This is a genomic window from Allobosea sp. WAO (assembly GCF_001509835.1).
Classification (GTDB): domain Bacteria; phylum Pseudomonadota; class Alphaproteobacteria; order Rhizobiales; family Beijerinckiaceae; genus Allobosea.
This window is the reverse complement of the sequence record NZ_JXTJ01000003.1, coordinates 341,601-453,230: the sequence shown is the minus strand read 5'-3', so window position 1 is coordinate 453,230 and position 111,630 is coordinate 341,601. Positions and strand designations below refer to the sequence as shown.

General features: G+C 67.6%; 109 protein-coding genes and 1 tRNA gene (2 of these 110 running past the window's edge). 47 read left to right on the top strand and 63 right to left on the bottom strand.

Features of this window, described 5'->3' with window-relative positions:
* Nucleotides 1-646: the 3' portion of a hypothetical protein gene (locus DK26_RS03715; RefSeq protein WP_066468390.1), read on the top strand. The gene continues 38 nt to the left of window position 1, outside the view; only the last 646 of its 684 coding nucleotides appear in the window; its start codon lies beyond the left edge, outside the window; it ends in the stop codon at nt 644-646.
* A 9-nt stretch (nt 647-655) separates the two neighbouring features.
* Here DK26_RS03715 and DK26_RS03710 read toward each other — a convergent pair whose 3' ends face one another.
* Nucleotides 656-2,434 carry an SLC13 family permease gene (locus DK26_RS03710; RefSeq protein ID WP_066468388.1) on the bottom strand — a complete coding sequence of 593 codons (1,779 nt, stop codon included), beginning with the start codon at nt 2,432-2,434 and terminating at the stop codon, nt 656-658.
* Between the two features lie 74 nt (nt 2,435-2,508).
* The gene (locus DK26_RS03705) at nt 2,509-3,498 is read right to left on the bottom strand and encodes a magnesium transporter CorA family protein (protein ID WP_066468387.1); all 990 of its coding nucleotides are present in this window, start codon (nt 3,496-3,498) and stop codon (nt 2,509-2,511) included.
* Nucleotides 3,499-3,708: 210 nt separating this feature from the next.
* On the opposite strand from DK26_RS03705, the gene DK26_RS03700 reads away from it, so the two are divergent.
* Nucleotides 3,709-6,210 carry a methyl-accepting chemotaxis protein gene (locus tag DK26_RS03700; protein ID WP_066468386.1) on the top strand — a complete coding sequence of 834 codons (2,502 nt, stop codon included), beginning with the start codon at nt 3,709-3,711 and terminating at the stop codon, nt 6,208-6,210.
* Nucleotides 6,211-6,222: 12 nt separating this feature from the next.
* On the opposite strand, the gene DK26_RS03695 is transcribed toward DK26_RS03700, so the two are convergent.
* A complete protein-coding gene (locus DK26_RS03695; RefSeq protein WP_066468385.1) occupies nt 6,223-7,083 on the bottom strand; it encodes an NAD(P)-dependent oxidoreductase in 861 nt (286 codons plus the stop codon).
* A gap of 17 nt (nt 7,084-7,100) precedes the next feature.
* Nucleotides 7,101-7,946, bottom strand: coding sequence for an SDR family NAD(P)-dependent oxidoreductase (locus tag DK26_RS03690; protein ID WP_066468785.1), 846 nt, complete (start codon nt 7,944-7,946; stop codon nt 7,101-7,103).
* A 287-nt stretch (nt 7,947-8,233) separates the two neighbouring features.
* On the opposite strand from DK26_RS03690, the gene DK26_RS03685 reads away from it, so the two are divergent.
* Complete coding sequence (locus DK26_RS03685) at nt 8,234-9,031, top strand: class I SAM-dependent methyltransferase (protein WP_066468384.1); 798 nt, start codon at nt 8,234-8,236, stop codon at nt 9,029-9,031.
* A gap of 17 nt (nt 9,032-9,048) precedes the next feature.
* Here DK26_RS03685 and DK26_RS03680 read toward each other — a convergent pair whose 3' ends face one another.
* Complete coding sequence (locus tag DK26_RS03680) at nt 9,049-10,824, bottom strand: acyl-CoA dehydrogenase (protein WP_066468382.1); 1,776 nt, start codon at nt 10,822-10,824, stop codon at nt 9,049-9,051.
* Nucleotides 10,825-10,993: 169 nt separating this feature from the next.
* On the opposite strand from DK26_RS03680, the gene DK26_RS03675 reads away from it, so the two are divergent.
* The 5 genes from DK26_RS03675 to DK26_RS03655 all read left to right on the top strand — a co-directional run bounded on the left by DK26_RS03675 (nt 10,994) and on the right by DK26_RS03655 (nt 16,298).
* Nucleotides 10,994-11,974 carry an L-threonylcarbamoyladenylate synthase gene (locus DK26_RS03675; protein WP_248309856.1) on the top strand — a complete coding sequence of 327 codons (981 nt, stop codon included), beginning with the start codon at nt 10,994-10,996 and terminating at the stop codon, nt 11,972-11,974.
* A gap of 104 nt (nt 11,975-12,078) precedes the next feature.
* Nucleotides 12,079-12,981 (top strand): LysR family transcriptional regulator, encoded by a 903-nt coding sequence (locus DK26_RS03670; protein ID WP_066468378.1) that lies wholly within the window; start codon nt 12,079-12,081, stop codon nt 12,979-12,981.
* Nucleotides 12,982-13,146: 165 nt separating this feature from the next.
* Nucleotides 13,147-13,866, top strand: coding sequence for a GntR family transcriptional regulator (locus DK26_RS03665; RefSeq protein ID WP_066468377.1), 720 nt, complete (start codon nt 13,147-13,149; stop codon nt 13,864-13,866).
* On the top strand, nt 13,863-15,257 hold the full coding sequence (locus tag DK26_RS03660) for a hypothetical protein (RefSeq protein ID WP_066468375.1): 1,395 nt from the start codon (nt 13,863-13,865) through the stop codon (nt 15,255-15,257). Before DK26_RS03665 ends, DK26_RS03660 begins: the two co-directional genes overlap by 4 nt.
* A gap of 66 nt (nt 15,258-15,323) precedes the next feature.
* The gene (locus DK26_RS03655; RefSeq protein WP_066468373.1) at nt 15,324-16,298 is read left to right on the top strand and encodes a tripartite tricarboxylate transporter substrate binding protein; all 975 of its coding nucleotides are present in this window, start codon (nt 15,324-15,326) and stop codon (nt 16,296-16,298) included.
* A gap of 45 nt (nt 16,299-16,343) precedes the next feature.
* On the opposite strand, the gene DK26_RS03650 is transcribed toward DK26_RS03655, so the two are convergent.
* Both DK26_RS03650 and DK26_RS03645 read right to left on the bottom strand, forming a co-directional pair.
* The gene (locus DK26_RS03650) at nt 16,344-17,330 is read right to left on the bottom strand and encodes an MDR family oxidoreductase (protein WP_066468370.1); all 987 of its coding nucleotides are present in this window, start codon (nt 17,328-17,330) and stop codon (nt 16,344-16,346) included.
* A 212-nt stretch (nt 17,331-17,542) separates the two neighbouring features.
* Nucleotides 17,543-18,778 carry an MFS transporter gene (locus DK26_RS03645; RefSeq protein ID WP_066468368.1) on the bottom strand — a complete coding sequence of 412 codons (1,236 nt, stop codon included), beginning with the start codon at nt 18,776-18,778 and terminating at the stop codon, nt 17,543-17,545.
* 312 nt (nt 18,779-19,090) lie between these two features.
* Between DK26_RS03645 and DK26_RS03640 the strand changes: the two genes are divergently transcribed.
* Nucleotides 19,091-20,389, top strand: coding sequence for a cell wall hydrolase (locus DK26_RS03640; protein WP_248309855.1), 1,299 nt, complete (start codon nt 19,091-19,093; stop codon nt 20,387-20,389).
* A gap of 664 nt (nt 20,390-21,053) precedes the next feature.
* Nucleotides 21,054-21,647 carry a hypothetical protein gene (locus tag DK26_RS03635; RefSeq protein WP_066468364.1) on the top strand — a complete coding sequence of 198 codons (594 nt, stop codon included), beginning with the start codon at nt 21,054-21,056 and terminating at the stop codon, nt 21,645-21,647.
* Nucleotides 21,648-21,896: 249 nt separating this feature from the next.
* Here the strand turns inward: DK26_RS03635 and DK26_RS03630 are convergent, their stop codons facing one another.
* From DK26_RS03630 to DK26_RS03605, 6 genes are all read right to left on the bottom strand, one after another.
* Nucleotides 21,897-22,166: a hypothetical protein gene (locus DK26_RS03630; protein WP_066468362.1), complete on the bottom strand. Its 270-nt coding sequence runs from the start codon at nt 22,164-22,166 to the stop codon at nt 21,897-21,899.
* Nucleotides 22,167-22,173: 7 nt separating this feature from the next.
* Nucleotides 22,174-22,443, bottom strand: a complete 270-nt coding sequence (gene infA / locus DK26_RS03625) for a translation initiation factor IF-1 (protein ID WP_057187732.1) — start codon at nt 22,441-22,443, stop codon at nt 22,174-22,176.
* Nucleotides 22,444-22,524: 81 nt separating this feature from the next.
* Nucleotides 22,525-24,009 (bottom strand): DEAD/DEAH box helicase, encoded by a 1,485-nt coding sequence (locus DK26_RS03620; protein ID WP_066468360.1) that lies wholly within the window; start codon nt 24,007-24,009, stop codon nt 22,525-22,527.
* A gap of 200 nt (nt 24,010-24,209) precedes the next feature.
* Entirely contained in the window at nt 24,210-24,419 is a 210-nt protein-coding gene (locus tag DK26_RS03615; protein ID WP_066468358.1) for a cold-shock protein, read from the bottom strand.
* Nucleotides 24,420-24,683: 264 nt separating this feature from the next.
* Complete coding sequence (locus tag DK26_RS03610) at nt 24,684-25,385, bottom strand: HAD family hydrolase (RefSeq protein WP_066468356.1); 702 nt, start codon at nt 25,383-25,385, stop codon at nt 24,684-24,686.
* Nucleotides 25,382-25,723, bottom strand: coding sequence for a helix-turn-helix domain-containing protein (locus DK26_RS03605; RefSeq protein WP_066468354.1), 342 nt, complete (start codon nt 25,721-25,723; stop codon nt 25,382-25,384). Before DK26_RS03605 ends, DK26_RS03610 begins: the two co-directional genes overlap by 4 nt.
* A 97-nt stretch (nt 25,724-25,820) precedes the next feature.
* On the opposite strand from DK26_RS03605, the gene DK26_RS03600 reads away from it, so the two are divergent.
* Nucleotides 25,821-26,801 carry a quinone oxidoreductase gene (locus tag DK26_RS03600; RefSeq protein WP_066468352.1) on the top strand — a complete coding sequence of 327 codons (981 nt, stop codon included), beginning with the start codon at nt 25,821-25,823 and terminating at the stop codon, nt 26,799-26,801.
* Between the two features lie 76 nt (nt 26,802-26,877).
* Here the strand turns inward: DK26_RS03600 and ppdK are convergent, their stop codons facing one another.
* Together ppdK and DK26_RS03590 are read right to left on the bottom strand one after the other, a co-directional pair.
* On the bottom strand, nt 26,878-29,562 hold the full coding sequence (ppdK, locus tag DK26_RS03595; RefSeq protein ID WP_066468351.1) for a pyruvate, phosphate dikinase: 2,685 nt from the start codon (nt 29,560-29,562) through the stop codon (nt 26,878-26,880).
* A 199-nt stretch (nt 29,563-29,761) separates the two neighbouring features.
* Entirely contained in the window at nt 29,762-30,286 is a 525-nt protein-coding gene (locus tag DK26_RS03590) for a YcgN family cysteine cluster protein (protein WP_066468348.1), read from the bottom strand.
* 193 nt (nt 30,287-30,479) lie between these two features.
* Between DK26_RS03590 and DK26_RS03585 the strand changes: the two genes are divergently transcribed.
* The 7 genes from DK26_RS03585 to DK26_RS03555 all read left to right on the top strand — a co-directional run bounded on the left by DK26_RS03585 (nt 30,480) and on the right by DK26_RS03555 (nt 38,115).
* Nucleotides 30,480-31,622 (top strand): ABC transporter substrate-binding protein, encoded by a 1,143-nt coding sequence (locus tag DK26_RS03585; RefSeq protein WP_066468346.1) that lies wholly within the window; start codon nt 30,480-30,482, stop codon nt 31,620-31,622.
* A gap of 14 nt (nt 31,623-31,636) precedes the next feature.
* Nucleotides 31,637-32,707 (top strand): iron ABC transporter permease, encoded by a 1,071-nt coding sequence (locus DK26_RS03580; RefSeq protein ID WP_066468783.1) that lies wholly within the window; start codon nt 31,637-31,639, stop codon nt 32,705-32,707.
* Nucleotides 32,701-33,492, top strand: a complete 792-nt coding sequence (locus DK26_RS03575) for an ABC transporter ATP-binding protein (RefSeq protein ID WP_066468344.1) — start codon at nt 32,701-32,703, stop codon at nt 33,490-33,492. The genes DK26_RS03580 and DK26_RS03575 overlap by 7 nt, the downstream gene beginning before the upstream one ends.
* A gap of 46 nt (nt 33,493-33,538) precedes the next feature.
* Complete coding sequence (locus DK26_RS03570) at nt 33,539-34,321, top strand: class I SAM-dependent methyltransferase (protein ID WP_066468342.1); 783 nt, start codon at nt 33,539-33,541, stop codon at nt 34,319-34,321.
* 208 nt (nt 34,322-34,529) lie between these two features.
* Nucleotides 34,530-36,752, top strand: coding sequence for a PBP1A family penicillin-binding protein (locus DK26_RS03565; protein WP_066468340.1), 2,223 nt, complete (start codon nt 34,530-34,532; stop codon nt 36,750-36,752).
* Between the two features lie 143 nt (nt 36,753-36,895).
* Nucleotides 36,896-37,471 (top strand): DUF1214 domain-containing protein, encoded by a 576-nt coding sequence (locus tag DK26_RS03560; protein WP_066468338.1) that lies wholly within the window; start codon nt 36,896-36,898, stop codon nt 37,469-37,471.
* Nucleotides 37,468-38,115, top strand: a complete 648-nt coding sequence (locus DK26_RS03555) for a hypothetical protein (protein ID WP_157089493.1) — start codon at nt 37,468-37,470, stop codon at nt 38,113-38,115. The genes DK26_RS03560 and DK26_RS03555 overlap by 4 nt, the downstream gene beginning before the upstream one ends.
* A gap of 60 nt (nt 38,116-38,175) precedes the next feature.
* On the opposite strand, the gene DK26_RS03550 is transcribed toward DK26_RS03555, so the two are convergent.
* Entirely contained in the window at nt 38,176-38,832 is a 657-nt protein-coding gene (locus DK26_RS03550) for a hypothetical protein (protein WP_157089492.1), read from the bottom strand.
* A gap of 560 nt (nt 38,833-39,392) precedes the next feature.
* On the opposite strand from DK26_RS03550, the gene DK26_RS03545 reads away from it, so the two are divergent.
* Nucleotides 39,393-40,517, top strand: coding sequence for a DUF2336 domain-containing protein (locus DK26_RS03545; protein WP_066468335.1), 1,125 nt, complete (start codon nt 39,393-39,395; stop codon nt 40,515-40,517).
* Here the strand turns inward: DK26_RS03545 and DK26_RS03540 are convergent.
* Genes DK26_RS03540 through DK26_RS03530 form a run of 3 tightly spaced genes read right to left on the bottom strand, consistent with a single transcriptional unit; the run spans nt 40,514 to nt 43,295 of the window.
* Nucleotides 40,514-40,846 (bottom strand): DUF1491 family protein, encoded by a 333-nt coding sequence (locus tag DK26_RS03540; RefSeq protein WP_066468333.1) that lies wholly within the window; start codon nt 40,844-40,846, stop codon nt 40,514-40,516. The two genes, DK26_RS03545 and DK26_RS03540, sit on opposite strands and share 4 nt — an antisense overlap.
* 34 nt (nt 40,847-40,880) lie before the next feature.
* Entirely contained in the window at nt 40,881-41,459 is a 579-nt protein-coding gene (locus DK26_RS03535; RefSeq protein WP_066468332.1) for a hypothetical protein, read from the bottom strand.
* A gap of 15 nt (nt 41,460-41,474) precedes the next feature.
* Nucleotides 41,475-43,295, bottom strand: coding sequence for a PAS domain-containing sensor histidine kinase (locus DK26_RS03530; RefSeq protein WP_157089490.1), 1,821 nt, complete (start codon nt 43,293-43,295; stop codon nt 41,475-41,477).
* Between the two features lie 332 nt (nt 43,296-43,627).
* On the opposite strand from DK26_RS03530, the gene DK26_RS03525 reads away from it, so the two are divergent.
* Nucleotides 43,628-43,912 carry a hypothetical protein gene (locus tag DK26_RS03525; RefSeq protein ID WP_157089489.1) on the top strand — a complete coding sequence of 95 codons (285 nt, stop codon included), beginning with the start codon at nt 43,628-43,630 and terminating at the stop codon, nt 43,910-43,912.
* 82 nt (nt 43,913-43,994) lie between these two features.
* On the top strand, nt 43,995-44,420 hold the full coding sequence (locus tag DK26_RS03520) for a SufE family protein (RefSeq protein ID WP_066468327.1): 426 nt from the start codon (nt 43,995-43,997) through the stop codon (nt 44,418-44,420).
* A 7-nt stretch (nt 44,421-44,427) separates the two neighbouring features.
* On the opposite strand, the gene DK26_RS03515 is transcribed toward DK26_RS03520, so the two are convergent.
* The 3 genes from DK26_RS03515 to DK26_RS03505 form a co-directional block, all read right to left on the bottom strand.
* Nucleotides 44,428-45,207, bottom strand: a complete 780-nt coding sequence (locus DK26_RS03515) for a DUF6456 domain-containing protein (protein ID WP_066468325.1) — start codon at nt 45,205-45,207, stop codon at nt 44,428-44,430.
* Nucleotides 45,204-45,563 (bottom strand): helix-turn-helix domain-containing protein, encoded by a 360-nt coding sequence (locus tag DK26_RS03510; protein WP_066468779.1) that lies wholly within the window; start codon nt 45,561-45,563, stop codon nt 45,204-45,206. Before DK26_RS03510 ends, DK26_RS03515 begins: the two co-directional genes overlap by 4 nt.
* Before the next feature lie 222 nt (nt 45,564-45,785).
* A complete protein-coding gene (locus DK26_RS03505) occupies nt 45,786-46,202 on the bottom strand; it encodes a MucR family transcriptional regulator (protein ID WP_066468323.1) in 417 nt (138 codons plus the stop codon).
* Nucleotides 46,203-46,600: 398 nt separating this feature from the next.
* Between DK26_RS03505 and DK26_RS03500 the strand changes: the two genes are divergently transcribed.
* Nucleotides 46,601-48,724, top strand: coding sequence for a S9 family peptidase (locus DK26_RS03500; RefSeq protein WP_066468320.1), 2,124 nt, complete (start codon nt 46,601-46,603; stop codon nt 48,722-48,724).
* A gap of 116 nt (nt 48,725-48,840) precedes the next feature.
* On the opposite strand, the gene DK26_RS03495 is transcribed toward DK26_RS03500, so the two are convergent.
* Entirely contained in the window at nt 48,841-50,292 is a 1,452-nt protein-coding gene (locus DK26_RS03495) for a hypothetical protein (protein WP_066468317.1), read from the bottom strand.
* A gap of 289 nt (nt 50,293-50,581) precedes the next feature.
* On the opposite strand from DK26_RS03495, the gene DK26_RS03490 reads away from it, so the two are divergent.
* A complete protein-coding gene (locus DK26_RS03490; RefSeq protein ID WP_066468314.1) occupies nt 50,582-51,181 on the top strand; it encodes a superoxide dismutase in 600 nt (199 codons plus the stop codon).
* Between the two features lie 70 nt (nt 51,182-51,251).
* On the opposite strand, the gene DK26_RS03485 is transcribed toward DK26_RS03490, so the two are convergent.
* Both DK26_RS03485 and DK26_RS03480 read right to left on the bottom strand, forming a co-directional pair.
* Complete coding sequence (locus DK26_RS03485) at nt 51,252-52,949, bottom strand: methyl-accepting chemotaxis protein (protein WP_066468311.1); 1,698 nt, start codon at nt 52,947-52,949, stop codon at nt 51,252-51,254.
* Nucleotides 52,950-53,093: 144 nt separating this feature from the next.
* Nucleotides 53,094-53,924 carry a ChbG/HpnK family deacetylase gene (locus tag DK26_RS03480; RefSeq protein ID WP_066468310.1) on the bottom strand — a complete coding sequence of 277 codons (831 nt, stop codon included), beginning with the start codon at nt 53,922-53,924 and terminating at the stop codon, nt 53,094-53,096.
* 122 nt (nt 53,925-54,046) lie between these two features.
* On the opposite strand from DK26_RS03480, the gene DK26_RS03475 reads away from it, so the two are divergent.
* Together DK26_RS03475 and murJ are read left to right on the top strand one after the other, a co-directional pair.
* The gene (locus tag DK26_RS03475) at nt 54,047-55,081 is read left to right on the top strand and encodes a glycosyltransferase family 2 protein (RefSeq protein WP_066468308.1); all 1,035 of its coding nucleotides are present in this window, start codon (nt 54,047-54,049) and stop codon (nt 55,079-55,081) included.
* Between the two features lie 110 nt (nt 55,082-55,191).
* Complete coding sequence (murJ, locus tag DK26_RS03470; protein ID WP_066468777.1) at nt 55,192-56,718, top strand: murein biosynthesis integral membrane protein MurJ; 1,527 nt, start codon at nt 55,192-55,194, stop codon at nt 56,716-56,718.
* 6 nt (nt 56,719-56,724) lie between these two features.
* On the opposite strand, the gene DK26_RS03465 is transcribed toward murJ, so the two are convergent.
* From DK26_RS03465 to DK26_RS03450, 4 genes are all read right to left on the bottom strand, one after another.
* Nucleotides 56,725-57,708, bottom strand: coding sequence for a nitronate monooxygenase (locus tag DK26_RS03465; protein WP_066468306.1), 984 nt, complete (start codon nt 57,706-57,708; stop codon nt 56,725-56,727).
* Between the two features lie 14 nt (nt 57,709-57,722).
* Nucleotides 57,723-58,583 carry a branched-chain amino acid aminotransferase gene (locus tag DK26_RS03460; RefSeq protein WP_066468302.1) on the bottom strand — a complete coding sequence of 287 codons (861 nt, stop codon included), beginning with the start codon at nt 58,581-58,583 and terminating at the stop codon, nt 57,723-57,725.
* A 184-nt stretch (nt 58,584-58,767) separates the two neighbouring features.
* Complete coding sequence (locus DK26_RS03455; protein WP_066468301.1) at nt 58,768-59,085, bottom strand: AzlD domain-containing protein; 318 nt, start codon at nt 59,083-59,085, stop codon at nt 58,768-58,770.
* Entirely contained in the window at nt 59,072-59,803 is a 732-nt protein-coding gene (locus tag DK26_RS03450) for an AzlC family ABC transporter permease (RefSeq protein ID WP_066468297.1), read from the bottom strand. Before DK26_RS03450 ends, DK26_RS03455 begins: the two co-directional genes overlap by 14 nt.
* Nucleotides 59,804-59,934: 131 nt before the next feature.
* Here DK26_RS03450 and DK26_RS03445 point away from each other — a divergent pair, with 131 nt between their 5' ends.
* The gene (locus tag DK26_RS03445; protein ID WP_066468295.1) at nt 59,935-60,546 is read left to right on the top strand and encodes a 4'-phosphopantetheinyl transferase superfamily protein; all 612 of its coding nucleotides are present in this window, start codon (nt 59,935-59,937) and stop codon (nt 60,544-60,546) included.
* Nucleotides 60,547-60,553: 7 nt separating this feature from the next.
* Here the strand turns inward: DK26_RS03445 and DK26_RS03440 are convergent, their stop codons facing one another.
* From DK26_RS03440 to pheS, 8 genes are all read right to left on the bottom strand, one after another.
* Nucleotides 60,554-61,297: a TerC family protein gene (locus DK26_RS03440; RefSeq protein ID WP_066468293.1), complete on the bottom strand. Its 744-nt coding sequence runs from the start codon at nt 61,295-61,297 to the stop codon at nt 60,554-60,556.
* 19 nt (nt 61,298-61,316) lie between these two features.
* Nucleotides 61,317-62,021, bottom strand: coding sequence for a TerC family protein (locus tag DK26_RS03435; RefSeq protein ID WP_248309854.1), 705 nt, complete (start codon nt 62,019-62,021; stop codon nt 61,317-61,319).
* Nucleotides 62,022-62,092: 71 nt separating this feature from the next.
* Nucleotides 62,093-63,172: a tartrate dehydrogenase gene (locus tag DK26_RS03430; protein WP_066468290.1), complete on the bottom strand. Its 1,080-nt coding sequence runs from the start codon at nt 63,170-63,172 to the stop codon at nt 62,093-62,095.
* Nucleotides 63,169-64,071: an alpha/beta hydrolase gene (locus tag DK26_RS03425; protein ID WP_066468289.1), complete on the bottom strand. Its 903-nt coding sequence runs from the start codon at nt 64,069-64,071 to the stop codon at nt 63,169-63,171. Before DK26_RS03425 ends, DK26_RS03430 begins: the two co-directional genes overlap by 4 nt.
* 213 nt (nt 64,072-64,284) lie before the next feature.
* Complete coding sequence (pheT, locus tag DK26_RS03420; RefSeq protein ID WP_066468288.1) at nt 64,285-66,708, bottom strand: phenylalanine--tRNA ligase subunit beta; 2,424 nt, start codon at nt 66,706-66,708, stop codon at nt 64,285-64,287.
* Nucleotides 66,705-67,115, bottom strand: coding sequence for an ASCH domain-containing protein (locus DK26_RS03415; protein WP_066468774.1), 411 nt, complete (start codon nt 67,113-67,115; stop codon nt 66,705-66,707). The genes pheT and DK26_RS03415 overlap by 4 nt, the downstream gene beginning before the upstream one ends.
* Nucleotides 67,116-67,123: 8 nt before the next feature.
* On the bottom strand, nt 67,124-68,311 hold the full coding sequence (locus tag DK26_RS03410; RefSeq protein WP_066468287.1) for a glycosyltransferase: 1,188 nt from the start codon (nt 68,309-68,311) through the stop codon (nt 67,124-67,126).
* 31 nt (nt 68,312-68,342) lie between these two features.
* Nucleotides 68,343-69,425, bottom strand: coding sequence for a phenylalanine--tRNA ligase subunit alpha (gene pheS, locus DK26_RS03405; RefSeq protein ID WP_066468286.1), 1,083 nt, complete (start codon nt 69,423-69,425; stop codon nt 68,343-68,345).
* A gap of 299 nt (nt 69,426-69,724) precedes the next feature.
* Between pheS and DK26_RS03400 the strand changes: the two genes are divergently transcribed.
* On the top strand, nt 69,725-70,486 hold the full coding sequence (locus tag DK26_RS03400) for a TIGR00730 family Rossman fold protein (protein ID WP_066468284.1): 762 nt from the start codon (nt 69,725-69,727) through the stop codon (nt 70,484-70,486).
* Between the two features lie 204 nt (nt 70,487-70,690).
* Here the strand turns inward: DK26_RS03400 and rplT are convergent, their stop codons facing one another.
* From rplT to DK26_RS03385, 3 genes are all read right to left on the bottom strand, one after another.
* Complete coding sequence (gene rplT / locus DK26_RS03395) at nt 70,691-71,065, bottom strand: 50S ribosomal protein L20 (RefSeq protein ID WP_066468282.1); 375 nt, start codon at nt 71,063-71,065, stop codon at nt 70,691-70,693.
* Nucleotides 71,066-71,093: 28 nt separating this feature from the next.
* Nucleotides 71,094-71,294: a 50S ribosomal protein L35 gene (rpmI, locus tag DK26_RS03390; protein ID WP_066468280.1), complete on the bottom strand. Its 201-nt coding sequence runs from the start codon at nt 71,292-71,294 to the stop codon at nt 71,094-71,096.
* Nucleotides 71,295-71,454: 160 nt separating this feature from the next.
* Nucleotides 71,455-72,663: an MFS transporter gene (locus DK26_RS03385; protein WP_066468278.1), complete on the bottom strand. Its 1,209-nt coding sequence runs from the start codon at nt 72,661-72,663 to the stop codon at nt 71,455-71,457.
* Nucleotides 72,664-72,779: 116 nt separating this feature from the next.
* Here DK26_RS03385 and DK26_RS03380 point away from each other — a divergent pair, with 116 nt between their 5' ends.
* The 5 genes from DK26_RS03380 to DK26_RS03360 all read left to right on the top strand — a co-directional run bounded on the left by DK26_RS03380 (nt 72,780) and on the right by DK26_RS03360 (nt 77,539).
* Nucleotides 72,780-73,373, top strand: coding sequence for a TetR/AcrR family transcriptional regulator (locus DK26_RS03380; RefSeq protein ID WP_066468275.1), 594 nt, complete (start codon nt 72,780-72,782; stop codon nt 73,371-73,373).
* Between the two features lie 90 nt (nt 73,374-73,463).
* Nucleotides 73,464-74,357 carry a MurR/RpiR family transcriptional regulator gene (locus tag DK26_RS03375; protein ID WP_066468273.1) on the top strand — a complete coding sequence of 298 codons (894 nt, stop codon included), beginning with the start codon at nt 73,464-73,466 and terminating at the stop codon, nt 74,355-74,357.
* Nucleotides 74,354-75,691, top strand: coding sequence for an aspartate aminotransferase family protein (locus tag DK26_RS03370; protein ID WP_066468272.1), 1,338 nt, complete (start codon nt 74,354-74,356; stop codon nt 75,689-75,691). Before DK26_RS03375 ends, DK26_RS03370 begins: the two co-directional genes overlap by 4 nt.
* A 62-nt stretch (nt 75,692-75,753) precedes the next feature.
* Nucleotides 75,754-76,773, top strand: coding sequence for an amino acid ABC transporter substrate-binding protein (locus DK26_RS03365; RefSeq protein ID WP_184231614.1), 1,020 nt, complete (start codon nt 75,754-75,756; stop codon nt 76,771-76,773).
* 136 nt (nt 76,774-76,909) lie between these two features.
* Nucleotides 76,910-77,539: an arylsulfatase gene (locus tag DK26_RS03360; protein WP_066468270.1), complete on the top strand. Its 630-nt coding sequence runs from the start codon at nt 76,910-76,912 to the stop codon at nt 77,537-77,539.
* Between the two features lie 7 nt (nt 77,540-77,546).
* Here DK26_RS03360 and DK26_RS03355 read toward each other — a convergent pair whose 3' ends face one another.
* The 3 genes from DK26_RS03355 to DK26_RS03345 all read right to left on the bottom strand — a co-directional run bounded on the left by DK26_RS03355 (nt 77,547) and on the right by DK26_RS03345 (nt 80,324).
* A complete protein-coding gene (locus DK26_RS03355) occupies nt 77,547-78,278 on the bottom strand; it encodes an aldolase (protein ID WP_066468268.1) in 732 nt (243 codons plus the stop codon).
* A gap of 114 nt (nt 78,279-78,392) precedes the next feature.
* Nucleotides 78,393-78,935 (bottom strand): translation initiation factor IF-3, encoded by a 543-nt coding sequence (infC, locus tag DK26_RS03350; protein WP_066468772.1) that lies wholly within the window; start codon nt 78,933-78,935, stop codon nt 78,393-78,395.
* Nucleotides 78,936-79,100: 165 nt separating this feature from the next.
* A complete protein-coding gene (locus DK26_RS03345; protein ID WP_066468266.1) occupies nt 79,101-80,324 on the bottom strand; it encodes a glycosyltransferase family 4 protein in 1,224 nt (407 codons plus the stop codon).
* 126 nt (nt 80,325-80,450) lie between these two features.
* Here DK26_RS03345 and DK26_RS03340 point away from each other — a divergent pair, with 126 nt between their 5' ends.
* Nucleotides 80,451-81,230, top strand: coding sequence for an alpha/beta hydrolase (locus DK26_RS03340; RefSeq protein ID WP_066468265.1), 780 nt, complete (start codon nt 80,451-80,453; stop codon nt 81,228-81,230).
* A 66-nt stretch (nt 81,231-81,296) separates the two neighbouring features.
* Here the strand turns inward: DK26_RS03340 and DK26_RS03335 are convergent, their stop codons facing one another.
* The 6 genes from DK26_RS03335 to DK26_RS03310 form a co-directional block, all read right to left on the bottom strand.
* Entirely contained in the window at nt 81,297-81,551 is a 255-nt protein-coding gene (locus tag DK26_RS03335) for a DUF1150 domain-containing protein (protein WP_066468264.1), read from the bottom strand.
* A gap of 96 nt (nt 81,552-81,647) precedes the next feature.
* Nucleotides 81,648-82,076 carry an Hsp20 family protein gene (locus DK26_RS03330; protein ID WP_066468263.1) on the bottom strand — a complete coding sequence of 143 codons (429 nt, stop codon included), beginning with the start codon at nt 82,074-82,076 and terminating at the stop codon, nt 81,648-81,650.
* Nucleotides 82,077-82,216: 140 nt separating this feature from the next.
* Entirely contained in the window at nt 82,217-82,621 is a 405-nt protein-coding gene (locus tag DK26_RS03325; RefSeq protein ID WP_184231594.1) for a RidA family protein, read from the bottom strand.
* 136 nt (nt 82,622-82,757) lie between these two features.
* Nucleotides 82,758-82,834: transfer RNA gene (locus DK26_RS03320), tRNA-His, on the bottom strand.
* 157 nt (nt 82,835-82,991) lie between these two features.
* Nucleotides 82,992-84,005, bottom strand: coding sequence for a hypothetical protein (locus DK26_RS03315; RefSeq protein ID WP_066468260.1), 1,014 nt, complete (start codon nt 84,003-84,005; stop codon nt 82,992-82,994).
* A gap of 121 nt (nt 84,006-84,126) precedes the next feature.
* Complete coding sequence (locus DK26_RS03310) at nt 84,127-84,522, bottom strand: phasin (RefSeq protein WP_066468258.1); 396 nt, start codon at nt 84,520-84,522, stop codon at nt 84,127-84,129.
* 254 nt (nt 84,523-84,776) lie between these two features.
* Between DK26_RS03310 and DK26_RS03305 the strand changes: the two genes are divergently transcribed.
* Nucleotides 84,777-87,851 (top strand): PAS domain-containing sensor histidine kinase, encoded by a 3,075-nt coding sequence (locus tag DK26_RS03305; RefSeq protein WP_066468251.1) that lies wholly within the window; start codon nt 84,777-84,779, stop codon nt 87,849-87,851.
* Nucleotides 87,852-87,853: 2 nt separating this feature from the next.
* Here DK26_RS03305 and DK26_RS03300 read toward each other — a convergent pair whose 3' ends face one another.
* Together DK26_RS03300 and mgtE are read right to left on the bottom strand one after the other, a co-directional pair.
* Nucleotides 87,854-88,351, bottom strand: a complete 498-nt coding sequence (locus tag DK26_RS03300) for a GNAT family N-acetyltransferase (protein WP_066468249.1) — start codon at nt 88,349-88,351, stop codon at nt 87,854-87,856.
* 56 nt (nt 88,352-88,407) lie between these two features.
* Nucleotides 88,408-89,790 carry a magnesium transporter gene (gene mgtE / locus DK26_RS03295; RefSeq protein WP_066468243.1) on the bottom strand — a complete coding sequence of 461 codons (1,383 nt, stop codon included), beginning with the start codon at nt 89,788-89,790 and terminating at the stop codon, nt 88,408-88,410.
* Nucleotides 89,791-90,132: 342 nt separating this feature from the next.
* On the opposite strand from mgtE, the gene DK26_RS03290 reads away from it, so the two are divergent.
* The 9 genes from DK26_RS03290 (at nt 90,133) to DK26_RS03250 (ending at nt 98,658) form a co-directional block, all read left to right on the top strand.
* Nucleotides 90,133-91,290 carry an acyl-CoA dehydrogenase family protein gene (locus DK26_RS03290; protein ID WP_066468241.1) on the top strand — a complete coding sequence of 386 codons (1,158 nt, stop codon included), beginning with the start codon at nt 90,133-90,135 and terminating at the stop codon, nt 91,288-91,290.
* A gap of 223 nt (nt 91,291-91,513) precedes the next feature.
* The gene (locus tag DK26_RS03285) at nt 91,514-92,176 is read left to right on the top strand and encodes a glutathione S-transferase family protein (RefSeq protein ID WP_066468239.1); all 663 of its coding nucleotides are present in this window, start codon (nt 91,514-91,516) and stop codon (nt 92,174-92,176) included.
* Between the two features lie 86 nt (nt 92,177-92,262).
* Nucleotides 92,263-93,204, top strand: a complete 942-nt coding sequence (locus tag DK26_RS03280) for an EamA family transporter (protein WP_248309853.1) — start codon at nt 92,263-92,265, stop codon at nt 93,202-93,204.
* Between the two features lie 234 nt (nt 93,205-93,438).
* Entirely contained in the window at nt 93,439-94,428 is a 990-nt protein-coding gene (locus DK26_RS03275) for a LysR substrate-binding domain-containing protein (protein WP_066468237.1), read from the top strand.
* On the top strand, nt 94,428-94,946 hold the full coding sequence (locus DK26_RS03270) for a tripartite tricarboxylate transporter TctB family protein (RefSeq protein WP_066468234.1): 519 nt from the start codon (nt 94,428-94,430) through the stop codon (nt 94,944-94,946). The genes DK26_RS03275 and DK26_RS03270 overlap by 1 nt, the downstream gene beginning before the upstream one ends.
* 4 nt (nt 94,947-94,950) lie before the next feature.
* Nucleotides 94,951-96,453 carry a tripartite tricarboxylate transporter permease gene (locus DK26_RS03265; RefSeq protein ID WP_066468233.1) on the top strand — a complete coding sequence of 501 codons (1,503 nt, stop codon included), beginning with the start codon at nt 94,951-94,953 and terminating at the stop codon, nt 96,451-96,453.
* Between the two features lie 64 nt (nt 96,454-96,517).
* Nucleotides 96,518-97,486, top strand: a complete 969-nt coding sequence (locus DK26_RS03260) for a tripartite tricarboxylate transporter substrate-binding protein (RefSeq protein WP_066468231.1) — start codon at nt 96,518-96,520, stop codon at nt 97,484-97,486.
* A 102-nt stretch (nt 97,487-97,588) separates the two neighbouring features.
* Entirely contained in the window at nt 97,589-98,137 is a 549-nt protein-coding gene (locus DK26_RS03255; RefSeq protein ID WP_066468230.1) for an ureidoglycolate lyase, read from the top strand.
* Between the two features lie 101 nt (nt 98,138-98,238).
* Nucleotides 98,239-98,658: a DUF1236 domain-containing protein gene (locus DK26_RS03250; RefSeq protein WP_066468228.1), complete on the top strand. Its 420-nt coding sequence runs from the start codon at nt 98,239-98,241 to the stop codon at nt 98,656-98,658.
* A gap of 113 nt (nt 98,659-98,771) precedes the next feature.
* Here the strand turns inward: DK26_RS03250 and DK26_RS03245 are convergent, their stop codons facing one another.
* The 8 genes from DK26_RS03245 to DK26_RS03215 all read right to left on the bottom strand — a co-directional run bounded on the left by DK26_RS03245 (nt 98,772) and on the right by DK26_RS03215 (nt 106,710).
* Entirely contained in the window at nt 98,772-99,218 is a 447-nt protein-coding gene (locus tag DK26_RS03245; RefSeq protein WP_066468226.1) for an RES family NAD+ phosphorylase, read from the bottom strand.
* The gene (locus DK26_RS03240; RefSeq protein WP_066468768.1) at nt 99,218-99,646 is read right to left on the bottom strand and encodes an antitoxin Xre/MbcA/ParS toxin-binding domain-containing protein; all 429 of its coding nucleotides are present in this window, start codon (nt 99,644-99,646) and stop codon (nt 99,218-99,220) included. Before DK26_RS03240 ends, DK26_RS03245 begins: the two co-directional genes overlap by 1 nt.
* Nucleotides 99,647-99,712: 66 nt before the next feature.
* Nucleotides 99,713-100,354, bottom strand: a complete 642-nt coding sequence (gene upp, locus DK26_RS03235; protein WP_066468225.1) for a uracil phosphoribosyltransferase — start codon at nt 100,352-100,354, stop codon at nt 99,713-99,715.
* 94 nt (nt 100,355-100,448) lie between these two features.
* The gene (locus DK26_RS03230; protein WP_066468223.1) at nt 100,449-101,666 is read right to left on the bottom strand and encodes a URC4/urg3 family protein; all 1,218 of its coding nucleotides are present in this window, start codon (nt 101,664-101,666) and stop codon (nt 100,449-100,451) included.
* Nucleotides 101,667-101,671: 5 nt separating this feature from the next.
* Nucleotides 101,672-102,934, bottom strand: a complete 1,263-nt coding sequence (locus DK26_RS03225) for a GTP cyclohydrolase II (RefSeq protein WP_066468216.1) — start codon at nt 102,932-102,934, stop codon at nt 101,672-101,674.
* 238 nt (nt 102,935-103,172) lie between these two features.
* Nucleotides 103,173-103,334 (bottom strand): Thivi_2564 family membrane protein, encoded by a 162-nt coding sequence (locus DK26_RS29270; protein WP_184231595.1) that lies wholly within the window; start codon nt 103,332-103,334, stop codon nt 103,173-103,175.
* Nucleotides 103,335-103,588: 254 nt separating this feature from the next.
* Nucleotides 103,589-105,802, bottom strand: coding sequence for a glycine--tRNA ligase subunit beta (glyS, locus tag DK26_RS03220; protein WP_066468214.1), 2,214 nt, complete (start codon nt 105,800-105,802; stop codon nt 103,589-103,591).
* Nucleotides 105,802-106,710, bottom strand: a complete 909-nt coding sequence (locus DK26_RS03215) for a glycine--tRNA ligase subunit alpha (RefSeq protein WP_066468212.1) — start codon at nt 106,708-106,710, stop codon at nt 105,802-105,804. The genes glyS and DK26_RS03215 overlap by 1 nt, the downstream gene beginning before the upstream one ends.
* Before the next feature lie 233 nt (nt 106,711-106,943).
* Between DK26_RS03215 and DK26_RS03210 the strand changes: the two genes are divergently transcribed.
* Nucleotides 106,944-107,237: a hypothetical protein gene (locus DK26_RS03210; protein ID WP_066468207.1), complete on the top strand. Its 294-nt coding sequence runs from the start codon at nt 106,944-106,946 to the stop codon at nt 107,235-107,237.
* Nucleotides 107,238-107,363: 126 nt separating this feature from the next.
* Nucleotides 107,364-107,636 (top strand): hypothetical protein, encoded by a 273-nt coding sequence (locus DK26_RS03205; protein ID WP_066468206.1) that lies wholly within the window; start codon nt 107,364-107,366, stop codon nt 107,634-107,636.
* Here DK26_RS03205 and DK26_RS03200 read toward each other — a convergent pair whose 3' ends face one another.
* Nucleotides 107,637-108,407: a methyltransferase gene (locus tag DK26_RS03200; protein ID WP_066468205.1), complete on the bottom strand. Its 771-nt coding sequence runs from the start codon at nt 108,405-108,407 to the stop codon at nt 107,637-107,639.
* A 6-nt stretch (nt 108,408-108,413) separates the two neighbouring features.
* Nucleotides 108,414-108,638: a DUF2007 domain-containing protein gene (locus tag DK26_RS03195; RefSeq protein WP_066468767.1), complete on the bottom strand. Its 225-nt coding sequence runs from the start codon at nt 108,636-108,638 to the stop codon at nt 108,414-108,416.
* 185 nt (nt 108,639-108,823) lie between these two features.
* Here DK26_RS03195 and DK26_RS03190 point away from each other — a divergent pair, with 185 nt between their 5' ends.
* Complete coding sequence (locus DK26_RS03190; protein WP_066468204.1) at nt 108,824-109,840, top strand: polyprenyl synthetase family protein; 1,017 nt, start codon at nt 108,824-108,826, stop codon at nt 109,838-109,840.
* A complete protein-coding gene (locus DK26_RS03185; protein ID WP_349236318.1) occupies nt 109,837-110,448 on the top strand; it encodes an NUDIX hydrolase in 612 nt (203 codons plus the stop codon). The genes DK26_RS03190 and DK26_RS03185 overlap by 4 nt, the downstream gene beginning before the upstream one ends.
* 32 nt (nt 110,449-110,480) lie before the next feature.
* On the opposite strand, the gene DK26_RS03180 is transcribed toward DK26_RS03185, so the two are convergent.
* Together DK26_RS03180 and DK26_RS03175 are read right to left on the bottom strand one after the other, a co-directional pair.
* Entirely contained in the window at nt 110,481-111,365 is an 885-nt protein-coding gene (locus DK26_RS03180) for a 4-(cytidine 5'-diphospho)-2-C-methyl-D-erythritol kinase (protein WP_066468202.1), read from the bottom strand.
* A gap of 3 nt (nt 111,366-111,368) precedes the next feature.
* On the bottom strand, nt 111,369-111,630 hold the 3' portion of the coding sequence (locus DK26_RS03175; protein ID WP_248309852.1) for a tetratricopeptide repeat protein. The gene runs 1,511 nt beyond the window's last position; 262 of the gene's 1,773 nt are visible here — the last part of the coding sequence; its start codon lies beyond the right edge, outside the window; its stop codon occupies nt 111,369-111,371.

Below are 111,630 nucleotides of genomic sequence, written 5' to 3'. Positions count from 1 at the left end.
CGCGATGGGCTCATGGCTGCTCTGGCATGTCGGCTTCCCGGACGGGCTGCGGCTCAACGATATCGGCGACTTCCTCTCCGGCGTCGTCGCCCCCCTCGCCTTCATCTGGCTGGTGATCGGCTATTTCCAGCAGGGTGCGGAACTGTCGCTGAACTCCCGCTCGCTGGCGCTCCAGGTCAAGGAGATGCAAGAATCCGTCCGCCAGCAGAGCGAGCAGGCGGCGGCGCTGGTCAGCAGCGAGGCGCATTCGCGGCGCGACGTGCTGATGCGCGTCATCGCCTTCTACACCGACCTGCTCGCCTCCTATGCCTGCGACCTCTGGCGGCTGGCCGGCGGCATCGAGGAGGAGCGCATCGCCCAGGCCTGGGACCGATACAGCAAGGGCGACCGGGACATCTTCTTCTTCGGCCTGATCGACGCCCTGCGGCCATCCTCGCCGGCCTTGCCGGAGGCTGTCGGCACAGAGGAGGATCGCGAGGAACTGGCCCATCTCAGCGAAGAGTATCTGCGCATCTACGACGCCTTCATCGCCGAGCTCGGCCGGCTCGACGAGGCCCATGTGCTGCACGACATCTATCTGGCAGGCGACATGAAGATCGTGAAGGACCTGCTCGGCACGGTGCAGGCGGCGGCGCGCAAGCCCTAGAGGCGAGCTTCAGCGCAGCGGCCAGACCCAGAGGATCAGCGGCACGGTCAGCAGTATGACCAGCAGCGACAAGGGCGCGCCGAGCCGGGCATAGTCGCCGAAGCGGTAGCCGCCGGGGCCCATCACCAGCGTATTGCACTGATGGCCGATCGGGGTGAGGAAATCGCAGGCCGCGCCGATCGCCACCGCCATCAGGAAGGCATCGGGATTGTAGCCGAGCGTCTTGGCGAAGCCGGCGCCGATCGGCGCCATGACCAGAACCGTCGCGGCATTGTTGAGAAACGGCGTCACCGCCATGGCGGCGACCAGGATCAGCCCGACCGCACCCCAGCCCGGCAGGCCCGCGCCCGCCTGCGCCAGCCAGCCGGCAAAGAGATCCGTCGTGCCGGTGGTACGCAGGCTGTCGCTGACAGGGATCAGCGCCGCGAGCATGACGAGGATCGGCGCCTCGACCGAAGCATAGGCATCGCGCAGCGAGAGCGCCCGCAGCGCCAGCAGCAGCACCGCGGCCGAGAAGAAGGCGATCGCGACAGGAACCAGGCCGAGCGCCACCACCGCCACCGTGCCGACGACGATCGCGCCGGTGATCAGGCGCTTGCGGGCGCTGCCCAGCGACAGGCTGCGCGCCGCCAGCGGCAGCAGGCCGAGCTCGCGCAGGCGCTCCGGCAGGAGCTTCTCGTCGCCCTGCAGCAGGACGACGTCGCCATCGGCGAGGCGGATATCGCGTAGCCGCTCGGTGAAGCGCTCGCCGGCGCGGCTGATACCGAGCAGGTTGACCTGGAAGCGGGCGTGCAGATCGAGCTCAGCGGCTGTCGCGCCGGCGAGGAGCGAGCCTTGCGTCACCACGGCCTCGCCGGTGCGGGCGGGATCGAGCGAGCCCTCGGTCTCGGTCGGGCGGTTCTGGCCGACGAGCTCGAGCTTGCCTTCGGCGACGACGCGCTCCAGCGCCTTGGCCTCGCCGCGCAGCAGCACGATGTCGCCGGCCTTCAGGCTGGCGTCTGGCAACGGCGCCTGCCGGCGCTTGCCGCCGCGCAGGATGGCGACGACATCGACCTCGCCATCGGCCGGCTTCCTGAGATCGGCGATGGTGCGGCCACTCAGCGGCGCGTTGGCGGGTATCCGCGCCTCGGTGACGTAGTCCTTGATGTCGAGCGCCTGGTCGAGCGAGGCCGAGCCCTGCCGGTCCTTCGGCAGGAGCCGGTAGCCGAAACCGAGGAAGAGGCAGCCTGCGAAGGCGACGCCGATGCCAACCGGGGTGAAGTCGAACATGGCGAAAGGCTCGCCGCCAAGCTCCTCGCGGACCCGCGAGACGATGACGTTGGGCGAGGTTCCGACGAGGGTGACGATGCCGCCGAGCAGCGAGGCGAAGGCCATCGGCATCAGGAAGACCGAGGGCGACTTCCCGTCCTTGCGCGCGAGCTGATAGGCGATAGGCAGCATCATCGCGAGCGCGCCGATGTTCTTGATGATCGCCGACATCACCGCGACCGTGAAGACCAGCGCCATGACCTGGGTCTGGGTCGTGCGCAAGGCGGGCGCGATGCGCGAGAGCGCGCTCTCGACGAGGCCGGAACGCGCCACCGCGGCGCTGACGATCAGGGCACTGGCGACGATGATGACGATGTCGTCGGAGAAACCCTTGAAGGCGTCCTTCGGCTGTACGACGCCGAGCACGACGCCGGCGAGCAGCGCCAGCAGCGCAACCACGTCGTAGCGCAGACGCCCCCAGACGAAGGCAGCCATCATCGCGGCGACGAGCGAGCAGGAGAGAATCTGCGGCAGGGTCATCCGCGCCTTCTTACCGGGCGTGGGCGACGGATGCGAAGCCGAAAAAACGAAGCACTCGCCGGCGGATCACCGGCTCAGAGCCATTTCTTCCAGCGGAAGAACAGATAAGGCAGTATCGCCGCGACCACCATGATCCCAAGCGACATCGGATAGCCGAACTCCCACTTCAGCTCCGGCATCTTCTCGAAATTCATGCCGTAGATCGAGGCGACAAGCGTCGGCGGCATGAACACCACCGCGACGACCGAGAACAGCTTGATGATCTTGTTCTGCTCGATGCTGACCAGGCCGAGCGTCGCATTCAGCATGAATTGCAGCTTGTTGGACAGGAAGGTCGCGTGCTCCTCGATCGCCTGGACGTCGCGGATCGCGGACCGCCATTCGGGGGTGAAGCCGCTCATCGCCTTCTTGGTGCGCTTGAAGTTGGCCGAGAGGTAGAGCAGCACGCGCTCGACCGAGACCATGCTTTCGCGGACATTCGAGATGATGTGCTCGTACTGGCCGATGCGGCGCACCACCGCCTGATAGGCGCGGCCCTGCTCGACATTGGCGCTGTTGCCGTCGAAGATCTGGCGCGAGCGCATGTCGATCCGGTCGCCGACGCCGCGGAGGACCTCGGCCGCGCGGTCGGTGATGGCGTCGATCAGCCCCTCGATCACCCCGGCGGGCTCCAAGCTGCAGCCACCCGGCTTGCCGACGCGGTTGAGGAAGATGTTGAAGGCTCCCGGCTGGTCGTAGCGCACCGTGACCAGCGCCTGCTCGGTCAAGATGAAGGTGACGTCGGTCAGGCGGGGAACGTTGCTTTCCGACTGGCAGATCACCCGCATGGTCATGTAATGCGCGCCGTTCTCGGCGTAGATGATCTCGGACGGTTCGAGATCATGCATCTCCTCCCGGGTGGGGATCGAGATGCCGAGATGCTGCTCGACCTTGGCGTCTTCCGGCGTGGTCGGATTGAGGAGGTCGATCCAGATCGCCCCGGCGGGGATCGGCTCGTCTGGTCCCAGGGTCTGGTGGACGAGACGATCGCCCCGCGTCGGGCAGATTCCATGGATCAGCAGCATCGGCGGTCTTTCCGGAAACGCGGGCGCCGGAGCGCCGACCTGTGCGGCACCAACTCCAATCCCCGGACAGTGTCAAACCGATGACGCGCCTTGGGAAAAACCAGAGCTGGCCCTGCCCGGAGGATCACCGGGCGCGGCTGCGGCTGGTTAGCATAAAATAAATCGCAAAATGGGAAACCGCTGAGATCAATCGCCCCTCACGAGTTCTCCATGCTCAGCGCCGCACGAAACCTCAGCATCAAGACCATGCTCCTGACCGTCCTCGGTCTGGCCAGTGCGGCAATCGTAACGCTCGCGACGCAATCGCTCTGGCAAGCCTGGACGCGGCACAGCACGGCAGTCGAGGTTTCGGCCCTCGCCGACCTGAACACGGCCTATTTCACGGCGCTCCAGAATCTGCGCTTCGAGCGCGGCAACGGCTCGAGCGCGATGACGATGCCGACCGACAAGAATGGCGGGATGATCGAGGACGTGCTGACGCGGCGCAAGCGGCTGGACGATGCCATCGCCACGGCGGAGGCGATCGTCCGGAAGAACGGCTACGACGTCGCGACGAGCGTATCGCGCGAGATCGACGGCCATGTCGCCGCGCTCAAGCCGTTGCGGGCACGGATTGACGCCAACTGGAAGCTGCCGCTGGAAGAGCGCGACAAGGAACTGGTCGGCGCCAGCATGGCCCAGACCGGAAAGTTCCTGGCGGCACTCGAGGCCGCGTCGACGACGCTCGAGGAACGCATCCTCGCTCTCGATGCCAGCTTCGCCAATCTCACCTCGATCCGTTCGATGGCCTGGGCGGCGCGCTCGCTCAGCGGGTCCTCGACGATCCTGCTCAACAACGCCATCGCCGAGGCCCGGCCGCTCGACGCCAAGGAAAGCAATGCCGTCGTCGTCAACGACGCACGCCTGGAATTCGCATGGGGCGTGGTGAGGCAGCTCATCGGCCAGGCGACCACGCCGCAGGCGCTGAAGGACGCGCTCGCGACCGCAGAGGCCACTTATTTCGGCGGATCCTTCAAGGCGGTGCGCGCCGGCCTCGTCGCCGATGTGACGGGCGGCCGTAAGCCTTCGATCAATCCCGATCAGTGGCGCGACCAGATCGTCGCGGCCTCCGAGACGGTCGGCGCCGTGGCGAGCCGCGCCATCGATGTCCTGTCGGACGCCGCCGACGCCAAGGCGGACGCCGCGATGCGCTCGCTCGTGATGTACGGGCTGGTTCTGCTGGCTGCGCTGGCGCTCGCCGTCTTCGGGCTCTGGCTGGTGCAGAGCCGGGTGACACGCCCGATCACGTCGCTGACCGCCTCGATGAAGCGGCTGGCCCAGGGCGACTTCGCGGCCGAGGTCATCGACAGCGGCCGCAATGACGAAATCGGCGGCATGGCTGCCGCGGTCCGGGTGTTCAAGGAGAACGGCTTGCGTGTCCAGGCCCTCGAGGCCCAGGAGCGCGCCGCCGCGGCCGAGCGGGCTGCGCGGACGGAATCCATGATCGCCGTGGTCAACGATGTCGGTACTGTCGTCGCGGCTGCGGCGGCCGGCGATTTCAGCGCGCGCCTGCGCCTGGAGAGCGCCGACGCGCAGATGCAGCAGCTGGTCGACGGGATCAACCAGATCAATGCCGTCGTCGACGGCGCGACCACAGAGTTCGCCGACATCCTGGCATCGGTCTCGCAGGGCGACCTGACCCGCAGGATCGCCACCAGCTATCAGGGCCGCTTCGCCGAGCTCAAGCACTCGGTCAACGACACGGTCGCGCGGCTCTCGGACACGATCGGCGGCATCCAGGCGACGACCTCCCAGGTCTCGGCCTCGGCCCGCGAGATCAAGGCGGGCGCCGACGATCTCGCCAAGCGCACCGAGGAACAGGCGGCCTCGCTGGAGGAGACGGCGGCGACGACCGAGGAGCTCGCGGCCTCCGTCAAGGCGAGCGCCGGCTCTTCCAAGGTCGCGGCATCGGCCTCCGACGAGGCGATGGACGTCGCCCAGCAGGGCGGCATGATCGTGCAGGACGCCGTCGCTGCGATGGAGCGGATCGAGGCCGCCTCCCGCAAGATCACCGACATCACCTCGGTCATCGACGGCATCGCCTTCCAGACCAATCTCCTGGCGCTGAACGCGGCCGTGGAAGCCGCCCGCGCCGGCGATGCCGGCAAGGGCTTCGCCGTGGTCGCCTCGGAGGTCCGCACGCTGGCCCAGCGCTCGGGCGAGGCCTCGAAGGACATCACGACCCTGATCCAATCCTCGACGACCGAGATCGAGGAAGGCGTCAGGCTGGTCCGGTCGGCCGGAGCGGCTCTGGACAAGATCGTCTCGGCCTCGCGACAGGTCGCCACGACGGTCGTCGAGATCTCGGCGGCTGCGGGCGAGCAGGCGAACGGCATCGAGGAGATGAGCCAGACCGTCGCGCATATGGACGAGATGACTCAAGCGAACGCCGCGCTGGCCGAAGAGAGCGCCGCCTCCGCCGCCTCCCTCGCCGACCAGATCCACAGCCTCGACCAGCTCGTCGCGGCCTTCCGCATCGCCGGCGGGGATGTCAGGGCGAGCAGCGAGCCCGAGCGCCTGCGCAACCTCGCAGCCGCGGCCATGTCCGAAACCCGCTCCGCCCCGCGCGCACCGGCTCGGCGCACCCAGCCTTCCGCGGAGCAGCGCGCGCCGATGCCCGCCCGCAAGGTCGCCAACGGCGGAGCGCGGGACCTCGAGTGGGAGGAATTCTGAGCCCGGCCGGACTCAGATCCCGCCCTTCACGCCCTGCGGCGGCTTGCTGTCGGCCGGCACGAAGAAGTCCGGCATCAGCGGCACCGAGGGATCAACGCGGTAGGGCGTGAAATCGGTCACACCCTCGGCGGCCATGAAGCTGTCGTCGATCAGGAAATTGCCCGAGAATTCGCGCGAAGGCTTGTTGAAGACCATCCAGGCGGCCTCACCCAGCATGTCGGGGGTGCGGCTCGCCTGCACCATCTTGTCGCCGCCAAGCAGGTTCTTGACCGCCGCGGTCGCGACCGTGGTGCGCGGCCAGAGCGCGTTGACGGCGATGCCTTTCGGCGCGAGCTCGCCCGCGAGCCCGAGCACGCACAGGCTCATGCCATACTTCGCCATGCTGTAGGCCAGATGCGGCGCGAACCAGCGCATGCTCATGTCGAGCGGCGGCGAGAGCATCAGGATGTGCGGGTTCTCCGCCTTCTCCAGATGCGGGATCGCGTATTTTGAGACCATGAAGGTGCCGCGCGTGTTGATCTGGTGCATCAGATCGAAGCGCTTCATCTCGGTCATCTGCGTGTTGGTCAGCGAGATCGCGCTGGCATTGTTCACGAGGATGTCGATGCCGCCGAAGGTCTGCGCCGTCTTCGCGATCGCCGCGACCACCGCCTCCTCCTCACGGATGTCGACCATCAAGGGCAGGCATTTGCCGCCGGCCGCCTCGATCTCGGCGGCCGCCGTATAGATCGTGCCTTCGAGCTTGGGATGCGGCTCGGCCGTCTTGGCGGCGATGGTGACGTTGGCGCCGTCGCGCGCCGCCCGCAGCGCAATGGCGAGGCCGATGCCGCGCGACCCGCCGGTGATGAAAAGCGTCTTGCCCTTGAGCGACATGGTGGTTTCCTCCAGCCTTATGATTGCAGAGTGAAGCGTTCCGGCTGCCTGCCGTCCGCATCGGTGAAGCCGTAGAGGCGCGCGAGGTCGGCGACCTGCAGCATCTGCCCGGCATGGCGCGCGACCTGCGGGTCGGCCGCCAGCGCCGCGACGGCGCGGCCGGCATAGAGCGGCGTCTCCGTCGTCTCCGCGGAAAGGCCGGCATCGCGCACCCGCTCGGTCAAGACATGTCCGGGCGAGAGGCCGAGCGCCGTGACGCCGAATGGCGCCAGCTCCTGCGCCATGGCGAAACTCAGCCGGTTCATCGCCGTCTTGGCGAGATCGTAGAAGACATCGCCGAGATAGCCGCCGGCCGTGTCGAAGCTCACCGTGACGATCAGCCCCTGGCGCATCTGCGCCATCGCCGGCGCGACGGCGCGGGCGAGCAGCAACTGCGCGTAGACGCCGCTCTCGAAACTCTGTCCGAGCCTGCCGGCAGGACGCCGCCAGAACGGCGATCCGAAGGCCGAACCATCGGGATAGCGCTCGCCATCATAGCCCTCGTTGCCGCCCCAGACCGCATCGACGACACAGTCGAGCCGGCCGAAACGGCGCAAGGTCCAGGCGACGAGCTGGTCGACCTCGCGCTCATTTGTGTGGTCGCAGCGATAGGGCTGGCCCTTGCCGCCGGCGGCCTCGACCTCGCGGGCCGTATCCTCGAAGGTCTCGAGCCGCTGATCGGTCCGTGGCCCGGCCTCGCTGGAACGCCCTGTGCAGATCACCGTCGCGCCGGCCTGTCCGAGTGCTCTGGCAATGCCGCGCCCGAGCCCACGCGATGCGCCGGCGACGAGGCAAATCTTGCTTGCAAGGGGAGTGGAGGTCACCGGCGCCACCCTGTCCTTCCGGGGCAGGCCGCAGGGCTGAGCCCGGAAGCCATGGCCACAACGCTGCTCCGGTTCGTCATGCTTGCCCTTGTGGCGAGCATCCACGTCTTGAACACCGCACTGCGCAGACGAAGACGTGGATGGTCGGGACGAGCCCGACCATGACGCCAAGAGCCGTGCTCACGGATTCCGGGCTCGCCGCTGCGCGGCGCCCTCAAATGACGGTGCAGTTTCCTGCGAACCCGCGTTGAGCTAGAAGCCCCGTCCCCCGAACGACGAGGCGAACCATGGACGCAAGCGAAGTCGCGGCCTGCTGGGAGGCCAATGCCGAAACCTGGACCCGCCATGCGCGGGCCGGCTACGACCTCTACCGGGATGCCCAGAACACGCCGGCCTTCCTCGCCAACCTGCCCGATATCGCCGGCCTCGAAGGGCTCGACATCGGCTGCGGCGAGGGCTCGAACACGCGCAAGCTGGCGCAGGCCGGCGCCCGCATGACCGGCATCGACATCGCCCCGACCTTCATCCGCCACGCACAGGAGGCGGAGGCCGATGCGCCGCTCGGCATTGCCTATCGCGTCGCGGACGGCATGGCCCTGCCCTTCGCCGATGGCAGTTTCGACTTCGCCAGCGCCTTCATGTCGCTGATGGACATGCCGCATCAGGACAAGGTTCTGGCCGAGACGTTGCGCGTGCTGAAGCCCGGAGGCTTCCTGCAATTCTCGATCCTGCATCCCTGCTTCGCGACGCCGCATCGCAAGGTCGTCCGCGACGAGAACCGCAAAGTCCTCGCCATCGAGGTCCGCGACTATTTCCGGCCCACCGACGGCGAAATCGAGAGCTGGCGCTTCGGCGCCGCGCCGGAGCACGAGAAGGCCAGCGTCGAGCCGTTCAGGGTGCCGCGCTTCCACCGCACACTGAGCGATTGGGTGAACATGATCGTCGCGACGGGCTTTGCCATCGAGATGATGCACGAGCCCTCGGTCGATGCCGAGACGGCCCGCGCCCTGCCCTATCTCGACGACACGCTCGTTGCGCCGCTGTTCCTCCATATGCGCGTCCGCAAGGCCGCCCCGGCCGTCTAGCGGGGCGCGCGCCTGCGTCACGCCGCGAAGACCGCGGCCGAATCCGCCACAGCCCCGGCGCCTTCGGTCACCGCGAGCTCCAGCCCCGGCGCCTCGGCAACGTTGTGCTCGGCGAAGAAGCGGGCAGTCGCCAGCGCAGCCGCGCCGGCATCCTCGCCGCGCAGCCCCAGCGCCTTCTTGGCGAGGCCGGTGCCTCCCTGCGCCAGGGCGAAGAGCTTGAGATAGGGCGTCGCGCCGGCGAGCACGCTCGCCTGGTCGGCGCCCATGGTCTGAAGCATCCACTGCGTCGCACGTTCCAGCGAGTCGACGGCAGCGCCGAGCCGCGCCGCCGTGTGGCCGAAGCCCGGCGTATTGGCCTCGCGCACCTGCTCGACCACGCCGCGCATCTCGCCGATCAGCGCCTTCACCGCCTCGCCATTGGAGAGCGGCAGCTTGCGCAGCACGAGATCGATCGCCTGGATGCCGTTGGTACCCTCGTAGATCGTGGCGATCCGGGCATCGCGCAGATGCTGGGCGGCGCCGGTTTCCTCGACATAGCCCATGCCGCCATGGATCTGGACGCCGGTGGAGGCGACCTCGACGCCGATATCGGTGGCGTAAGCCTTGGCGACCGGCGTGATGATCGCGGCGCGCTCGGCCGCGGCCTTGCGCTTGGCCTCGTCGGCCTCGCGATGCGAGCGGTCGAGCGTCGCGGCCAGGAGCAGCGAGAGCGTGCGCGCCGCCTGCGTCTTGGCGCGCATCTCCATCAGCATGCGGCGAATGTCGGGGTGGACGATGATCGGGCTCATCGGCGCGCCCTTGGGCGCATCGAGCGCCGTGCCCTGCTTGCGCTCATGGGCGAAGGCCAGCGCCTGCTGGTAGGCCCGCTCGGCAATGGCGACGCCCTGCACGGCGACGTTGAGGCGGGCATTGTTCATCATCGTGAACATGCAGGCGAGGCCGCGGTTCTCTTCGCCGATCAGCCAGCCGATCGCGCCGCCATTGTCGCCATAGCTCATCGCGCAGGTCGGCGAGGCGTGGATGCCGAGCTTGTGCTCGACACCGGTACAGCGGACATCATTGCGCTCGCCGAGCGAACCATCTGCATTGACCAGATATTTCGGCACGAGGAAGAGCGAGATGCCACGCGTCCCGGCAGGCGCGTCGGGCAGGCGGGCGAGGACGAGATGGACGATATTGTCCGTCATCTCATGCTCGCCATAGGTGATGAAGATCTTCTGGCCGGTGATGCGATAGGTGCCATCCCCGACGCGCTCAGCCTTGCAGCGCAAGGCGTTGAGATCCGAACCGGCCTGCGGCTCGGTCAGGTTCATCGTGCCCATCCACTCGCCGGAGACGAGCTTGGCGAGATAAGTCTCCTTGAGATGGTCGGAGCCATGGGCATGCACCGCCTCGATCGCGCCGACCGTGAGCAACGGCCCGAGCGCGAAGGCGAAGGCAGCCGAATTCCACATTTCGGTGCAGGCGGATTGCACCAGCGTCGGCAGGCCCTGGCCGCCATAGGCCTCCGGCCCCGGCAAGGCGTTCCAGCCGCCCTGGGCCCAGGCATGGTAGGCCTCCTTCCAGCCCGGCGGGGTGGTGACGACACCGTCCTTCAGGGTCGAGCCGTGCTTGTCGCCGACCACATTCAACGGCGCGAGCACATCGCCGGCGAATTTCGCGGCCTCCTCGAGCACTGCCTCGGTGAGACCGTCCTCCAACTCGGGCACGAGACCATCGGCCAGCAGGGCATCGAGCCCGGCGACATGGCGCATGGTGGCCAGGATATCCTCGACCGGAGCACGATACGACATAAGCCTCTCCCTGGACGCCCCCCGAATTCGCGGCGGGCATTTTTGCAGCGTTGCGTTTGACGGCGATGTTAGCGGCGAACTATGCCCTCCGCCAACGCGCAAGCCGGTGCGTCCCTGCGCAGACGGCCCGGCATTGTTATAGTTCACATGTAAACATTCAAGGGCGATCGTGACCGAACTCCGCCAGACGCAGCGCCTTCAGGCCGACGAGGCCGGTATCGCCGAAGCGGCACGGCTGCTTCGTGCCGGAAAGCTGGTCGCCCTGCCGACCGAGACCGTCTACGGTCTCGCCGCCGATGCGACCGACGGCCGCGCCGTCGCCTCGATCTATGCCGCCAAGGAGCGACCCAGCTTCAACCCGCTGATCTCGCACCTCCCGGACATGGCCGCCGCCCGGCGCGAGGGCCTGTTCGACGCGGCCGCTCTCGCGCTGGCCAAGGCCTTCTGGCCGGGACCGCTGACCCTGATCGTGCCGGTTTCGCCGGGCTGCACGGTCAGCGACCTCGCCCGCGCCGGGCTCGCCAGCGTCGCGCTCAGGGTGCCCTCGCACCCGGTCGCGCATGCCGTGCTCGCCGCTGCCGGTCGGCCGATCGCCGCCCCTTCGGCCAATCGCTCGGGGCGCGTCAGCCCGACCCTGCCGGAGCATGTGGTGGTCGATCTCGACGGGCGCATCGACGCCGTGCTCGAAGCCGGCCCGACCGAGATCGGCTTGGAATCAAGCATCGTCGCCTGCCTTGGCGGCGCACCGAAGCTGCTGCGCCCCGGCGGCGTGCCGCGCGCCGCGCTGGAAGCGGCGATAGGGCGCGAACTCGTCGTCGCCGATGCGGCGCAGGGTGCCGCGCCGATCTCGCCAGGACTGCTCGCCTCCCATTATGCGCCGGATGCCGCCGTCAGGCTGGGCGCGGCAGCGCCGCTGCCGGGCGAGGCCTGGCTCGGCTTCGGGCCGGAACCGGAGGGGCATGCGCTGCCGGCACTCGCGCTCAATCTCAGCCCGAAGGGCGACCTTAACGAGGCCGCCGCCAATCTCTTCGCGGCGCTGCGCCAGCTCGACGAGGCCGGCGCGACCACCATAGCCATCGCTCCGGTGCCGATGCACGGGCTCGGCGAAGCGATCAACAACCGCCTCGGCCGGGCCGCCGCGCCGCGCTGAATCCGACAGCGGCGCGCGCGATCCGTCAGACTCGCCTGAGCCAACTTGCAATCGCGCAAGATTTCGCGATGCTGCCCGGACCGTTCCGGGGATCCCCGCTCACGATGTCGAAACTAGCCTGGGACGATTTCCGCCTGATCAAGGCGATTGCCGATGCCGGCGGGCTGACCGGGGCGGCCGCGGCGCTCGACGTCAACCATTCGACCGTGTTCCGGCGGCTCGGCCAGATCGAGGAACAGCTCGGGCACGCGCTCTTCGAGCGCCGCAAGACCGGCTATGTCCCGACCTCGGCCGGCGAGGAGATGGCGGTTCTGGCCTCGCGGATCGACGAGGATGTCACCGCCTTCGGCCGGCGCCTGGCCGGGCGTGACCTCGCTCCCTCCGGCGAGGTCCGGGTGACGACGACCGACACGCTCTATCTGCACATGCTGCTGCCGATCTTCGCCGATTTCCGCGCGGCGCACCCATTGATCCGGCTCGACGTCGTCATCGCCAGCCAGACCCTCAACCTGTCGCGGCGCGATGCCGACGTCGCGATCCGCGCCAGCGACTCGCCCGGCGAAACCCTGATAGGGCGCCGGCTCGCCGATCTGAATTGGGCCGTCTATGCCCGCGCCGAAGCGCCGGCCACGGCTGAAGAACGGGACGATCCGACCGCGCTGTTCCGGCGCATATGGGTCACGCTCGGCGACCATCTCGGCTATGTGAAGGCGGCCCGCTATGTCCGCGACCATGTCGAGCCCGAGCGGATCGCTCTGCGCTCCTCCGCCGTCCTCGGGCTGACCGAAGCTGTCGAGCAAGGCATCGGCATCGGCCCCCTGCCCTGCTTCATCGCCGACCAGCGGCCAGGACTGGTGCGGCTGCTGCCGCCGCGCCCCGAATTCACCACCGGACTATGGATCCTGACCCATCCCGACATCCGCCATGCGCCGCGGGTCCGGGCTTTCATGGACTTTTGCGGCAGCGAACTCGCGAAGCGTCGCGCACTGCTGGAAGGCACTGTCTGAGGCAGGCTGAGGCAGGCTGAGGCAGGCTGAGGCAGGCTGAGGCGCCCTATCCAGCGACCGAGGCAGGCACAAGAGTTCCGAAGCCGTCCCGGCCCTCGCAAAGGCAACCGCGTTGCCACGCGCCAAAAACCGGTATACCAGTATTCCAGTATCCAGGAACGTGAGATGCCCAGACCTTCACGCACCGCCCGCGCCCCGCAATTGCCGGCCTTCGCGATCGACCGCTCGCTACGGGCGCCGGAGCAGGTCTATCGCGGGCTGCGCGAGGCCATCGTCTCGCTCGCCATCGCTCCCGGCACCGCCATTTCCGAAGGCGATGTCGCGGAAGCCTGCTCGATCAGCCGCACCCCGGTGCGGGAGGCCTTCGCCCGGCTCAGCGAAGAGCAACTGCTCGACGTCTTCCCCAATCTCTGCACCTTCGTTTCGCTGATCGACCCGCGGGCGGTGGCGGAAGCGATCACCATCCGCCGCCTGCTCGAGGGCGAGGCGGCGGCGAGCGCCGCGGGCGCGGCCGACCCGGCCCTGCTGCGCGAGATGTCCGAGATCCTTGCCCGGCACGGACAGGCCGTCGCAGCCGGCGACGCGGCCGGGGCCTATGCCTGCGACGAGGCTTTCCACCACGCCCTCTTCGCCGCGCAAAAGCTCGACCAGATGTGGCAAAGCGTCAGCCGGGCACGGACCCATCTGCAGCGCGTGCACCATCTCAGGATCGCGGAGCGCGGCGCACTCGGCGATGCGCTGGAGCAGCATCGCCTCGTCCTCGCCGGCATCGAAGCGGGTTCGCCGGAGGCGGCCAGGGCCGCAATGGCTGCCCATATCGAGGCTCATGGCCGCTTTCTCAGCCGCATCGCCGGCCTCAAGCACCCGTACATCCGAGCCGAATGACCACCGACCAGCCATCACTGGGCATTACGATCATGCCCGATTTCGCCCAGTCAGAGGGTGTCGACGCCGTTCTGGAGAACATCGTCGAGCGCCTCGGCTGCTCCGTGCTCTGCACCACGCCTTCGGTGGCCGAACGCTGCCCGGAAGGGACAGGGGTGCGCGAGCCGCCGGCTGATGCCGGTGCCGGGCTTGGCCGCACGCTCGATCGCCCGCTCTGGGGCGACAGGGCCCTGTGGATGAAGACGGCCACCAGTTTTCGGCCGAATCCGGCGCTCTATCGCGACAGCCCCTACCCGCCGCCGCTGCCGGAGGAGCTGACCGATCGCGAAGGAGGCACGGTCGCCAGCCTGCTCGCCGGGGCGAAGCGCGCCGGCATGAAAGTGCAACTCCAGCTCATGGCCGCCGCCCCGCCAGGCCTGCGCGTCCAATGTCGCGACGACGACTACGCCGACGAGCAACCGCTGACCATTTTCGGCCGGCCGGTGCCCGGTCGCGTCGATGCCAATCTCAGCCTCGCCGGCCAGGGCCTGCGCCGCTACATGCGCGCCCTCGTCACCGACCTCTTGGCGAATTACCCGGAGATCGACGCTCTGCGCTTCGACTGGCCGGAGTATCCGCCCTATGCGCTCGAAAGCCTGCTCTTCGACTTCAGCCCCGCGGCCGTGAAGCGCGGCGAGGAGCTGGGTCACGATGTCGAGGCGATCCGGGCGCGCGTGCTGGAGGGGCTGCGCGAACTGGCGCCTCGTCTTGCGACAGCCCCGGAGACGGTAGATTCCGAAAAGCTGGCGACCACCGGCTCCTGGGGGGCGGACCTGCTGGCTTACCGTGCCGCGCTCGTCGGCGATTATGTCCGTGATCTCGCTGCCATCGTCAGGGCGGTTTCCGGCGGGCGCGTCGGCGTCGTGATGCAAGCCTTTCCGCCGCCGCTGAACCGACTTTCCGGCTTCGATTTCGCCGGCATCGACGGCGCCGTCGATGAGGTCTCAGTCAAGCACTACACGATGCACTGGCCGATGATCGAACGGGGCTATGTCGAGCGGCTGGCGCAGGCGACGGGCGCCGACCCCGACAAGATGTTCACGCTCGTGCATGGCGCACTCGGCCTCAACGGCAATGCGTCGACGCGCGAGGCGCTGCGCTATCCCGAGCCCGACGAGCCGCACCCGGCCGACAACGCCAGCCTGCGGCGGAGCGTCGAAACCGCCGCAGGCGCGCTTCGACGGTCACGTTTCTCGACCATCGTGCACGGCTACGGCCCGCCCGACGATGTCGAGCGCCGCTTCCGCGCCGTGCTCGAAAGCCCGTGCCGCCACCTGCACATCAACCGCTACGGCTACCTGTCGGACGAGAAGATTGCCCGGCTCGGCGCCATCTGGCGCGCCAGTCGTTAGCACCGATCGATCGCCCCCAACCATGAGGGGCAACGCCAAGGGCAAGATCAAGGGAGGGAGAAAACCATGTGGTCGTTGAAATCAGGGCTGGCTGCCGCGCTCGTCCTCGCCTCGACGCTGACGGCGGCGGCACAGGAGAGCTATCCGACGCGGCCAGTGCGGATGATCGTGCCTTTCGCCGCCGGCGGCGCCTCGGACATGATCGCGCGGCTCGTCGCCGAGCGGCTACAGGCGCGCTGGGGACAGGGCGTCGTCATCGAGAACATGGGCGGCGGCGGCAGCAATATCGGCGTCGCGGCACTCGCCCGCGCGACGCCCGACGGCTACACGATCGGCCTGATCAATGCGAGCAGCCACGGCCTCAACAAGGCGCTCTACAAGGAGCGGCTGCCCTTCGACCCGGAGCGCGATTTCGCACCGATCTCGCAGCTCGCTATCACGCCGAACGTGCTCGTCGTCAATCCGGAGAAGGTGCCGGCCAAGACCGTGCCGGAGTTCATCGCGCTGCTGAAGCAGAATCCGAACAAGTTCAACTTCGGTTCGTCGGGCATCGGCACCTCGCTGCATGTCGGTATGGAGCTGTTCCAGCAGGAGACGGGCACCAAGCTCGCCCATGTCCCCTATCGCGGCTCGGGCCCGATGATGGTCGACCTGCTCTCAGGCCAGATCGAGGTCGCGCTCGATGGCGCCGCCGTCGCCTGGCCCTATGTCGAGGCCGGCAAACTCAGGGCGCTCGCCATCTCGATCCCGAAGCGCGCCGATTTCGCGCCCGACCTGCCGGCGCTGAGCGAGTTCCTGCCCGGCTTCGACGTCACCGCCTGGCACGGCCTTGCCGCCCCCGCCAAGACGCCGCCGGCCATCGTCGAGAAGATCTCGCGCGACGTGCGCGAAATCCTGGCGACGCCGGAGGTGCGCGAAAAACTCGCCGCGGCGAAGATCATCGCGCTCGGCATGACGCCGCAGGAATTCAAGGCCTTCCTCGACGGCGAACTGAAGAAATGGGCGCCGGTGATCGAGAAGGCCAATATCAAGCTGGATTGAGGGCGCAGCCGGCGGCGGGACAGCCCGCCGCCGCAAGCCCAGGACTCAGCCCACCTCGACCACGACGCGGCCGCGCACCTTGCCGTCGAGGATGGCGCGGCCGGTCTCGATGACGTCCTCCAGCGGAATCGTCGTGGTCATCGCCGCGAGCTTGTCGCGGTCGAGATCGCTGGCGAGGCGCCCCCACGCTTCGAGCCGACGCGGCTTCGGGCACATCACCGAGTCGACGCCGAGCAGGGCGACATTGCGCAGGATGAAGGGCGCGACCGAGGCCGGCAGGTCCATGCCCTGGGCGAGGCCGCAAGCGGCAATGGCGCCGCCATACTTGGTCATCGAGAGCAGATTGGCGAGGGTGTGCGCGCCGACGGCGTCGACGCCGGCGATCCAGCGCTCCTTGCCGAGCGGGCGACCCGGCGCCGAGAGCTCGTTGCGGTCGATGATCTCGGCGGCGCCAAGCCCCTTGAGGTAATCGGCCTCCTCGGCGCGGCCGGTCGAGGCGATGACATGCCAGCCGGCCTTGGCCAGGAGCGCGATCGCAACCGAGCCGACGCCGCCGGCCGCGCCGGTGACGACGACCGGCCCGTCGGACGGCTTCAGCCCGTGCTTCTCGAGCGCCAGCACGCAGAGCATGGCGGTATAGCCGGCGGTGCCGATCGCCATCGCCTCGCCCGGGTTCATGCCTTCCGGCAGCGGCACCAGCCAGTCGGCCTTCACCCGGCTCTTCTGGGCATAGGCGCCCAGATGCGTCTCGCCCGTGCCCCAGCCATTGAGGATAACGAGATCGCCCGGCTTGAAGGCGGGATTGTCGGAAGCCTCGACCCGACCGGCGAAGTCGATGCCGGGGATCATCGGCCAGCGCCGCACCACCGGGGCACGACCGGTGAGCGCGAGCCCGTCCTTGTAGTTCACCGTCGAATGGGTGACGCGGACGGTGACGTCGCCTTCCATCAGATCGGCCTCGGCGAAATCGCCGAAGGCGAGGCTGGTGCCGGTTTCGCCCTTGCCGGCGATCAGGGCCTTGAAGGTGGTCATCGCTACGCTCCCTCTTGCAGTTCTCCAGCCCTCATCCTGAGGAGCCGCAAGGCGGCGTCTCGAAGGATGATCCAGAGCGCGCTGGAGCATCCTTCGAGACGCGACCTGCGATCGCTCCTCAGGATGAGGGCTGACGCGATTCAATCGCGCATGGTCGTGGAGTTGACCCCGCCGGGCCGCCGCCTGCAAGCGGCGCGCCCGTGCGTGTTTGATCAGGCCGGCTGGGCGTGCGGGCGCGCCACCGGCTTCTCGACGATCGGCAGGTTGATCAGCGCCGAGGCGACGCCGAGCGCGACCGAGAGCCACCAGACGATGTCGTAGGAGCCGAAGCGCTCATAAAGGATGCCGCCGAGCAGCACGCCGAGGAAGCCGCCGACCTGATGCGAGAAGAAGGCGAAGCCGTAGAGCATCGCCATGTATTTCGTGCCGAACATCAGCATCACCAGCGAGGAGGTCGGCGGCACGGTCGAGAGCCAGAACAGGCCGATGGTGATGCCGAAGATGATCGCCGTCGTCGGGCTCGCCGGGATCAGGATGAAGGCGGCGATCGCCACCGCCCGGCCGAAATAGATCCAGGCGAGAAGATGGCGCTTGGGCATGCGCGAGGAGAGCCAGCCCGAGCCGAGCGAGCCTGCGGCATTGGCGAGGCCGATGGCGGCGAGCGTCCAGCCGCCGACCCAGGCCGGGAGGCCGGCATCCTTGAGATAGGCCGGCATGTGCACGGTGATGAAGGCAAGCTGGAAGCCGCAGGTGAAGAAGCCGAGGACCAGCAGCACATAGGAGCGGTGCTTGAAGGCTTCGCCCAGCGCCTGCCGGATGGTCTGGTTCGGCAGGTTGGCGGCGGCGGCCTGTCCGACGGCCGCCCCGGTCTTGCGCATGGCGAGCATCGTCGCCAGCGGGATCACCGGCAGCAGGGTGAAGGCGAAGACGATCAGCGCCTGCTGCCAGCCGAGCGTTTCGATCAGGATGTTGCCGATCGGCGGGAAGAGGAACTGGCCGAAGGAGCCGGCTGCGGTGCCGGCACCGAAGGCGAGCGGGCGCCAGCTCTCGGGCAGGAGCTTGCCGAAGGCGGCGAGGATCAGGTTGAACGAGCAGGCCGAGAGGCCGAAGCCGATCAGCACGCCGGCGCCGAAATGCAGCTGCAGCGGCGTCGTGGCATAGGCCATCATGACGAGGCCGGCGGCATAGAGCAGCGCGCCGACGCAGAGCACCCGGACGATACCGAAGCGATCGGCGATCGCGCCGGCGAAGGGCGCTCCAAGCCCCCAGAGCAGGTTCTGGATAGCAAGGGCCAGGCCGAAAGTGTCGCGGCCCCAGCCGAATTGCAGCGTCATCGGGATCTGGAAGAGGCCGGCGCTGGCGCGCGGCCCGAAGCTGATTAGTGCGATCAGGCAGCCGGCGACGACAATGATCTCCGGCGCATGGCTGCGCTTGGCGGCGGAATTCATGCAAGGCTCCGGAGATGGGATCGTGTGTCTGCACGATAGCGCCTGTGCCGCGATGTTTCCAACGCGTTTCCGTGACATCGCGCATCACAGCGCTGCATGGGAATTTCGCGTCGCGCCCAAGCGATCCGCCCGGAATAGCCGCTCCCGACGGCTCTGGCAGCGCTTTTCGGCGGGCGGCGGCGTCCAGACTTTACCGGCCTCCGGCCCCGCCCATTAACCGACCCTCAACCCTGATGTCTGATTATCGAGATGTCGCGAATTTGCATCATCGCAGCTCGCGCACGCCGTTCCATTCCTCTCGGGTTGAGCGCCTTGAGTCAGTTGCGTCCGCGCCGACGATCGAAGCGAAACCGCAGTGCCCGCCTGAGATGGGCGCTGGCGACGGTCGCACCCTGGGCGCTTTCGGCGGGCCTTCTGGTCTCCTTCACCGCTTCGGCCGGCCAGAACCACGATTCCTACGCCTCGCCATCCTCGCTGATCGCGCGCGCCGCGCCGAACCCGCATTCCGATCTCGCGGAAGGGCCGTCCATGCTGGTGGCCGTGAGCGCCTTCCGCATGCCGGAGCGCGCTTTCGAGCGCGTGATCCAGCCGGCCCGGCTTTCCTTCGACATCCCCGAAAACGTCTTCGTCTCCGATCCGCGCCTGCCGCGCGAGGAGATGAAGCGCTCTGCCGGCGCCTTTCCGCAGGTCGACCGCAGCGCCAAGGGCGACCCGATCATCGGCCTGCGGCCGACGCTGACGCGCAATGGTCCGCCCGGCGAACTCGAGCACATCGTCTTCGGCGAGACCCCCGGTATGATCTCGGCCGGCTTCTCGCTCGAGGCGCTCGAAGGCTATGACGGGCCGCAGATCGGCTTCGAGCCGCCGGCCCATGACGAAGGCGTCACCGATCCCGCGCTGTCGGACGCCTCGCCGGTGGCGATCCCCAAGGGCATCTCGCCACGCCATGACGAGGTCCACCGGGAGAGCATCGACGGCTCGACGCCTTCGGTCGCCGCCCCCCTGGCGCAATCCTCGGCAACCCCTTCAACGACGCCAGACGCAAGGCTCGCCTCGGCGACGCCGCCACCCGTCTCGCCGCCGGCCGGCGCCTCCGCGCCACAGAGCCGCATCGCCAAGGCGACGCCCGGCCGCGAGCGCCTGCCGGGCGAAGGCGCGAACGAGGGCAAGCAGATCTACACCAGCCTGATCGCGCCCGAGAACATGGCGAAGGAACAGCGCTGCCTCGCCGAGGCGATCTATTTCGAGGCCCGCTCGGAAAGCGAGCAGGGCCGCGCCGCGGTGGCGCAGGTCGTGCTCAACCGGGTCAAGAGCGGGCTCTATCCCGACAGCGTCTGCGGCACCGTCTACCAGAACCGCAACCGCCACCTCGCCTGCCAGTTCACCTTCGCCTGCGAAGGCAAGTCGCTGCGCATCACCGAGCCCGGCCCCTGGCGCGACGCCACCCGCATCGCCCGCGAAGTCTATGAGGGCACAACCTATCTCGCCGATGTCGGCGCCTCGACCCACTATCACGCCGACTATGTCCGCCCCTATTGGGCCCGCAAGCTGAAGAAGATGGACACGATCGGCCGGCACGTTTTTTACAAGCTGCGGCCGGGGCAGACTTGAGGCTATCAGATTTCCTGGCCTGTCTCCCCCAAGGTAACGCCGACTTAATCCTGGCGTAACGCGCCCGACGCCCTGTCCCCTGTACGACCAGTCCGTTCGTCTTCGGCCCCTCGGAATGGGCCGGGCGGCACACGGCACTCGAGAGCCGGGGCGAGCGCAGGCCGGATGCCTGCGGAGAGGGGGCGGTCCTGTGGGAGGGAGCGCCGCTCCCTCTCCATCTCCATCCGCATCTTTGTGAGAGCAAGTTTCATCCCGACTGAATCGTCATTCCGGACAAGTGCCGAAAGTGCGCAGCTCCGGAATCCATCGTGAGGCGCTGTTCCCTACGATGGCTTCCGGCGTTCCGCTTCGCTCCAGCCGGAATGACGGTGCGAGCCGATGGGGACCGCGGGTTAAGCTTCCTGGAGAGTGCAGCTTTCGCTGGGATGGGCGCGGGAGGTTTCCGAAACCGCCCTTCCCGCCAGTACTGATAATCGGTTTCCCGAACCGGTCGAATGACTGCAAATCCGGCAAGATGGCAGCAACGGAGCTGAACCGCAGGGCGATCGCCGCCATGGTTAATTTTACCTTGTTTTAGCGTTTACCTTGCGTTCATCAGTTCGGTCCGGCTTTTCTCTCCCCAACAACACGGCCGCAGTGCCGCGCAACGGGGCAGAGGTCAGACATGGCATCCAGGGTTCTCGCGCTTTCCGGCATCGCCGCCACCGCCCTTGTCGGGGTGCTCGGCTTCGCTGCTCCGGCCGCTGCCGGCGGCGGCTGCTACGGCTCGTCCTGCTACAAGCTGGTGACGACGCCGCCGGTCTACGGCACGGTCGAGGAAAGCTATGTCACCCGTCCGGAGCGGACCTTCTCGCGGGTCATTCCGGCCGAATACGAGACGGTCATCGAGAAGGTGATGGTCCAGCCGGAGCGCCGCATCGCCCGGCGGATTCCGGCCCAGTACCAGACCGTCTCCGAAAAGGTCCTGATCGCGCCGGCGACGCGCCGCTGGGAGGTCAGCCGCGACGCCTATGGCCAGACCACCGGCTGCTGGGTCGACGTTCCCGCGCAGTACGGCTACCAGCAGCGCACCGTCGAGGTCTCTCCGGCCTCGGTCGAGTACGATGTGGTGCCAGCCGTCTACGGCCAGCGCAGCCGCCGCGTCATGGTCCGCGCCACGCAGGTGGTGCACGAGACCGCGCCGGCCGAATACGCCACCCGCCAGCGCCAGGTCCTGGTCAGCCCCGGCTCGCAGCAATGGGCGCGGGCCCGCTACTGAGTTTCACCAGCCTTACTACGTAGCCCTATTCATCACGGAAAATACCACTCACGCCCCGGCTTCGGCCGGGGCTTTTTTGTGGCTTTGACGGACAGGCGGCGGCGCCCCTCCCGCGCGTCATTCCGGCCGCAGCGCAGCGAAGCGCCGGAATCCATCATAGGGCTCCTGCGCCCTACGATGGATTCCGGAACTGCACGGCTACGCCGCTTGTCCGGAATGACGAGTAGGATTTGTCGGAGCGCGGCTCGCTCAGGCGAGCCCGCCGGTCAGCAGGATCAGCACGCCGACGCCGAGGGCGAAAGCGAGGATACGGGCCGGAAAGGTGAAGAGCGAGCCGGGCGGCTGGCGCATCAGGAGGCTGACCGCGACCTCAACAAGGCCGAGGCCCAGCAGCACGTAGACGAAGGGCGGGAACGTGCCCCCCTTCGCGATCCAGCCGGTATTGGCGGCGAGCGAGGCCGCCGCGCCAAGCCCGACGCCTGCAGCGATGAAAAACTGCTCGGGCTTGGTGAAGCGCATCGGCGGCTCAGCGCCGGCGGAAGTTCTGCGGCCGCGGCGGCATCGGGCCGGGGCTCGCGGTCTTCTGGCGGAAGTTGATGCGGCCACGATCGAGATCGTAAGGCGACATCTCGACGACCACGCGGTCGCCGGCGATGGTGCGGATGCGGTTCTTCTTCATCTTGCCGGCCGCGTAGGCCAGGATGACGTGATCGTTGTCGAGCTTGACCCGGTAGTTTCCGTCCGGGAGCACTTCGACCACGGTGCCGTCGAATTCGAGAAGTTCTTCCTTCGCCATTCCCTGATCCTTCGTCTTCTCTTCGGCGCAAGGGTCGGAGCGACAGCCTGCCGCAATCCGACCCGTCGGGCACTCAGCGCGTCAGTTCGCGCGCCGCCTTGCGCCATTGGTGCGTCGTTGTTCCGTTCTTTGCTGCAAGAACGCGACGCCGCCAAGCCCCTCATTGCCAGAAGCCGCTTCTTTTCGCGCTGCCGGCGCATCATTGCGCTGTGCCGGACGCTCGCCACGCGGCTGGCTCGGACGTGGCGCATCGCTGCGCTGGCCACCACCATTGCGGCCGGCGCCGTTATGGCCGCCACCGTTGCCGGACTTGGCGCCCTGGCGCTGACCCTGGCGCTGCCCCTCGGGGCGGCCATGGTCGCGGCCACCGCCGCCCTGCTGGCCACGGCCGCCACGGCCCTGGTTCTGCGGCGGCTTCTTGGGCGTGCGGCCATCCCAATACGGCACTTCGCCGACCGGGGTCAGCGCGACCTTGGTCAGCTTCTCGATCCCGGCGAGATCGCCGCGCTCTTCCGGCGTGCAGAAGGCGATGGCGACGCCCGAGGCGCCAGCGCGCGCCGTGCGGCCGATGCGGTGGACATAGGTCTCGGGTACGTTCGGCAAGTCGAAGTTGACGACATGGCTGATGCCGTCGACGTCGATACCGCGCGCCGCGATGTCGGTCGCGACCAGGATGCGCAACTCGCCGTCGCGGAAGGCGCCGAGCGCCCGCTCACGCTGGCCCTGGCTCTTGTTGCCATGGATCGCGGCCGACTTGATGCCGGACTGCTCGAGCTGGCGCACGACCTTGTCGGCACCGTGCTTGGTGCGGGTGAAGACGATGGCGCGTTCCATCTCCGGAACGCTCAGGGTCTTCGCCAGCAGAGCCGGCTTCTGGCCGGCTTCCGTGAAGATGACGCGCTGCTCGATCTTCTCGGCCGTGGTCGCGACGGGGGCGACCGCGACCTCGACCGGGTCGGTCAGATAGGCGGAGGCGATCTCACGGATCGCCTTCGGCATGGTCGCCGAGAACAGCAGGGTCTGGCGCTGCTTCGGAATCAGCGTCGCGATCTTGCGCAGCGCATGGATGAAGCCAAGGTCGAGCATCTGGTCGGCCTCGTCGAGGACCAGGAACTCGATCTCGCGCAGCGAGACAGCGCGCTGGTCGACGAGGTCGAGCAGACGGCCGGGCGTGGCGACGAGGATGTCGACATGCTGGCCGAGCGCGCGGATCTGCTTGCCGACGGGCACGCCGCCGAAGATCACGGTCGACTTCAGCGAGGTGAACTGGGCGTAGCCACGGATATTGGCTTCGATCTGCGCCGCAAGCTCGCGCGTCGGCGAGAGGATCAGCGCGCGCACCGAGCGCGGCTGCATGCGCCGCGGCTGGCCGAGCAGCCGGTGAAGCATCGGCAGCGAGAAGGCCGCCGTCTTGCCGGTACCGGTCTGGGCGGCGCCGAGCAGGTCACGGCCGTCGCGAATCGCAGGGATCGCCTGCGCCTGGATCGGCGTAGGCGTCTCATAACCTTCGGCCGCGAGCGCCTTGAGAAGCGGCTCGGCGAGGCCGAGGTCGGTGAATTTTGTCAAAACAGGTCTTTCCAGGACCGGTGAGCAAGGGGCGCACGTGGAGAACGGAAGCGCCGCGTCATGCAATACTCGGTCTACGTATGAAGTTCTTTCCGTCCGGCGAACCGCTAGCCACTGCGCCGGAGGATATCGTGTCGTGCAGGCTTTTGCCCGCCTAGGGGGACGAGCGGGTCCGGAGACCCGCCCGCTATTTCGATCGCTCAGGCGACGGCGAGATTGCCGGCCGAGGACTTGCCGGTCTTGCGATCGGCGATCAGCTCGTAGGAGACGACCTGGCCTTCGTGCAGCTCACGCAGGCCGGCCCGCTCGACGGCGGAGATGTGGACGAAGATGTCCTGACCGCCGTTCTCAGGGGTGATGAAGCCGTAGCCCTTGGTGGAATTGAACCACTTCACGGTGCCCTTGTTCATGGATGAAATCCTTACGTTTCAGATCCGCGTATCGTTGCGACCCATGGCTCGGCGCGCGGACGCCTCATCATGGTCTTGTAGCGATGTGTGGTGGATCTGAATCGTGCCCGCCGACCGGTTACCCGCGCGGAGGATTGGCCAGAACCCGGCCGCATCTCGTCTTACGTGGGGCGAGGTAGCACGATTTGCAAGATTGGTCCAGAGAGGCCCGATTCCGGGTCGATCCGGCCCTCCCCGACCCGTTGGAGGCACCTTATGCGAGGATCAGCCGATCTCGCGAACGAGGCCGACGAGCCCTCCGAGATCGCTGAGTTTCCGGAAGCGCACTTCGCCCGCGGGCTCCTCGGCATGCTCGAGCGCCCAGGTCAGGGCGTGCGGGACATGCGCAGCCCATGAGCCGGCAGCCAGCGCCGGCACGATGTCGGACTTCAGCGAGTTGCCGACCATCAGCGCCCGCTCGGACCCGGTGCCATGGCGGGCGAACAGCCGCTGATAGGTCGCAACCGTCTTGTCGCTGACGATCTCGACCGCGTCGAAGTAATCACCGAGACCGGACTGGGCGAGCTTGCGCTCCTGATCGAAGAGATCGCCCTTGGTGATCAGCACGAGACGATAATCGCCGGCGAGCGCCGCCAATGTCTCGGCAGCGTGCGGCAAGGTCTCGACCGGATGGGCCGCCATCTCGCGACCGGCGGCAAGGATTTCGCCGATCACGGCTGACGAAACCTGGCCCCGCGTGACGTCTATCGCCGTCTCGATCATCGAGAGGGTGAAGCCCTTGATGCCGAAGCCGTAGAAACCGAGATTGCGCTTCTCGGCCTCGAGCAGCCTGCCGGAGATCTCGGCTGCCGCGCCATGCTCGCCGAGCAGCGCGACGAAGCGGTCCTCGGTCAGCCGGAAGAACTGCTCGTTCTGCCAGAGCGTGTCGTCGGCATCGAAGCCGATGGTGGTGAGCGCCCTCGTCATGCCGCTCCTCCTTTCGCGGTGCCGATGTTCGCAGCCTCCGACAGCAGGAGATCGGCGAGACCGGGGAAGCGCGCCTGCAGATCAGACAGGCGCAACTGGTTGGTGCGGCTGTTGCCGAGATCGACTTGCCGGATCAGGCCGGCCTCCCTCAATACCCGAAAATGATGGGTGCGCGTCGCCTTGGTGACCGGGAGGTCGAACGCGCTGCAATGGCGGATCTCGTCAGGCGCCGCTGCGAGCGTCAGCACCACCTGCCGGCGCAACGGATCGGCCAGCGCCGCGAAAACCGCGCCGAGTTCGATTTCGTCGACGGCGGGATGGCCGTTTTCATCTGGCAACGTGTCAGCCCTTCAGGTTGGAGCAGCGAAAGGTACGACTTGTATCGTACCTTGTGATGTGCCCCATTGCGACGATCATCTCTGGAGCGGAAGCGACATGACGACAAGCCGCAGCGTTGTTCTCGAAACCTTCGGACCGCCGAGCGTCCTTTCCGTCACGCGACGCGAGCTTCCGGCGCCGGGACCGGGCGAGGTCACGCTGCGCCAGACGGCGATCGGCTTCAACTTCATCGACGTCTATCAGCGCAAGGGCGTCTATCCGCTGCCGCTGCCCACCGGGCTCGGCTTCGAGGCCGCGGGCGTGATCGAGGCGCTCGGCGCAGAGGTGAGTGGATGGACCATGGGCGAGCGGGTCGCCTACATGCATGCCGGTGTCGGCGCCTATGCCGACAGGCGTAACGTGCCGGCCGACAAGCTGGTCAAGCTCCCCGACAGTGTCTCTGACGAGGCCGCCGCGACGCTGCTCTTCAAGGGCATGACCGCGCAGTACCTGCTGCGCAAGACGCACCGCGTCGAGCCCGGAGACCTATTGCTCGTCCATTCGGCGGCCGGCGGCGTCGGCCAGATCCTGACGCGCTGGGCGACGGCGCTGGGCGCGACTGTCATCGGCACCACCGGCTCGCCGCAGAAGCGCGACGCCGCGTTGGCGGCAGGCTGCAAGGCGGTGATCGACCTCAACGACCCCGCCTGGCCCGACGCCTTCATCGAGGCTGCGGGCGGGCGCAAGGCACGGGTCGTCTACGACGCGATCGGCAAGGACACGCTGATCCAGTCGCTCGACTGCGCGGCGCCCTTCGGCCTCGTCGTCAGCTATGGGGCGGCCTCAGGCAAGGCGCCAGCGATCGAGCCGGAACTGCTGAACAAGAAGGGCTGCCTTTTCCTGACGCGCCCATCCGTCTTCCCGCACAATGCCGACCCGGCGACGTTTCGGGCCAATGCCGCCGACCTCTTCGATGCCGTGGCCAAGGGAGATGTCGCCGTGGAGATCGGCGCACGCTTTTCCCTCGACGACATCGCTGCGGTCCACGAGGCCGCGGAAGCGCGCCGGGTCAACGGCGCGATCCTGATCACGCCGTGAACCAGCGGCGACGCTTAGAGCCGGATCGATCAGCTTGCGGTGCAAGCTGATCGATCGGAACGGGCTCTAGCCTGCCTCAGGCGTCCTTGGCCTTGATCGCCCCAAGGGCCGCCTGCGCGGCGGCGAGACGGGCGATCGGCACGCGGAAGGGCGAGCAGGAAACGTAGTCGAGGCCGACGCTCTCGCAGAAGCCGATCGAGGCCGGGTCGCCGCCATGCTCGCCGCAGATGCCGAGCTTGATGTCGGGGCGCGACTTGCGGCCGCGCTCGACCGCGATCCTGACGAGCTCGCCGACGCCTTCCTGATCGATCGTCACGAAGGGATCGCTCGTCAGCAGGCCCCTCGCCGTATAGGAGCCGAGGAAGGACGAGGCATCGTCACGGCTTATGCCGAGCGCCGTCTGGGTCAGGTCGTTGGTGCCGAAGGAGAAGAACTCGGCGGTCCTTGCGATCTCCTCGGCGCGCAGCGCAGCGCGCGGCAGTTCGATCATGGTGCCGACCTGATAGCTCAGGCTCGCCCCAGTCTCGGTACGGACCGCGGCCGCCATCGCATCGATACCGGCCTTGACCAGATCGAACTCCGGCGAGCCGATCACCAGCGGCACCATCACCTCCGGGATCACCGGCTTGCCGGTCTCGCGCGCCGCGATCACCGCGGCCTCGAAGATGGCGCGCGCCTGCATCTCGGCGATCTCGGGATAGGCCACGGCGAGGCGGACGCCACGGAAGCCGAGCATCGGGTTGAACTCGTGGAGCTCGGCAGCGCGGCGCTTCAGCTTGTCTGACGTCGTGCCCATCGCTGCCGCGACCTCGGCGATCTCCTCGTCGCTATGCGGCAGGAATTCGTGCAGCGGCGGGTCGAGCAGGCGGATCGTCACCGGCAGGCCGTGCATGATGGTGAAGAGCTCGACAAAGTCCTGCCGCTGCATCGGCAGGAGCTTGGCGAGGGCCGTGCGTCGGCCGGCCTCCTCCTCGGCCAGGATCATCTCGCGCATGGCGAGGATGCGGCCGGCATCGAAGAACATGTGCTCGGTGCGGCAGAGGCCGATGCCCTCGGCGCCGAACTCGCGGGCGGTCCTGGCGTCGCGCGGGGTCTCGGCATTGGCGCGGACCTTCAGGCGCCGGACGTTGTCGGCCCAGCCCATCAGCGTCTTGAACTCCTCGGAGAACTCCGGCTGCTGCATCTTGACCTCGCCGAGCAGGACCTGGCCGGTCGAGCCATCGATGGTGACGAAATCGCCGGACTTCAGCGTGGTCGGGCCGACGCTCATCGTCGCCTTGGCGTAATCGACGCGGATCTGCCCGGCGCCGGAGACGCAGGGCTTGCCCATGCCGCGCGCCACGACGGCCGCATGCGAGGTCATGCCACCGCGCGTGGTCAGGATGCCCTCGGCGGCGTGCATGCCGTGAATGTCCTCAGGCGAGGTCTCGACCCGCACGAGGATGCATTTGCGCCCGGCCTTCTTCGCCGCCTCGGCGGCCTCGGAGGTGAAGACGATCTCGCCGGCGGCGGCGCCGGGCGAGGCCGGCAGGCCGGTGGTCAGGACGCGGCGCTCGGCCTTGGCGTCGATGGTCGGGTGCAGGAGCTGATCGAGCGCACCGGGCTCGATGCGGCCGACGGCCTCCTTCTCGGTGATCAGGCCTTCGCGGGCGAGATCGACCGCGATGCGCAGCGCCGCCTTGGCGGTGCGCTTGCCGGAGCGGGTCTGCAGCATCCAGAGCTTGCCCTCCTGGATGGTGAATTCCATGTCCTGCATGTCGCGGTAGTGCTTTTCGAGGATACCGTAGATGCGGCAGAGCTCGGCATAGGCCTCCGGCATCGCCTTCTCCATCGAAGGCTTGTCGGAGCCCGCGGCGATCTTGGCGGCCTCGGTGATGTCCTGCGGTGTGCGGATGCCGGCGACGACGTCCTCGCCCTGGGCGTTGATCAGGAACTCGCCGTAAAGCTCGTTCTCGCCGGTCGAGGGGTTGCGGGTGAAGGCGACGCCGGTCGCCGAGGTCTCGCCCATATTGCCGAAGACCATCGACTGGACGTTGACCGCGGTGCCCCAGGCGGCGGGGATGTCGTTGAGCTCGCGATACTTGATGGCGCGGTTGTTCATCCAGGAGGAGAACACGGCACCGACCGCGCCCCAGAGCTGCTTCTCGGGCTCCTGCGGGAACGCGCTGCCGAGCTCCTTCTGGACTATCGCCTTGTACTTGCCGACGAGGGTCTTCCAGTCATCGGCCGAGAGCTCGGTGTCGAGCTGGTAGCCCTTGCGCTCCTTGTAGTCCTCGAGCGCTTCCTCGAAATGGCCGTGATCGACGTCGAGCACGACGTTCGAATACATGGTGATGAAGCGGCGATAGCTATCCCAGGCGAAGCGGGCATCGCCCGAGGCCTGCGCCACCGCCTCGACCGTGACGTCGTTCAAGCCGAGATTGAGGACCGTATCCATCATGCCCGGCATCGAGGCGCGCGCGCCCGAGCGGACCGAGACGAGGAGCGGATTGGCGGGGTCACCGAAGGTCTTGCCGGTGAGCTTGCCCATGTCGGCGAGCGCCGCCCTGACCTGGCCATCGAGTGCAGCGGGGAAGCTCTTGCCGTTGTCGTAGTACCAGGTGCAGACCTCGGTGGTGATGGTAAAGCCGGGGGGGACCGGCAGGCCCAGATTGCTCATCTCGGCGAGGTTAGCCCCCTTGCCGCCGAGCAGGTTCTTCATGCCCGCCTCGCCCTCGGCCTTGCCGTCGCCGAAGGTGTAGACCCACTTCTCGCCTGCCATAAGCCCAGCCTCTTCCGAGTTTGTCGCCGCCATCAACGCCGGCGCGCCCGCATGGTTTCGAGTCCGCGGAGCCTGCCTGTGCAGCGCGCCCGCGCGGCGTGGTCATGCCCAAAAGCGGATGAACAATCAATGAGCGCAACCTGGGACCGACCCGCTTGCCGCCAATGCGGCTCGGGGATCTTCGAAGGGAACGCCGGACTCAGCCTCGACCTGCCTTCTTGGCGCGAGCCGCTCCGGGCTTCACGCGCGCCGCCGCCGGCCAGCGCAGCGGCCAGTTGACGAGGCGCTCGACGATCTCGTCCTCGCCGATCTCATCCTCGTTGGCATAGACGCGGCCCCGCACCGAGACGCCGGCCTCGACCACGGTCTGCGGATCGCCCGAAACCAGCGGATGCCACCAGGGCAGATCCTTGCCCTCCCCGACCAGGCGATAGGCACAGGTCGGCGGCAGCCAGGAGAGCGTGCGCACCGCGTCCGGGGTCAGCGTCACGCAATCCGGCACGGTCTGCGAACGATTCTCGTAGTCGCGGCAGCGACAGGTCCCGGCATCGAACAGGCGGCAGCCGACATCGGTCGCCAGGATGCGTCCGGTGTCCTCGTCCTCGAGCTTGACCAGGCAGCAGCGCCCGCAACCGTCGCAGAGCGATTCCCACTCCGCCTCGGTCATCTCCTCAAGGGATTTCGACCGCCAGAAGGGCGGGCTCTCGATCGGTGATGAAGCCATGGCCGCTTATGCCCCGTCACGCGCGCCGAGGAAAGCACCGCAAGCCCCGCGCGGCGCCTGATGGGCAGCGCTCAACCTAATCAATTTTGATTGATTCTAATCTTTATTTAGAATGATTAAAATCTATGATTATTGACCGAATACTGTTGCGCTCCTATTTGGACCGAAGAATTCCTCATTCAAGAGCGCTCCGATGCTGACGAAACGGACCTTCCTGCGCGCATTCGCCGCTGCCGGCGTCCTGGCGGCCACCATCCTGCCCGCCGCGGCCGAGAAGATCACGGTGACCGACATCATCGGCCGCAAGGTCGAGGTCGAGGCACCGGTGCGCAAGATCATCCTCGGCGAGGGCCGGCAGATGTATTTCGTCGCCGCGCTCGACAAGGACGAGCCGTTCAAGCGCGTCGTCGGCTGGCGCGACGATCTCGGCAAGGCCGACCCCGAGAACTACAAGGCCTATCTCGCGCGCTATCCGCAGATCGCGAAGCTGCCGACCTTCGGCGGCATGAAGGAAGGCGCCTTCGACATCGAGCAGGCGATCGCGCTGAAGCCGGACGTGCTCTTCCTCAACATCGAGGCCAAGGTCGCCAGCGACGAGGCCAAGCTCGTCGAGAAGCTGGCTTCCGTCGGCATCCCCGTCGTCTATGTCGACTTCCGCGAAAAGCCGTTCGAGCACACCGAGCCGTCGATGCGGCTGATCGGCAAGCTCTTCGGCAAGGAGCAGGTCGCCGAGGACTTCATCAAGTACCGCGCCGAACAGATCGCGCTGGTCACCGACCGCCTCGCCAAGGTCGGCGATCTCAAGCGCCCGCTCGTCATGGTCGAGCGCGCCGGCGGCTATTCCGACGATTGCTGCATGTCCTTCGGCAACGAGAATTTCGGCAAGATGGTCGAGTTCGCCGGCGGCCGTAACCTGGCGACACCGCTGATCCCCGGCACCTTCGGCACGATCAACCCGGAGCGCATCGTCGCCGACAATCCCGATATCGTGATCGTGACCGGCAGCAGCTGGGACGGCTACGTCCCAGGCGGCAACTGGGTCGGCCTCGGCGCCGGCGCCGACATGACGGAAGCCCGCCGCAAGCTGGCCAACCTGATGAAGCGCCCGGCCTTCACGCAGACGGCGGCGGTGAAGAACGGCCGCGTCCACGGCATCTGGCACCAGTTCTACAACAGCCCCTACCAGTTCGTGGCGATCCAGCAGATCGCCAAATGGCTGCATCCCGATCTGTTCAAGGACGTCGATCCCGACGCAACCATGAAGGTGCTGCACCAGCGCTTCCTGCCGTTGCCTTACGAGCCCGGCCTGTGGGTCTCGCTCGAGGCGGCCAAGTGAGCCTGGCGCCCGTCATGGTGGACAAGGCGGCGGCCGAACCGTCGCCAGCTCAAGGCCGCGAGGCCTATCGGGCGCTCGCCTTCCGCCGCAAGCTGCTGCTGGCCGGCTTTGCCGCCGCCCTGCTGCTCTGCTTCCTGGTCGACCTGATGCTCGGACCGGCCCGCTACAGCATGGGCCAGGTCGTCGACGCCCTGCTCTCGCCGTCGACAGCACCGGCCGCAGTTCGCGTGGTGATCTGGGACATCCGCCTGCCGGTGGCACTGATGGCCGTGGTCACGGGCGCGGCGCTCGCCATTGCCGGCGCGCAGATGCAGACCGTGCTCAACAACCCGTTGGCGAGCCCGTTCACGCTCGGCATCTCCGGGGCGGCGAGCTTCGGCGCGGCGCTTGCGCTGGTCTTCGGCGTCTCGATCGTGCCGTTCGCCATCGACTATGTCGTGCCGCTCAACGCCTTCATCATGGCGATGGGCGCCTCGCTGCTGATCCACATGCTGAGCCAACGCCGCGACGTCACCACCGAAACCGTGGTGCTGCTCGGCATCGCGCTGGTCTTCACCTTCAACGCCCTGTTGGCACTGCTGCAGTTCTTCGCCTCCGAGCAGGCGCTGGGCGCGGTGGTGTTCTGGATGATGGGCTCGCTGACCAAGGCGAGCTGGCACAAGCTCGCCATCACCTCTGCGGTGCTCCTGTTCTGCCTGCCGCTCTTCGCCCGCCGCGCCTGGGCGCTGACGACGCTGCGGCTCGGCGACGAGAAGGCGGCGAGCTTCGGCATCGACGTCAAGCGGCTGCGGCTGGAGACGATGCTGCTCGTCGCCCTGCTCGCCTCGGTCCCGGTCGCTTTCGTCGGCACGATCGGCTTCATCGGCCTCGTCGGCCCGCATATCGCGCGGATGCTGATCGGCGAGGACCAGCGCTTCTTCCTGCCGGCCTCGGCACTGGCGGGAGCCGCGCTGCTCTCGGCCTCCTCGGTGGTCAGCAAATCGCTGATCCCCGGGCTGATCTTCCCGATCAGCGTCGTCACCGCCCTGGTCGGCGTGCCGTTCTTCTTCAGCCTGATCCTGACCAGCCGGAGGCGTTCATGGTGAAGCGCCTCGCCCTCAGCGAAGTCGGCGTCGCCTATGGCAAGCGCCAGATCCTCACCGGCATCAGCACGCCCGACATGCTCGGCGGCGAGGTCGTCGCGGTAATCGGCCCGAACGCCGCCGGCAAGTCGAGCCTGTTCCGCCGCATCGCCGGCATGGCCACGGGCGCCGGCGCGGTCGAGATCGTCAGCAGCGCCGGCAAGGCGCCGTGCTACCTGCCGCAGGACACAGCCGTGAACGCGGTGCTGACCGTCTATGAATCGGTCCTGCTCGCCCGTAAGCAGGGCGGCTCCTGGGGCGTCGGCGACGAGGAGCTCGCCGCGATCGACCAGGCGCTTCACGATCTCGACATCGCCGAGCTCGCCTTTCGCGGCCTCGGCGAGCTCTCCGGCGGCCAGCGCCAGCTCGTCTCGATCGCCCAGACGCTGGTGCGCCAGCCCGAGATCATGCTGCTCGACGAGCCGACCAGCGCGCTCGACCTGCACCGCCAGTTCGAGGTGCTGAGCCTCGTCGCCCGCCTCGCCCGCGAGAAGAAGATCTGCGTTCTGATCGCGATCCACGATCTCAACCAGGCCCTGCGCATCGCCGACAAGGTGATGGTGCTGGCGAAAGGGCGTCTCGTCGCGCTCGGCCCGCCGCGCGAAATCATCACCCCGGCGCTGCTCGAAGAGGTCTATGGTGTCGTCGCCCGGGTCGAGACCGGCGATGGCGAGGCCCCCTTCGTCGTGGTCCAGGGCTCGGCGCGCAAGTCCAGCCAACGTGGCAGGCCGGAGCTTGCCGCCCTCTGAGGTCCGTGCTTTCAGGTCCGCCAACCGTTCCAAGCGACGCAAGCCGATGCCAGACAGCAACGCACACAGCCCCGGCGCGAACTACTCGCTGAAGGAGGAGATCCGCGCCTATTGGTCGAGCCGCGCCGCGAGCTTCGACCAGCAGGTCGGCCATGCGATCAAGTCGGACGCCGAACTCGCCGCCTTCCAGAGCCTGCTGCGCCAATCCTTCGGGACGCCTCCGCTCGAGGTGCTCGACCTTGCCTGCGGCACCGGCGAGATCACCCGCGCTTTGCTCTCGCTCGGCCACAAGGTGACGGCGATCGACTTTTCCGAGGACATGCTCGCCCGTGCCCGCGCCAAGCATGGCGACAAGGCGAGGATTCTGGCGGGCGATGCCGAGCGCCTGCTCGACGATGACGAGAGCTACGACGCCTTGGTGACGCGGCATCTGGTCTGGACCCTGACCGATCCTGAAGCCGCCTTCGCCGAATGGTTCCGCGTGCTGAAGCCCGGCGGCAAGCTCCTGGTGATCGACGGCGACTGGATCAACCGCTCCTGGCTTCAGAACCTGATCAACCGCAGCGCGACCTGGTTGCGCGAGCGCAGCGGTGGCACTGTCCATACCAGCGACCGGGAGACGTTCGACTCGATCACCCAGCGCTTCTTCTTCCGCGACGGGCTGAGCTATGAACGCCTCGGCGCGATGCTGCGCGAGGCCGGCTTCGCCCGGATCGAGCCAGCGGATTACCGGCAGGTGGTGCGGGCGCAGCAGCGCAGCGCCGCTCTGCACGATGCTCTGCGGCTGGTGTCCTCCACCCGTTTCGCGCTGGTCGCGACGAAGGCCTGAAGCGCCAGAAATGGCACGATGCGTGGGTCATTTCCGTACCGAAACGAGACGGGCGTGCTGGCCTGAAACCTGCTGGTGACCACAGGCCGCGCAAGCCCCTTCCGTCAGAGGCCGGCAAGGCTTATCTCGGTAGGCTGGGCCGGACATCTGCCTCCGGTCCAGGGACGCGGCGGGCCTGACCCGCGGCATTCTGAAGGTGGCCCGGTCCGTGATCGAGTTCAGGAAGGCGCGCTGGACGACCCGCCTGAAGCGCTCGGCGCTCGCCGCAGACTCATGGCTCGACGATTCGCTCTATGCCGCCGGCCGGCGCGCCGGAGAGATCTACGAGCGCATCCGCAGCGCGACCGACCGCCTCACCGTCCGCGGGCCGAAGCGCCTCGCCACCGAACTCGTCAGCGAAGGCCTGAATGTCGGCATTGCCGGCTCGATCGTCATGCTGCTGCTGGCGATCCCGGCCTTTCGCGAAGGCCGCGAGGATGCGCTGAAGAACCAGGTCTTCGCCGTCACCTTCCTCGACCGCTACGGCTCGGAGATCGGCCATCGCGGCGCGAGGCATGACGATTCGCTGAAGCTCGAGGAGCTCCCGGACCATCTGATCAAGGCGGTGCTCGCCACCGAGGACCGGCGCTTCTACGACCATTTCGGCATCGACATCTTCGGCACCTTCCGGGCACTGACCGTCAATGCGCGGGCTTCCGGCGTCGTGCAGGGTGGCTCGTCGATCACCCAGCAGCTCGCCAAGAACCTCTTCCTCAGCAATGAGCGCTCGCTCGACCGCAAGATCAAGGAAGCCTTCCTCTCGATCTGGCTCGAATACCGGCTGACCAAGAACGAGATCCTGAAGCTCTATCTCGACCGCGCCTATATGGGCGGCGGCACCTTCGGCGTCGCGGCGGCGGCGGACTACTATTTCGGCAAGTCGGCCAAGGACGTCACGATCGCCGAGGCCGCCATGCTCGCCGGCCTGTTCAAGGCGCCGACCAAGTTCGCCCCGCATGTCAACCTGCCGGCGGCGCGCGCCCGCGCCAATGACGTGCTCGGCGCCATGGTCGATGCCGGATTCATGACGGCCGGGCAGATAGATTCCGCCCGCCGCAACCCGGCCAAGCCGATCGACCGGCGCCGCGATTCAAGCCCGGACTACTATCTCGACTGGGCCTTCGACGAGGTCCGCAAGCTCGCCGAGGACGGCAAGATCGGTCCCGAGCGCGTGCTGACCGTGAAGACGCCGCACGATCCGGCGATCCAGAAGCGCGCCGACGAGGCGGTGGAGAGCATCCTGCGCCAGCACGGACAGGCCTACCGCGCCCGTCAGGCTGCGACGGTGATCATGGACCCGGACGGTGCCGTGCGCGCCATCGTCGGCGGGCGCGACTATGGCGCGAGCCAGTTCAACCGCGCGACCTCGAGCCTGCGCCAGCCCGGTTCCTCGTTCAAACCCTATGTCTACGCCGCGGCGATGAGCGCCGGACTCTACAAGCCGACGACGATCGTCACCGACCGGCCGGTCTGCATCGGCAACTGGTGCCCGAACAATTACGGGCGCTCCTATTCCGGCTCGATGCCGCTCACCGTGGCGCTCGCCAAGTCGATCAATACGATCCCCGTGCAGATGTCGATCGCCATCGGCAAGGCGACCGGCGAGACGCACGAGGCCCGCGCGGCCCGCATCGGCCGCAACAAGATCGTCGAGACCTGCCGGGCCATGGGGCTGACCACGCCGCTCACCGACACGGTGTCGCTGCCGATCGGCGCCGCCGAGGTCACCGTGATCGACCAGGCGGCCGCCTTCTCGGTCTTCGCCAATGGCGGCAAGCGGGCCAAACCCTATGCCGCCTTCGAGATCCGCAACTCGCTCGGCGACGAGATCTACCGGCACGACCGCGACGAGCCTGCCCCGGCCCAAGTGCTGAGCACCCAGGTGGCGCAGGAAATGAACCAGATGCTGTCGACCGTGCCGACGGCCGGCACCGGCCGCCGGGCGGCGCTCGACGGCGTGATCAGCGCCGGCAAGACCGGCACGACCAATGGCTACAAGGACGCCTGGTATGTCGGCTACACCGGCAATCTCGTCGGCGCGGTCTGGTTCGGCAACGACGATTCCTCCGAGACCAACAACATGACCGGCGGCTCGCTGCCGGCGATGGTCTGGAAGGAGATCATGGCGTTCGCCCATCAGGGCATCGAGATCAAGCCGATTCCGGGCGTCGCGCCGCAGGGCGCCGACAAGGCGACCGTGGCGAAGAACACCGGCCCGGCGCAGCCGAGCGCCGGCGCCAATGCCGGGCACATGCCGCGCCGTTCCTTCGAGGTGCTGTCGTCGATGGGCGCTATGTTCAAGGCGGTCGAGGCGCCGCGGGCAGCCCGGACCTCGATCCAGGCCGGCATCGGCGAACTGCCAGCCGGGCCGAGCCTGACACGCTTCCGCTGAGCCGTGACGGCCGCCCTCGGCAGATTGCGCTTCTTCTGCGCCGACCGGCGCTCTCGAGCATTTCCGCGATTCAACGAAGCGCGGAAGTGCTCTAGACTCGGCGCATCGCCCCGGACCGTCGAAGGGAGCCAGTCCCCCGCATCATGCGCGTTGTCGAACTTGCCTATGTGATCGCGCTCGGCGCCGGGCTGGGGCTGGCTTCGGCGCATTACGCCGTGGCCGAGCGACCCGTCGTCGGTCGGGCGCAGATCGGCGCCTGGACGACCTGGCCGAAGAGCGGCGCGCGCGACACCGATCCTTATATGCGGGCCTATCTGGCGCGCGGCGTCCATCTGCCGCTCGGCGCCGGCGAAGGTCTGCTGCTCATCGCCGAGCGCGACGATGCCGGGCAGCCGCTCGACGGCCGCTGCCGCTATACCGTCACGGGTCTCACTCCCCCTGCCCGCGGCTGGTCGCTCGCCGTCGCCGACCCGGCGCGCCGCCCACTCCAGCTCGCGGTCGCCCGCGAAAGCTTCAGCGATGCCGAGCTGGTTCGCGACGAGCGCGGCGGCCTGAAGATCATCGCCGCAGCGACGCCCGAAGCCGGCAACTGGCTGCCGCTGCCGCCTTCCGGGCGCTTCCAGTTCAGGTTGCGGCTCTACGACACGCCAATCTCCAGCCATGCCGGCGAGCTACGGCCCGAAGCCCTGCCCCGAATCAGCCGGGTGGATTGCCGATGAGCACGCTCGACGATCCTCGGGAACTGCACGCCGCGCCTGCCACCAAGCCGCCGAGGACATCGGTCGCCGGCTGGCCGGGTCTGCTCGGCCGCGGCCTGCGTCGCCTCGTCCTGCTGACCCTGATGGGACTGGTCCTCGCCGGCATCGTCCATATTCTCGCGGTGCTGCTGATCCCGGTTCTGGCCGAACGCGATGCCGCCTCCGCCTATGCCGCGCTCGGCGATGGCGGGCATGCCGAGCTGGTCACGCCGCCTGCCGCAGGGCTGCCTGCGCTGGCGGAGCCCGATCCGAACAGCGTCAGCGCTGTCTGCGGCTACGATCTCGGTACCGGACCCGTGCGCGTCTCCGCCCAGACTGGCGCGTTGCCGCTCGGCCTGACGCTGCATCGCCATGGTGGCGGCGTCGCCTATGCGATCACCGACCGGGCGGCGATCCGCGGCGTGCTCGAATTCGTGGTGATGACGCAGGAGCAGCTCGACGAGCGGCTGGCGCAGGACGAGGAAGGCGAGACCTCGCGCGAACTGCGCGTCGTCTCGCCTTCGCCGCAGGGGCTGATCGTGGCGCGTGTCATGCTCCGGCACACCGTCGATCGCGGCGAAGCGGAAGCGCTGGCGACCAGCGTCGCCTGCACCAGCGCAGACTAGCCCGTTGTTCCATCGCCGTTTTCTCGGGCGAACCGGTATCCGCTTCGCCCGAAGATGCTCCTAGCCCTTGTAGACGACCGGCCGATCGGCAGCCGGCACGCCCTCGCCACCGAACACGCCGATCAGCGGCAGCTTGCAGACCAGGTTGATCTCGGCCTCCAGCCCCATGATCGCCCGTTCCGCCCTGACCGCCTCGCCCGACGGCATCTCGACCACGAGATTGTCGAGGGCGTAGCGATAGCTCGCCAGGCGAAAACGCAGGCGCTCGCAGACCCAGAGGACGAGCCCCTCGTTCTCCATGACGCGCGCCTGTGCGGGATCGCGGCTTTCCGCCGGCACACGAGTCGAGGCGTCGAGCGTGCGCAGCCGGACACGGTCGGCATTGACGACCCGGATCGCATTGGCGCGGAACGGCGCAAGCAACGCCCGATCGGCATTCGCATCCTCTGCGAGGCGGTTGTAGCGCGAGGCCTGCGAGGCGAACGAACCGGACACCAGCGCCCGCTGATAGTCGGAGATGCTGCTCGACTGCAGCGCGGCCGGCAGCATGCGGGTGTGAGCGAGGCTCGAGAGCGCGATCTCGAAACTGCTGCGCTCGTGCGCCGGCATCACCAGGCGCCAGGCGCGCGCCCGCAATTGCTGTTCGTCATCGGTCAGATGGAAATGCGAAGAGGCCTCGCCGCGCAGGCGCGCGGCCCATTCGCCCATCGAGGGCACGATCTGATCGTTGAAGATGCTGGGGCGGGGTCGGCCAAGATCACCGGTCGTGCAACCGGCGAGAAGGAGGCTGGACAGAAGCGCCGAAAAGGCCCGGCGCCTCACCCCGGCCGCCTGCGCCGAGCATCTCGGCCGGAGCCTCCGGCCGGCCGAGGCCGGCGCTGCGGCTTGGCCGCGGGCGGCTCTGGCTGACGCTCATAGCGGACCCCGGTGAAGAACAGGATCTGCGCCGGCGCTGCGTCGGCCGCGGCGGTTGCGGTTCTGGCTAAGCGCCTGCGCGGCGCGAAAGGAATGACGTCGGCCATGATGCGCCTCCCTTGTTGGCGCCTGCGGGAAAATCGCGAACTTCGTCCGTCTCTCGCCTGGGAGCGTGAAGCGGGATTCATGCCAAACCGGCACCCGCCACGCGCAGCCTGTCTTCAGGGCGCACCGGGTCAGGCAATCTGCGCGACGTCGGCACGCCATCCTCTCCGACATCAGGCACTGTCATGGTTAACGCAGTGCTAACGCATCGGGGATATTTTTGCGGGAATCGAACTAATTTGCCCGCGAGCCCGCCAATGCCTTCTCGAATCGCCGCCGATCTCGCGCAGCTTGCCCGCCTCGCCAGCGATGGCGGGCTGGATCTGCGCCAGGTCGCCCTGCGGGTGAAGGCCGATCTCCTGCTCTCGACCACCAATCCGTCGCCGGAGGACATGGAGGCCTTCCGGGAGATGGCAGCCGCCCTGATCCCGATCGTCGACGAGCAGACCGCCCTAATCCTCGCCCGCAAGCTCGCCGGCTGGCGCCACACGCCGCCGGAGATCCTGGCCACCTTGCAGGCCCGCGGCGGCGAGGTGCTGGCGGCATTGATCAGGCGAGGCATGCCGCTCTCTCCTGCCGAGGTCGAAGACATCGCTGCCGAGGGAGATCCTGCCGCGCAGCTCGCTTTGGCGGGGCGGCCAGATCTCACCGCCGCGGCGAGCACGCTGCTCGCCGGCCAGGTGGATTCCGCCATCGCCCTGGTGCTTGCCGGCAATGCGGCCGCTGTGCTGCCGCGCGCGGCGCTCGACCTGCTGGTGGCGCGGGCCGGCGCGCTGCCTGCACTCGGCCTGCACCTCCTCGCCCGCGACGACCTGCCGGTCGCGGAGCTTTCGCCGCTGTTCCTTCAGGCGAGCCTCGACAAGCGGCTGGCCATGATCGAGGCAGCGACCGCGCATGAGGCGCTCGCCCCCTCGCCGCGGCGCCCCTCGATCAGCCAGGAGCAGTTTTCCGGGCTTGTCGCGACCGCGCTCGTCGATCGCCAAGGAGCCTTCGAAGCGTTGGCCGACCTGTTCGGCGCCGGGCCCGGATTCGCCCACGCCATCGCCGACGATCATTCGCGACAGCTCGCAGCCCTGACACTGGTCGGCTGCGGCGCCAGCCCCGAGGAGGCGACACGCTTCCTGATCGGCCTCGGCGACGACACCGCCATGTCGGTCCAGCGCATCTTCGCCCTCGCCGATCTGATGCGCCTGCTGACACCGGCGACGGCGCGGCGGCTCGCCCTGCAGATCGGCCGGCTCTCGGAGCATGGCGGCGCCCGCCCGGCGCTGCAGCCGGCGATGGACCCGAGCGGCACCCCGGTCAGGGCCGGTGCGGAACGGCCGGCAGTGCGCGGCAATGTGCAGGAGGTGCTGCGCCGCCTTGGCGGCAAGACGGGTTAGTCGACCAGCTGCAGCCGCGGGTCGCCGGCGCGGTTCTCGATCTCGACGAGCCAGAGATCGCCGTCGAAGCGGACCTCCCGGGCGACGCGGTCCTCCACGGTCAGTGGATCGGCCTCGAGCAGACGCTGGAAGCGGCGCCCGCCATCGTCATCAGCGAGAGCCTGCGGCGCCGGGCCATAGAGCACGGCAGTGCCGTCGAGCCGGTCGAGCTTGACGAAGATCGCACCGGCCTCGCTGGCGCCGCGCCGGCGCAGCACGGCGACGAGGCCATCATGGGCCGCCTGCCTGAGATAGGCAGACACCCAGAAATCGCTGGTCAGGCGGGCCAACGGCTCTGCTCCGCGCCGTGTCTCGATTCAGTTCTCAGCGCGGCGCGGCGCCGGAGCGCGCTGTCGCCGCACCGCGGATATCCGCCGGCGGGCGCAGGTCGCCGCCGTTGATCAGATCGGCAATCGGATCGCGCGACGGCGCCGGGCGGGTGGCGGGCGCCGACTGGGCCGCCCGCGGCGCGGGCGCGACGGCGGCCGGCGGACGCGGCGCCGCCTCGCGCTGAGCCTGTGGCAGGCTGCCGGGGCGGACCGGCGGCAGGAATTCCTGCTGGGTCGGAATGCCCTGCGGCACGGCCGGCTGTGACTGCGGTTGCGGCTGGGCGGCGGGCACATCGGCACGACGTTCGGTCGTACGCGCCGGCGGCGGGCTGGTGGAGGGCGCAGACAGCATCGGCGCGGGATGACGCACCTTCTGGAAGAGCAGCGCGTTGAGCGTGATCGCCGCGGCGACCGCAGTGAACAGCAGGACGACGACGGCCCTGCCCGGCTTGCGGCCGAGCCAGCGCATCAGCCGGCTCGTGACCGAGGGCTGGCGCTTGCCGCCGCTGATGCGGCGCGGCGGCATGGAGAGCGTCGCATCGTTGCGGGCGCGGGCGGCGAGCGTTGCGGACATCTTCTCGGCTCTCGGTCAGGCGGTCAGGCGGAAGGGTTGCTTGGTTTCGAGGCCGCGGCGCGGGGCGCGGGCATGTGTGGCGATGCGGACCGGCTCGCAGGCGGCGGCGATGCCGGCCACCGGGAGGCGAACCGCGACGCGGGTTCCGATGCCGGGGGCGCTCTCGATGCTGAGAGTGCCGCCATGCAAGCCGACCAGTCCGCGCACGACCGAGAGTCCGAGACCAGTGCCGTCATAGGCGCGGTCATAGGAAGATTTGGCCTGGAAGAAGGGATCGCCCAGCCGCGGCAGGTCGGCGGCGGCGATGCCGATGCCGGTATCGGAGATCGAGAGGTCGATCATGCCGCCATCGCGCACCACCGCAAGCGTCACGCGCCCACCCGGACGGGTGAACTTCACCGCATTGGAGAGCAGGTTGAGCATCACCTGCTTGAGGGCGCGCCGGTCGCCGAGCAACTGCGGCAGGTCGGGACCGACCACGCGCTCCAGCGTCACCTGGCCGGACTGGGCCTTGAGCGCGACCACGGCGCAGCAATCCTCGGCGAGCTTGGCGATGTCGAGCGGCGCCTGCTCGATGGTCATCGCGCCGCTTTCGATCTTGGAGACGTCGAGCAGCGTATTGACGACATCGAGCAGATGGTGCCCAGAGTCGTGGATGATCGTCGCGTATTCCTTACGGCGCTCGGCATCGAGACCATTGGCGAGGTCGCCGCTGAGCATCTCCGAGAAGCCGATGATGGCGTTGAGCGGCGTGCGCAGCTCGTGGCTCACCGTCGCGAGGAACTGCCCCTTGACGTCGCTTGCCCTGACGGCCTCGGCATGGTGGCGCTCGCGCTCCTCGTCATGGACGCGACGGTCGGTGACATCGCGGGTGACGCAGACCACAGCCGCTCCGGTGCGCGGACCGGCCTGATCGATCCGCCGGGCGTTGAGCTCGAGCCAGCGAACCGTAGGCACGCCGGCGGATTCTCCGGCGCGATTGGCCACGAACAGCACGCGGAAGCTGGCGCTGGCCCGGCCGGTACCGTGAGCGGCATCGCTGAGCGCCTTGAGGAAAAGCGGACGGTCAGCGATGTGGACGCGCTCGAAAAGCCCCTTGCCATGCAGCTGCGGCGGCTCGGAGCCGGTCAGGGCACGAGCGGCCTCATTGGCGAAGACCACGCCGCCGGTCAGGTCATGCCAGGTCACGAGGTCTCCGACATGCTCGAGCATGAGGCGCGCGCGGGCGTCGGATGCGCGGTGTTCGCGCTGCTCGTCATCGCGCCGGCGCAGGAAAGCAGTGGCGATCAGCATCGCATGCACGATCGCGATGGTGACGAGAAGTGGCATAGCCGCAAAGATCCAGGGAGCAGGCTCGCCCACGACGCCCCAGCTCTGCAGCGCGACCACAGCGCCCAACCCGATCGCGGCAAGGGCGCTGCCCCGCGCCACATAGGGCCGCGAGCCGAAGAACATCGCCTCCGCAGGGACCGCGGCAAGCCATAGCAGCAGCGGCGAGGTCGTGCCGCCGGTCATGCAGGCGAGCGCGACGATGAGAAGCGTGAGCGCCGCGCCGGAAATGCAATGTGCGAGGTCGAGACGGCCAGTGCGCGACAGCACGAAGACTGCCAGCAGCGGCAGCCCGACAGCCACCAGCACCAAGGTCTCGAACAGGTCTAGCCGACCGCGCCAGGCGATATAGGCGGGCACCAGGCTGAGCCCGCCGGCACCGATCGCCAGACGGGTCAGCATGAAGCGCTCATGCCGGATGCGTTCGAGCGAGTTCGGCAACGCCGATGGGTGAACCATCGCCGCTACCTGCGCCCTGACCGCCTTCATCATGCTGGAGAACCGCAACACTCAACCTCTGTCGGCCTTCGGCGAAAAGCCTGGCCTTGTTGGGAGCGATCCTCGCGGGCTGCATTTAAGCGGGGCTTAAAGGGAAGCCGGACCAAAGCCGGCCAGCGTGCCCAAAACGATATTTATTTCATTTATTTTCAGCCACTTATCGCAAATCGGCCGAAAATTTCCACGCTACCGCTTGTTGCCAGCAAGGTGAATGGAAGCTGAAGAACAAAACCGGCTTTTGATTCAAATTGCGCCTGCCTGGCACACTCGGTGTTTCCCCCCCTGCGTTAGGGTGAGAGGGTGTGGGGTCGGGACGCCCCGCGCTAGCGACGGGGACAACCATGGCTTATCTTATGCGCAGCATCGCGTTGATCGGGCTGATCGCCCTGAACTCGCCGGTCCATGGCACGAAAAGCGAGCCCGAGGCTGCGCCCTTCGACGCGAAGGCCGCCATTTCCGTGCTGGCGCAGATCGACCCCAAGGCCGCCCTGCAAGGCGCGACCAGCCTGCGCGAGGCGGCAGAGGTGCTGGCCGGGCTGGAACCCGAGACGCGCGCCCGCGTCCTGGCGCTGGCGGCAGCCGCCGCTACGAGCCGCAGCGGCGAGGCCCAAACGCCGCAGCGCTGACGCTTGACCTGACCGGGCCGCGCGCCGAAGACAGCCTGCCGGACCGCCTCCCCGCGGCGGCCCGCAAGGTGAGCGACGGCCGATGAACGAAAACCTCGACGAGATCATTGCCAATTTCGAGGTCCTGGACGACTGGGACGACCGCTACCGCTACCTGATCGAACTCGGGCGCACGCTCGCGCCGCTGCCACAGGACGCCTACAGCGACGCCAACAAGGTCCGCGGCTGCGCGAGCCAGGTCTGGCTCGAGACGAAACGAGAAGGCGGCCCCGGCGAGGCGACGCTGCTACATTTCCGCGGCGACAGCGACGCCCATATCGTGCGCGGCCTGGTCGCGCTGGCATTGGCGATCCACTCCGGTCGCAGCGCCGCCGAAATCCTGGCAACCGACGCCTTCGGCATCTATGAGCGACTGGGCCTTGCCGCCCATCTCACGCCACAGCGCTCGAACGGGGTGCGCTCGATGATCGAGCGGATCAAGAGCGACGCCCGCGCCGCCATCGCCTGACCAAGCTTCAGCCCGGCGAAGGAAACATCGGACGGGCATCCACCGCCTGCCAGGCGTAGTGCGCGACGGGATGGCGGCCGACCTTGCGCGCCAGGCCATAGTGTTCGGCCAAGGCCGCCAGAGCCAGGCGCAGCACGACCTTGCCCGAGCGCGAAGGCCAACCTCGCTCGCGCTCGACCTCGTCCAGCCCCTTGAGAAAGCCGCAGACGTCGATCGCGAGCCCGGACAGCTCGGGGCCGAGGCGCTTGCAGGCCTGTCGAACACGCTGGCGCGCCGCCAGGCTGGCATCCGAGGCGCTGGCCGGGCCATGCGACGAGGCATGGGTTCCCGCAGCCAGCCCGGCATCCCAGTTCACGGTTACGCGCGGCAGCATCTGCGCCAGCGTGAGGTCGGCCCGGAAGCGCTCGCCGGCGGCGAATTCCGCGGCCGAGATCTGCGGCCTGCCGTCCCTGCCAGGCCGACGGTGCAGCCAGAGCAGCGGGCTTTCGCGCTCGTTCAGGGCGACTTTCCGCACTTCGCCCTCGACCGCCATCGTGGTCACGACGACGGGGCGGGTCTCGGTGAGATGTAGGCGGCGCGCCTTGCCGCTCCCGAGCCAGACGGCAAGCCCAGCCTCGACCAATGGCGCGTCCTCGCCTGCCGGCACATAGCCCGCACCAAGACTCGCTCCGGCCACGGTGCGATAGAGCGCGATGCGGCCGCAGCCAAAGGGGGATTCGGCCGCAAACGCCCCGGCCTGCCGGAGATGTCGCAGCAGGCGCTCGGTAGTCATCTCGGGAGCGCTCATCGGCCAGCCTCCGGCGCTAACGCCCGTAGCCTTAGCGTCAGCGCCGCTTCCAGCGCGGCGAGCGCAAGTTCGAAGCCCGGCTCACTGCGCCTGTCCTCGACCAGCGCACAGGCATGGCGGACGGTCGTCCGGTCGCGACCGAAGGCGAGGCCGACCTGGCTGAGATTCAACCCGAAGCCGACATGGGTGAGATACATCGCGACCTGACGGCCGAAGGCGACGCGGCTCACGCCACGCCGGCCTTGACGAAGTTTGGCCGGCGACTGGCGCAGCGCGGCACAGACAGCCGCCTCGGCGAGCCGCGCCCTGACGCTGCGGGACAAAGGGTCCGCCCCATTGGCGAAGTCAATGTTCATGATATGTTCACTCCCACACCTCGATCGCCAGACGCGATCGAGGATAGCGAACATAGGACTATATTCCTTGATCCGGCTTTTCAAGCGCGCCAGCAAGGTCGGGGACATCCTCCTGCCAAACCCTGGCAGCAGCGCTCCAAACGACAAAGCCGCCGGCAGGGCCGGCGGCTCGACATCAACTCGAAAGGAATTCGCTTCTCGGCGACTGCTCGCCTTGATCTCTCAGCGGCGCTTGCGGCGCTGCTGACCGAGGCCCATTTTCTTGGCGAGCTGCGAACGCGCCTCGGCATAGTTCGGCGCGACCATCGGATAGTCGGGCGGCAGGCCCCACTTCTCGCGATACTGCTCAGGCGACATGTTGTACTGCGTGCGCAGATGACGCTTCAGCGACTTGAACTTCTTGCCGTCCTCCAGGCAGATCAGGAAGTCGGCCGTGATCGACTTCTTGACGGCGATGGCGGGCTTGGGCGCTTCGACCGGAACCACCGGCGCGATACCACCGACGACGCGGCTCAGCGCAAGATGAACATCGTTGATCAGCGCCGGTAACTCCGAGGCCGGAACCGAATTGTTCGAGACGTAAGCGGAGACGATATCTGCTGTCAGCTCGATAAAGTCCGAACCGTCGTGGTCAGCCATGGTGGCGTTGCTCCGTTGTTTTTTTGGACCGGGCGTATCGGCGACTGGGCCCGCTCTGTTTAGGCGGCGCAAGCGCCTGCCTGATGCTGCACCGACAGCAGGTCGAATTCTGCCGGATATAGAATCGCGCAAAACGGATCAGTCGTGCAATCGTCTAATCCAAGAAAGATGACACTGCAAGCGGCAGTGATCATTTCGAATACGTTGTTTCATACATAATATTGGCGATCTCGTGTTCGCATGTGGCAACCAAATATGCACTGGCGCGAATATCTGCGCGCAACGGTTGTCTTGCCAGCGATCTCAGCCGATTTTACGAGTTCGATCTCCGTCGACGCCATCGTAAACGCCTGAACGGGTGCGACTGATGAGCGCTACGCCGCAAACAGAGTCTGGACATGCCTGAGAGATCTTCCGCGACGCCTCCCCTTGCCGAGCCTCGTCCTCTGCGCCGCACGGTTCACGGCGTTACTTTGGTCGACGAGTATGCCTGGCTGCGGGCCGAGAACTGGAAAGAGGTCCTGCGAGAGCCGGAAGCCCTGCCGGCCGATATCCGAGCCTATATCGAGGCCGAGAACGCCTGGTGCGATCGGCTGATGAAGCCGACCCGAAGCCTGCAGCGCGAACTCGTCAAGGAGATGCGCGGGCGGATCAAGGAAGACGACAGCGAGCTGCCGCAGCCCGACGGCCCCTTCCTCTACTACCAGCGCTACCGGCGCGGCGGCGAGCACCCGTTGATCTGCCGCAAGCCGCGCCATGGCAAGACGGCAGGCAAGCCAGGGCGCGAGCAGATCATGCTCGACGCCGACGCGCTCGCCGAAGACAAGGAATTCTTCGATCTCGGCGATACCGCGCATAGTCCCGATCATCGATTGCTCGCCTGGAGCGCCGATGAGGCCGGTTCGGAGCTCTACCTGATCCGCGTGCGCGACCTCGCCAGCGGCAAGGATCTGCCGGACGAGATCCGCGACACCAGCGGCGAGATGATCTGGACGCAGGACGCCACCGCCTTCGTCTATGTCGCGCTCGATGCCGACCACCGGCCCTCGCGGGTGCTGCGCCATCGGCTCGGCACAGCGCAGAGCGAGGACGAACTGCTCTATGAGGAAGCCGATCCCGGCCTGTTCGTCGACATCGACGAGACCCAGTCGCATCGCTACCTCTTGATCTCGAGCAGCGACCACGAGACCTCGGAGGTCCGCATGGTCGACCTCGCCCTTCCCGCCGACCGGCCGCGTCTGATCGCGGCGCGCCAGGCCGGGCGGCAGTATTCGGTCGAGCATCACGGCGACGAGCTGCTCATCCTGACCAATGCCGACGGCGCCGAGGACTTCAAGATCGTGCGCGCCCCGATCGACGCTCCCTCGCCGGAGCGCTGGGTCGATCTCGTGCCGCACAAGCCGGGGCGGCTCGTCCTCAACCATCTTTGCCTGCGCGGACGACTGATCCGCATGGAACGCGAAGACGGCCTGCCGCGTATCGTGATCCGCGACCTCGCGAGCGGTGACGAAAGCGCCATTGCTTTCGCGGAGGAGGCCTATGGCCTCGGCATGGATGCCGGCTACGAGTTCGACACCGACCATCTGCGTTTCATCTACGCCTCGATGGCCCGCCCGGCCGAGACCTTCGACTACGACATGACGACCGGCGCCCGCGGCCTGCTGAAACGACAGGAGGTACCTTCAGGTCATGATCCGGAGGCCTATGTCGTGCGGCGGATATTCGCTACGGCGAAGGACGGCGCCAAGGTGCCGATCTCGCTGCTGCACAAGCGCGGGCTCGTGCTCGACGGCTCGGCGCCCTGCCTGCTCTACGGCTACGGCTCCTATGGCTCGGCAATGTCGGCCTCGTTCCGCACGCGCCCCTTGAGCTTGGTCGATCGCGGCTTCGTCTATGCCGTCGCCCATATCCGCGGCGGCACCGACAAGGGCTGGCGCTGGTATCTCGACGGCAAGCGCGAGAACAAGCCGAACAGCTTCACCGACTTCATCGCCGCCGGCGAGATGCTGGCGTCCGAGGGCTACACCGCGCCTGGCAACATCGTAGCGCAGGGCGGCAGCGCCGGCGGCATGCTGATGGGCGCGGTCGCCAATCTCGCGCCCGAGCTGTTCGCCGGCATCATTGCCGAGGTGCCCTTCGTCGATGTGCTCAACACGATCCTCGACGAGAGCCTGCCACTGACGCCGATGGAATGGCCGGAATGGGGCGACCCGATCCGTGACGAGGCGGCATTTCACTGGATCCGGGCCTATTCGCCCTATGACAATATTCGAGCCCAGGCCTATCCGCCGATCCTCGCCATGGGCGGACTGACCGATCCGCGCGTCACCTATTGGGAGCCGGCGAAGTGGGTGGCGCGCCTGCGCGCGACCATGACCGGCGGTGGGCCGGTGCTGCTGCATACCAACATGGAAGCGGGACATGCGGGCTCGGCCGGCCGCTTCGACTCGCTGAAGGAGACCGCGCTGGCCTACGCCTTCGCGATCACCGCCGCGAATGGCGGCTGGAAGCGGCCGACGTAAACCGCGTCGCCTCGCCGCCGGAACTTGCCGTCATCCCGGTTGTCCGGGATGACGGGGGCGGGTCCGCGCAGAAGCCTCAAGCTCCGGCGTTCACCGGTTTCGTCCGGATGGCGCGCTCAGCCCGGTCTTGAATCCAGCCGGCTTTTCTCGCTGGCGAGATAAGCCTTGAGTTCGTCCATCGAGGCGAAGGCGTAATCGCCGTCGGGCGTGCGCGCCTGAATCGAGCCGTCGGCATAGATCGTGAAGTGCGTCTCGCCGACCTGGTAGGCGCCCACAATGCCTTCCTCGGAAGCGGAAGGCTTGTCCGCCTCCGGGGCGGGAGCCTCGGCTTCCGGCGCCGCAGGCTCTTCCGCCCCATGCACGAATTCGGGCGCGGCCGCTTGCGCTTCCGGCTCCGATGCAATCTCGGGCTCGTCCTCTGCCGTCGCAACCGACGGCAGCGCCTCCTCTTCCAGCTCGGACGCAGCCTCCGCAGCTTCCTCGGTGTGCGCCGGAATCTCGTCCGTGGCGGCAGCCGGCTCTTCGAGCGCATCGAGCGTGTCACTGCTGCGCGGCTGCGTCACGGGCGGCCAGGGGCGCGGGGCCATCCAGTCGCTCACCGAGTCGAGCGAGCGCCGCGGCGGCTCGATTTCGGGCGCGGCGCCAGGCTTCGCCAAGGCGTCGGTCAATTGCGCGCGCAGCGCGCTGAAATCGTCGTCGGCTGTTGCTGCCTTCGGCGCCGTCTTCGCTTCATCGCCGGCGCGATCGACCTGCGGCCACCAGATCGGCGCCGCCTCGGCAGCCGGGGCATCGTCCTTCGCTTCAGCCTCCGGCTCCTCCTGCACTTCGGATTTGGGCTCGAAGGCGAGCTCGGTCTGGTTCTCCGAAGCCTGATCCGCTTCCGGCTCGGCCTCGGGCTCATCGCTCAGGTCCGCCGGCTTCCCTTCCGGATCGCGCATCGGGTCCTGCGCCGGCATCGGCAGCAGCGCGGCCTCGAAAAAGTCGGGCTCGACCTTCTCGACCGCCTCGGTGCTGCCCGGGACCTCGGCATCACGCGAGGCGGGCGGCAACAGCCAGTCGTCATGATCGGTAGCCAGCTTCGGCTCCGGGGGCTCGGCCAGCGGCTCCGGCTCCTCCGCGGCAGGTGCGATCGAGGCAGCGACCCGCTCGGCCGCTGCCTCGTCATCGCCGGCGCGTCGCTCGGGATTCGACAATCCTGTCAGCGCGCCACCGAGCGCGATCGCTCCCGCGCCTGCCGCGACCGCGGCGCCGCCTAGCCCCGTCCCCGAGGGGCGCACTTCGTCGCGCGGCGTGATCGGCGTGGGCATCGGAACCGGCGCCCGATCGTCATGCCTGACGGCATTCAACGAAACCGCCGTCACCGCGCTGGCCACCAGGGTTTTCAGCCGGCGGATTTCGGCGAGGATCGCCGCCGCAGACAGCATCAGCAGACCGGCCGCGAACGAAAGCGCACCGAGGATGACCTCGGTGAACCCCCGCTCCAAGACCCGATAAGGCCAGCCATCGACGATGGCATAGGCGCCACCGGCCAGCAGGGCGAGCCCGAGTACCACGAACAACTTGACCAAACGCTCGCTCCTTCGAGACGGCAGAGTCCTGTGACAGCTTGCCGCCTCATGGTTAAACTATTCATACGCCGCAGTATTGCCAACCGGGCGCCCGGCGCCGCGCACGGCAGAGTCGAAGTCAAGCCACGCCCGCGCTGCCGCGATCTCTCCGCTTGCCGGTTGCCGCTGCCGCCTTCGCAGCTTAACTAACGGGGGAATGGCGGACGTTCCGCCGGGCCTGACGGCTCAAGCGATACATCATTGCAGCCATTCTCACGTCGCGATTTCGACAGCCCCAAGGAGAGGCCCTATGTCCTTTACCCTGCCCGATCTTCCCTATGCCCACGATGCGCTGCAGCCCTTCATGTCGAAGGAGACGCTGGAGTACCACCACGACAAGCATCACCTTGCCTATGTCAACAACGGCAACAATGCGATCAAGGGCACCGAGTTCGAGGGCAAGTCGCTCGAGGAGATCGTCAAGACCTCGTATGGCAAGAACCCGGCTGTCTTCAACAATGCCGGCCAGCACTACAACCACCTGCATTTCTGGAAGTGGATGAAGCCGAATGGCGGCGGCAAGCTGCCGGGTGCGCTGGAGAAGGCGATCGTCGATTCCTTCGGCTCCGTCGAGAAGTTCAAGGAAGATTTCGTAGCCGCCGGCGTCGGCCAGTTCGGTTCGGGCTGGGCCTGGCTCGAGGTCAAGGGCGGCAAGCTCGCCGTCAGCAAGACCCCGAACGGCGAGAGCCCGCTGATCCATGGCGCGACCCCGATCCTCGGTGTCGACGTCTGGGAGCACTCCTACTACATCGACTACCGCAACCGCCGGCCCGACTATCTCAAGGCCTTCCTCGAGAGCCTGGTGAACTGGGATTACGTCGCCGAGCTCTATGACGGCGCCAAGGCCTGATCCGGCCACAAGCGACCAAGACGGAACGGGGCCCTCGCGGGCCCCGTTTTCGTTTCCGGCGCGGAACGCTCTAGACGGCGACGCGCTTCAAGAACTGATCGACGGTCGAATCGAGCCGCATCGCCTGGGCCGAGACTTCACCGGCGGCGTGGCGGACCTGCTCGGCCGAGCGGCCCGTTTCCTCGACGCTGTCGGCCAGCACGCAAAGGTCGCTCGACACCGACAGGGCGGAGGTGCTCGCCATGGCGACGCCGCTGGCGATCTCGCCGGTGGCGATCGCCTGCTGCTCGACCGTGGTCGCGACCGCATTGGCGAAGCTCTCTATGGCACCCATGCGGCTCGCGATGCTCTGGATCGCGCCGACGACCTCCCTCGTCGCCCCCTGGATCGCACTGACCTGGGCGACGATGCGGTCGGTCGCATCGGCGGTCTGGGAAGCGAGGCTCTTCACCTCGGCGGCGACGACGGCGAAGCCGCGGCCCGCCTCGCCGGCCCGGGCGGCCTCGATCGTGGCATTGAGGGCGAGCAGATTGGTTTGGGCGGCGATGTCGCGGATCAGGTTGACCACCTCGCCGATGGCGCGTGCGGTCTCATCCAGCGCATGCACAGACCCCGCCGTGTCGCGCGAAGCGGAGGCCGCCTCGACAATCTCGGTGCGGACGCGGCGAACCTGGAATTCGACCTCGCGGATCGCGGCGCCCATTTCCTCGGCGGCCTGGGCGGCGCTCTCGACATTGGCGGAAGCGCCCTGCGAGGTCTGCGCAGCCCGGGCGGCGCGCTCGGAGGACTCGGCTGCAACCTGCGCAAGCCCGCCCGAGGCCTCGCCCATCCGGTCGGCATTGCTCTTGAAGGCCTCGAGCGCGATGCCGACCTCGCCGCGAAACATCGCGATCGCCTCGTCGACATGCTGCTGGCGCTGACGGCGCTCAGTCTCGGTCGCGAATTGCTGTTCCTGCAGGGTGGCGCGCTCGCCGAGGCGCAGCTTGAGGATTCCGAGCGCACGGGCGATGGCGCCGATCTCGTCGCGGCGCCCGGTCGCGTCGATCGGCGTGTCGAGCTTGCCGTCGGAGATGCTGACGATCGCCTGTGTCATGCTCTTCAGCGGCTTCATGGTCCGCGACAGCGAGAACCAGAGCAGTGGCCCAAGGACGAGCAGAAGGCCGAGCCCCAGCGCGATGGTCACGAACTGTTCGCGGGTTGCGCGGGCGACGAGGCGGCTCTTGTCGAAACGCAGCGCGACATAGCCGATCTGCTTCTGGTGACCACCGACCCGCACGACGAGGAGCTTGGTGAGGTAGGTCTTGTCCTCGAGCTGGAGCGGGCTGTGCGCGCCGAGCGCATCCCATGGCTCGCGCCCCAGCGCCCTGGCGAGGTTGTTCGGCGTCAGTGAGAGCCGCGCATCCTCGTCCCGGCCGGCGGTGGCGAGCGCCACCACGTCGTCGGCGACGATGCCGGCAGCGAAGTCGGGGTCGCGCTTCAGCGATTCCAGAATGTAGCTCAGCGTCGTGGTATCGCGTGACAGGATCAGGGCCGGCGCGGCGTTGACCACCATCGCGGTCAGAGAGTTCATCTTCTGCTCGAGGTCGCTGCGCGTCTTACCGTCATTGTAGCGGGCGACGGCGATGACCACGATGATGATGGCGATCGCGACGATCGCTACGGCCGCACCGGCGATCTGTCTGCTGAGCGATCCCGAAGCTTCCTCGGATGGGTCCCCTGCGGGTGGCGTGGCCTGCGGTTTCTCCGCCCGCAGCTTGAACCAGCTCATCTTGCTCTTTTCCTTGCGGGCGCAGCCGACGCGGCCGTGCTGGCGCAGCCAGACCGCTGGCGGAGAAGATGACAGAACAGGGTAAATTTTCGATTGCGACGCCCAGATCGGTTTATGCAATTATTGCGTGCAACAATGCCGGTATCAGCCGAGTTCGCGAAAGCGGGCGAGGCGTAATCCAGGCGGCGGGACGAAGGCCTGGAGCGCGGCATGCTCGACCGGCCGGGATCCGATGACGGGGTCGAGCGCGCGCAACTCGTCGTCGATGAAACCGGGATGGCACATCACCAGATGCGCCGGCCCCGGCCGCTTCAGGAAGCGCGGCAGATCGGCGGCGAAATCGCGCGTCGGATCGAAAGGCGACACGCCGGAAAAGCCGTGATTGAGCGGGATTCCGCGCCGCGCCGCGGCAGGGCGCAGCCCGGAGGCGAGACCGGCGATGACCAGCGCCTTACCGACGGCCACGCCGCGGGCGCGGATCGCGGTCACAGAATCCGCGGGGTCGCGCAGATAGACGGAGCCCTGCGGATAGCGCGCCGCGATGGCGTCCAGCACCGCGCGACGGACGCCCGGCAGCACGTGGACGTGCTGGTGGCCGTCGACGAAGTCGGGCGCGCGCCCGAGCGCATCCTCGAAAGCGTCGAGCTGGCGGGCAAGCTCGGCAGCAATCTCGCGGCGCGCCGCCGCCGAGCCCAGCGCCAGACGCGAAAGTCCACCCAGTTTCGGCAAGCTCCCGCCCGGGGCGAGGATCGGCATGGCCGCGAGCGGCGCACCGCTCGTCAGGTTGAAGTGCAGGCCGAGATCGGCCCTGCCGGCGAAGGCTCCGAGGTCGCCTGCAAGGCCACGCCAATGCGGCCGGTTGGTCATCGCGCCGGTGGCGGAGAGCTTGCCCCGCGCGAGCAGTTCGAGGATCGAACGGCTGACGCCCACCGTCATGGCGAAATCATCGGCACAGAGCACGAAACCGCGGGTCATGACGGTCTGTTGTCCCTCGTTCATCGAGCGTGATGTAAGTAGCCGCCGGCGGAGCCGGTGCGCGTCCCGGTCCGCACCATCACGACGCCACCCCTATCCCACGCGCTGAGGTCGTCAAAGCCTTGTCTGCCACGCAGCCCCTCGCCGCCTCGGCCAATCCCGCCGCCCAGCTACGGCGACCCGAGCTTTCGGTCGTCGTTCCCGTCCATGACGAGGCGGACAACCTGCCGCTGTTGGTCGAGCGGCTCAAGAGCGTGCTCGATGGCTGCGTCGCCTCCTGGGAGATCGTCTGCGTCGACGATGGCAGCCGCGACGGCACGCTTTCGGTGCTGCGCCTGCTGCACGAAGCCGATCCGCGCATCAATGCCATCTCCTTCAGCCGGAATTTCGGCAAGGAGATCGCGATCGCCGCCGGGCTCGACCATGCTAGCGGCGATGCCGTGGTGATCATGGATGCCGATCTGCAGCATCCGCCGGAGACCATTCCCGTCTTCCTGGCGAAATGGCGCGAGGGCTTCCTCAACGTCTATGGCCAGCGCACCGACCGCGAGGGCGAAGGCAGGCTGAAGCGCGGCTTCGCCAAGGCCTTCTACAGGCTGTTCGCCAGCTTCGGCGAGACGGAGCTGCCCGAGGGTGCCGGCGATTTCCGTCTGCTCGACCGCAAGGTCGTCGAGGCGTTGCGGGCGCTGCCGGAGCGGGCTCGCTTCTCCAAGGGGCTCTATGCCTGGGTCGGCTTTCCTGCCACCGGCGTGCCGTTCGAGGTCGCCGAGCGTGCCCATGGCCAGACGAAATTCCGTTTCCGCAAGCTGTTCAGTTTCGCTTTCGACGGGCTGTCCTCGTTCTCGACCGTGCCGCTCAAGATCGCGACCTGGCTCGGCGTCCTCATCGCCATCGTCGCCGCGGCGACCGCATTGTTCTTCGTGGTCCGCACCCTGCTTTTCGGCACCGACCTGCCCGGCTTCCCGTCGCTGATCGTCTCGATCATGTTCTTCTCGGGCATCCAGCTGATCTCGCTCGGCCTGATCGGCGAATATGTCGGGCGCATCTTCGCCGAGGTGAAGCGCCGGCCGCTCTACCTCGTCGGCGAGCGTATCGGCTTCGAGAAGCTCGACAGCGTCCACCCGCGCGGCGACGCCCTGCCGCCCCTGATCCGCTAGTCGCGGGCTGGACAATCGCCGCCGGCGACGGCATCGCTTGCCGGATGATCGTCGACGTCATTTCAGCGGGAGGCCGGAATGACGAGGCGGGAGAGACGAGCCGCCATTCGATGCTGAGAAAAATCCTTTCGGTCAGCGGCTTCACGCTGCTTTCGCGCGTCTCCGGCTTCGCCCGCGACATCGTGCTCGCCGCCGTGCTCGGTGCCGGGCCACTGATGGACGCATTCTCGGTGGCGCTGCGCCTGCCCAATCATTTCCGCGCCATCTTCGGTGAAGGGGCCTTCAACCAGGCCTATATCCCGGCCTTCGCCCGCATCCGCGAGAAATCGGGCGCGGCGGCGTCGCAGCACTTCTCGGACCGGGTCTTCACGCTGAACCTCGTCGTCCAGCTGGTGATCCTGGGGCTCGCTTTGCCGTTCATGCCGGAGCTGGTGCGCCTGCTCGCCCCCGGTTTCGTCGGCGATCCCCAGCGCTTCGATCTCGCGGTGGCGCTGACCCGGATCACCTTCCCCTATCTCTTGTTCATAACGCTGGTGACGCTGCTCTCGGCCAATCTCAACGCGGTCGACCGTTTCGCCGCCGCCGCCGCTGCGCCGATCCTGCTCAATGTCAGCCTGATCGGCGCGCTCGCCGTCGCCTTCCTGTTCCCGAGCGCGGCGCATGCCGCCGCCTGGGGTGTCGCCGCCGCCGGCGTGCTGGAATGGCTGCTGCTCTGGGTCGCCGCCCGGCGGGAAGGCGTTTCGGCAGCGTTGACGCGACCGCGGCTCGACGGCGAGGTCAAGCGCTTCCTCAAGGCACTCGGACCGGCTGTGATCGGCTCGGCCGGCGTTCAGATCGCGATCTTCGCCGATACGATCATCGCTTCGCTGCTGCCCGCCGGCGCCTACGCCGCGCTCTATTATGCCGAGCGGCTCTACCAGCTGCCGATCGGCGTCATCGCCATCGGCGTCGGCACGGTGCTGCTGCCGACGATGAGCCGCGCCATCGCCGCCGGCGACGAGGCCAAGGCCGACAAGGCGCAGAACCGAGCGATAGCGCTGACGATCTTCGCGGCCGCGCCCTTCGCCGCAGCCTTCCTCGCCATTCCCGAGCTGATCGTCTCGGCGCTGTTCGAGCGCGGCCGCTTCGACGCAGCCGCGAGCCAGGCGTCGGGCACCGTACTCTTCGCCTATGCGATCGGCCTGCCTGCGATCGTGCTGATCCGCTCGCAGGTCTCGAGCTTCCAGGCGCGCGGCGACACGACGACGCCGATGATCGTCTCGCTCGCCGCCATCGCCGCCAATGTCGCGCTGAAGCTGCTGCTCTGGCGCGATCTCGGGGCGCCCGGCCTCGCGCTCGCGACCGCGGCCGGTGCCTGGATCAATGTCGGGGCGCTGTTCGTGCTCGCCCTGCGCAGCGGCTGGACCCGGCCGGATCGCAAGCTTCCAGGCCTGATCCTGATCGTCGCGGCAGCCGCCGCCTGCGCCGGGCTCGCCGCGCGCCTGCTGGCACTGCCGCTCCAGGGCGCCCTCGCCGGCTTTGCCTTCGAGCCCAGGCTGCTGGCGCTCGGCGCGCTCAGCCTGCTGGCGGCAGCGCTTTACGCCGCGCTCGCGCTCGGCGGGCTGAAGCTGGCGGGATTGCTGCGGCTGCTGCGCTGACGCTGCTCAGCCTTCGGCGACGATGCCAGCACCACGGCGCAACTGCTCGGCCGCTTCCGTGACCATGCGCGCGACGATCTCGGCGGCCGGGGGCACATCCGTAATCAGCCCGGCCGCCTCGCCATAGATCGCGGCGGCCCTATCGGGGTCGCCGGCCATGAAGGCCTCGCGATAGGCCGGACCCTCGATCTCTGCCGCCGCCAGCAATTCGGCATCCCGGCCGCGCCATTTGGCGATGAAGGCATTGTCGCCGACGCGGATGTCGAAGGGCTTCGGCCAGTCGAGGCGGCGCGCGATGTCAGGGAGCGAAGAGCGCACCGTCTGATCACCGGTCGCGGCGATGGCCGCGGCCTGGTGGTTCTGGTGGACGAGCGCCTCGCGGCTCGCCCAGAAGCGGGTACCGACGAGCACGCCATCGGCGCCGAGCATCAGCGCTGCGGCGAGGCCCCGGCCATCCGCGATGCCGCCGGCAGCCAGCAGCAGCGTTTCGGGGCTTTCGCGGGCGAGCAGATCCGCAACCTCGGGAACGAAGGGCAGCGTCGCCCGGGCATGACCGTGGCCGCCGGCTTCGGTGCCCTGCGCGATAATGACGGAGGCGCCGGCTGCCAGCGCCGCCCTGACATGGGCGATGCTCTGGCACTGGCAGATCAACGGAATGCCGGCAGCGTCGATCTCGGCCGCAAAGGGCGCGGGATCGCCGAAGGAGAGCATCAGCGCCGCCGGGCGATGGGCAAGCACCTCGCCAAGCAGATGCGGCTGCTTCGCCAGCGACCAGGTGATGAAGCCGCAGCCTGTGCGCGTGTTGCCGGCCGCCTCATATTGCGTCCTCAGCCAGTCGCCATCGCCATAGCCGCCGCCGATCAGGCCGAGCCCGCCGGCCCGCGTCACCGCCGCCGCCAGCGCCCCACCGGCAGCGAGTGCCATCGGCGCCGAGAGGATCGGATGCTCGATGCCGAAGCGCTCGGTCAGGCGGGTGGCGAGGCGGGCCATGCGGGGAACTCCGGTTACTTGGAGTGGGCGAAGTCCATGTAGAGTTCGCGCGCCTTGCGGAACATCGGGCCGGGCTGAACCTGCCGGTCGTCGATCCGGTAGATCGGCATCACCTTCGAGTAGTTGCCCGAGGAGAAGATCTCGTCGGCCTGCTCGAAATCGGCATAGCTCAGGCTGGTCTCCTCGACCGGCACGCCGGCGCCGCGCAGCAGCGAGATGACGCGCTGGCGGGTGATGCCATTGAGGAAGGTGCCGTTCGGGACCGGCGTCTTCACCACGCCGTCCTTGGCGAGGAAGATGTTGGAGGTGCCGGTCTCGGCGACATTGCCGAGCATGTCGAGCACCAGCGCATTGTCGAAGCCGCGGCCCTTGGCCTCGCGCAGGATGCGGGCATTGTTGGGATAGAGGCAGCCGGCCTTGGAATCTGTCGGCATGGTCTCCATGGTCGGGCGGCGATAGGCGCCCTTGGTCACCGAGAATCCCTTGCCGGGGTCGCCCATCGCCGCCTCGAACAGGCACAGGCAGAACTTGGTCGAGTCCGGGTCGGCCATGATGGTCGAGAGGCCGTCGGCCTCGGCCCAGTACATCGGCTTGACGTAGATCGCGGTGCCCGGAGCGAACTTCTTCACGCCCTCGGCGGTGCGCGCGATGATCTCCTCGACCGGGACCGTCGCCTTCAGACCGAGCGCGTCGGCGGAGCGGTTCACGCGCGCGGCGTGCTTGTCCATGTCGGGGGTGACGCCGTCGAAATGGCGGGCGCCGTCGAAGACGGTCGAGGACAGCCAGCTCGCATGGGAGCGCGGCCCCATGATGCCGGGATTGCCTTCGTGCCACTCCCCTTCGAACCAGCTCCAGGTTTGCGAATACCAAGCCATAAGGCGCTCCGATCTGTCAGTCTTGTTGACCCGCACCGTCTGCCCCTGCCCCCGTGGCGTCAACACAGGGGCCCGGACGCGACGAACGAATGATGTGATGGCTCCGATCGTAACCGGTGATGGGTCGCGATGTGAGGAGCAAATCCGCGCAGCCTGCCCGGCACGTTCTCGGACAGGCCGGCAGTCAAAGGCCGAAGGCGCGGGCCAGCGAGACCGTGGCCATGCCGACGAGCAGCGCCAGCAATTCGCTGCGCCGCAGCACCATGCTGAGGATCGCGGCGACCAGTGCGAGACCCGCGGCCAGGCCGAGGCGCTCGATCAGCGGCAGCACAGTGGCGAAGACGATCGAGCCCGGCAGCGCCGCGAGGCCGCGCCGGACGCGCGGCGTCAGCGGCACGAAGCCCATCAGCACCACGCCGGAGATGCGGCAGAGATATGTCGCCAGCGCCATCGCGACGATGACGAGATAAGGCCCCCAGGCGCCGGGATCAGGCAGCGTCATCGAGGAAGGCTCCGGCAAGGGCGCCGGAGAGCGCGCCGATGATGATGAAGGCATAGCCGTCGATCAGCTTGGCCGCGACGAGCGCGACCACGCCTGCGATCACCCAGGGCAATGCAGCGCGGCGGCCGCGCCAGAGCGGCACGATCATGGCAGCGAAGAAGATCGGCATGACGAGGTCGATGCCGTATTGGCGGGGATCGGCGACGAGCGAGCCGAGCAGGTAGCCGGGGATGGTAGCGAGGACCCAGACGGTCCACAGGCACAGGCCGGGGCCAAGCACGACGCCGAGATCATTGCCGCCCTCGGCGCGGTAGCGCGTGCCGATCAGCCAGTTGGCGTCGGTGAAGACGAAGAGCTGGAAGGCGTTGACCAACCGCGGATAGCGGGCGAACCAGGGCTGCAGCGAAGCTCCCTGCAGGATCGAGCGGGCATTGACGGTCGCCGTCACGAAGGCGAGCCCGGCAATCGCTCCCCAGGTCCATTCGGGACGCCAGATCTCCATGGCGACGAGCTGGGCGACGCCGGCATAGACCAGCCCGCTCATCAACAGTGCCTCGAGCAGGCTCAGCCCCTTGGCTGAGGCAGCGGCTCCGAAGGCGACGGCGAAGACGACGATGCCCGGCAGGAGCACGGAAACCCGGCGCAGGCCGAGCATCATGCCGGCGAGCGTCAGCTGTGCCGGGCCGGCGGATGCGGAGGAAGTTTCCGGATGGGACATGAGTTGTTCGAAGCTTCTCGGGGGGCCGGCGTCAATGGTGGCGACGCGGCCAGCACATGAATACAGCGCAAGGCGGGCCGCGCATGGAGAGCCCGTCACGACAGAGCTGCGGATCGCGTCTAGAACGGCGTATGCTCTGGCTCTCCTCCCCCGACCAAAGCGCTGCGGCCCTGCCGGCCGTCTGGCTCGTCGCGACCGATCACCGCCCCGCCACGCTGGCCGAGCGCTCGGCGCTGCGGCGCGGGCTGGCGCGCACCATTCTCGCCGCACAGTTCAACCTTGAGCCGGACGACGTGAGGATCGAGCACGAGCCCGGCGGCCGGCCGGTAATCGCAGCGCCCCTTGGCAGCGGCCTGCATGTCTCGTTGGCGACGCGCGCGGGCCTTGTCGCGCTCGCCCTGACCCATGGCCCGGTCGGCGTCGATGTCGAGCAGATCGACATCGCGACGCAACCGCCGCTGGCGGCGCTGCATCCTTCCGAGCAGGCGATGCTTCAGGCCCTGCCCGCACCGGCACGGCCGCTCGCCTTCGCGCAATTGTGGAGTGCCAAGGAGGCCTATGTGAAGGCGCTCGGCACCGGTTTCCGGCGTCCGCCCGAGAGCTTCGAGGTTCGGCTCGCGGGCCTCGACGGCTTTGCGGTCGAAGACCCCGACCGGCCGGGCGCGCCGGCCCGCGGCATCAGCCGGATCATAAAAAACGGCGGCCATGAAACCATGGCCGCCGCGTTCATTCAGCTAGCGTGAGCGCTACTCAGCCCGGCTGGTTGACCGGCTTCTTCTTCAGAATGTAGGCGACGCCGACGACGAAGGCCGCGCCGATGACCGCCGCCGAGTAGAACGGCAGCTTGGCGGGGGCGAGACCGGCCGGGTTGGTATCGGAAACCGGCACGCTCGTCACCCAGCTCGGAATGGCGGTCTGCAGCCACTGCAGCACGGCGATATCGGAGAGCAGCATCTCGCCGGCGATCCAGCCGAGCAGCGCGGCGCCGAGCCAGATCAGGATCGGATAACGCTCGAGGATCGTCGACAGCATGCGGGCGCCGAAGACGATCAACGGGATGGTCAGCAGCAACCCGAAAATGAAGAGTTCGAAATGCCCCCGCGCCGCCGCGGCGATCGCCAGCACGTTGTCGAGGCTCATCACCGCATCGGCAATGGCGATGGTGCGCACCGCCTTCCAGAGATTATCGCTGGCCGCGACGTCGCCATGCGCTTCTTCCTCGCCCTTTGCGAGCTTGATCGCGATCCAGAACAGCAGCAGCGCACCGACCACCTTCAGGAACGGGATGTTGAGCAGATAGGAAACGATCACCGCGAAGAGGATGCGCAGGCCGACGGCAGCGCCGGCGCCGAGCAGGATGCCCATTTTGCGCTGCTTCTCCGGCAGCGAACGGACGGCGAGCGCGATGACGACCGCATTGTCGCCGGACAACAGCAGGTCGATCCAGATGATCTGGAGCAGCGAAGCCCAGAAGGTTGAAGATGAGAAATCCATGGGTCGGTCAGTCCCTGTATCAGAGGGCCGGATCTGGCCGGCGTTGCTTGAGGAAATAGCCGAGGCCGAGCACGAGCAGGGCCCCAAATATGGCTGCGGGGTATTCGAGCTGATGGGCCAGCGTCTCGCCGAGCTTGCCGATCAACCAGGGGTCGGATTCGAACATCTCGCCCGCGACCCAGCCGAGCAGGCCGGCCCCGGCCCAGACCAGGATCGGGAAACGGGAGAGGAGATTAGTGATCAGCGAGGCGCCGAGCACGATCAGCGGGATCGAGATGATCAGCCCGCCGATCAGCAGCGGGATGGAGTCCTTTGCCACGGCCGCGATGGCGAGCACGTTGTCGAGGCTCATCACGATGTCGGCGATGGCCACCGTCTGCACCGCCTTCCAGAGCTTGCTGCTGGCAGCGACCGCATTCTCGTCGCTCTCGCCGTCTTCGATGACGAGCTTGACCGCGATCCAGACGAGCAGCGCCGCGCCGATGATGTGCAGGAACGGCATGTTCAGGAGGGAGGCGATGAGCACCGTGAAGACGACACGCAGCAGAACCGCGACGCCGGCGCCGAGTGCGATGCCCTTGGCACGCTGTTCGGGCGCGAGCGCCCGGCAGGCGAGCGCAATCACCACCGCATTGTCTCCCGACAACACGATGTTGAGCGCGATGATCTCGAAGAGCTTGCCCCAGAGCGCCGGTTCGAGCAGCGAAAACGTCAGATCAGGCACCTTGTCGCCTCCCTAAGTCTTGCGTCTTACCGGCACCGGCCGGAATTTGTGGTCATGCGCCGTCCCTATCGTCAACCCAGCGCCTGCTCGATCGCCTTGCCCGCGGCCTCGGTGCCGAGCTTGCCGCCGAGATCGCGGGTGCGGGTGCGCTCGTCGCCGAGAGCACGCTCGATCGCGGCCTCGATCCCCTTGGCGGCTTCGGTCTCACCGAGATGGTCGAGCATCATCGCGCCCGACCAGATCATGCCGACGGGATTGGCGATGCCCTGGCCATAAATGTCCGGAGCCGAGCCATGGACCGGCTCGAACAGCGAGGGATGATCGCCGGTCGGGTTGATGTTACCGGAAGGGGCGATGCCGATCGTGCCGGTGCAGGCCGGGCCGAGATCCGAGAGGATGTCGCCGAACAGGTTGGAGGCGACGACGACGTCGAAGCGGTCCGGATTCAGCACGAAATGCGCGGTCAGGATGTCGATATGGTACTGCTCGACGGCGACACCCGGATAGTTCTTCGCCATCTCCTTCACCCGCTCGTCCCAGTACGGCATGGTGATCGAGATGCCGTTCGACTTGGTGGCCGAGGTCAACTTCTTGCGCGGCCGGCGCTGGGCCAGCTCGAAAGCGTATTTCAGCACGCGGTCGACGCCGACACGGCTCATCACCGTCTCCTGCATGACGATCTCGCGCTCGGTGCCGGCGAACATGCGCCCGCCGACCGACGAGTACTCGCCCTCGGTGTTCTCGCGCACGACGAAGAAGTCGATATCGCCGGGCTTGCGATTGGCGAGCGGGCCGGGCACGCCCGGCATCAGGCGCACGGGGCGCAGATTGACGTACTGGTCGAACTCGCGGCGGAAGAGCAGCAGCGAGCCCCAGAGCGAGACATGGTCCGGCACCTGGGCGGGCATGCCGACGGCGCCGAAATAGATCGCGTCATGGCCGCCGATCTTCTCCTTCCAGTCGTCCGGCAGCATCTTGCCGTGCTTGGCGTAGTAGTCGCAGGAGGAGAAGTCGAACTCGTCGAGCCGCAGCTCGAAACCGTACTTCTTCGAAGCCGCCTCGAGCACGCGCAGCCCCTCGGGCATCACCTCCTTGCCGATGCCGTCCCCGGCGATGACGGCGATGCGGTAGACGCGATTGGTCCGGCTCATGCGACTTCTCCAAAAAACGCGGCAAATTCTGCGGCGACGAGGTCTGGAAGCTCTTCGGCCAGATAGTGCCCGCCGGGCAATGCCTTCCCACGCACATCCACAGCCCGCTCACGCCAGAGCGCGAGCACGTCGAAGCACTTGCCGACGGCTCCGCGATCGCCCCAGAGAGCCTGCATGGGACATTCGAGCTTCCTGCCGCCATCGGCGTCGTCATGGGCAATGTCGATCGTCGCCGCGGCGCGATAATCCTCGCAGCTGGCGTGGATCGTCGCGGGATCGGCAAAGCAGCGAAGATATTCGGCGAGCGCTGGGGGCTCGAACAGCCGCATGTCGGAGGCGCGGCGGCTCGTCCAGTAGAATTCGGGATCGGCGCCGATCATGTTCTCCGGCATCGGCGCCGGCTGGATCAGGAAGAACCAGTGCCAGTAGGCGCGGGCGAAAGCGTCGCCGGTGTCGCGATACATCTCCCGCGTCGGCGCGATGTCGAGGGTCGCGAGCTTCAGCACGCGCTCGGCATGGTCCAGCGCCAGCCGGTGCCCGACACGGGCGCCGCGATCATGCGAGCCGACGAAGAAGCGCTCGTGCCCGAGCGCAGACATGACCTCGGCCATGTCCTGCGCCATGGCGCGCTTCGAATAGGGGGAATGATCGGCGGAGGTCGGCGGCTTCGCCGAATCGCCGTAGCCGCGCAGATCCGGGCAGACGAGGCTGTAGCGCTGCGCCAGCTGCGGAGCAATGCGCCGCCACATGATATGGGTCTGCGGATAGCCGTGGAGCAGGAGCAGCGGCGGCCCCTCCCCGCCGACGCGCACGCGAATGCGCGCGCCGGAGGTCGCGACGTCGAGCAGCCTGAAGCCGGGGAAGAAATTATCTTCGACGGGGAGCTCGGTGACGGACATCCAGCCTCGCAGATTGCAACAATCTGAGCCGATAGCCGGATTTTCAAACGATTTCGTGCGCCGATTATTTCATAATTATGATCAATAACGATGACCCGGCGGCACCTGGCCTCAAACAGCTCACAAAGGGAGGTGGGCCGCGGGCCTCAATTCCTTGCAACAAAAAAGGCGCCCGAAGGCGCCTCTTCCGTCCGGGACGACCGGCTCGACCTGTTACCCGCGCAGCGCCGCCTTGTAGCGCTTGGCCATCTCGGCGACGACCTTGGCCGCGACGGCCTCGATATCCGCTTCGGTCAGCGTCTTCTCGACCGGCTGCAGCGTCACCGCCAGCGCCACCGACTTCTTGCCGGGCTCGACGCCGGCGCCTTCATAGATATCGAAGACGCTGGTCTCGGCGATCAGCGCGCGGTCGGCATTCTGGGCGGTCTTCGCCATGTCGCCGGCCGCCACCGCCTTGTCGACGATGAAGGCGAAATCGCGCGTCAGCGGCTGGAAATCGGAAAGTGCCAGCTTCGGCTTGACCTTGGTCGGCTTGTACTTTGGCAGCGGCAGCGCATCGAGATGGATCTCAAAGGCGACCAGCGGTCCCTTGACGTCGAGCGCCTTGAGCACGCGCGGATGCAGCTCGCCGAAGGCGCCGATGACGCCCTTGGGACCGAACTGGAGCGTGCCGGAGCGGCCGGGATGCGCCCAGGACGGGCCGCCCGCAACGATCTGCAGGCCGCCGACGGGCACGCCGAGCCCGGCGAGCAGCGCCATGACGTCGGCCTTGGCATCGAAGGCATCGACCGGCTTGGCCGCGCCATCCCAATGACGGCCGGCGCCTTCCAGGCGCGCGGTGCCGCGGCGCAGGCCGGCGGCGGCGATCAGCTGGCCTTCCGGCTCATCGCTCTGGAAGACCTGGCCGACCTCGAACAGCGCGACATCGCCAAAGCCGCGATCGGCATTGGCCTGTGCTGAGCGGATCAGGCCCGGCAGGAGCGAGGGCCGCATATCGGAGAGATCGGCGGCGATCGGGTTGGCGAGGACGAGCTTGCGCGAGCCGCCGCCGAAGAGCTTGGCAGCCTCATGCGAGATGAATGACCAGGTCACGGCCTCGACCAGCCCGCGGCTGGCGAGCAGGCGCTTGGACTGGCGCGTGCGCTTCTGCAGCACCGTCAGGACCGGCTTGACGACCTCGCCCTTGATCCGCGGCAGCGGCGCCGGCTCGACCCGGTCGAGCCCGGCGATGCGCAGGATCTCCTCGACGAGATCGGCCTTGCCCTCGACATCGGCGCGCCAGGAGGGAGCTGCGACCTTGACCCGCTCGCCGGCGCCCGAAACATGGAAGCCGAGCGAGGTCAGAGCGAGCTTCATCTCGACCTGCGGCAGATCGAGACCGGTCAGGCGCTTCACTTCCGACCAGGGGAAATCGATGGCACCGGCGCTCTCGGGCAGCTCGCCGGCGAAGACCATCTCGGAGGCTTCGCCGCCGCAGAGCTCGATGATCATCTGAGTCGCGAGATCGAGGCCGGGTCGGGTGAAGTCCGGATCGACGCCGCGCTCGAAGCGGTAACGCGCATCGGAGGTGATGCCCAGCGCACGGCCCGAGCGGGCAATGTTCAGCGGATCCCAGAGCGCGCTCTCGACCAGCACGTCGACGGTGTTCTCGTCGCAGCCGGAAGCCTCGCCGCCCATGATGCCGGCAAGCGATTCGACGCCCTTCGCATCGGCGATCACGACCTGTTCGTCGGTCAGCGTGTAGGTCTTGCCGTCGAGCGCGAGGATCTGCTCGCCGGCCCTAGCGCGGCGCACCGTCAGGTCGCCATGGACCTTGGCGGCGTCGAAGACGTGCAGCGGCCGGCTGCGGTCATAGGTCATGAAATTGGTGATATCGACCAGCGCGTTGATCGGCCGAAGGCCGATGGCGCGCAGGCGCGCCTGCAGCCATTCCGGCGACGGGCCGTTCTTGACGCCGCGGACGAGGCGCAGGGCGAAAGCCGGGCAGAGCTTCTTGTCTTCCGGGGCGAAGTCGAGCTTGACGTCGACCGGGCACGGGAAGCTGCCGCGCACGGGCGCGACCGAGGGCGTCTTCAGCGCGCCGAGACCGGCGGCGGCGAGGTCGCGGGCGACGCCGGACACGCCGAGCGCATCGGCTCGGTTCGGCGTCACGGCGATCTCGATCATCGCATCGTCGAAGCCGGCATAGGCGGCGTAGGGCTGGCCGACCGGCGCATCCTGCGGCAGGTCGATGATGCCGTCATGATCCTCGGAGAGCTGCAGCTCGGCGGCCGAGCAGAGCATGCCGTTCGACTCGACGCCACGGATCACGCCCTTGCCGAGGGTGATGTCCTTCCCGGGAATATAGGTGCCGGGCGGCGAGAACACGCTCTTCATGCCGGTGCGGGCATTGGGCGCGCCGCAGACGACCTGCACCGGCTCGCCCGAGCCGGTGTCGACCATGCAGACGCGCAGGCGGTCGGCATTCGGATGCTGCTTGGCCTCGATGACATAGGCGATGGTGAAGGCGGAAAGCGCCTTGGCCTTGTCCTCGACGGCCTCGACCTCGAGCCCGACGCGGGTCAGGGTCTCGGAGATGGTGTCGAGGGTTTCAGAGGTCTCGAGATGGTCTTTGAGCCAGGAGAGCGTGAATTTCATGTGGTTACGTCCATCGGAGCGAAGGCTTCCACCAGGCGGAAGCGCTCGCAAAGCAGGGGCATTTCGGGACTGAAGACGCCGAGGCGCCGGAAATAAGCTTCATGGGCCTCGCGCCAGAAGGAGAGGCTGCGGTCGCCCTCGCCCTCCTCGAAGGCGAATTGCGCATCGACCTCATCGAAGCGCCGGGGCGTGAGTTCGAGCGTCTCGATCACGCAGACCGGACGCTTCTCGCCGTCGAGCACGATCCAGAGCTCGCCAAGCTTCGGGCAGTCTGGTGCGTCCAGCGTGTTCACCGTCGCGGTCTTGCGGCCGCTGACGACCAGCGCCGCCAGCTCCGTCGCGAGCTCGGGACTATCGCCGAAGGAGAAGCTCGGGCAGTCGCGATAGCGTTCGGGGATGGTTTGCATGTCCAAGGTCACGCCGCCCCGTCCCGCCGTGCGGCCACGGACGACAGTTCCGGCGCATTGTCGTTCAGCCGGTCGTCGCCATCCGTCCTGATTTTCATCGCGTTGCCGCGCCAGCTGACCTCGCCGGCGAGGAAGGCATAGGCCCAGATGCCGGGGAAGACGAGATCGCGGGTCAGATAGGCCAGCGGCGTGCGCCAGTTCAGGAACCAGCCGACGCCCTTCGCCAGGGCCATCTCGGCGGCGTACCAGATCGCCAGCACCAACAGGACGGCCTGCCAGCTCGCAAGGCCATAGGCCGGGGCGGCGAAAGCGGCAAGCACGGCCGGCACGAGCGGGCCGACCAGGATCTCCGGCGCGAAGAACGGCAGGAAGGTGACACGGCGCAGCCGCGCCCAGCGGAACTGGCGCTGCACGACATGGCGCAGGTGCCGGCGGCCGAGCGGCTGCTCGAAAGGCTGGTCGACGAGATGAACATGCTTGCCGGCGGCGCGCACCAGCTTGGTCGCGGCCGCATCCTCGGCGATCTCGGCAGCGAGCGCCGCGATGCCGCCATTGGCGTCGAGGAAGGGCTTGTTCCAAAGCATCGACTTGCCCTGGGCAAAGCCGAAGCCGAGCGCCTCGCCGGCATATTGCCAGCGCGCCTGGAAGGTATTGAGGAAAGCGCATTCCACCTCGGCGCCGAAGCAGAGCGGCCGCGAGCCGGCCGGCGTCGAGCAGACGAGGCCGCTATCGTCACGCCAGGCCGCCAGCATCCGCTGGATGTAGTCCTTCGGCATCAGCACGTTGGAATCGGCGAGGATCACCCAGTCGTGCCGTGCCGCCTCCCAGCCCCTGACGCAGTTGTTGAGCTTGGGATTGGCGCTGACCGCGACATCGCCGACGATCAGGCGCACGCGCTCCGGCCCATGGCTGGCGATCAGCTCCTCGACCAGCGGGACGATCGGGTCCTGTCCGTCGGCAACGCAGAAGATCGTCTCATAGTCGGGGTAGTCGAGGACGAGGCCGGAGGTCAGGGTTTCCCGGCTAAAGCTCTCCAGGCCGCAGACCGGCCGCACGATCGTCACCGGCGGGCGCTGGCGCAGCAGGCTGGATTCGACCGGCTTGCGACGCAGGCGCACGAAGGCGATGGCCAGGCACAGGAGATTGGCCGCCACCAGCAGTGCCGCGATCAGGCCGGCCCAATGCGCCGCGCTCATCCCCGCCCTTTCCTCTCCTAGCCCGCCTTCGTCACGACGACAGGCCGCCGGTCAGCGTCGGCAAGTCGAGCGGGCGGAAGCCGTAATGCGAGAGCCAGCGAACATCGGCCTCGAAGAAGGGCCGCAGATCCGTCATGCCGTATTTCAGCATGGCGATACGGTCGATGCCCATGCCCCAGGCGAAGCCCTGGTAGACGTCGGGGTCGAGCCCGCAGTTCCTGAGCACGTTCGAGTGGACCATGCCGCAGCCGAGAATCTCGAGCCAGTCGTCGCCCTCGCCGAAGCGGATCTCGCCGCCCTTGCGCGAGCACTGGATGTCGACTTCTGCCGAAGGCTCGGTGAACGGGAAGAAGGAGGGACGGAAGCGCATCTTGACGCTCTCGACCTCGAAGAACGACTTGCAGAACTCCTCCAGCACCCATTTCATGTGGCCGAAATGGGTCTTCTTGTCGATGACGAGACCCTCGACCTGATGGAACATCGGGGTGTGGGTCTGGTCGGAATCCATGCGGTAGGTCCGTCCCGGGCAGATCACGCGGATCGGCGGCTCCTGGGCCAGCATGGTGCGGACCTGGACCGGCGAGGTATGGGTGCGCAGGAGCTTTCGCTCGCCATTGGCGTCGGGCGCGAAGAAGAAGGTGTCGTGCATCTCACGGGCGGGATGGCCGACCGGGAAGTTCAGCTTGGTGAAGTTGAGGTCGTCGGTCTCGACATCCGGCCCCTCGGCGACGGCAAAGCCCATATCGCCGAAGATCGCGGTGATCTCGTCGATGACCTGGCTGATCGGATGGATGCGCCCGCGCGCCTCCGGCCCCTCGCGCACCGGCAGCGAGATGTCGAGCCGCTCGGCAGCGAGCCGCGCCTCCAGCGCCGCCTCGCCCAGCGCCTCCTTGCGGGCGGTGAGCGCCTGCTGGACGCCGTCGCGCAGGCCGTTGATCAGCGGCCCCTTCTCCTTGCGCTCATCCGGCGTCATCGCGCCGAGCGTCTTCAGCAAGGCGGAAACCGAGCCGGACTTGCCGAGCGCCGCGATGCGCAACTGCTCGAGCGCCGCCTCGTCCTGCGCCGCGGCGATCTCACCGACAAGGGAATCGCGAAGGGTATCGATCTCGTTCATGCCTGATCTGGTCCGTTAGCGCGTCCTCCGCCGGGCCGGAACCGACCGGCCGCCGGGAATTCGCACCACCTGAAAATGCCGGAGCGCGTTCCGGCGTGGCATCTTCTATGGCTTCGGCCCTGCGGATACCAGCCCGAATTGCGCTGGCAAAGCGTACCGATCGCGGCGTTTTCACACATTCGGCCCCGTCCGCCGATGGTTCATGACAAGACCGTCGCAGTCAGCCCCCGCATGCGGGCGGCAGGGGCGACAGCCGCTTCCCTGCCCGGCTATGCAGGAGACAGTATGGAGATGCCGACATGACCGAGAACCACGCCCAGAAGAACTCGCCCTCCTATCGCCTCGCCGCGCTCGACCAGGACTTCATCCTGGGCGACTCCACCCGCGGCGCGCGCTTCATGCTCGAATACCAGAAGGCCGAGGATAATCTGCGGGCGCGCGGCATCGTCTCGACAATCGTGGTCTTCGGCTCGGCGCGGGTGCGCGAGGGCGAGCCCTGGTACGAGGCGGCGCGAAAATTCGCCCGGATCGCCTCGGAGCGCGGCGGCGCGCTCGATAACAAGGAGAGCGGCCGGCACCACGTCATCGCCACCGGCGGCGGCCCAGGCATAATGGAAGCGGCCAATCGCGGCGCCGGCGATGCGGGCGCGGTCTCGATCGGCTTCAACATCACCCTGCCGCATGAGCAGGAGCCCAACGCCTTCTCGACGCCGGATCTGACCTTCCTCTTCCACTATTTCGCGATGCGCAAAATGCATCTCGCGATGCGGGCCTCAGCGCTCGTCGCCTTCCCCGGCGGCTTCGGCACGCTCGACGAGCTGTTCGAGATCCTGACGCTGACCCAGACCGGCAAGATGTCGCCCGTCCCGGTCATTCTCTACGACAGCAGCTTCTGGAAGGGCCTGTTCAACCTCGAGCGGCTGGCCGAGGCCGGGCTGATCCGCAAGGAGGACCTCGAACTGTTCTGCTACGCCGACTCGCCGGAGGAGGCCTATGCAAGGATCGTCGAGGGCGCCGGCGACGGCTGGATCCCGGCCGCAGCCGACAACGTGCAGACGTAAGACTGTCTCTTCTCACAACCCTCATCCTGAGGAGCCGCGCAGCGGCATCTCGAAGGATGGTCCAGAAATCTTCGGAAGTAACTGGAGCATCCTTCGAGACGCGGACTTCGTCCGCTCCTCAGGATGAGGGTCGAGCATGCGAACCGCGCAAAGAAAAAGGCCGGCGTTTCCGCCGGCCTTTCGCAATTCGTCAGGTCAGACCGCTCAGGCGGCCTTGGCCTCGGCGCCGAGCGCGCCCTTGACCGTTTCGACCACCGCAGCGAAGGCAGCAGCATCGTCGATCGCGAGGGCCGACAGGGTCTTGCGGTCGAGTTCGAGACCCGACTTGGTGAGACCGTTGATGAAGGCCGAATAGGTCAGGCCGTGCTCGCGCACCGCAGCGTTCAGGCGCTGGATCCAGAGCGCGCGGAACGAGCGCTTCCGGTTCTTGCGGTCACGATAGGCATACTGCATCGACCGATCGACGGCCGCCTTGGCGGCGCGGATCGTATTCTTGCGGCGGCCATAGAAGCCCTTGGCGGCCTTCAGTGTCTTCTTGTGCTTGGCGTGGGACGTAACGCCCCGTTTCACGCGAGCCATGTTTGATCTCCGGAAAGGTTGTCAGGCGTCAGCCGTTGGGGAGGAAGAACTTCTTCACGTTGGCAGCATCGCCCTCGAACAGGGTCGTCGTGCCACGCTGGTTGCGGATCTGCTTGTTGGTCCGCTTGATCATCCCGTGACGCTTGCCGGCCTGGGCTGCGAGCACCTTGCCGGTTCCGGTGATCTTGAACCGCTTTTTAGCGGCCGCTTTGGTCTTCATCTTGGGCATTTCAGCTCCTCATAGGTCGCGAGCGCGCGAATTGCGCCGCTTGAATTTTGCTTCGGGAAGCAAATAACGATCGCCACGGCAGCCCTTATCAGCCGGGCGATCGAAGGCCGGGCATATGACAGAAAAGCCCTGCCCTTGCAAGCGCGGCCGCCCTGTCCGCTCAGGCGAGCGCCGGGCGCGAGCTGTCCAAGGCTACGTCAGACAGCTTTCGCAGGCCGAGCAACAGGATGGCCAGCGCCGCAAAGCCGCCGACGACCGAGACACGGAAGCCGCTCGCCGCACCGTAGTTGTCGATCAGCCAGCCCGATGCCGCCGAGCCCAGGGCAAGGCCGACACCGAGGCCGGTCATCACCCAGGTGATCCCTTCGGTCAACTTGGAGGGCGGTACATGGCGCTCGACCAGCGCCATCGCGACGATGACGGTCGGTGAGATCGAGGCGCCGGCGATGAACAACACCGCAGCCAGCGACCAGAGCGAGCCGACCGCGAGCAGCGGCAACGTCGTCGCGGCGGCTAGACCAATCGCGAGAACGAACTGCCGCGCCAGCGACAGGCGCAGATGCAGGGCGCCGAAGATCAGGCCGGCGATCAGCGAGCCGGCGGCATAGGAGGCCAGCACCAAGCTGGCGGCCGCCTTCTGTCCCTGCAACTCGGCGAAGGCGACGGTCGTGACCTCGGACGTGCCGAAGATCGCCCCGATGGCGACCATCACCAGTGCGATGAGGCGCACGGCTCCGAAGCGGATCGCCGAGCCCTCGGCACTCGTCGCCTGCGAGTGGGCAGGCGGCTCGGTGCTGCGCTGGAACACGAACAGGGTCATGCCGATGGCGAGCAGGATGGTGGCGGCAAGCGGTCCCGCCTCGGGAAACCAGGCCACGCTGAGGCCGATCGCCAGCACCGGGCCGATCATGAAGACCATCTCGTCGACCACCGATTCGAAGGCGAAGGCAGTGCGCAAATGCCGCGTGCCGCGATAGATCTCGGTCCAGCGCGCCCGCACCATCGCTCCCATGCTCGGCTCCAGACCCGAGAGCGCGGCGAAGAGAAAGAGAACCCAGTTGGGCGCCTCGAAGCGTGTCGCCAGCATCAAACCAACGAGCGCGACGAGCGTCGCCAGCGTCGCGGGGACCAGCACCCGGCTCTGGCCGTGGCGGTCGACGAGGCGCGAGACCTGCGGCGCGATCAGCGCATTGGCGAGCGCGAAGGTCGCGGCCACGCTGCCGGCCAGCCAGTACTCGCCGCGTGCCTGCGATAGCATGGTGACGATGCCGATCGTCACCATCGACACGGGCAGACGAGCAACGAAGCCGGCCGCCGAGAAGCCGACAGCGCCGGGCGCGCGGAAGATCTCGCGATAGGGATTGGCCATTGACTATGAGACTCCGTAGCAGGCCGCAGCGTTCGCATACGGCATGTATGCGGACGCCTAATTGCATACACTGCGCATGTCAATTAACATACAGCGCGTACGCAAAGAGGGTTGGGATGAGCCGCAGGCCACGCCAGCAGATGATCGCCGAGACGCGCGCCAAGCTGATCGCGGCGGCCCGCCACGCCTTCGGCACGCTCGGCTATGCCGAGACCGCGATGGACGAGCTGACGGCATCGGCCGGGCTGACGCGCGGCGCGCTCTATCATCATTTCGGCGACAAGAAAGGGCTGCTCGCAGCGGTCATCGCCGAGATCGACGCCGAAATGAACGAGCGGCTGAACGCCGTCTCGGCACGTGCGGCCGATCCCTGGACCGGTTTCCGCGACGAATGCGCCGCCTATATCGAGATGGCTCTGGAACCCGAAATCCAGCGCATCGTGCTGCGGGACGGGCCGGCCGTGCTCGGCGATCCCTGGACCTGGCCGACGCAAAGCGCCTGCATCACCTCGATGACCGACAGCCTCGGCAAGCTGCGCGACGCCGGCGTCATCCGGGCCATTGACCCCGAGGCCGCCGCCCGGCTGATCGCCGGCGCGACACTGCATGCCGCGCAGTGGATCGCCCACGCACCCGATGGCCGGGCGGCATCCCAGAATTCCATCGCCGCCTTCGACGCCCTGCTCGCCGGGCTGCTCGTCCGACCTTGAGTGCATTCGCAAGAAGCGAAACAAACGCGCCCGTTTCCGGCTCCTGAATTAGATGTTTCATATCGCAGCCCGGCCTGCTAGCGTCGCCGTGTGGACCAGCCGCATCTGACCGCCGCCCTCTCCGCAGGTCTCGAGCAATTGCCGCAGCAATTGCAGGCGGCGGCACGCTGGGTGCTAGATCACCCTGCCGATGTAGCGCTGCTGACGACCCGCGAGCAGGCGAAACGCGCGAGCCTTTCGCCCGCGACCCTGACCCGCCTCGCCCAGCGCTTCGGCCTTTCCGGCTATGACGAGTTGCGGGCGATCCATGCCGCGGCCCTGCGGCAGCGCCCGGAGGGCTTTGCCGGCCGCGCCGGCGAATTGATGCAGCGTCATGGCGACGAAGGGGCCGGCGCGATCGCGCAGGACATGTTCGCAGCGCTCACCGACCATCTCAGGGCCCTGCGCGAACCGGACACGCAGGCGCAGCTCGAACGCGCCGCCATCCTGCTGGCCGAGGCACAGACCGTGTTCTGCTTCGGGCTGCGCTCGGCTTTCCCGGCCGCCTACATGCTCGACTATATCCGTGACCTGATCGGCGCCGGTTCGGTGCTGGCGGACGGAGCAGGCGGGCGCGGCATCGACGCTCTGCGTCGGATCGGCCCCAGCGACGCGTTCTTCGCCGTCTCGGTCTCACCCTATACGCGCCTGACCCTGCAGGCCGCAGAGCTCGCCAAAGCCAAGGGGGCGAGGCTCATCGCGCTGACCGACAGCCCGCTCTCGCCGCTCGCAGCGCTCGCCGATGCGACGGTCCTGGTGCGGACCGAGACGCCGTCCTTCTTCCACACGATGACACCGGCCTTCGCCGCGGTCGAATGCCTGGCGGCCCTGATGACGGCGCGCAAGGGCGCGGCCGCCCTCGCCGCCATCGCCCGCCACGAGGCGGAACTTCACGCCACCGGCACCTTCCACCAACCCAGAGCCGCCAAACGAGGCCGCAAATGAGCCATGTCCTGCATCGGGTCCTCGGCAAGACCTATCCCGTCGCCGAAGGGGGCACCGGCGTCGTGCTGCGTGACCGCGACGGCCGCGAGCATATCGACGCCTCGGGCGGCGCCGCGGTCTCCTGCATCGGCCATGGTCATCCCGACGTGCTCGCCGCGATGCATGCGCAGATCGACAAGCTCGCCTATGCCCATACCAGCTTCTTCACCAGCGACGCAGCCGAGGAACTCGCGGACCACCTGATCGCGCGGGCACCGGCCGGCATGGGCTCGGTCTATTTCTGCAGCTCGGGCTCGGAAGCGATCGAGGCCTGCCTGAAGATGGCACGGCACTACTTCGTCGAGACCGGCGAGCTGAAACGCGTCAACTTCATCTCGCGGCGGCAGAGCTATCACGGCATCACGCTGGGCGCGCTCGCGGTCGGCGGCCGGATGAAGGACCGCGCCGCCTTCGCCGAGATGCTGATGACCGGGCGCCACATCTCGCCCTGCTTCGACTATCGCGGCCGCCGCCCCGACGAAACCGCCGAGCAATACGGGCTGCGCGTCGCCGACGAGCTCGAGGCGAAGATCCTGGAGCTCGGCCCCGAGACGGTCTGCGCCTTCGTTGCCGAGACGGTGGTCGGCGCGACGCTGGGCGCTGCCACCGCGGCGCCGGGCTATTTCAAGCGTGTTCGCGAGATCTGCGACCGCTATGGCGTGCTCCTGATCCTCGACGAGGTGATGTGCGGCATGGGCCGCACCGGCACGCTGCATGCCTGCGAGCAGGAGGGCGTGGCGCCGGACCTGATGGCGATCGCCAAGGGGCTCGGCGGCGGCTACGCGCCGATCGGCGCCATGCTGGTCTCGAAACAGATCGCGGAAGCAGTCCGGCGGGGCTCGGGCATCTTCCCGCACAGCCAGACCTATGTCGGCCATCCGCTCGCCTGCGCCACAGCGCTCGCCGTGCAGAGGGTGATCGAGCGCGACGATCTCCTCGCCAATGTCCGGCGCCAGGGCGCCAGGTTGGAGCAGCGCCTGCGCGAGCGCTTCGGCAATCATCACCATGTCGGCGACATTCGCGGGCGCGGCCATTTCTGGGGCGTCGAGATCGTCGCCGACCGCGCGAGCAAGACGCCATTCGACCCCGCACTCAAGCTGAATGCCCGGATCAAGGAAGCGGCCATGGAGCGCGGCCTGATGATCTATCCGATGGGCGGCACGGTCGACGGCACGGCGGGCGACCATGTCCTGCTCGCGCCGCCCTTCATCGTCGATGCCGCCACAGTCGACGCCATCGTCGAGCGCCTGGGCGACGCCGTCGATGCGGCACTGGGGTCGGTGCAGCCGGCCTGACTAGACCACCAGGCGGGCCGCCAAAGAGCCCGTCTCAACCAAGGGGAACTATGATGAAACGACTGAAACAGGCGAGCCTCGCCGCGATCGGCCTCGCGGCAATCGGGCTGTCCACGCCGGCGGCGGCGCAATCGGGAACGCTCGACCGGGTCAAGGCGCGCGGCGAGCTGATCTGCGGCAACCATATCGCTTTGCCCGGCTTCGGCCTGCAGGGGCCTGACGGGCGCTGGGACGGGCTCGACATCGACCTTTGCCGTGCCGTCGCGTCGGCGATCTTCAACGATCCCAACAAGATCAGGTTCGTGCCGACGACGCCGCAGATGCGCTTCGTCGTGGTGCAGACCGGCGAGGTCGACATGCTCGCCCGCAACGCCACCTACACCATGTCGCGCGACACCTCGGCCGGCATGTCCTGGCCGATCATCAACTATTTCGACGGCCAGGGCTTCATGGTGCGCAAGGCGCTCGGCATCAGCGAGGCGAAGGGGCTGAGCGGCGCCTCGATCTGCGTGACGCAGGGCACGACGACCGAATTGAACCTCGCCGACTTCTTCCGCGCCAACAACCTGAAATACGAGATCATCGGCTTCGCGACCAATGAAGAGGGCGTCAAGGCCCTGGAGGCCGGGCGCTGCGACGCCTTCACCACCGATTCCTCGGGCCTCGCCGCCGAGCGGCTGAAATTCTCCAAGCCCGACGATTTCATGATCCTGCCGACGCTGATCTCGCGCGAGCCGCTCGGCCCGGCGGTGAAGCGCGGCGACGAAAGCTGGTTCAACCTCGTCAAGTGGACGCACTATGCCATGCTCAATGCCGAGGAACTCGGCGTGACCAAGGCCAATGTCGACGAGATGCTGAAATCGACCAATCCCGAGATCAAGCGGCTGCTCGGCGTCGAAGGCAAGTTCGGCGAAGGGCTCGGCCTGAGCAATGACTGGGCCTACCGGATCATCAAGCATGTCGGCAATTACGGCGAGAGCTTCGAGCGCAATGTCGGCATGGGCTCGAAGCTACAATTGAAGCGCGGCCTCAACGACCTCGCTTCGAAGGGCGGACTGCAATACCCGCACCCGATCCGATAATCCCGATAGCCATTGCAATTGGCCCCCGGGATTCCGCATCTGGATGTCTCAAGCCTTTGAGTGCATTTGAGACATCCAGATTGGAGCAACGGCCTGACGCGTCAGCGTCACTGGCCGTTGGCATAAGGACCGCTTGATGAGAATCGCGCTGATCCATGCGCTACGCCATTCGCCGCCTCCGATCGAGGCGGCGTTTGCGCGGCTCTGGCCCGAAGCCAGGCTGATGAACCTGCTCGACGACAGCCTCTCGGCCGACCTCGCCCGCGACGGCGAGATCACCGAGACGATGACCGGGCGGTTCCTGAGCCTCGCGCGCTATGCGAAGGCGACGGGCGCCGACGGCATCCTGTTCACCTGCTCGGCCTTCGGCCCCTGCATCGGGGCGGTGCAGCGCGAATTCGCGCCGATGCCCGTACTGAAGCCGAACGAGGCGATGATCGAGGAGGCAGAAGGGATCGGCGGCCGGGTCGGCCTCCTCGCCAGCTTTGCGCCGACACTTCAGTCGATGCCGCCGGAGTTTCCGGTGACGCTGGCCGTCATGCCGAAGCTGGCGGAGGGCGCGCTGGCGGCGCTCGATCGCGGCGACGGCGATACACATGACCGGCTCGCGGCGGAGGCGGCTCGCGATCTCGCCAACTGCGACCTGATCGCCCTTGCCCAGTTCAGCCTGGCGCGAGCCGCGCCGGCGGTCGCGGCAGCGACCGGCAAAAAAGTGCTGACCACACCGGACAGCGCGGTCAGGAAGCTAAAGCGACTACTGGCCTGAGCGCCACTCAGAGCCCTTCCATCCGGCGCAGCGCCTCGAAATGCTTCGTCGCCTGGTAGACCAGAACCTGGCGCCATTCACGGGCCGTCGCCTCGATCTCGTCATTCGGGATCAGCTTCAACGGCCTGCCGGTCGACATCGCCAGCACCTGCTGGCGGCAGGCGCGCTCGAGGAAATAGAGGTCGTCGAAGGCAACCGCGACCGACGGCCCGCCGATGGTGACGCCGTGATGGGCGAGGAAGGTGACATCGACGTGCCCCTGCTCGCGATTGGCCGCGACGATCGCCTCGCCTTCGCCCTCATCAAGCGCGAGTCCGCCGAAATGGTCCTGGTAAAGGGTGCGGCCATGGAAGCGGCAGGCGGTCTGGTGCGCCATCTCCAGCCGGCCGCCCTCGACCATGGTCAGCGCCGTGGCATAGGGCATGTGGACATGCAGCACGGCGACATGGCGCGGATTGGCCTTGTGGGCGGCGACATGGATGTTGCGGGCGGTGGCCTCGACCTCGCCCTCCCCTTCAAGCACCTGGCCCTGCTCGTCGATCAGCAGGAGGTCGGACGGGCGCATCTCCGACCAGTGCACGCCATAGGGGTTGATCAGATAGCGCGGTCGACCGTCCGGGCCGTCGGGCAGCGCCACCGAGAAATGATTGCAGATGCCTTCGTTGAGCTCGAACCTGGCGGCGAGGCGCAGGGCGGCAGCAAGGTCGCGGCGCTGTTCGGTCACGGTCGGAACGGTCATGGCGTAGGGCCTCGCGCTGGCTCGGGAACCCGAAGCGAAGCATCGCGACCCCAGACATGACAAGGCCCGGCACGCGGGCCGGGCCTGTCTGGATTCGCATGACGAAGCGGCAGCCTATTTCGGCGCCAGCACCATCACCATCTGGCGACCTTCGAGCTGCCAGTCGCTCTCGACCTTGGCGATGTCGACCAGGTCGGCCTTGACGCGCTCGAGCACCTTCACGCCGAGATCCTGGTGAGCCATCTCACGGCCGCGGAAGCGCAGGGTCACCTTGACCTTGTCGCCTTCCTCGAAGAAGCCGTGCATCGCCTTCATCTTGACGTCGTAGTCATGCTTGTCGATGCCGGGGCGCAGCTTGATTTCCTTGATCTCGATGGTGCGCTGCTTCTTGCGCGCCTCCGAAGCCTTCTTCTGCTCGAGGAAGCGGAAGCGGCCGTAATCGAGAATCTTGCAGACCGGCGGCTCGGAGTTCGGGGCGATCTCGACCAGATCGAGACCAGCGTCCTCGGCGATCTTCAGCGCCTCGAAGAACGAGACCACGCCACGGTTGACGCCGGTATCGTCGATGAGCTGAACATCACGAACGCCACGAATGTCGCGGTTCGAGCGGGGCCCGTCCTTGGTCGGGGTGGGTGCGGCGCGGAAGGGACGACGAATGGCTGTATTCTCCTGTGATTGGCGCGCTACGCGCCGTTGATGAGACACATTGCACAACGCGTAGCGTTGTCAATGGACGGCAAAGTCAAATGACGGGCGAAAACGGAAGATCGCGGGCTCGCGGGGAGGCTTTTGCCCGCGAACCCTGCTCATCCGTCCGCCGGTTCAACGCCCGAGCAGGGCGCAGTAGACATCCAGCGTGTCGTTGACCATCGCGGCCAGCGAGAAATGCCGCTCGACATGCAGGCGCGCCCGCCGCGCCAGCGCGTCCCTGGCTGACGGACGCAAGGCCAGCGCCTCCTGCAGCGCTGCAGCCAATGCCGGCGCGTCGCCCGGCGGGATGCGCCAGCCGGTGCGCTCGGAAGGAGCGACCTGCGGCGGCGCGAGCACCGTCTCTGGCACGGCTCCGAGATCGGAGACCACCACCGGTACGCCCATGGCCTGCGCCTCGACGGCGACGCGGCCGAAGGCTTCCGGCTCCGTCGAAGGCACGGCGACGATCGCCGCTGCGAGCATCGCGGCAGGCATATCGCTGCAATGCCCGACACGGCGCACGCGCTTTTCCAGCCCGGCCTTGGCGATCTGCTCGTCGAGCTCGCGGACATAGCCGTCGCGCCCTTGCGGGTCGCCGGCAAGGATGAAGGCGGTGTCCTCGTCGCCGGCATCGCGCATCAGGCGTGCCGCCTCGATGAGGACCTTCTGCCCCTTCCAGCCGGTCAGCCGGCCGGGCAGCAGCACGATGCGCTGATGCGGCTCGACGCCCCAGGCGCGGCGCAAAGCGCTGACCCGCTCGGGCCCGACGGCCGCCGGCGCGAAGGCCGAGAAATCCGTGCCGCGGTTGACGATGCGGATTCGATCGCGGGCAAAACCGTGCCGCGCCAGGATGAGATCGGCGGTGTAGGCGGAATTGGCGATGACGACGTCGCCGCGCGCCATCACCGAGTTATAGTGGTTCTTCACCGCCGAGCGGCTGTTGTAGGAGCCGTGATAGGTGGTGACGAAGGGCAGCTTCAGCGCCCGCGTCGCCGCCAGCGCGACCCAGGCCGGGGCGCGCGAGCGGGCATGGACGAGATCGACATGCTCCTGCCGGCAGAGCCTGGCGAGCTTGCGCACGTTCAGCGCCATGGCGAGCGGGTTCTTGGACGCGGCGGGGAAAGGCAGCCAGATGCCGCCCTTGGCCTGCAATTCGGCGACGAGCCGGCCGCCCTCGGTCGCGACCAGAGCGCGGGCGCCGGCCTCCGTCAGCCCCTCCGCGATGTCGACGGCGGTGCGCTCGGCGCCGCCGGCCTCCAGATCGGGGATGATCTGCAGCACCGTGCGCCCACTCAGCGGGTGGGTCTCGGTCGAGGGCAGCGAGAGTGGCGCGCCGGAGCGCAGTGTCGTGGTCACCGTTCGAAAGGGCCTTCTTGCAGACGGCGGGTTTGCTATCTGCGCCATGATGGGCATAGCGCTTGCGCGAAGCACAGCGGCCCGGTGCAGATTCCCGCGGTTCGTCACAGGAGAAATAGGGTGAATATGCCTCAACCGCAATTTCTGAGCGTCGGCGAGGGTGAGCGGCGCCGCGAGATCGCCGTGCTGGACGAGCCCGGCAGCGGCCCGGCCGCGGTCTGGCTCGGCGGCTTCCGTTCCGACATGCGGGCGACAAAGGCAGAGGCTCTGGCGGCCTGGGCGCGGGCCAAGGGCCGGCGCTTCGTCCGCTTCGACTATGCAGGCCACGGCGAATCATCTGGCGACTTCGCGCAGTGGACCTTGTCCGACTGGCTGGGCGACGCGCTCGCCGTGCTGGAAGAGAAGGTCGAGGGGCCGGCTGTGCTCGTCGGCTCCTCCATGGGCGGCTGGCTCGCCTTGCTCGCCGCGCGGCGCCTTCGCGAACGAAACGCAAGGCTGACTCCGGCAGGGCTGGTGCTGATCGCGCCGGCGGTCGACTTCTCCGAAGAACTGATGTGGGCGCAGATGCCCGAGGCGATTCGCCGGACCATCCTGGAAGACGGCGTCTGGCTTCGTCCCTCGGAGTATTCGCCCGAGCCCACCCCGATCACGCGGGCGCTGATCGAGGACGGGCGCAAGCATCTCATGTTCGGCGAGCCGATCGAGACCGGCTGCCCCGTCCACATCCTGCAGGGAATGAAGGATCCCGACGTGCCCTATGGCCAGGCGCTAAAGCTGGTCGAGCATCTGCCGCACGACCCTGTGGTGCTGACCCTGGTCAAGGATGGCGACCACCGCCTGTCGACGCCGGAAGACATCGAGCGCCTCGTCGCGGCCGTCGAGGGCATCGCCCCCGCAGCCGTCTGAGGCATGGCCCGGCGCCCTGCCGGCGCCCTCTTCCGCCCGGCCGAAAGGCCGAGCGGCGCGGGGCGCCTAGTGCAGGCTGACCATCTTCAGGTCGTGCTCCCAGGCGTTGGCCGTCGCGGCCTCGCGCGAATCGGTCACCAGGATCGGCGCGCCATCGGCCGAGAGCAGCGCGAAGAGCTGCAGGCCGGGCTCGATATGCGGCGCCTGCGGGAAGATCCGCGCCAGCTCGTCCGAGGTCATCGGCTTGAGATAGGCGACCTGTCCGGCGCCGAGCGCGGCGAATTCCGCCGTGGTCAGGGGAGTGTTTCTGGTCTCGGTCATCGCGCCCTCCTTCAGAGCAGTGCGAGGCGGTTTGATTGTGAACTCATGATCATGAACGGAAGGCAAACCGCATGCCTGTTCCCGAACCGACCTCCTTCAGTCGCGGCTCATGATATCGATACGCCGGACGAGCCGTTCCGGTTCCGGACGGGCGAGATCGATCGCCAGCAACCCGTTCGAAAGATCGGCGCCTAGGACCTGCATGCCATCGGCGAGCAGGAAGGACCGCTGGAACTGCCGCGCGGCGATACCGCGATGCAGGAACTGGCGCGTCTTGTCGTCGATCTGGCGACCGCGGATGGTGAGCTGGTTCTCTTCCAGCGTGATCTCGAGCTGTTCGCGCGAGAATCCCGCCACCGCGAGCGTGATCCGAAGCTTGTCGGGTTCGTTATCCGTGCGCGGCATGCGCTCGATGTTGTAGGGCGGGTAGCCTTCCCCGGCGCCTTTGGCGACACGGTCGAGGGCCCGCTCGATATCATCGAAGCCGAGCAGGAAAGGATGCGACAGGCTAGGCGGACGCGTCATCACGAAGCCCTTTGAAAGGCGCCTCTTCAAGATCGCAGGGCCCGCTGGCGCAGCACCCTGCCGGCAGCGGGCGAACCCCACTGCGTGCTCACGATATGGCGAGCGCCAGTTCCGGCTTCAAGCCCGCAGGCGTTCCAGGCTCAGTCGAGCGCCGCGATCAGCTCGATCTCGACCAGCAGGCGCGGATCGACCAATGCGGTGACGCCAACCATGGTGCTGGCGGGATAAGGCCCCTCGCCGAGATACTTCACCCGCACCCCGTGGATCGCTGCCGCCTTCTCCGGCGTCAGGTCGACGACATAGCTCACCGTCTTGAAGACCTTTGAGAAGTCGGCGCCGGCGGCGGCGAGCCCCGCGGCCAGATTGGCGAAGACCTGCTCGGCCTGGGCGGCAAGATCACCCTCGCCGACCACCTGGCCCATCGCGTCGAGCGCGATCTGTCCGGAGATGTGGACCTGCCTGCCGGCGCTGACGATCGCGACATGGCAGTAGCGCCCCGGCGGCGCGAGCGAAGCAGGGTCGAGGCGGTCGATCTTCATCGGCATGGCGCAGGTCCTGACGGATTCGATGTGTAGCATTGGCCCGCCAGGAGCGGGTCAGCGCAGCACGGGGCCTGCGCGGCAGACTAGGCCGCCGGAGCGGCGCGCTGCAATCGAACGATGTCTGGCCTGGTGGAGGGAATGGTACAGCCACCCCGGCTTGAACGGGGGACCTCTAGATCCACAATCTAGCGCTCTAACCAACTGAGCTATGGCTGCACAGCTTCGCGAAATCCGCGATGCATATCCCTGCCGGCATGGCCGGCGGGCGCCGGTTCGTTGCCGATCCAGCGACGGCGCGGAACCTAGTGCCGCGCCGCGCCGAATGCAACGGTGAAATTGCGGCCGGTGCACAGAACTCGCACCGGCCTGCCGATCAGGGGCGCGGCATCTCCTTGCGGGCGGTCGCGGCGAGGTCGCTGAGATGGCTCGACAGCGATTCGTAGCCGCGGCGGAACGCCTTGGCCTGCAGCGCAACGGCATCGGCCGCGCTCTGGGTGCGGGCCAGAGTCTCGATCTCGCCCAGCGTCGCTTTCAGCTCGGCGCAGGCATGGTCGAGCACCTTGGCCTGGATCGTGCCGAAGGCACGGGTCAGCGCCAGCGTCTGGCTCAGCCAGGGCGAAACCGGCTCGCTGATGACCTCGATGGCGGCGATGAACGGCTTCGTTGCTACGGCCGGGCGGACAGCAGCTGCCACCTCGACCACCTTCGCTGCGACAGCAAGGGGCGCGGGCGCGACAGCGTTGGCAGGTGCGGGCTTGGCAGGCACCACCTTGGTCGCCACAACCTGGGCCGCAGCGGATTTGGCAGACGCGGCCTTGGGCGCCTTCGGCGCCTCCACCTTGGCACGCGGCGCCGCCACCTTGGCAACACCGCTGGCCGCTACCGTGCGGGGCGGCGGAGCCTTGGCCTTCGGCGCCTTCGCGACGGTCTTGCCCGCCGGCTCGGCGGTGGTCTTGGCCGCGGTCTTGGCGGCGCTTTCGTCCGATCTCTTCGCTGCCGGAGCAGCGGCGGGCGCAGGGGGCTTCAGCGGCGCGGCCTTTGCGGCAACGACTTCAGCGACAGCGGCAGCGACGGGATTGGCTACGACCGGTTTTGCCACCATGGTGGCCGGCGCGACGGGCCCAGGCTTAGCCAACGCGGGGCTTGCAGGCGCGGCAGGGGCCGGCTTGGCCGGAGCAGCCACTGCCGCAGGCTTCTCGGCGGGCTTCTCAGCAACTTTGGGGACGACAGGGGTCGGCTCGACCTTGACGGGAGCCGAAGCGGCCGGCGCGGGGGCCGATGGAACAACCGGCGCCGCCACGGCGCTCGGGGTGGGCTGCGATTCGCTCATCGCCTTGACCGGAGCGAGGCTGATCGGAGCCTTGCCGGGCGTAGTCTGCTTCGCCATCACCGTTCTCCTTCATGTTTCGGGCCAGGCGATCCTGCAAGCGCGTGGTCGGCTCGACACCGGCCACGCATCATGAAAGTCCGCTCCGCCCTGGCAGCAGGCCGGCGTCAATTGACCTGCTTTACTTGACCTTGGTCGCCTTGGCCGCGGTCTCGGCCGTCTTGGCAGCAGCCTCCTGAACCGCCGAGCCCAGATCCTTGAGCTGCGCCTGGAAGGAAGCCATCTGCGTCTTCAGGAACTCAGACTGGTGCTGCAGCACCTCGTTGACGTCGCGCGAGCGAACCAGCTTCTGGGCGAGCTCAAAGGCGGCCGCGACATTGGCCTCGGCATAGCCGATCGCCTTGCGGGTCGCGTCCTGGGCGCTGGCGCGGGCCGACTCGGCCGAGCCATGAGCGCTATCGACAGCCTTGTGCGCGGCGCCGATGAAACCGTCGAAAGCCTTGCGCGCCTGGTCGACGCTCTTCTCGGCGAATTCGCGCATCTCGGTAGGAACCTCGTAAGGGGTCTTGCCGTCCATGATCGATCCTCCTGATGGTTGTGACCGGAGGCCTGCCGCATGTTCCGCCAGGCTTTATTGTGCACTGCAATATCATTATTGCAATGCGATGACAACGCGCTGCGCGCCTGCCCTCCCAGCCACATTAACGCTGTTTGGAAACGTCAGGGGAGAGCGCCTGTTCCCGCATGGCTTCGCAAGGATTTGGTCGCTATTAAAGATTTGTTAGGCATAATCGCGCCCGATTGCAGAGTCGCCGAGAAGAACGGGACGGAATGAGCGGATCCGAACAGGATTGGACGGCCTTGGGCAGCGCAGTGACGCTGGACGGCGGTATGGCGCCGTTCGTTGCCGGGGGGGCATTGCTGCTCTGGTCGCTCGACGGCCAGCAGCTTCTGCACGCCAATTCGGCAGGCAAGGCCTTGCTCGCTCGTGGACCTGCCAGTTTGCCGGCTGCGGTGCAAGCCCGGCTGCGCCTCCTTGGCAGTGGCCTCGCCTCGCCGGACACCCTCCGGCTCGAGCGCCTGGGCCTCGGCACGGGCCTCTCCGGCATGGTCACCTGCGCCTGCAAGCTCATCGAAAGCCCGGCCGGCCTAACACTCGCTCTGGGCATCACCGGCGCGGAATTGCGCCGAATCGGCATCAGCATCCCCGCGGAAGCCCCCCCGACCGCGGCCATCGCCCCGGCTTCGGCACAGGCCGAGGCGACGGCCGAGAACGCCGCTGGCGAAGCGCCGGCACCTGCCGTGCCAGGGCGCCGCGCCAATCTGCGATTTCTGTGGGCAAGCGATGCCGAGGGCCGCTTCACCAGCGCCTCGCCGGAGTTCGCCGAGCTTGCTAGCGCGGAAGCGGCGGCGGCCCTCCCAGGCCGCACCTGGAGCCAATTGCTCGGCCGCGAGATCCTCGACCTCGACGGCGACCTTGCCGAACGTCTTGCGACTTCGAACACCTGGAGCGGCCGCGCCGTGATGTGGCGCGTTGCGCCTGGCGAAGGCGCGCGCGTCGAGCTTTCCGGCTTCCCGCTATTCGACAAGGAACGGGCGCCTGCCGGCTTCCGCGGCTTCGGCCTTGTCCGGCAAAGCGAGAACGAGCCCTTCCCCGAGCCTGAAGCGATCGTCGAATCGGCGACACCGATCGCCGAGGTTGCCCCGGTTGACACCCACACCTCCACCGATGAGGCCGAGCCGCAGCCGTTGGCGCCGGATGCCGACCTCGCGGTCCCGACCGCCGAACCGGCAACCGCGGATGCCGGCGAAGGCGCTACGGACGCGGCCATCACCGAAGCGAGCGAGCCCGTCGCGACGTCCGAGCGCGACGCAGCCGAGGCGAGCGAATCCGAGCTGGATGCCGGAGCCGAGGCTTCGACCACAAATGATGCGCCGGCGGCAGCCGAAGCCGACGAAGAATCCGTGAGAGACGAAACCTCACAGGGAACCGTGTCTCCCGCCACGGCCGCCGTGGACGAAGAGGTTTCCGAACCTACCGCCTCCGAGGCTGCTGCCAACACGGAGACCGCCGACAAGCCCCCGATCCCCGGCAATGTGGTGCCGCTGCGCAACGGGCAGCTCACCGGCGTGCGCCCGGTGCTAGAACCCTCGAAGACCCTGCTGTCCTCGGCCGAGCGCAGCGCCTTCCGCGAGATCGCCAAGGCCCTCGGGGCGAGGATCGCCGGTGACGACGAGGAGACCGGGTTGCGCCTGCCGGCCGCGGCGCCATTGAAGGTGGGCGAAGAGAACAAGGCGGAGGCGCAGGCCGACGCCCAGAGCGAGGCACAGCCTGCACCAGCCGCCATCGAAGGCCGGCAGCGCGTCGCCAACGCCCATGCCGAGATCCTCGACCGGCTGCCGATCGCAGTGCTGGTCAATCGCGACGAGACGGCGCTATACGCCAACCGTACCTTGCTCGACCTGCTCGACTATGCCGATCTCGACGATCTCACCGCGGCCGGCGGCGTCAGCCGGCTGATCAAGGGCGCAACCCGCAGCGCGGGCGGCGCGATGATCCTGGTCGACCGCAAGGGCGGGCTGGTCAGTGTCGACGGCAGGCTTTCCAGCATCGGCTGGCAGGGCGAACCCGCGACCCTGATGGCCTTCCGCAACAGCGTGCCGGGCGGTGACCTCAAGCTGCTGTCGGAGGAAGAGGCCGAGCAGCACGAGCTCGCCGCCGAGTTCGAGGCCGAAGAGGAAGAGGCCGCCGCGCGCGTCGCTTCGCTGAGACTCGAAGGCTCCGCGAACGAATCGCGCGTTGCCGAGCTCAGCGCCGTCCTCGACACCGCAACCGACGGCGTCGTCACCGTCGATGGCCGCGGCCGCATCCTCTCGCTCAACAAGAGCGCCGAGGCGCTGTTCGGCTACGACCAGCGCGAGGTCGCGGGCGAGCTGTTCACCCTGCTCTTCGCGCCCGAAAGCCACTCCCCCGCACTCGACTATCTCGACGGGTTGATCGGCGGCGGCGTCGCCTCGCTGATGAATGACGGGCGCGAGGTCGTTGGGCGGGTCCGTCAGGGCGGGCGCATCCCGCTGTTCATGACCATGGGCCGGATCGCGGAGGGCCCGGACAGCAAGTTCTGCGCGGTGCTGCGCGACATCACTGCCTGGAAGAAGACCGAGAGCGAGCTGGTCGAGGCCCGCAAGACGGCCGAGAAGGCCAGCGCCCAGAAATCCGACGTGCTCGCCAAGATCAGCCACGAAATCCGCACGCCGCTCAACGCCATCATCGGCTTCGCCGAGGTGATGGCCGAAGAGCGCTTCGGGCCGATCGAGAACGAGCGCTACAAGGAATATCTGCGCGACATCCATCAGTCGGGCGGCTACGTCATCAGCCTCGTGAACGACCTGCTCGACCTCGCCAAGATCGAGGCCGGCAAGCTCGACCTCGACTTCGTCAGCGTCAGCCTGAACGACATCGCCTTGTCGGCGGTGAACCTGCTCCAGCCCGAGGCGCAGCGCGGACGGGTCGTGCTGCGCTCGGGGCTGGCACCGAAGCTGCCGCCCGTCGTCGCGGACGAGCGCTCTCTGCGCCAGATCGTGCTCAATTTGCTCTCCAATGCGGTGAAGTTCACCGATGCCGGCGGCCAGGTCATCGTCTCGACCGCACTCGGCGACCAGGGCGAGGCGATCCTGCGGGTGCGCGATACCGGCATCGGCATGGACGATGAGGAGATCGCGCTGGCGCTCGAACCCTTCCGCCGCGTGCCGACGACACGCAAGGCCGGCGGCACGGGCCTCGGCCTGCCGCTGACCAAGGCGCTGGTCGAAGCCAACCGCGCCGCGCTGACCATCACCAGCGTCAAGAAGGAAGGCACGCTGGTCGAGGTCACCTTCCCGCCGCAGCGCGTGCTGGCCGGCTGAGGTCAGCGCGCGAGCGCGTGCCGGTAGAGATTGCGTTCCAGCTCGGGCACGTAGCGCTCGATCACGAAACCGACTTTCTCCAGAACCCGGCACGAACCGACATTCTCCGGGCGGGCGAAGGCCCGCAGTTCCGGCAGCCGCAACCGGTCGCGCGCCTCGGCGACGCTCGCCGTCGCGAGTTCGCTCGCATAGCCTGTGCCCCAGGTTGAGGGCGCGAACCAGTAGCCGAGCTCGACACCCCAGCCCGGATCGAACGGGTCCTCGAACAGCCCTCCCCAGCCAATGATCGCCCCGTCGGCCCGGCTCCGGACCGTCCAGGGCGCACAGCCGAGCCGGCGTCGCTGCCACTCATGCCCGGCGACGTGGCGGCGGCAGGCGCGCAGTGTCGAGAAATGAGCGGTGTGCCGCATCGCCTGCGCGTCGCCGAGAAAGCTGAAGAGCGCCGGCACGTCGGCGGATTTGGTGGGGCGAAGCGAGAGCCGCTCGGTCAGGATATCCATGGTGGCCTTCAAGCAAGAACCGCGCCCGCTGGACAAGGCGGGCGCGGCTCGTTCCGCTAAAGCAGCGTCCCGGTCAGGATCAGCGAGGCGATGCTGAAATAGATCGCCAGCCCGGAGACATCGACCAGGGTCGCGACGAAGGGCGCAGAAGCACTGGCCGGATCGAAACCGAGCCGCGTCATGATGAAGGGCAGCATCGAGCCGGTCAGCGAGCCGAAGGTGACGATGCCGAGCAAGGCCGCCCCGACCGTCGCGGCCACCAGCCCCCAGTGCTCGCCATAATCGTAGAATCCTGCCTTCTGCCAGAGCACGACTCGGACGAAGCCGATCGCCCCAAGGATCGCGCCGAGCGTGATCCCGGTCGGCAGCTCGCGCAGCGCGACGCGCCACCAGTCGCCCGGCAGGAGTTCGCGCAGTGCAAGCGCCCGGATGATCAGCGAGGTCGCCTGCGAGCCGGAATTTCCGCCAGAGCTCATGATCAGCGGGATGAACAAGGTCAGCACGATCGCCTTCTCGAGCGCGCCCTCATAGTGCTGCAGCACCGATGCCGTCAGCATTTCGCCGAGCAGGAGCACGCTGAGCCAGCCAGCGCGCTTCTGGATCATGCTGAAGAAGCCGATCTCGCGGTAGGGCACGCCGAGCGCTTCCATGCCGCCGAGCTTGTGCACATCCTCGGTGGTCTCGGCGATCATCGCATCGATGACGTCGTCGACGGTGACGATACCGAGCACGCGGCCGTTATCGTCGACCACCGGCACGGCGAGCAGGTTGTACTTGGCGATCAGCCGCGCCACCTCCTCGCGATCGGTGAGCGGCGAGACACTGACCGGCTCGCGCCGCCCGGCGGCGGAGCCGACCAGCGCACCCGGCTCGGCCGAGATCAGGCGGCGCAGCGCGACCGCCTGCTGCAGCCCGCCGGCGACGGGATCGAGCACATAGATCGCATAGACCGTCTCGCGGGTGCGCTCGACGGTGCGGACATGGTCCAGCGTGCGCGCGACGGTCCAGTCGGCCGGCACGCTGACGAACTCCGTCGTCATGATCGCGCCGGCGCTGTGCTCGGGGTAAGCGAGCAGCGAAGCGAGAGCGGCCTTGGTCTCGTGGTCGAGCTTGGCGACGTAGCGATGCCGCTCGGGTTCGGAGAGATCGTTGCGGAACAGCTCGGCCACGCGGTCGGACGACATCGCCTGGATGAAGGCGACGGCGCGCTCGAGCGGCAGCGCCTTCAGGATCGCGCCGGGCTCGCGCAGTTCCGGCTGGTCGAGCACGTCGACCGCGCGCGCCTTCGGCAGATCGAGCAGGACGTCGGCCGCATAGGCCGGCTCGTGCTCGTTCAGCGTTTCGACGATGTCGGCGACATGGGCGCGGCTCAGCGTGACGGCGAGAGCCGACGCGGCGAAGCCGACGGTGGGCAGGATTTCGGTGACAGCGGCGTTCATGGCCCGCTTCCTTTCGTTCGGCCGTCGATCGGCCGAACGCGGGCGAGCCTGCCGGTTTACGGCTCAGGCGCCCGGGCGGGCCGGCGACGGCAAGGACTGTCGACTGGGACTGTCGCTTGGCATGGGGTTCAAAGGTTCCTGTGAGGTCGCCGGACAGGCCGAAGGCGCGAGCCGGCGAACAGCGCGGCACATGCGCCTCGCAATCTTCGCCGTCAAGTCGAAACTTCGTGGCTCGGGCGAGCGCCCGTGGGCGCAAAACCCGCCGGCGAAGCTTCGCGTTGGCGCCGGCTCGGGCGCGCTCTAAGCTCCGCACCGATCGTCCAGTCCAGCGAGCGAACCTGCATGCATTTTGCCTTCACCGAGGAGGAAGAGCTGATCCGCGACAGCGCGCGCAAGCTCGCGACCGAACGGCTGGCGCCTCTGGCCGAGACGCTCGACCGCGGCGAAGGCCGGGCCGAGTTCCTCGCCAATCTCAAACTGCTCGCCGAAAACGGCTTCATGGCCCTCAACATCCAGGCCGGGTTCGGCGGTTCGGAAGCGGGCACCGTCGCCTTCGCCCTGGCACTGGAGGAGCTGGCGGCGGCCTGTGCCTCGACGGCGGTGACGACCTCGGTGACCAACATGGTCGGCGAAGCCATCCAGGCCGTCGGCAGCTCAGAGCAGCAAGCCGAGTATCTGCCGAAGCTTGCCGACGGGACCTATCCGGCTGGCGCCTTCTGCCTGACCGAGGCCGGAGCCGGCTCCGACCCGGCCGGGATGAAGCTGCGCGCCCGCCGCGACGGCGACACCTATGTCCTCGACGGCGAGAAGATTTTCATCACATCCGGGGAGTATGCCGGTCTTTTCGTCGTCTGGGGCGTGACCAATCCGGATGCGCCGAAGGGCAAGGGCATCTCGGTCTTCCTCGTTCCCGCCGACACGCCGGGCGTCAGCGTCGGCAAGGCCGAGAAGAAGATGGGCCAGACCGGCTCGGCCACCAACACGATCCGCTTCGAGGGCGCGCGCATTCCGGTCGAGGCCCTGATGGGCAAGGAGAATGACGGTTTTCGCGTCGCGGTCGGCGAGCTCGCAGGCGGGCGCATCGGCGTCGCCTCGGTTTCGCTCGGGATCGCCCGGGCGGCGATGGACGCAGCCAAATCCTATGCCCGCGAGCGCAAGCAGTTCGGTCAGGCCCTGACCGAATTCCAGGGCCTGCAATGGCTGATCGCCGATCGGGAGCTCGATCTGCACGCCTCGCGCCTATTGATCCTCGATGCCGCCGCGAAGAAGGACCGCGGCGAGCCCTTCGCCAAGGAAGCCTCGATGGCCAAGCTCTTCGCCTCGGAGGCTGCGCATCGCTGCACAGATGCCGCGATCCAGATTCATGGCGGCGCCGGCTATTGCCGCGACTTCCCGGTCGAGCGCTATGCCCGCGACGCGCGGATCACCCGGATCTACGAAGGAACCTCCGAGATCCAGCGCCTGATCATCGCTCGTGAAACCCTGCGCCAGCTGGGATAAGTAGCCCAGCCGTTGGGCAGACCGCGGTCGCTCAAACACACTAGTCATCCCGGCCGAAGAGCCGGGATCCATGCCTGAGCCTCTTTCGGAAATGCTCCGGCATGGATCCCGGGTCTCGCTGCGCGAGCCCGGGATGACATGCGTTTCCTTTCAGAATCAGTATGCTCTCTTCGCTCCGTTGCGACGGATTCGGAGCGAAGCCCTTCCCCGCGAGACCTTTCTCATGACCCTGACCATCTATGGCTGTCACCGCTCGCGCGCGACGCGCAATGTCTGGCTCGCCAACGAGCTCGGCATCTCATTCAAGCAGGTGCCGGTGATCCAGGCCTACCGCCTCGCCGATCCCGACGCGCCCGGCGCCCCGATCCATACGCGCAGCCCGGAATTCCTCAAGGTCAACCCCAACGGGCACATCCCGTCGATCGACGATGACGGCTTCGTCCTGCACGAATCGCTGGCGATCAACCTCTACCTCGCCCGCAAGCATGGCGGGCCGCTGGCGCCCAAGGACGTGCAGGAGGAAGGGCTCGCGGCGATGTGGGCACTGTGGGCGGCGACCGAATGCGAGACGCATGCGCTCAACCTGACCTATCACCTCGCCGCCTATCCGCTGGAGAAGCGCGACCCGGCCATCGTCGCCGCCGCGCTCGCCGCCCTGCCGGCCCCCTTCGCCGTGCTCGACAAGGCGCTGGCGGAAGGCGGCGGCTACGTGATGGGTGGGCGCTTCACCGTCGTCGACATCAATGTCGCCGAGATCATCCGCTACGCCAAGCCGGCGGCGCAGCTCTTCGACGCGGCCCCCAACGTCAAGGCCTGGCTCGAGGCCTGCCATGCACGCCCGGGCTTCAAGGCGATGTGGGCAGCGCGCGAGGCGGAAGCCGCCTGAGACTGCCTCACGGAAATCGGGTGGCCGGGCGCAGCCCGGCTGCCTACTGACGCAGGCTGACCCGCCCTGCGAAGACAGATTGCACCATGACACAGCCGACCTCTGCTCCCGCGCTGCGCATGGGCCCGACCGAGTGGCTCCTGCTCCTCGCCCTCTCGGTCCTGTGGGGCGGCTCGTTCTTCTTCAACAAGCTCACCGTGGCGGAATGGCCGCCCTTCGCTGTCGTGCAGGTCCGCGTCGGCCTCGCGGCCCTGTCGCTGCTGCTGGTGGTCCGAATCACCGGGCAATCCATGGCGGTCGGGCGCAGCCTCTGGCTCGCTTTTTTCGGCATGGGCATCCTCAACAACCTGATCCCGTTCAGCCTTTTCCTCTGGGGCCAGCAGCAGATCGCCAGCGGCCTCGCCTCGATTTTGAACGCCACGACACCGATCTTCGCCGTGCTGGTGATGCACTGCTTCGGCAATGAGAAGGCGACCGGGCTGAAGCTCGGCGGCGTTCTGGCCGGCCTCATCGGCGTCGGCATCCTGATGGGCCCCGATGCGCTCGGCGGCCTCGGTTCTAATCTGGCGGCGCAGCTCGCCTGCGTTCTTGCGGCGGTCTCCTACGCCTTCTCCGGCCTGTTCGGCCGGCGCTTTCGTGGCATCTCGCCGCTCGTTGCCGCGACCGGACAGCTTTCCGCCTCGACCATCATGATCGTTCCGATCGTCTTTTTCCTGCATCCGCCCTGGACGCTGCCGGTCCCCTCGCAGCAGGCGATCCTGGCGGCGATCGGCCTGGCGCTGATCTCGACGGCGCTGGCCTACATCATCTTCTTCCGGATCATGCGCGCGGCCGGGCCGAGCAACGTCATGCTGGTGACCTTCCTGATCCCGGTCAGCGCCATCCTGCTCGGCTCCGGCCTTCTCGGCGAAGAGCTTTTGCCGCGCCACTTCGCCGGCATGGTCGCGATCTTCGTCGGACTCGCGCTGATCGACGGCCGGGTCGCGACCTTGTGGAGCGCCAGACGAGCGGGTGCCCCGACCGCTTGACCGGCTTCGGCCGGGCGCGGAAAAACCCCGAAGAATCAATCCATTACGGCATCGCCCGGCCATGGGAGCGACGTTCACCCTGTGGATGCCGTCCCCATGGCAACGAGCTTTGTTGCCAATAAATTATGAATTGCTCTAGGGTCGCAAATTGAGCGGTTGACGCTAAAGGGGCATAACAGAAATCACTGGACGATATCACAAAAAGCGATACGCCAGAGGGGAGACGCGACAACCATGGATCTGCGGCAACTGCGATGCTTCATCGCGGTGGCGGAGGAGCTTCATTTCGGCCGAGCGGCCGAGCGGCTCGGCCTCGCGCCACCCGCTCTCTCGCGCCAGATCAGCGCGCTGGAGGATGGACTCGGCGTCAGCCTGCTGACGCGCACGACCCGTCAGGTCGCCCTCACCCGCGCCGGTCTGATCATGCTCGAGGAAGCCAAGGGCATCCTGGTCAGGATGGAGCGCGCCTCGCGCTCGGTCCGCGAGGCTTCGCTGGCCTCGAGCAAAGTGTTGCGGGTCGGGGCGATCGACGCCGCCTCGTCCAGCTTCGTGCCAGAGGCGCTGGTCACCTTCCGCGCCCGCCATCCCGGCATCGAGATCAAGTTCGTCGAGGCGATGACAGCGCCGCTCGTCCAGATGCTGGAGGCCGGCAAGCTCGACCTCGCGCTGCTGCGCCCGCCGCGGAAGCCGACCGACTGCGCTTTCGAAGTGCTGCGGGTCGAGCGCCCGATCGTCGTGCTGAACGACGCCCACCCGCTGGCGGCGCGTGACGACCTGACCATGCAGGACCTGGTAGGCGAGCCCTTCGTGGTGCCGTCGAAGCGGATCCGCCCCTTCGCCTACGACCTCGTCATGGCCTATTTCGAGAGCGTCGGCGCCGTGCCGAACGTCATCATCGAAGCGACCGAGAAGCCGGCCATGATGTCGGCGGTCGCCGCCGGGCTCGGCATGTCGCTGGCCCCGGACTGGGTTTCGCGACTGAGTTTTCCCGGCGTCACCATGCGCCGCCTGCGCGGCGCGCTGCTCGACCCGCCGCCGCCCGGCGCGCTCGTCGGCGTTGCCTGGCGGCCGCAGCAGAAGCTTTCCGCGCGCGACGATTTTCTTGCCATCCTGCGAGAGAGCGTCACGCTCATCGACGAGCGTATCACCCTGCCCTTCACCGTGCCGGTGCACGCCCGAAAGCCCGCGATGCGCGCCGTCGCGACCCAAGCCGGAGGTTATTGATGAGTTTGAACAAGATCGAGTCGGCGCAGGGGCTGCGTATCCGATCGACCCAGGATTTCGCGGCAGGACTGTTCATGGTCGTCCTCGCCGGCCTCGCCTTGTTCCTGTCGCGCGATCTGGCGACCGGCACGTTGCGTCAGCTCGGACCGGGCATGCTGCCGAAGTCCTTCGCAGTGATCTGCGGCGCGCTCGGCCTGCTGCTGAGCGTGAACTCGCTGCGCTACAAGGGCGAGAAGCTCGCCGGCTGGTCCTGGCGCGGCGTGCTGTTCGTGCTCGGCGCCGCCTGCCTCTTCGGCCTGACGATCCGCGGCTTCGAGATCGGCCCGCTCAAGGTTCCCGCCCTCGGCATGCTGGTTTCCGGACCGCTCGTCGTCTTCGTCTCCGGTCTTGCCGCGGAGGACGTCAAGCTCAAGGAGCTGGCGATCTTCGCGATCGTGATGACCATCGGCTGTGCCCTCCTTTTCAAATACGCGCTGAGCCTGCCGATCCCGCTGGCTCCCTGGCTCTTCGGGATCTGACACGATGCATGACATGATCGCCAATCTCGGGCTCGGCTTCTCCGTCGCGCTCGGCCTGCAGAACATCGCCCTCGCCTTCGTCGGCTGCCTCGTCGGCACGCTGATCGGCGTGCTGCCGGGCGTCGGCCCGGTCGCCACCATCGCCATGCTCTTGCCGATCACCTTCGGCCTCGATCCGGTCGGCGCGCTGATCATGCTCGCCGGCATCTATTACGGCGCGCAGTACGGCGGCTCGACCACCGCGATCCTGGTCAACATCCCCGGCGAGGCCACCGCGGTCGTCACCACGCTCGACGGTCACCAGATGGCCAAGCAGGGCCGCGCCGGCGTGGCGCTCGGTACCGCCGCGATCGGCTCCTTCGTCGCCGGCTGCTTCGCGACACTGATCATCGCGGCGCTCGGCGCGCCCCTGACCAAACTCGCCCTGCTGTTCGGCCCGGCCGAATACTTCTCGCTGATGGTGATGGGCCTGTGCTTCGCGGTCGTGCTGGCGCGCGGCTCGATCCTCAAGGCCTTCTGCATGATCATGCTCGGCCTGCTGCTCTCGACCATCGGCACCGATCTCGAGACCGGCCAGGAGCGCATGACCTTCGGCTTCCCGCCGCTCGCCGACGGCATCGACTTCGCCGTGCTGGCGATGGGCGTGTTCGGCTTCGCCGAAGTGCTGCGCAATCTTGAAAATCCCGAGGCACGCGACGTCGTGAAGGCCAAGATCGGCAGGCTCCTGCCGAGCTGGGAGGATATCAAGCAGTCGACCGCGCCCTGCCTGCGCGGCACCTTCATCGGCGGCGTGCTCGGCATCCTGCCGGGCAACGGCGCGGTGCTCGGCCCGTTCGCGAGCTACACGCTGGAGAAGAAGATCGCCAAGGATCCCTCGCGCTTCGGCAAGGGCGCGATCGAGGGCGTCGCCGGGCCGGAATCGGCCAACAATGCCGGCGCCCAGACCGCCTTCATCCCGCTGCTCACCCTCGGCATTCCGCCGAATGCGGTGATGGCGCTGATGGTCGGCGCGATGACGATCCACGGCATCATCCCCGGCCCGCAGGTCATGACCAAGAACCCGGAGCTGTTCTGGGGCATGATCGCCTCGATGTGGATCGGCAACCTGATGCTGCTGATTATCAACCTGCCGCTGGTCGGCGTCTGGGTGAAGCTGCTGCAGGTGCCCTACCGCCTGATGTTCCCGGCGATCCTGATCTTCTGCTCGATCGGCATCTACTCGGTGAACAACCAGCCGGTCGACGTCGCCTTCACCGCGCTGTTCGGCCTGTTCGGCTACCTCCTGATCAAGCTCGGCTTCGAGCCGGCTCCGATGCTGCTCGGCTTCGTGCTCGGCAAGCTGATGGAGGAGAAGCTGCGTCAGGCGCTGATCATCTCGCGCGGTTCGTTCATGACCTTCATCGAACGGCCGATCTCGGCCGGCCTGCTGGTCGTCGCGGTCGCGATCCTGGTCATCGCGCTGCTGCCCTCGATGGCGAAGAAGCGCGACGAGGTCTTCACCGAATGACGGGGTTGCCTAGCAGCCCCGAACCCGCAACGCTCTGAACAACGTTTCATTGGGAGGAATACGCATGAAGAAGCTTGCCCTCGGCGTCGTCGCCGCATTGGCGCTCGCCGCCCCGGCCCAGGCGCAGACCAAGTATCCGGAGCGGCCGATCACCATGATCGTACCCTTCGCGGCCGGCGGTCCGACCGACGTCATCGCCCGTATCGTCGGCGAGAACATGTCGAAGACGCTCGGCCAACAGGTCGTGGTCGAGAACGTCGCCGGCGCCGGCGGCACGACCGGCATCACCCGCGCGCTGACCTCAGCGCCGGACGGGTACACCATTGCGATGGGCCATCTCGGCACCTTCTCCGCGGCGCCTGCGACCTATCCCGGCCTGAAATACGATCCGATCAACGGCATGCAGGCGATCGGCCTTGCCGGCGGCACGCCGATCCTGATCGTCGCCAAGAAGGATCTGGCGCCGAAGGACCTGAAGGAATTCGTCGCGCTGGTGAAGGCGAACCCGGACAAGCTCAACGAGGCGCATGCCGGCGTCGGCTCGGTGTCGTGGACGACCTGCACCCTGCTCAAGGGCCAGCTCGGCGTGCCGAAGCTCAACTCGGTCGCCTATCGCGGCACCGGCCCGGCGCTGAACGACCTGGTCTCCGGCCAGATCGACTTCATGTGCGACCAGATCGTCTCCGTCTCCGAGCAGGTCAAGGCCGGCACCATCAAGGCCTACGCCATCGCTTCGGCCGAGCGCTCGCCGGCCCTGCCGAACGTGCCGACCACCAAGGAAGCCGGGCTGCCCGAGTATCAGATCGAAGCCTGGAACGGCATCGCCGCGCCGAAGGGCACCCCGAAGGAGGTCGTCGACAAGCTCGTCGACGCGCTCGACAAGGCCCTGGACGACGAGACCGTCAAGAAGCGCCTGCTCGATCTCGGCACGGTCATCCCGACCGCCGAGGAGCGCAAGCCCGCCGGCTTCGCCGCGCTGATCAAGCGCGACGCCGACAAGCTCTCGCCGGTGCTCTCGGCCGCGCCGAAGTAAGCTCCGGACGACGAAGCAGCACAGCATCGTAACGGCGGGCCGCGAGGCCCGCCGTTTGCTTTCGGGCCCCGGAAGGGCTCACGATCTCGCAGAGGATGCAGCATGAACCGGACGATCCGCATTCCCGTCGCGCCGCTGACGCCGGAGACCTTCGCGCCCTATGGCCGCATCCTCGCCCCCTCCGGCAAGCGCGACGCAGGTCGCGACGGTTACGACATCTGGGTCCAGCCCTTCGCCGCCGAAACCAGGCCGCGCCTGCAACTCGTGCGCTACCATGCCCGGCCCTTCGTCGTGGCGGTGATCGAGCGCCATCTCCACGTCACCGAGGCGCGCCTGCCGCTCGGCGGGCCGCCGGCCATCATCGTGGTCGCAGAGCCTTCCGAGGCGCCGCCCGAGCCGGAGGCTCTGCGCGCCTTCCGCCTCGACGGCGAGGGCGTGATGTTCCATCGCGGCACCTGGCATGCGATCGACGCCTATCCGGAAACCGGGCCGCATGCCGATTTCCTTTTCCTCTCCGAGGAAGCGACGGTCGACGAGCTCTTCGCCAATGCCGGCAGGCCGCCGCAGCGGACGCAGGTCTTCGATTTCGCCGCGACCGGCATGGAGATCGTGATCGCCGCGAAACCGCTGATCGACAAGGACAATCCCTGAAGCCGTTCATGAACGTTCACAGCTCGTGACCCGAGCCTGCGGAACTTGCCGGGCGTTTTGCCGTTCTTGCTGCCGAGGTTTCCCTCAGAAGGAGAACGGAAATGTTCAAGAAGCTTGCTCTAGTAGCGGCCCTCGCCATCGTTCCGGCCACGGCCTTTGCCCAGCAGAACCCGCAGGGCGCCCAGGGTGGCGCTGTTGGCGGCGCGACGGCCGGCGCGGTCGGCGGTGCCGTGGTCGGCGGCCCGGTCGGCGCAGTGGTCGGCGGCGTCGGCGGTGCCGTGGTCGGCGCGATCATCGGCGACAACACCCCGCGCTTCCAGACGTATGTCGTCGAGCAGCGCGTTCCGTCCTACACCTATGCGGAGCCGGTCGTGGTCGGCGCGACGCTGCCACGCGAGGGCGTCCGCTATTACGAGGTTCCGCGCGAGTACGGCGTGACCGATTATCGCTACACGGTCGTCAACAACCGCACCGTCCTGGTCGACCCGCAGACCCGCCGCATCGTCCAGGTGATCGAATAAGCGACGAGATTCAACGCTCCGGCTCAGCTCGCGCCATCGCGGCCTGAGTGAAAGCCGGCAGCGGGGGCCCGCCCAGAAATGGGCGGGCCTTTCGCGTGACAAGAGCGTCGCGCCTACAAAATCGTGCGGGACAGCGGCAACCAGAGGCGGCGATCGAAGCTGAACCTCTGGTGCCCGATCACCGCGACGGAACTCCAGCCGGCATGGGCCGGATTGATCAGAAAGTTGGCACTGCGCGGCGCGGCGAAGGAGGGAACCTTCAGCACCGGCGTGCGGCCTTCCGCCAGCCAAGCGTCGCCGAGTTCTCTCGGGTTATTCGGTAAGGTCGCGACCTCCTCGCAAACCGCGTCGGCGAGGTCGATCTCGACCAGGACATAATCGTCAGGGATCAGGTCCGGCTCGATATCGAGATGAACCCTGACCTCCAGAATGGCGAGAGCCGGGTTTTCAGCAGTGTAGACGACCGGCCGGCCCGGTGAGTTCCAGCGTCCGCCATAAAGCCTTGCCCCCTCGCCGCTGAGATCGGCGAAGGCGGCGCGGCAGACGCGCCAGACCCGCATCAGGCAGCGATGCCGTGCGCGATCCGGCCGAGCAGCGTCTCGACCTCGGCCGCGCCCTCGCTGGTATCGAGGAGCGCGATCGGCTTCTCACCGCCGAGCGCCTCGGTCGGCCGGCGCAACCATCTGCCGGCTTTCTCCTGCGAGCCGAAGGTCTCTTCGGCTTCTGCGATGACGCGGGCGGCCCGGACCAGCCGGTCGGACTGCTCGCTGGTCAGGGTACCGATCTTGCGGCGATGGCTGAGCGTCTTACGCGGCAGCACGACCTCGTCGATCTCGGCCAGCGTCATGCGGCCGCTGGCGATGACATGTTCCACCGCCGCCACCGGAAAGCCGCGTCGGACCGCCGCGATGATCGCGCGGGCGCTGTCGAGCGGAGCACCGATCACCTCCGGGCCGCCCACCACGTCCACTGCACGGATCGTCGTCACGATCGCCTCCTTTGGCAATATGCCTACAAGATAGGGGCATATCGCCAGAACAACAAGGACAGGCGCTCAGCGCGTCCCGAACATGCGGTCGCCGGCATCGCCGAGGCCTGGGACGATGTAGCCGTGATCGTTGAGGCGCTCGTCGATCGCCGCCGTCCAGATCCGGACATCGGGATGGGCGTCGCGCATGCGGGCGATGCCCTCGGGCGCCGCGAGCAGGCAGACAAAGCGCAGATCATGGGCGCCGCGTTCCTTCAAGCGGTCGACCGCGGCGACGGCTGAGTTCGCCGTCGCCAGCATCGGGTCCATCACCACGATCATGCGGTCGGCGATGTCGGAGGGCGCCTTGAAATAGTATTCGACCGCCTGCAGCGTCTCGGGGTCGCGGTAGAGGCCGATATGGGCGACGCGGGCCGCAGGCACGAGTTCCAGCATGCCGTCGAGGAAGCCGACGCCGGCGCGCAGGATCGGCGCGAAGACCAGCTTCTTGCCGGAGATGACCGGCTGCATCGATTTCTGCAATGGCGTCTCGACCTCGATCATCTCGGTCGGCAGATCGCGGGTCACCTCGTAGCAGAGCAGCATGCCGATCTCGTTCAGCAGCTGGCGGAAGCTCTTGGTTGAACGATCCTTCTCGCGCATCAGCGTCAGCTTGTGCTGCACCAGCGGGTGGTCGACGACGGTGACGCCGTCGGAATGCGTTGCCATGCAGTTAGCCCCTCGTTTTTGGTCTAAGCCCTCATCCCGAGGAGCAAACCCTGCTCCTCGGGAGACGGGCCTGAGATGTCAATGGCCCTCGCCCTTAGAATACCGTGCCGTCGCTGACGATGGTCAAGGGCGGCCCGCCGCCTTCGCGCTTCTCGGCCGCGATGCGGCGGCCTGCGGCCCATGTCCCGCCTTCGAGCACCTTGGCCAGCGGAAGCTGCTCGCGCGTCAGGCCGAGGCGCCCGCGCACCAGCTCTCCGATCCTGTCGAGCAAAGCGACGGTCAGCGCTCGCCATTCCACGACGAGCTCGGAGCCGACCTCATGGGCGCCGGAGCGATCCTCCTCATGCTTCAGCGCGATTACCCCGAGGTCGAGCAGGAGGCCGCCATTGCGGTACTCCGGCAGGCCTGTGAGCTCCTCGATGCCGACGACGTCGACACCGGCCCATTGCAGCGGTTCGATCAGCGAATAGCTCAGCCATTGCGAGAGCTTGTGGAAGGGCACGATGCCGGCGGTGATGCTGCCCTGGGCGATCAGCGGGTGCTTCCAGCTATCGCCGAGCGGGATGCCCGCCAAGGTCAGGCGCGAAGGCCAGATGCCTCCGAGCACCTCCAGCACCTGCGACAGGATATAGCTGGCGCGGAGCGTACCGCCCTCGGCCGCCGCGAAGAGCCGGTCGAACAGGCCGCCCGGGCGGTCGAGACCATGCTTTTCGAGCTCCTCGCCGAGCCGGTTGAGCAGGGCGGCGCGGCCTTCGAGGGCGAGGAGCGGATTTGCCTCGCCGGCCTGAAAACCTTCGGCCAAAGCCGCCGCATCGAGCCGCTTCAGCGCGGCGCTATCGACGCGCAGCGGCTCTTCCGGGTCGCCGGAGAACCGGCCGGCGGCGAACATGTCGAGCGAGGCCAACGCCAGCCCTTCCGAACGGCCTATCAGCTGACCGGTCAGCGCGTCGCGATAGCGCCAGGCCGGACCGGCGCCGGCGTCGAGCAGCACGCTGACGATGGCGAGGTCGTAGGCGGCGCGCCCGCGCGCCCCGGCATCGGCGAAGCCGGCCGCTTCATCGAGGATGCGCCAGCGGTCGACGCCGGCGACGGAAAAATGCCGCCAGCGCGCATGAAAGGGAATCTCGAGCGTCGGATAGTTCTTGCGGATCGTCGCCAGCACATAGTCGGCGCAGGCTTCGAGCCGCTCGGGATGCACGGTGAAATGCGAGAGCCGGCCGTCGAGGCCGAGCTGCAGCATCTCCTGAGCACGCTCGCGGATAACCGCCGGCTTCAGCAGCTGGCGGACGGCTTCTGGATCGCGATCAGGCATGGCACTCAGAACTTCTCGAGGTCGCGGCCGACCGTGGATTTCAGCGCATTGTCGCCGGGCGCGCCGTCCGGCGAGTAATAGCCTGCCGCCTTCTTGGCTTCGATCTCGACCGAAGCGTCCGGCGGGATCAGTTCGGGCGGGATCGCGACGCGCTCGCCGATCTCGATGCCGCTCTCGACCATGGCATCATATTTCATGTTCGACATCGACATCAGCCGGTCGATCTTTCTGACGCCGAGCCAGTGCAGCACATCCGGCATCAATTGCTGGAAGCGGGCGTCCTGCACGCCGGCGACGCATTCGGTGCGCTCGAAATAGGTCGCGGCGGAGTCGCCGCCCTCCTGGCGCTTGCGGGCATTGTAGACGAGGAACTTGGTGACCTCGCCGAGCGCTCTGCCCTCCTTGCGGTTATAGACGATCAGGCCGACGCCGCCGCCCTGCGCTTCCTTCACCGCTTCCTCGATGCCGTGAACGAGGTAGGGCCGGCAGGTGCAGATGTCGGAGCCGAAGACGTCGGAACCGTTGCATTCGTCATGGACGCGGCAGGCGAGCGTCTTCCTGGGGTCGGCGATCGCCGCGACCTCGCCGATGACATAGGCGGTGATCGAGCCGATCGGCGGCAGGAAGACCTTGAGGTCGGGCCGCGTCACCAGTTCGGGATACATGCCGCCGGTCTGCTCGAACAGCGTGCGGCGCAATTCGTTCTCGCTGGTGCCGAAGCGCTCGGCGATGCCCGGCAGGTGCCAGACCGGGTCGACCGCGATCTTGGTGACGCTGATGTCGCCGGAGCCGTGCAGGATATGACCGTCGGCGGCGAGCCGGTGACCGGCCATGGCGGCGAGGATTTCCGGCAGGTTCAGGCGCGCCTTGGTGACGGCGATGGTGGGGCGAATGTCGACGCCCTCGCCGATCCACTGGCCGAAATCCTGAGCGACGCGATGGCCGAACGGATCGAGCGAGACGATCCTGCCGCGCTCGAACCATTGCGGCTGCGGCAGGATATCGGCCGTCGGGTAGGTGTTGGTCAGGTCCGGCCGCTGCGCCGGGTTCATGGCGCGAGCCGAGATCGCGAGCGCCCGATACACCGAATAGGAACCGCCATGGGCGCCGATGACATTGCGGTCGGCCGGGTTGGTGGTCGAGGCGATGACCGGGCCTCGTTCATGCGGCGTGGCGGCGCCCCAGTGGATCGGGAAACGGGCGGCGGCGCTGCCGGGCTCGGGATGGGAGGTCAGCCGGATATGCGTGGTGCGGTTCTGCGACGTCATCGGCAGCTTCGCTTCTCGAATGGACAAGGGCCCCGTGGCGCGCAGCGCCCGGGGCCCTTTTGGACCATGCGAAAGAGTGGATCAGCGCGCGGCAACCGTCAATCGGCTGCTTAGGGCGCCAATCCGAGGCGTCTCGCCGTCACGGCCGGGCATTTCCGGCCATCCATCATCACAGCCATCGCAGGCGACGGCCAGGACATGGACGCCCGCAACAGGCGAGCATGACGGCGGCCCCTTACTAGAACACGGCGAGATAGCGCAGCAGCGAGATGATGCCGATGATGATGACGATGATCTGGAGGATGTTCTTGATGTTGCCGTCGAGCGGCAGCATCCGCACCAGATAGAGCACCAGACCGATGACCAAAATCGTGATGAAAAGCGAAATCAAAAGACCCATGGCTCAAATCCTCTTATCGCGGCCGAAAGCCGGCCCCCCGAGGCCCTGACTGCGAGGCATTCGCAAGCATAGCACTCGGGCAAGATAACGTGGAGCCCTGGGAAAAAGTTCCGGAAGGGGGAGCTGGCTTGCGCTTTGGAGCCAGCGTTCGAGGCCGTCATGGTCGGGCTTGTCCCGACCATCCACGTCTTCGTCGATCGCGTGCGGTGTTCAAGACGTGGATGCTCGCCACAAGGGCGAGCATGACGTCCCCCTTATCCCGCGATCCGCCCGAAATCGGCCACGGCGCGGGTCGCCTCGCGGAGCTGGTTCAGCAGCTTGAGGCGGTTGGCGCGCAAGGCGGGATCGGGATCGTTGACCGTGACCTTGTCGAAGAAGGCATCGACGGCCGGGCGCAGCTCGGCGAGCGCCGCCATCGCGCCCTCATAGTCCTCGGCGGCAATGGCGGCCTCGGCCTTCGGCGTCGCCTGGGCGAGCGCGACGGCGAGCGCCTTCTCCTCGATCAGCCCGGCGGCGGCGATGAGCTGGAGATCGGCGGCAGCGGCGAAGGCGCCCTCGCCATCCTTCTTCTCCTCGGCCTTGAGGATGTTGGCCGCGCGCTTGTAGCTGGCGAGCAGGCTCTTGCCGTCCTCCGTTTCGAGGAAGCGGCCGAGGGCCTCTGCTGTTCTGACGATAATCGAAATAACCCGAACGTTCGCCATTCCGGGCATCATCACCTCACGACGAATGCCCTGCCCTGCAACAGCATCCACGATGTCGTGAGCGATACCTCTGTCACGCAACATTACTTTGATGCGCTCGACGACGAAGCCAATCAGGTCGACTGCAGCAACAGGCGCATCGACGTTCGGCCACCAACGACCAAACAGTGACATCAGTAGGCGCTCCAGCTGGAGCCTATTGAGATTGTGCTCATCACAAATCCGACTGACGCCCAGCGCCGCGCGGCGCAGCGCATAGGGGTCCTTGCTGCCGGTCGGCTTCTCGTCGATCGCCCAGAAGCCGACGAGTGTGTCGAGCTTGTCCGCGAGCGCCACAGCGACCGAGACCGGATCGGCCGGCACGCGGTCGGAGGGGCCTATCGGCTTGTAATGCTCTTCGACGGCCGCCGCGACTGAGGCGTTCTCGCCTTGCAGCTCGGCGTATTTCCGGCCCATCAGCCCCTGCAATTCCGGGAACTCGCCAACCATCTCGGTCGGCAGGTCGGCCTTGGCAAGCTTTGCCGCGCGTTCGGCCAGAACCGGGTCGGCGCCGACGATCGGGGCCAACTCCTTCGCCAGCGCCGCGATGCGCTGGACGCGCTCGCCTTGCGTGCCGAGCTTGGCGTGGAAGACGACGCCGAGCTTGTCGAGCTTGGCCATGCGCTGGTCGAGCGGCTTGCCCAGATCAAGCCCGAGCTTCTCGGCACTGTCCTTCAGCGTGTCGAGATCGGGCAACGGGCCGCGATCGGTCGCCCAGAAATAGGCGGCGTCGGAGAGACGGGCGCGCACGACGCGGCCATTACCGGCGGTGATCGCCAGGCCGCCATCGCTGGCGACGAGATTGGAGACCGGGATGAAGCGGTTCGCGAGCTCGCCCGTTGCTGGATCGCGCAGCACGAAGCACTTTTGATTGGCGCGGATGGTGGCGCGGATCGCCTCGCCGGGAATGTCGAGGAAGCGTTCCTCGAAGGAGCCCATCAGCACGACCGGCCATTCAACCAGCCCCGCGACCTCCTCCAGCAGCCCCTCATCCTCGACCAGCTCGAGACCGGCGGCGAAGGCGAGGTTCCTGGCGTCGGTCGCGATGATCTCCTTGCGACGGTCGGCATCGAGCACGACCTTCGCCCGCTCCAGGCTCGCGACATAGTCGTCAAAGCGGCGGACCGTGATCGGCCCGGGCGCATGGAAGCGGTGGCCATAGGTGGTGTTGCCGGAGCTGATGCCGTCGACCTCGAAGTTAACGACTTCCGGATCCTCGGTCTCGGCGCCGAAGGTGCAGAGGATCGAATGCAGCGGGCGCACCCAGCGCAGGCTGGCGCCGGCGGCCGAGGCCTTGCCCCAGCGCATCGATTTCGGCCAGGGGAAGGCGCGGATCACTGCCGGCACGATCTCGGCGATGGCCGCAATCGTCTCCTGGCCGGGCTTCTCGATGATGGCGACGTAAGAGTCGCCCTTCTTGGGGTCGCTGACGATGGTCGCCTGGTCGAGCGATGCGAGACCGGCGGCCTTGAGGAAGCCCTGAACGGCGGCATCGGGCGCGCCGACGCGCGGCCCCTTGCGCTCCTCGCGGACATCGCGGCCGCGCACCGGCAGGCCGGCGACGGTGAGCGCCAGCCGGCGCGGCGTGGCGAAGGCCTTGGCGCCCTCATAGACCAACCCGCGCTCGACCAGCGCATCGGTGACGAGCTTCTTCAAATCCTCCGCCGCCTTGCGCTGCATGCGGGCGGGGATTTCCTCGGAGAAGAGTTCGAGCAGGAGATCGGGCATCAGTTCGCTCCCCCGCCGGCGGTCTTCAGCCAGGCGGCACCGCAGGCCTTGGCGAGTTCGCGCACGCGCAGGATGTAGCTCTGGCGCTCGGTGACCGAGATCACGCCGCGCGCATCGAGCAGGTTGAAGACATGGCTCGCCTTGATGCATTGGTCATAGGCCGGCAGAGCGAGCTGGTGCTTGGCGCCGCCATCGGCCTCGCCGGCGGCGAGCAGCGCCTTGCACTCGGCCTCTGCGTCGGCGAAGTGGCGGAAGAGCATCTGCGTGTTGGCATGCTCGAAATTATGCCGCGAGAACTCCTGCTCGGCCTGCAGGAAGACATCGCCATAGCTGACGCGATCCTCGCCCTCGAGACCGTTGAAGTTGAGATCGTAGACGTTCTCGACGCCCTGGACGTACATCGCCAGGCGCTCGAGCCCGTAGGTCAGCTCGCCGGCGACCGGCGCGCATTCGACGCCCGCGACCTGCTGAAAGTAAGTGAACTGGCTGACTTCCATACCGTCGCACCAGCACTCCCAGCCGAGCCCCCATGCGCCGAGCGTCGGGCTTTCCCAGTCGTCCTCGACGAAGCGGACATCATGCAAAGCGAGATCGACGCCGATGGCCTGCAGCGAGTCGAGATAGAGCTGCTGCAGGTCCGGCGGCGACGGCTTCAGGATCACCTGGAACTGGTAATAGTGCTGCAGCCGGTTGGGGTTCTCGCCGTAGCGGCCGTCCTTCGGGCGGCGCGAAGGCTGGACATAGGCCGCGTTCCACGGCTTGGGGCCCAGCGCGCGCAGCGTCGTCGCCGGATGGAAGGTGCCGGCCCCGACTTCCATGTCGTAGGGCTGGAGGATGACGCAGCCGCGTTCGGCCCAGAAGCGCTGCAAGGTCAGCAGCAGGCCCTGGAAGGAGCGGGTCGGATTCATCGAAGCGGAGGGCGACGCGGCCAAGGGCTCAAGCCTTCGAAATTTCAGGAAACAGGCGGTGTGCTTAGGGGCTGGCAGCGCTTCCGGTCAAGCTTTCACGCATGAACCGCGGGTGAACCTCGATCGAAGGACCTCGTTCATCATCGCTGGCCTAGGGTGCCTGCCATCGCGGTCCGCGGTGCTCGGGGCGAGCGCTTGAGCCGGACCAGCGCCCAGCAAGCAGGAGTTTTGCAATGCTGTCATCCCGTATCGCCGCCGCCCTGCTGGGCGCCGGTGCCCTTCTTTCGACTGCGCTGATCGCCGCCCCGGCCAATGCTGCGCCGATCGGCGCCGGCAGCGCGCCCGCCGTCAGCAGCGAGGCCGGCGGCCTCGTGCAGCAGGCCTGGCATTACGGCCGCCCGCATTATTACCGCGGCGGGCCGCGCTATTACGGCCGCCCGGTCTACCGGCCGCGCTGCTTCTACAGCGACCGGCGGGTCTGGAACGGCTATCGCTGGGTGATCCGCCCGGTGCGGGTCTGCCGCTAACCGCATGAAGGCCGGCTGAACGGCGCGCTCCGCTGCCGTTCAGCCGCTCCGACCTAGATTTTCTGCCACGGTTAAGCCCGATTGCCTCGGCAGATCGCCGTCGATATCGCGAAGGAGGACCTTGATATGCTTCGCAAGCTGCTTCTCGGCATTTCGGCGGCCGCCACACTCGGTGTTGCCGCGATCGCCTCGACCCCGGTTGCCGCCCAGCCCTTCGGCGACGGCTATTATGACGGCCCGCGCTGGGGCGGCGGCTATGACCGTCCCTATTACGGTTACGGTCGCCCGCCGGGCTATGGCTACGGCCGCCCCTATTACGGCCCGCGCTGCTTCTACCGCCCGGTCCGCTACTGGGATGGCTGGGGCTGGGTGGTACGCGAGAGACGTATCTGCCGCTGATCAGGCGAGGCCCGCCTCGCCGCGATGGAGCGCCTCGCTCTCAGCAGTGAAGCGGCCATCGGGACCGTTGAGAACCAAAGCCGGCAGCAGCGCTGCCGGCTTTTTGCTGCCGAGCCGGGCCGAGACGATGACGCGGATCGCCGGCCGCTCGGCGAGCGCCTGCACCGGCCGAATCGCAACCTCGCCAAAGCCCGTCGCCAGCGCAGCCAGGATCTCGCCCAGCGCTTCGGCACGGTGAATGATCGTCACACCGCCGCGCGGACGCAGCACCCGCCGCGCCGCCTTCAGCCACAGGGCGAGCGGCGTGTCGGCGACATGGGCGGCGCGGCGATTCGGCACCGGCGAGACCCGCGCGGCACCGGCTTCGAAGAACGGCGGGTTCATCGCGACCCAGGCAGCCGAGGCATCCGGCAGCCCTGCCTGCAAGGCGCCCTCGCCGCGTTCGCCGATCGCCGCGACGACGACCCTGATGCGCTCATCGAGACCGTTCAGACCGGCGTTGCGCGCGGCCAGCGCCGCGAGTTCCGGATCGCGCTCGACCAGCACGACCGAGAGCTCCGGCTGGCGCAAGGCGGCTGCGAGCCCGGCCGTGCCGACCCCGGCGCCGAAATCGACCAGCGGCCCCTCAGCCAAGGCCGGCAGCGCCGCGGCTAGCAGAATCGCATCAGAGCCGGCGCGGTGCCCCTTTCTCGGCTGCAGCAGGCGAAGCCGGCCATCCAGCAGACGGTCCTCGCCGATCGCACCGAGGCCGGGCAGAATCTCATCGGTCATGACTGATCACTCGGGCCGCAATTCGCCGCCGAAGCCGGCCTCGACCAGCAAGGCACGGGCGCGCTTGCGGTCGGCCTCGCGCACCAGAAGGCGCCGGGGAAAGGCGCCGATCATGCCTTCAAGCGCGCTGATATGCTGGTCAGCAATCAGACAATCGAGATTGGCCGAGGCCAGCAGCGCCTCGATGGCGCCGAGCAGGACGAGATCATTGGAGCGGACCAGTTCATGCATGGCGCCATGGAGCCCGTGGCGGATAGGCCGCGCAAGCCCAAAATCGCCGCGCTGCGACACCGTCACACCAGATTGTGCGGCGCGACAGAGATTGCCGGGGCTGGCCACGCATGCGACGGTCATGGCAAGTGCATTGCGATAAAGGCGGGCGCGACGCGCACCGTCGGTAAAGTCGGAGTTTGAGCGTGGGCGTCGTCGTAGCCTTCGAAGACAAGGAAGCCGGCAAGGCCGGGATCGAGGCGCTGGTCGGCCTGACCCGCCCCGACATGGAGCGCGTCAACGCAATGATCCTGTCGCGGACGGGCTCGCAGGTGACGATGATCCCGGAGGTCGCCAACCATCTGATTTCCTCGGGCGGCAAGCGCCTGCGGCCGATGCTGACGCTGGCGACGGCGGCCCTATGCGGCTACGAGGGCGAAGGCCACGTCAAGCTCGCGGCCTCCGTCGAGTTCATGCACACCGCGACGCTGCTGCATGACGACGTCGTCGACGAGAGCGACATGCGCCGCGGCAAGGCAGCCGCCCGCATGCTCTGGGGCAACGAGGCGAGCGTGCTGGTCGGCGACTTCCTGCTCGGCCAGGCCTTCAAGATGATGGTTGAGGTCGGCTCGCTGCGGGCGCTCGACATCCTCTCGACCGCCGCGGCTGTCATCGCCGAAGGCGAGGTGATGCAGCTCGCCGTCGCCAAGAACACCGAGACGACCGAGGACGAGTACCTCGCCGTGATCCGCGGCAAGACCGCCGAGCTCTTCGCGGCGGCCTGCGAGGTCGGGCCGGTGATCGCCGGCTCTTCCAAGGCCGATGCCGCCGCCTGCCGCAGCTACGGGCTCAATCTCGGCATAGCCTTCCAGCTGATCGACGACGCGCTCGACTATGGCGGCTCCTCCGGTGCGCTCGGCAAGAACACCGGCGACGATTTCCGCGAGGGCAAGATCACCCTGCCCGTGGTGCTCTCCTTCCGCCGTGGTGACGAGAGCGAGCGCAGCTTCTGGCGCCGCACCTTGCAGGAAGGCCAGATCCGCGACGGCGATCTCGCCGAGGCGCAGGCGCTGATGCGCAAGCACAGGGCCATCGAGGATACGGTCGAGCGCGCCCGCCACTATGCGAAGATGGCGAAGGACGCGCTCGGGCTGTTCCCGCAATCGCCGATGAAGCAGGCGCTGAACGAGGCCGTCGACTTCTGCGTGGCGCGGGCCCATTGAACGACGCCGCCGGAAAGCCCTCCGGAGAGGCTGAGGACCAGCCGGCGGAAATCGCCACGCTGTCCTCCCGCCTCGTCTACGAGAATCGCTGGATGCGGGTGCGGGAGGACGAGATCCTCCTGCAGGACGGCTCCAGGGGAATCTATGGCGTCGTCGAGAAGACGGATTTCGTCGCGATCGTCGCCGTCGAGGCGAATGGCGACCTGCACCTCGTCGAGCAATATCGCTACCCGGTGGGCGGCCGCTTCTGGGAATTGCCGCAAGGCTCCTGGGAAAGCCGGCCGGATGTCGAGCCGGCGACCGTCGCCCGTGGCGAGCTGCGCGAGGAGGCCGGGCTCGAAGCCGGCGAGATGATCAAGGCCGGGTACCTCTACGAATGCTACGGCTATTCGAACCAGGGCTGCCACATCTTCCTGGCACGGCAGCTCTCAGCAGTGCCGCGCCAGCTCGACCATGAGGAACAGGGCCTCGTCACGCGGCGCTTCTCCGCTGCCGAGGTGGCAGCGATGATCGAGAACGGCGCCATCAGGGACGCGACCACGGTCGCCGCGATCGGGCTTTTGACCCTCAAGGGGCTGCTGCCCGGCTTCGGCGCGACCGGTCGCTAGTTCGGCCTATCCGCCCCCGAAGGACGACCGTCTCACCCCAGCACAGTCGGCTTGATCCACCAGCCCGGCTGTCGGCGCGCGAGCATCCTGGCCGCGGCCGCACTTGCCCGGCAATCGTCGAAAAGGGCAAAGCAGGTCGCGCCCGAGCCCGACATCCGCGCCAGACGGCACCCCGGCAGCTCGGCGAGCAGTTCCAGGACATCAGCGATGACTGGCGCGGCGTCACGAGCCGGCGCTTCGAGGTCGTTTCTCGTGCCTGCAAGCGCTTCCACTACAGAGAGAACGGAGGCATGGCGCTGCCAGCACGTGTCCGTCGCCGAAGCCGGCTGGGTCGCCGCCTCCCCCGGCTGCAGGCCGAGATTGCGGAAGACCGCGGCGGTCTCGACCGCAACGCCCGGATTGACCAGCAGCGCGAAGAGGCGCGGCAGGCGCAGCGGCGGCCCGAGCCGCTCGCCAATGCCCTGCATGATACGAGCCCGCGCCGCAAGGCAGACCGGTACGTCGGCGCCGACGCGCGCCGCGGCAGCATAGAGCGCTGGAGCATTCGCCGGCAGGTCGTTCAACCGCGCGAGCAGGCGCAGCGCCGCCGCGGCATCGGCCGAGCCGCCGCCGATGCCGGAAGCGACCGGCAGACGCTTGGTCAGCAGGAACCTGCCGGACCGTAGCCCGGGCACCTGATCGCGCAGGGCCGCTTCCGCCTTCAGCACCAGATTATCCGGGGCCCCCGAAAGCCCGGCAGCGAAGGGGCCAGAGATCGCGACACCGCTCTCCGCACCCGGCAGCAGCGTCAGCGCGTCACCGACACCGGCGAAGGCGACGAGGCTGTCGAGCTCGTGGTAGCCGTCGGCACGCCGGCCGAGGATGCGCAGGCTGAGGTTGACCTTGGCCGGGGCGCGGGTGGTGAGACGAGCCTGCAAGGCTCAGCCGCCATCCTTCTTCGGCTCGGCGGCGTTCGCCGAGGGCGGTGCCTCGTCGAGCCCCTTCTCGATCTTGCGCAGGATCTTGACCAGATCCTCCGGCTCGGGACTGAGATCGCGGGCATGGTTCCACTGGAACTTCGCCTCGAGCTGGCGGCCCGTGCGCCAGTAGACATCGCCGAGATGGTCGTTGATCACCGGATCGGACGGGCGCAGCTCCATCGCCCGCTCCAGCTCGACGACGGCCTCGTCATAGCGGCCGAGC

Coding starts and splice junctions, on each gene's coding strand:
- DK26_RS03525 (WP_157089489.1), top strand. CDS start 43,628: ATGGCTTATCTTATGCGCAGCATCGCGTTGATCGGGCTGATCGCCCTG.
- DK26_RS03460 (WP_066468302.1), bottom strand. CDS start 58,583: ATGGCTTGGTATTCGCAAACCTGGAGCTGGTTCGAAGGGGAGTGGCAC.
- DK26_RS03655 (WP_066468373.1), top strand. CDS start 15,324: ATGTGGTCGTTGAAATCAGGGCTGGCTGCCGCGCTCGTCCTCGCCTCG.
- DK26_RS03425 (WP_066468289.1), bottom strand. CDS start 64,071: ATGTCCGTCACCGAGCTCCCCGTCGAAGATAATTTCTTCCCCGGCTTC.
- DK26_RS03440 (WP_066468293.1), bottom strand. CDS start 61,297: ATGGATTTCTCATCTTCAACCTTCTGGGCTTCGCTGCTCCAGATCATC.
- DK26_RS03360 (WP_066468270.1), top strand. CDS start 76,910: ATGAGAATCGCGCTGATCCATGCGCTACGCCATTCGCCGCCTCCGATC.
- DK26_RS03275 (WP_066468237.1), top strand. CDS start 93,439: ATGGATCTGCGGCAACTGCGATGCTTCATCGCGGTGGCGGAGGAGCTT.
- DK26_RS03280 (WP_248309853.1), top strand. CDS start 92,263: ATGACACAGCCGACCTCTGCTCCCGCGCTGCGCATGGGCCCGACCGAG.
- murJ (WP_066468777.1), top strand. CDS start 55,192: ATGCTGAGAAAAATCCTTTCGGTCAGCGGCTTCACGCTGCTTTCGCGC.
- DK26_RS03515 (WP_066468325.1), bottom strand. CDS start 45,207: ATGAGCGCTCCCGAGATGACTACCGAGCGCCTGCTGCGACATCTCCGG.
- DK26_RS03645 (WP_066468368.1), bottom strand. CDS start 18,778: ATGAATTCCGCCGCCAAGCGCAGCCATGCGCCGGAGATCATTGTCGTC.
- DK26_RS03535 (WP_066468332.1), bottom strand. CDS start 41,459: ATGTCCGCAACGCTCGCCGCCCGCGCCCGCAACGATGCGACGCTCTCC.
- DK26_RS03665 (WP_066468377.1), top strand. CDS start 13,147: ATGCCCAGACCTTCACGCACCGCCCGCGCCCCGCAATTGCCGGCCTTC.
- DK26_RS03245 (WP_066468226.1), bottom strand. CDS start 99,218: ATGCGGGTCTGGCGCGTCTGCCGCGCCGCCTTCGCCGATCTCAGCGGC.
- DK26_RS03490 (WP_066468314.1), top strand. CDS start 50,582: ATGTCCTTTACCCTGCCCGATCTTCCCTATGCCCACGATGCGCTGCAG.
- DK26_RS03330 (WP_066468263.1), bottom strand. CDS start 82,076: ATGACGCGTCCGCCTAGCCTGTCGCATCCTTTCCTGCTCGGCTTCGAT.
- upp (WP_066468225.1), bottom strand. CDS start 100,354: ATGGCAACGCATTCCGACGGCGTCACCGTCGTCGACCACCCGCTGGTG.
- DK26_RS03685 (WP_066468384.1), top strand. CDS start 8,234: ATGGACGCAAGCGAAGTCGCGGCCTGCTGGGAGGCCAATGCCGAAACC.
- DK26_RS03635 (WP_066468364.1), top strand. CDS start 21,054: ATGGCATCCAGGGTTCTCGCGCTTTCCGGCATCGCCGCCACCGCCCTT.
- ppdK (WP_066468351.1), bottom strand. CDS start 29,562: ATGGCAGGCGAGAAGTGGGTCTACACCTTCGGCGACGGCAAGGCCGAG.
- DK26_RS03340 (WP_066468265.1), top strand. CDS start 80,451: ATGCCTCAACCGCAATTTCTGAGCGTCGGCGAGGGTGAGCGGCGCCGC.
- DK26_RS03705 (WP_066468387.1), bottom strand. CDS start 3,498: ATGCTGCTGATCCATGGAATCTGCCCGACGCGGGGCGATCGTCTCGTC.
- DK26_RS03195 (WP_066468767.1), bottom strand. CDS start 108,638: ATGCATGAACTGGTCCGCTCCAATGATCTCGTCCTGCTCGGCGCCATC.
- pheT (WP_066468288.1), bottom strand. CDS start 66,708: ATGAAATTCACGCTCTCCTGGCTCAAAGACCATCTCGAGACCTCTGAA.
- DK26_RS03255 (WP_066468230.1), top strand. CDS start 97,589: ATGAACCGGACGATCCGCATTCCCGTCGCGCCGCTGACGCCGGAGACC.
- DK26_RS03250 (WP_066468228.1), top strand. CDS start 98,239: ATGTTCAAGAAGCTTGCTCTAGTAGCGGCCCTCGCCATCGTTCCGGCC.
- DK26_RS03695 (WP_066468385.1), bottom strand. CDS start 7,083: ATGTCGCTCAAGGGCAAGACGCTTTTCATCACCGGCGGGTCGCGCGGC.
- DK26_RS03520 (WP_066468327.1), top strand. CDS start 43,995: ATGAACGAAAACCTCGACGAGATCATTGCCAATTTCGAGGTCCTGGAC.
- infA (WP_057187732.1), bottom strand. CDS start 22,443: ATGGCGAAGGAAGAACTTCTCGAATTCGACGGCACCGTGGTCGAAGTG.
- DK26_RS03260 (WP_066468231.1), top strand. CDS start 96,518: ATGAAGAAGCTTGCCCTCGGCGTCGTCGCCGCATTGGCGCTCGCCGCC.
- DK26_RS03410 (WP_066468287.1), bottom strand. CDS start 68,311: ATGAGCGCGGCGCATTGGGCCGGCCTGATCGCGGCACTGCTGGTGGCG.
- DK26_RS03485 (WP_066468311.1), bottom strand. CDS start 52,949: ATGAGCTGGTTCAAGCTGCGGGCGGAGAAACCGCAGGCCACGCCACCC.
- DK26_RS03230 (WP_066468223.1), bottom strand. CDS start 101,666: ATGCCTGATCGCGATCCAGAAGCCGTCCGCCAGCTGCTGAAGCCGGCG.
- DK26_RS03370 (WP_066468272.1), top strand. CDS start 74,354: ATGAGCCATGTCCTGCATCGGGTCCTCGGCAAGACCTATCCCGTCGCC.
- DK26_RS03285 (WP_066468239.1), top strand. CDS start 91,514: ATGACCCTGACCATCTATGGCTGTCACCGCTCGCGCGCGACGCGCAAT.
- DK26_RS03325 (WP_184231594.1), bottom strand. CDS start 82,621: ATGCCGATGAAGATCGACCGCCTCGACCCTGCTTCGCTCGCGCCGCCG.
- DK26_RS03210 (WP_066468207.1), top strand. CDS start 106,944: ATGCTGTCATCCCGTATCGCCGCCGCCCTGCTGGGCGCCGGTGCCCTT.
- mgtE (WP_066468243.1), bottom strand. CDS start 89,790: ATGAACGCCGCTGTCACCGAAATCCTGCCCACCGTCGGCTTCGCCGCG.
- DK26_RS03670 (WP_066468378.1), top strand. CDS start 12,079: ATGTCGAAACTAGCCTGGGACGATTTCCGCCTGATCAAGGCGATTGCC.
- DK26_RS03355 (WP_066468268.1), bottom strand. CDS start 78,278: ATGACCGTTCCGACCGTGACCGAACAGCGCCGCGACCTTGCTGCCGCC.
- DK26_RS03300 (WP_066468249.1), bottom strand. CDS start 88,351: ATGGATATCCTGACCGAGCGGCTCTCGCTTCGCCCCACCAAATCCGCC.
- DK26_RS03585 (WP_066468346.1), top strand. CDS start 30,480: ATGCTGACGAAACGGACCTTCCTGCGCGCATTCGCCGCTGCCGGCGTC.
- DK26_RS03450 (WP_066468297.1), bottom strand. CDS start 59,803: ATGTCCCATCCGGAAACTTCCTCCGCATCCGCCGGCCCGGCACAGCTG.
- DK26_RS03290 (WP_066468241.1), top strand. CDS start 90,133: ATGCATTTTGCCTTCACCGAGGAGGAAGAGCTGATCCGCGACAGCGCG.
- DK26_RS03400 (WP_066468284.1), top strand. CDS start 69,725: ATGACCGAGAACCACGCCCAGAAGAACTCGCCCTCCTATCGCCTCGCC.
- DK26_RS03610 (WP_066468356.1), bottom strand. CDS start 25,385: ATGACGAGGGCGCTCACCACCATCGGCTTCGATGCCGACGACACGCTC.
- rpmI (WP_066468280.1), bottom strand. CDS start 71,294: ATGCCCAAGATGAAGACCAAAGCGGCCGCTAAAAAGCGGTTCAAGATC.
- DK26_RS03480 (WP_066468310.1), bottom strand. CDS start 53,924: ATGACCCGCGGTTTCGTGCTCTGTGCCGATGATTTCGCCATGACGGTG.
- DK26_RS03315 (WP_066468260.1), bottom strand. CDS start 84,005: ATGGCGAAGCAGACTACGCCCGGCAAGGCTCCGATCAGCCTCGCTCCG.
- pheS (WP_066468286.1), bottom strand. CDS start 69,425: ATGAACGAGATCGATACCCTTCGCGATTCCCTTGTCGGTGAGATCGCC.
- DK26_RS03615 (WP_066468358.1), bottom strand. CDS start 24,419: ATGAACAAGGGCACCGTGAAGTGGTTCAATTCCACCAAGGGCTACGGC.
- DK26_RS03590 (WP_066468348.1), bottom strand. CDS start 30,286: ATGGCTTCATCACCGATCGAGAGCCCGCCCTTCTGGCGGTCGAAATCC.
- DK26_RS03225 (WP_066468216.1), bottom strand. CDS start 102,934: ATGACGTCGCAGAACCGCACCACGCATATCCGGCTGACCTCCCATCCC.
- DK26_RS03455 (WP_066468301.1), bottom strand. CDS start 59,085: ATGACGCTGCCTGATCCCGGCGCCTGGGGGCCTTATCTCGTCATCGTC.
- DK26_RS03560 (WP_066468338.1), top strand. CDS start 36,896: ATGCGCGTTGTCGAACTTGCCTATGTGATCGCGCTCGGCGCCGGGCTG.
- DK26_RS03680 (WP_066468382.1), bottom strand. CDS start 10,824: ATGTCGTATCGTGCTCCGGTCGAGGATATCCTGGCCACCATGCGCCAT.
- DK26_RS03215 (WP_066468212.1), bottom strand. CDS start 106,710: ATGAATCCGACCCGCTCCTTCCAGGGCCTGCTGCTGACCTTGCAGCGC.
- DK26_RS29270 (WP_184231595.1), bottom strand. CDS start 103,334: ATGGGTCTTTTGATTTCGCTTTTCATCACGATTTTGGTCATCGGTCTG.
- DK26_RS03270 (WP_066468234.1), top strand. CDS start 94,428: ATGAGTTTGAACAAGATCGAGTCGGCGCAGGGGCTGCGTATCCGATCG.
- DK26_RS03265 (WP_066468233.1), top strand. CDS start 94,951: ATGCATGACATGATCGCCAATCTCGGGCTCGGCTTCTCCGTCGCGCTC.
- DK26_RS03380 (WP_066468275.1), top strand. CDS start 72,780: ATGAGCCGCAGGCCACGCCAGCAGATGATCGCCGAGACGCGCGCCAAG.
- DK26_RS03510 (WP_066468779.1), bottom strand. CDS start 45,563: ATGAACATTGACTTCGCCAATGGGGCGGACCCTTTGTCCCGCAGCGTC.
- DK26_RS03575 (WP_066468344.1), top strand. CDS start 32,701: ATGGTGAAGCGCCTCGCCCTCAGCGAAGTCGGCGTCGCCTATGGCAAG.
- DK26_RS03630 (WP_066468362.1), bottom strand. CDS start 22,166: ATGCGCTTCACCAAGCCCGAGCAGTTTTTCATCGCTGCAGGCGTCGGG.
- DK26_RS03385 (WP_066468278.1), bottom strand. CDS start 72,663: ATGGCCAATCCCTATCGCGAGATCTTCCGCGCGCCCGGCGCTGTCGGC.
- glyS (WP_066468214.1), bottom strand. CDS start 105,802: ATGCCCGATCTCCTGCTCGAACTCTTCTCCGAGGAAATCCCCGCCCGC.
- DK26_RS03660 (WP_066468375.1), top strand. CDS start 13,863: ATGACCACCGACCAGCCATCACTGGGCATTACGATCATGCCCGATTTC.
- DK26_RS03710 (WP_066468388.1), bottom strand. CDS start 2,434: ATGACCCTGCCGCAGATTCTCTCCTGCTCGCTCGTCGCCGCGATGATG.
- DK26_RS03505 (WP_066468323.1), bottom strand. CDS start 46,202: ATGGCTGACCACGACGGTTCGGACTTTATCGAGCTGACAGCAGATATC.
- DK26_RS03545 (WP_066468335.1), top strand. CDS start 39,393: ATGCCTTCTCGAATCGCCGCCGATCTCGCGCAGCTTGCCCGCCTCGCC.
- DK26_RS03415 (WP_066468774.1), bottom strand. CDS start 67,115: ATGCAAACCATCCCCGAACGCTATCGCGACTGCCCGAGCTTCTCCTTC.
- DK26_RS03570 (WP_066468342.1), top strand. CDS start 33,539: ATGCCAGACAGCAACGCACACAGCCCCGGCGCGAACTACTCGCTGAAG.
- DK26_RS03445 (WP_066468295.1), top strand. CDS start 59,935: ATGCTCTGGCTCTCCTCCCCCGACCAAAGCGCTGCGGCCCTGCCGGCC.
- DK26_RS03650 (WP_066468370.1), bottom strand. CDS start 17,330: ATGACCACCTTCAAGGCCCTGATCGCCGGCAAGGGCGAAACCGGCACC.
- rplT (WP_066468282.1), bottom strand. CDS start 71,065: ATGGCTCGCGTGAAACGGGGCGTTACGTCCCACGCCAAGCACAAGAAG.
- DK26_RS03700 (WP_066468386.1), top strand. CDS start 3,709: ATGCTCAGCGCCGCACGAAACCTCAGCATCAAGACCATGCTCCTGACC.
- DK26_RS03305 (WP_066468251.1), top strand. CDS start 84,777: ATGAGCGGATCCGAACAGGATTGGACGGCCTTGGGCAGCGCAGTGACG.
- DK26_RS03580 (WP_066468783.1), top strand. CDS start 31,637: ATGGTGGACAAGGCGGCGGCCGAACCGTCGCCAGCTCAAGGCCGCGAG.
- DK26_RS03310 (WP_066468258.1), bottom strand. CDS start 84,522: ATGGACGGCAAGACCCCTTACGAGGTTCCTACCGAGATGCGCGAATTC.
- DK26_RS03335 (WP_066468264.1), bottom strand. CDS start 81,551: ATGACCGAGACCAGAAACACTCCCCTGACCACGGCGGAATTCGCCGCG.
- DK26_RS03205 (WP_066468206.1), top strand. CDS start 107,364: ATGCTTCGCAAGCTGCTTCTCGGCATTTCGGCGGCCGCCACACTCGGT.
- DK26_RS03430 (WP_066468290.1), bottom strand. CDS start 63,172: ATGAGCCGGACCAATCGCGTCTACCGCATCGCCGTCATCGCCGGGGAC.
- DK26_RS03200 (WP_066468205.1), bottom strand. CDS start 108,407: ATGACCGATGAGATTCTGCCCGGCCTCGGTGCGATCGGCGAGGACCGT.
- DK26_RS03600 (WP_066468352.1), top strand. CDS start 25,821: ATGACGACAAGCCGCAGCGTTGTTCTCGAAACCTTCGGACCGCCGAGC.
- DK26_RS03555 (WP_157089493.1), top strand. CDS start 37,468: ATGAGCACGCTCGACGATCCTCGGGAACTGCACGCCGCGCCTGCCACC.
- DK26_RS03500 (WP_066468320.1), top strand. CDS start 46,601: ATGCCTGAGAGATCTTCCGCGACGCCTCCCCTTGCCGAGCCTCGTCCT.
- DK26_RS03465 (WP_066468306.1), bottom strand. CDS start 57,708: ATGGCCCGCCTCGCCACCCGCCTGACCGAGCGCTTCGGCATCGAGCAT.